Annotated in this window: 68 protein-coding genes, 1 tRNA gene, 3 rRNA genes and 3 pseudogenes (2 of these 75 running past the window's edge); 49 read left to right on the top strand and 26 right to left on the bottom strand. The window is 46.2% G+C overall.

The annotated features are described in order from the left end of the window. The 7 genes from SDEN_RS19420 to SDEN_RS19390 all read left to right on the top strand — a co-directional run. On the top strand, positions 1-6,209 hold the 3' portion of the coding sequence (locus SDEN_RS19420) for a non-ribosomal peptide synthetase (RefSeq protein WP_011498144.1). Its footprint begins 928 nt before the window's first position; the window shows 6,209 of its 7,137 coding nt (coding positions 929-7,137); the start codon falls outside the window, past its left edge; its stop codon occupies positions 6,207-6,209. Next, the gene (locus tag SDEN_RS19415) at positions 6,206-7,321 is read left to right on the top strand and encodes a hypothetical protein (RefSeq protein ID WP_011498143.1); all 1,116 of its coding nucleotides are present in this window, start codon (positions 6,206-6,208) and stop codon (positions 7,319-7,321) included. The genes SDEN_RS19420 and SDEN_RS19415 overlap by 4 nt, the downstream gene beginning before the upstream one ends. A gap of 2 nt (positions 7,322-7,323) precedes the next feature. Beyond that, a complete protein-coding gene (locus SDEN_RS19410; protein ID WP_011498142.1) occupies positions 7,324-7,665 on the top strand; it encodes a DUF3703 domain-containing protein in 342 nt (113 codons plus the stop codon). Between the two features lie 257 nt (positions 7,666-7,922). Next, positions 7,923-9,011, top strand: coding sequence for a hypothetical protein (locus SDEN_RS19405; RefSeq protein WP_011498141.1), 1,089 nt, complete (start codon positions 7,923-7,925; stop codon positions 9,009-9,011). Between the two features lie 245 nt (positions 9,012-9,256). Then, positions 9,257-9,853 carry a phage tail protein gene (locus tag SDEN_RS19400; protein ID WP_011498140.1) on the top strand — a complete coding sequence of 199 codons (597 nt, stop codon included), beginning with the start codon at positions 9,257-9,259 and terminating at the stop codon, positions 9,851-9,853. Between the two features lie 202 nt (positions 9,854-10,055). Continuing rightward, a complete protein-coding gene (locus SDEN_RS19395; protein WP_232279989.1) occupies positions 10,056-19,388 on the top strand; it encodes an Ig-like domain-containing protein in 9,333 nt (3,110 codons plus the stop codon). A gap of 177 nt (positions 19,389-19,565) precedes the next feature. Further along, positions 19,566-19,934, top strand: coding sequence for a hypothetical protein (locus tag SDEN_RS19390; RefSeq protein ID WP_011498138.1), 369 nt, complete (start codon positions 19,566-19,568; stop codon positions 19,932-19,934). Positions 19,935-20,038: 104 nt separating this feature from the next. Here the strand turns inward: SDEN_RS19390 and SDEN_RS19385 are convergent, their stop codons facing one another. The 5 genes from SDEN_RS19385 to SDEN_RS19365 form a co-directional block, all read right to left on the bottom strand. Continuing rightward, a complete protein-coding gene (locus tag SDEN_RS19385; protein ID WP_011498137.1) occupies positions 20,039-20,995 on the bottom strand; it encodes an FHA domain-containing protein in 957 nt (318 codons plus the stop codon). Positions 20,996-21,043: 48 nt separating this feature from the next. Beyond that, positions 21,044-24,130: a serine/threonine protein kinase gene (locus tag SDEN_RS19380; protein WP_011498136.1), complete on the bottom strand. Its 3,087-nt coding sequence runs from the start codon at positions 24,128-24,130 to the stop codon at positions 21,044-21,046. Positions 24,131-24,492: 362 nt separating this feature from the next. After that, the gene (locus tag SDEN_RS19375) at positions 24,493-24,762 is read right to left on the bottom strand and encodes a hypothetical protein (protein ID WP_011498135.1); all 270 of its coding nucleotides are present in this window, start codon (positions 24,760-24,762) and stop codon (positions 24,493-24,495) included. 203 nt (positions 24,763-24,965) lie between these two features. Continuing rightward, positions 24,966-25,982: a response regulator gene (locus SDEN_RS19370; protein WP_011498134.1), complete on the bottom strand. Its 1,017-nt coding sequence runs from the start codon at positions 25,980-25,982 to the stop codon at positions 24,966-24,968. After that, complete coding sequence (locus tag SDEN_RS19365) at positions 25,975-29,322, bottom strand: MHYT domain-containing protein (RefSeq protein ID WP_157599897.1); 3,348 nt, start codon at positions 29,320-29,322, stop codon at positions 25,975-25,977. The genes SDEN_RS19370 and SDEN_RS19365 overlap by 8 nt, the downstream gene beginning before the upstream one ends. Before the next feature lie 361 nt (positions 29,323-29,683). Here SDEN_RS19365 and SDEN_RS19360 point away from each other — a divergent pair, with 361 nt between their 5' ends. After that, positions 29,684-29,995 (top strand): helix-turn-helix domain-containing protein, encoded by a 312-nt coding sequence (locus tag SDEN_RS19360; RefSeq protein WP_011498132.1) that lies wholly within the window; start codon positions 29,684-29,686, stop codon positions 29,993-29,995. Here SDEN_RS19360 and SDEN_RS19355 read toward each other — a convergent pair. From SDEN_RS19355 to SDEN_RS19345, 3 genes are all read right to left on the bottom strand, one after another. Continuing rightward, positions 29,984-31,186, bottom strand: coding sequence for an IS256-like element ISSde5 family transposase (locus SDEN_RS19355; protein ID WP_011498131.1), 1,203 nt, complete (start codon positions 31,184-31,186; stop codon positions 29,984-29,986). The genes SDEN_RS19360 and SDEN_RS19355 overlap by 12 nt on opposite strands. A 327-nt stretch (positions 31,187-31,513) precedes the next feature. Further along, positions 31,514-32,371, bottom strand: coding sequence for an alpha/beta hydrolase (locus tag SDEN_RS19350; protein WP_011498130.1), 858 nt, complete (start codon positions 32,369-32,371; stop codon positions 31,514-31,516). A gap of 80 nt (positions 32,372-32,451) precedes the next feature. Further along, the gene (locus tag SDEN_RS19345; RefSeq protein WP_011498129.1) at positions 32,452-35,142 is read right to left on the bottom strand and encodes a nitrate reductase; all 2,691 of its coding nucleotides are present in this window, start codon (positions 35,140-35,142) and stop codon (positions 32,452-32,454) included. Between the two features lie 421 nt (positions 35,143-35,563). Between SDEN_RS19345 and cobA the strand changes: the two genes are divergently transcribed. The 8 genes from cobA (at position 35,564) to SDEN_RS19305 (ending at position 45,133) form a co-directional block, all read left to right on the top strand. Continuing rightward, on the top strand, positions 35,564-36,430 hold the full coding sequence (gene cobA, locus SDEN_RS19340; protein ID WP_011498128.1) for a uroporphyrinogen-III C-methyltransferase: 867 nt from the start codon (positions 35,564-35,566) through the stop codon (positions 36,428-36,430). Between the two features lie 67 nt (positions 36,431-36,497). Next, entirely contained in the window at positions 36,498-39,071 is a 2,574-nt protein-coding gene (nirB, locus tag SDEN_RS19335; RefSeq protein WP_041405917.1) for a nitrite reductase large subunit NirB, read from the top strand. 8 nt (positions 39,072-39,079) lie between these two features. Beyond that, positions 39,080-39,412, top strand: coding sequence for a nitrite reductase small subunit NirD (gene nirD, locus SDEN_RS19330; RefSeq protein WP_011498126.1), 333 nt, complete (start codon positions 39,080-39,082; stop codon positions 39,410-39,412). A 136-nt stretch (positions 39,413-39,548) separates the two neighbouring features. Continuing rightward, positions 39,549-41,024 carry a NarK family nitrate/nitrite MFS transporter gene (locus tag SDEN_RS19325; protein ID WP_011498125.1) on the top strand — a complete coding sequence of 492 codons (1,476 nt, stop codon included), beginning with the start codon at positions 39,549-39,551 and terminating at the stop codon, positions 41,022-41,024. A gap of 6 nt (positions 41,025-41,030) precedes the next feature. Beyond that, positions 41,031-42,809, top strand: coding sequence for a bifunctional protein-serine/threonine kinase/phosphatase (locus tag SDEN_RS19320; RefSeq protein WP_041405916.1), 1,779 nt, complete (start codon positions 41,031-41,033; stop codon positions 42,807-42,809). Between the two features lie 226 nt (positions 42,810-43,035). Beyond that, a complete protein-coding gene (locus SDEN_RS20315; protein ID WP_011498123.1) occupies positions 43,036-43,212 on the top strand; it encodes a DUF1328 domain-containing protein in 177 nt (58 codons plus the stop codon). 22 nt (positions 43,213-43,234) lie between these two features. Beyond that, positions 43,235-43,429 (top strand): hypothetical protein, encoded by a 195-nt coding sequence (locus tag SDEN_RS19310; RefSeq protein WP_011498122.1) that lies wholly within the window; start codon positions 43,235-43,237, stop codon positions 43,427-43,429. A 60-nt stretch (positions 43,430-43,489) separates the two neighbouring features. Next, positions 43,490-45,133, top strand: a complete 1,644-nt coding sequence (locus SDEN_RS19305; protein ID WP_011498121.1) for a diacylglycerol kinase family protein — start codon at positions 43,490-43,492, stop codon at positions 45,131-45,133. A gap of 3 nt (positions 45,134-45,136) precedes the next feature. On the opposite strand, the gene SDEN_RS19300 is transcribed toward SDEN_RS19305, so the two are convergent. Further along, positions 45,137-46,510 carry a sigma-54 interaction domain-containing protein gene (locus SDEN_RS19300; RefSeq protein WP_011498120.1) on the bottom strand — a complete coding sequence of 458 codons (1,374 nt, stop codon included), beginning with the start codon at positions 46,508-46,510 and terminating at the stop codon, positions 45,137-45,139. 279 nt (positions 46,511-46,789) lie between these two features. Here SDEN_RS19300 and SDEN_RS19295 point away from each other — a divergent pair, with 279 nt between their 5' ends. Together SDEN_RS19295 and SDEN_RS19290 are read left to right on the top strand one after the other, a co-directional pair. Beyond that, positions 46,790-47,269 (top strand): hypothetical protein, encoded by a 480-nt coding sequence (locus tag SDEN_RS19295; RefSeq protein ID WP_011498119.1) that lies wholly within the window; start codon positions 46,790-46,792, stop codon positions 47,267-47,269. 203 nt (positions 47,270-47,472) lie between these two features. Next, positions 47,473-48,018, top strand: a complete 546-nt coding sequence (locus tag SDEN_RS19290) for a BON domain-containing protein (RefSeq protein WP_011498118.1) — start codon at positions 47,473-47,475, stop codon at positions 48,016-48,018. A 17-nt stretch (positions 48,019-48,035) separates the two neighbouring features. Here the strand turns inward: SDEN_RS19290 and SDEN_RS19285 are convergent, their stop codons facing one another. Continuing rightward, positions 48,036-48,236, bottom strand: a complete 201-nt coding sequence (locus SDEN_RS19285) for a DUF2061 domain-containing protein (RefSeq protein ID WP_011498117.1) — start codon at positions 48,234-48,236, stop codon at positions 48,036-48,038. A 380-nt stretch (positions 48,237-48,616) separates the two neighbouring features. Further along, complete coding sequence (locus tag SDEN_RS19280; RefSeq protein ID WP_041405915.1) at positions 48,617-48,964, bottom strand: hypothetical protein; 348 nt, start codon at positions 48,962-48,964, stop codon at positions 48,617-48,619. A 240-nt stretch (positions 48,965-49,204) separates the two neighbouring features. On the opposite strand from SDEN_RS19280, the gene ccoG reads away from it, so the two are divergent. The 7 genes from ccoG to SDEN_RS19240 all read left to right on the top strand — a co-directional run bounded on the left by ccoG (position 49,205) and on the right by SDEN_RS19240 (position 58,260). Beyond that, on the top strand, positions 49,205-50,632 hold the full coding sequence (ccoG, locus tag SDEN_RS19275) for a cytochrome c oxidase accessory protein CcoG (protein WP_011498115.1): 1,428 nt from the start codon (positions 49,205-49,207) through the stop codon (positions 50,630-50,632). 536 nt (positions 50,633-51,168) lie between these two features. Continuing rightward, positions 51,169-52,713: ribosomal RNA gene (locus SDEN_RS19270) — 16S ribosomal RNA — on the top strand. Between the two features lie 535 nt (positions 52,714-53,248). Then, positions 53,249-56,153 (top strand): 23S ribosomal RNA (locus SDEN_RS19265). 183 nt (positions 56,154-56,336) lie between these two features. After that, a 5S ribosomal RNA gene (gene rrf, locus SDEN_RS19260) occupies positions 56,337-56,452 on the top strand. The 16S, 23S and 5S rRNA genes sit together here with 1 tRNA gene alongside, the layout of an rRNA operon. Positions 56,453-56,541: 89 nt before the next feature. Further along, positions 56,542-56,618, top strand: a tRNA-Asp gene (locus SDEN_RS19255). Between the two features lie 904 nt (positions 56,619-57,522). After that, positions 57,523-57,774 (top strand): YkgJ family cysteine cluster protein, encoded by a 252-nt coding sequence (locus tag SDEN_RS19245; RefSeq protein WP_011498114.1) that lies wholly within the window; start codon positions 57,523-57,525, stop codon positions 57,772-57,774. Positions 57,775-57,804: 30 nt separating this feature from the next. Continuing rightward, complete coding sequence (locus SDEN_RS19240) at positions 57,805-58,260, top strand: Rrf2 family transcriptional regulator (protein ID WP_011498113.1); 456 nt, start codon at positions 57,805-57,807, stop codon at positions 58,258-58,260. On the opposite strand, the gene SDEN_RS19235 is transcribed toward SDEN_RS19240, so the two are convergent. From SDEN_RS19235 to gpmM, 4 genes are read right to left on the bottom strand one after another with little or no spacing between them, the layout of a single operon-like run. Beyond that, positions 58,235-58,972 carry a divergent polysaccharide deacetylase family protein gene (locus SDEN_RS19235; RefSeq protein ID WP_011498112.1) on the bottom strand — a complete coding sequence of 246 codons (738 nt, stop codon included), beginning with the start codon at positions 58,970-58,972 and terminating at the stop codon, positions 58,235-58,237. The genes SDEN_RS19240 and SDEN_RS19235 overlap by 26 nt on opposite strands. Positions 58,973-59,013: 41 nt before the next feature. Further along, the gene (locus SDEN_RS19230; protein ID WP_011498111.1) at positions 59,014-60,219 is read right to left on the bottom strand and encodes a S41 family peptidase; all 1,206 of its coding nucleotides are present in this window, start codon (positions 60,217-60,219) and stop codon (positions 59,014-59,016) included. 39 nt (positions 60,220-60,258) lie between these two features. Further along, positions 60,259-61,398 carry a murein hydrolase activator EnvC family protein gene (locus SDEN_RS19225; protein WP_011498110.1) on the bottom strand — a complete coding sequence of 380 codons (1,140 nt, stop codon included), beginning with the start codon at positions 61,396-61,398 and terminating at the stop codon, positions 60,259-60,261. A 10-nt stretch (positions 61,399-61,408) separates the two neighbouring features. Further along, on the bottom strand, positions 61,409-62,953 hold the full coding sequence (gene gpmM, locus SDEN_RS19220; RefSeq protein WP_011498109.1) for a 2,3-bisphosphoglycerate-independent phosphoglycerate mutase: 1,545 nt from the start codon (positions 62,951-62,953) through the stop codon (positions 61,409-61,411). A gap of 289 nt (positions 62,954-63,242) precedes the next feature. Here gpmM and SDEN_RS19215 point away from each other — a divergent pair, with 289 nt between their 5' ends. From SDEN_RS19215 to SDEN_RS19195, 5 genes are all read left to right on the top strand, one after another. After that, positions 63,243-63,677 carry a rhodanese-like domain-containing protein gene (locus SDEN_RS19215; RefSeq protein ID WP_011498108.1) on the top strand — a complete coding sequence of 145 codons (435 nt, stop codon included), beginning with the start codon at positions 63,243-63,245 and terminating at the stop codon, positions 63,675-63,677. A 136-nt stretch (positions 63,678-63,813) separates the two neighbouring features. Beyond that, on the top strand, positions 63,814-64,308 hold the full coding sequence (gene secB / locus SDEN_RS19210) for a protein-export chaperone SecB (protein ID WP_011498107.1): 495 nt from the start codon (positions 63,814-63,816) through the stop codon (positions 64,306-64,308). A gap of 4 nt (positions 64,309-64,312) precedes the next feature. Then, positions 64,313-65,332: an NAD(P)H-dependent glycerol-3-phosphate dehydrogenase gene (gene gpsA / locus SDEN_RS19205; RefSeq protein ID WP_011498106.1), complete on the top strand. Its 1,020-nt coding sequence runs from the start codon at positions 64,313-64,315 to the stop codon at positions 65,330-65,332. Between the two features lie 380 nt (positions 65,333-65,712). After that, the gene (locus SDEN_RS19200) at positions 65,713-66,909 is read left to right on the top strand and encodes an NAD(P)/FAD-dependent oxidoreductase (RefSeq protein WP_011498105.1); all 1,197 of its coding nucleotides are present in this window, start codon (positions 65,713-65,715) and stop codon (positions 66,907-66,909) included. Positions 66,910-67,041: 132 nt separating this feature from the next. Continuing rightward, the gene (locus SDEN_RS19195; protein WP_011498104.1) at positions 67,042-67,995 is read left to right on the top strand and encodes a hypothetical protein; all 954 of its coding nucleotides are present in this window, start codon (positions 67,042-67,044) and stop codon (positions 67,993-67,995) included. Between the two features lie 299 nt (positions 67,996-68,294). Here SDEN_RS19195 and SDEN_RS19190 read toward each other — a convergent pair whose 3' ends face one another. Continuing rightward, positions 68,295-68,555 (bottom strand): hypothetical protein, encoded by a 261-nt coding sequence (locus tag SDEN_RS19190; protein WP_011498103.1) that lies wholly within the window; start codon positions 68,553-68,555, stop codon positions 68,295-68,297. A 501-nt stretch (positions 68,556-69,056) separates the two neighbouring features. On the opposite strand from SDEN_RS19190, the gene SDEN_RS19185 reads away from it, so the two are divergent. From SDEN_RS19185 to SDEN_RS19140, 10 genes are all read left to right on the top strand, one after another. Next, positions 69,057-71,438, top strand: a complete 2,382-nt coding sequence (locus SDEN_RS19185) for a heavy metal translocating P-type ATPase (RefSeq protein WP_011498102.1) — start codon at positions 69,057-69,059, stop codon at positions 71,436-71,438. Further along, entirely contained in the window at positions 71,438-71,869 is a 432-nt protein-coding gene (locus tag SDEN_RS19180; RefSeq protein WP_011498101.1) for a Cu(I)-responsive transcriptional regulator, read from the top strand. Before SDEN_RS19185 ends, SDEN_RS19180 begins: the two co-directional genes overlap by 1 nt. Before the next feature lie 190 nt (positions 71,870-72,059). Then, positions 72,060-72,599 carry an NlpC/P60 family protein gene (locus SDEN_RS19175; RefSeq protein WP_011498100.1) on the top strand — a complete coding sequence of 180 codons (540 nt, stop codon included), beginning with the start codon at positions 72,060-72,062 and terminating at the stop codon, positions 72,597-72,599. 89 nt (positions 72,600-72,688) lie between these two features. Continuing rightward, the gene (gene mog, locus SDEN_RS19170) at positions 72,689-73,222 is read left to right on the top strand and encodes a molybdopterin adenylyltransferase (protein WP_011498099.1); all 534 of its coding nucleotides are present in this window, start codon (positions 72,689-72,691) and stop codon (positions 73,220-73,222) included. A 437-nt stretch (positions 73,223-73,659) separates the two neighbouring features. Continuing rightward, a complete protein-coding gene (locus tag SDEN_RS19165) occupies positions 73,660-74,805 on the top strand; it encodes a tetratricopeptide repeat protein (RefSeq protein ID WP_011498098.1) in 1,146 nt (381 codons plus the stop codon). Between the two features lie 108 nt (positions 74,806-74,913). Next, entirely contained in the window at positions 74,914-76,677 is a 1,764-nt protein-coding gene (locus SDEN_RS19985) for a LamG-like jellyroll fold domain-containing protein (protein ID WP_011498097.1), read from the top strand. Beyond that, complete coding sequence (locus SDEN_RS19980) at positions 76,677-78,158, top strand: LamG-like jellyroll fold domain-containing protein (protein ID WP_011498096.1); 1,482 nt, start codon at positions 76,677-76,679, stop codon at positions 78,156-78,158. Before SDEN_RS19985 ends, SDEN_RS19980 begins: the two co-directional genes overlap by 1 nt. Continuing rightward, complete coding sequence (locus tag SDEN_RS19150) at positions 78,155-79,561, top strand: LamG-like jellyroll fold domain-containing protein (RefSeq protein WP_011498095.1); 1,407 nt, start codon at positions 78,155-78,157, stop codon at positions 79,559-79,561. The genes SDEN_RS19980 and SDEN_RS19150 overlap by 4 nt, the downstream gene beginning before the upstream one ends. 84 nt (positions 79,562-79,645) lie before the next feature. Then, complete coding sequence (locus tag SDEN_RS19145; RefSeq protein WP_011498094.1) at positions 79,646-95,356, top strand: LysM peptidoglycan-binding domain-containing protein; 15,711 nt, start codon at positions 79,646-79,648, stop codon at positions 95,354-95,356. A gap of 8 nt (positions 95,357-95,364) precedes the next feature. Beyond that, positions 95,365-95,955 carry a hypothetical protein gene (locus SDEN_RS19140; protein WP_011498093.1) on the top strand — a complete coding sequence of 197 codons (591 nt, stop codon included), beginning with the start codon at positions 95,365-95,367 and terminating at the stop codon, positions 95,953-95,955. 475 nt (positions 95,956-96,430) lie between these two features. Here SDEN_RS19140 and SDEN_RS19135 read toward each other — a convergent pair. Then, positions 96,431-97,120, bottom strand: a pseudogene (locus SDEN_RS19135) (IS110-like element ISSde11 family transposase); the annotation flags it as partial. A gap of 80 nt (positions 97,121-97,200) precedes the next feature. On the opposite strand from SDEN_RS19135, the gene SDEN_RS19130 reads away from it, so the two are divergent. The 5 genes and pseudogenes from SDEN_RS19130 (at position 97,201) to SDEN_RS19100 (ending at position 101,578) form a co-directional block, all read left to right on the top strand. After that, entirely contained in the window at positions 97,201-98,178 is a 978-nt protein-coding gene (locus SDEN_RS19130; protein ID WP_011496360.1) for a hypothetical protein, read from the top strand. 316 nt (positions 98,179-98,494) lie between these two features. Beyond that, entirely contained in the window at positions 98,495-98,647 is a 153-nt protein-coding gene (locus SDEN_RS20610; RefSeq protein WP_157599895.1) for a hypothetical protein, read from the top strand. A 37-nt stretch (positions 98,648-98,684) separates the two neighbouring features. Continuing rightward, positions 98,685-99,821 (top strand): annotated as a pseudogene (locus SDEN_RS20920) (transposase). A gap of 37 nt (positions 99,822-99,858) precedes the next feature. Further along, positions 99,859-100,965, top strand: a pseudogene (locus SDEN_RS20915) (transposase). 232 nt (positions 100,966-101,197) lie between these two features. Next, positions 101,198-101,578: a hypothetical protein gene (locus SDEN_RS19100; protein WP_198134613.1), complete on the top strand. Its 381-nt coding sequence runs from the start codon at positions 101,198-101,200 to the stop codon at positions 101,576-101,578. Positions 101,579-101,823: 245 nt separating this feature from the next. Here SDEN_RS19100 and SDEN_RS19095 read toward each other — a convergent pair whose 3' ends face one another. Beyond that, a complete protein-coding gene (locus SDEN_RS19095; protein WP_011498089.1) occupies positions 101,824-102,255 on the bottom strand; it encodes a hypothetical protein in 432 nt (143 codons plus the stop codon). 16 nt (positions 102,256-102,271) lie between these two features. Here SDEN_RS19095 and SDEN_RS19090 point away from each other — a divergent pair, with 16 nt between their 5' ends. The 3 genes from SDEN_RS19090 to SDEN_RS19080 all read left to right on the top strand — a co-directional run bounded on the left by SDEN_RS19090 (position 102,272) and on the right by SDEN_RS19080 (position 104,724). Continuing rightward, complete coding sequence (locus SDEN_RS19090) at positions 102,272-102,856, top strand: hypothetical protein (RefSeq protein ID WP_011498088.1); 585 nt, start codon at positions 102,272-102,274, stop codon at positions 102,854-102,856. 8 nt (positions 102,857-102,864) lie between these two features. After that, positions 102,865-103,455: a hypothetical protein gene (locus tag SDEN_RS19085; protein ID WP_011498087.1), complete on the top strand. Its 591-nt coding sequence runs from the start codon at positions 102,865-102,867 to the stop codon at positions 103,453-103,455. Positions 103,456-103,998: 543 nt separating this feature from the next. Beyond that, complete coding sequence (locus tag SDEN_RS19080) at positions 103,999-104,724, top strand: hypothetical protein (RefSeq protein ID WP_011498086.1); 726 nt, start codon at positions 103,999-104,001, stop codon at positions 104,722-104,724. On the opposite strand, the gene SDEN_RS19075 is transcribed toward SDEN_RS19080, so the two are convergent. Continuing rightward, the gene (locus tag SDEN_RS19075; RefSeq protein WP_041405911.1) at positions 104,705-104,902 is read right to left on the bottom strand and encodes a hypothetical protein; all 198 of its coding nucleotides are present in this window, start codon (positions 104,900-104,902) and stop codon (positions 104,705-104,707) included. The genes SDEN_RS19080 and SDEN_RS19075 overlap by 20 nt on opposite strands. A gap of 59 nt (positions 104,903-104,961) precedes the next feature. Next, positions 104,962-106,704, bottom strand: coding sequence for a S8 family peptidase (locus SDEN_RS19975; protein WP_011498085.1), 1,743 nt, complete (start codon positions 106,702-106,704; stop codon positions 104,962-104,964). A 293-nt stretch (positions 106,705-106,997) separates the two neighbouring features. Between SDEN_RS19975 and SDEN_RS19065 the strand changes: the two genes are divergently transcribed. Beyond that, positions 106,998-109,475 carry a putative bifunctional diguanylate cyclase/phosphodiesterase gene (locus SDEN_RS19065; RefSeq protein ID WP_041405910.1) on the top strand — a complete coding sequence of 826 codons (2,478 nt, stop codon included), beginning with the start codon at positions 106,998-107,000 and terminating at the stop codon, positions 109,473-109,475. Here SDEN_RS19065 and SDEN_RS19060 read toward each other — a convergent pair. The 6 genes in view from SDEN_RS19060 to fliP are tightly spaced (at most 43 nt apart) and all read right to left on the bottom strand, a layout consistent with a single transcriptional unit that may run on beyond the window. Continuing rightward, on the bottom strand, positions 109,450-110,430 hold the full coding sequence (locus SDEN_RS19060) for an alpha/beta fold hydrolase (RefSeq protein ID WP_041406578.1): 981 nt from the start codon (positions 110,428-110,430) through the stop codon (positions 109,450-109,452). The two genes, SDEN_RS19065 and SDEN_RS19060, sit on opposite strands and share 26 nt — an antisense overlap. 43 nt (positions 110,431-110,473) lie before the next feature. After that, a complete protein-coding gene (gene flhA / locus SDEN_RS19055) occupies positions 110,474-112,555 on the bottom strand; it encodes a flagellar biosynthesis protein FlhA (RefSeq protein WP_011498082.1) in 2,082 nt (693 codons plus the stop codon). Positions 112,556-112,568: 13 nt separating this feature from the next. Further along, complete coding sequence (flhB, locus tag SDEN_RS19050; protein ID WP_011498081.1) at positions 112,569-113,699, bottom strand: flagellar biosynthesis protein FlhB; 1,131 nt, start codon at positions 113,697-113,699, stop codon at positions 112,569-112,571. Continuing rightward, entirely contained in the window at positions 113,696-114,475 is a 780-nt protein-coding gene (fliR, locus tag SDEN_RS19045) for a flagellar biosynthetic protein FliR (RefSeq protein WP_011498080.1), read from the bottom strand. Before fliR ends, flhB begins: the two co-directional genes overlap by 4 nt. Before the next feature lies 1 nt (position 114,476). Then, positions 114,477-114,746 (bottom strand): flagellar biosynthetic protein FliQ, encoded by a 270-nt coding sequence (locus SDEN_RS19040; RefSeq protein ID WP_011498079.1) that lies wholly within the window; start codon positions 114,744-114,746, stop codon positions 114,477-114,479. Positions 114,747-114,751: 5 nt separating this feature from the next. Next, a protein-coding gene (gene fliP, locus SDEN_RS19035) for a flagellar type III secretion system pore protein FliP (RefSeq protein WP_011498078.1) crosses the window boundary here: on the bottom strand, positions 114,752-115,343 show its 3' portion. 140 nt of this gene lie beyond the right edge of the window; only the last 592 of its 732 coding nucleotides appear in the window; the start codon falls outside the window, past its right edge — the gene reads right to left on this strand; its stop codon occupies positions 114,752-114,754.

Raw genomic sequence — 115,343 nt, 5'->3', positions numbered from 1 at the left:
GTCGATTTTTATTGTTCACTCCTGCCGATCGACGCACTTCCGAGCAGCATGAGTATATTGGCCATTTTGTACAAATGTTGGCGATCCAGTGTGAGTTGAAACTTGGTGGCGAAGTTGCAGATTATCTGTCAGCCAGTCGTGATGCCTTTATGCAGGCGCAGGCGCATACGGCGTTAAGCTATGACAATGCTAACCGCTGGTGTTTAAGCCAAAATCACGGTGCATTACCTCCTATTAAAGCTGTCATTGTTCAGCAAACTCTACCTCAATCGGTCATAGAGTTGGCTGGTGGCAAAGCTCAACTCCATTTTCTTGCCGCTGAAACTAGGGCTGTGAAATATCCTTTAATGCTGAATTGTCAAAGCGATGGTCGGCAGCTGCAATTGGAATGGGAATACGATAGTTCACTGTTTAGTGAACAACATATCCGACAAATGCAGCAGCATTGGTTGATGATATTGGAGTTGTTGGATAGTGGAGGTGCTTGTTTATTTGATCAGTTGAGTAAGACATTATTGGCTAAGTACCATCATGCCCCTCTTAATCGACTCAAAGGGTCGACAGCATCTGTTCAGGCCCACTGGCGTAATCGGACCATCACTGATATTTGGCAGCATAGTGTTGCGCAATTTGCTGATCGCAAGGCCGCCGGGTTTGGCGACAACTGGCTAAGTTATCGTGAGCTGAACTGCAAAGCCAATCAGTTGGCGCAAGGCTTGGCGGCAATGGGCGTAACGCGTGAAACAAAAGTGATTATTTCACTTACTCGCGGCCTTGATTTGCTCTGTGGTATCTTGGCGATTATTAAAGTCGGTGGGGTTTATGTGCCGGTAGATCCCAAAGCCCCTGCCAAGCGTATTAACCATATTTGTACTGATAGCGGTGCACAGTGGGTATTGTGCGATCAAGATTGGCAGCATGGTGACGTTAACGTGATCGACATTGCCAAATTGACTGCACAAACTCAACAGTATGAAGACAGGGCTCCAGCGGTTAATATTGAACCGCATGATGCGGCATACATTATTTATACGTCAGGCTCCACAGGCTTGCCAAAAGGAGTGGTGGTAGAGCACCACAACTTAGTGCGGTTAGTGGGGGCTGCGATGAATGCTTTTGACTTTAATGCTGACGATGTGTGGTGCTTGTTCCATTCCTTTGCTTTTGATTTTTCCGTGTGGGAGATTTTTGGCCCTTGGTTGACAGGGGGGGCGGTGGCGATAGTCCCGGACGAATGCTTGTTGCAACCTGCACTGTTCCATCGTTTCTTGCTGGAAAACAAAGTCAGCATTCTTAATCAGACACCTTCGGCATTTTACAATCTCATTGATGCCGATAACCAAGTCGATGAGCCGCTGAGTGAGCTGCGTTATGTTGTATTTGGTGGTGAGGCACTGTCTTTGCCACGTTTGGCATCTTGGCAGCAGCGTTATGATGCCGATAGGGTCAAGCTAGTCAATATGTACGGCATTACTGAAACGACTGTCCATGTGACTCATTACACAGTAAAAGCTGGCGATTGTAAGCAGGCCCGCAGCATCATAGGTTTACCTTTGTCAGATCTTGACGTTTACTTGCTCGGTAGTGACGGGCTTCCTTTGCCGGAAGGTACTAAGGGGGAGTTGTATATCGGTGGACCTGGTGTGGCGCGGGAGTATTTCGGTAAGCCTGAAATGACGGCACAGCGATTTGTTACTCATACGACTGCAGGCCGACTCTATCGCAGTGGTGATTTTGCTCGACTCGATAATGATGGGCAACTTGTTTACCTCGGACGTAAGGACGATCAAGTCAAGATCCGCGGCTATCGAATCGAGCTTGAAGAAGTGAGGCAACAACTGATGTCTCTGGATGCCGTGAAAACAGCAGTCGTTACCGTAAGTGATATCGGTGCTGGTGATAAACTTATTGCTTTTGTTATCCCTCAGGTGGCGGAATTATTCGTGGCTTCGGTTATCAAACATGAGTTGGCCAAAAGATTACCCCCTTACATGATCCCTGCAATCTGCCATCCAATTGAGCATATTCCGCAAACCAATAACGGTAAAGCCGACATCAAGTGGTTGTTGAGTGAATATAAGCGGCAACAGCAAAGCTCTTCTGTACAGAATGCGCCTATGTTGGATCATCCTATCTATGCTGTTATCGCGAATGTGCTTGGAATTCATTCCATCGCTGCCGACGATAATTTGTTTACCTTGGGGCTGGATTCCATCTCTTGCATCCGCCTTGTCATTGATGCCCGCGAACAGGGAATACATTTTAGTGTTGCTGATATTTACCGTGAATTGACACCGAGCAGGCTGTTGGCGCTGGTAGAGAAACCGCCCTCTGGGACAGAGGTTGTGGTGCCAGATCAGCTTATATACCTGAGCAATGCTGAGCAGCAACTGGCGGGTGGTGAGTTTGAGATGGTTTATCCACTGACTCGTTTACAGCAAGGGATGTGTTATCACAGTGAATTAGATGCAACAGCGGGTGTTTATCACGATGTATTCGGCTATCGTCTGCAAATGCACTTTGATGTTAATACCTTGCATCGTGTGCTTAAGGATATGATGGTAATACACCCAGTATTGCGAACTCGTCTCATCAAAGGAGCAGAAAGGTTGTTGCAAGGGGTTGTTGCTAATCCAGATGTTCCACTGCAGGTACATGACTTAGGTGGCGATATTGAGCTGGCACTGGAGCAATATAGGGAGTTTGTCAACATCGAGATCGCCAATGGTTTCGATTACCATGATCCACTGCTATATCGTTTATTTTTACACCGCTTCGACGATGGGAGTGAGCAGCTGACGTTAAGCTTTCATCACGCTTTATTCGACGGTTGGTCTGTAGCTAACTTCAATACCGAACTAATCAAACGTTATTTTTTTGCCGTTGAGGAAAAGCCTTATTCCATACTCGCGGGCAACAATGGTCATTACCGAGATTATGTTTTTGCTGAATTGGCCGCACTGAAGGATGGATCTCATCGTCAATTTTGGCAGGCATTGCTTGATGGGGCGCAGGTCAGTGAATTGCCATCGGTGGCAAGGCAGGCGCTACCGGTAGATGCGGGGTTTACTCATATACCTTGTCAGTCTTTTGAACAAAACTCAGATGCACTCATGGCTGAAGCCAAAGTTGCTGGGGTTACCGTGCGACAATTGATGTTGGCGATACACTTAAAAGCACTTTCAATATTGACCCATAAGACGCGGGTTAACACTACTGTGGTGTACCATAATCGATTGGATGTTGCTGGTGGCGATGTTCAATTGGGATTATTTTTAAACTCTTTGCCCTTTGATATTAATCTTACGAGCGAGACTTGGTCGAGTGTGCTCGACCAAGTTGTGACCTTGGACCGGCAAATCATGGCATACCGTGCCCTACCTACAGATGAGATCCAGAAGCTCAGTGGTTTATCATTTCAGTCGGTATTGTTTAATTACACTGATTTTCACGTGTACGATGGTTTATTCAATGAAGGTTTACCGCTTATCGATAGCACTGTTTTTGAAAGCGTGAATTTTCCACTGACTATCGATTGTGGCGTATCAGTGAAAACAAGGCAGTTACGATTTCAAGTGGGATTTGATGGTCGACAGCATTCTCAACAAAGCGTTTTACGCTATGTCGCAGTTGTCGATGCCTTGTGTTTACACATTCTGAAACAACAAAAGTTGCCTTTACCTCGATGGCAAACATTGTTTCCCGATGAACGACATGAACTCGAGGCTTTGAATAAGGTTTCAACCATCATTGAAGAAATGGCTTTACCCATAGATCTGAATGCAATCGCATTGATGATGGGTGAAAGGCGGGTGAGCCACGGTGAATTGAATGCGTTAGTCGAAACCTTGGTGCAATCTTTGGCTATAGAGCGTGGGACTAGGATCTTACTTCATTTATCTAAGTCGGTTGAGTTTGTCGTTTGGCTATTGGCCTGTATGCGTAAAGAGTTAGTGGTAATTCCACTGCCGGTGGATGCCGATCCGTTACGTCAACAGAGCATTGTTGAGCACGCCGATGCGGCTTATATTGTCAGCGAACAGCCACAGACATTCGGATATCAGGTTATTTCATCGCAAGATCAAAGTGATATTGTGTTGGGTTACAAGTCGCCGTTACACACTCCGAGTGAGAGTGCTGCAATAGTTATGTTTACCTCGGGTACGACTGGGAAGCCCAAAGGGGTGGTTTTATCCTTACATTCGTTACAGGCCCATAGCCGAGCAATGGCACGGACATTGTCACTTACTACTGATGATCGTGTCTTGTGGTTTGCCTCAACGGGTGCAGATATTACGCTAGAACAAGTGATCGCGCCGTTAAGTGTGGGTGCTTGTGTGGTCATTCCTGAGAAAATTTGGTCCATGGCAGAGTTTTTACCACAAGTTGCTGTAAGTGGTGTCACTGTTGCCGACTTACCCCCTGTGTATTTCCAATGGTTGATGCGTGCTGATGCTAAGCAAAAGCAAGCTTGGTTGGATAGTCCTTTGCGCATGGTACTGCTCGGCGGTGAATCTATGCCACTTTCGGTTATCAAAGCATGGCAGCAGATGCAGTTACCGCAAAAATTGCAGCTATTCAACGTTTATGGTCCGACAGAAGCGACTATTACAGCATCGGTCTTTCCTATTTCTGCTGGGTTTAACGATGTGAAGGTGTCCTTGGGTATGCCTACCGAGGGTAATGGTTTTTTAGTGCTAGATTTACAAGGAAAGCCTGTACCCGCGGGTGTGGAAGGCATCTTGTATATTACAGGTGAGAGGTTAGCTAATGGTTACCTTTTCAATGAAGAAAAAACCACAGAGGCATTTATCGAGGGCATCGATGGTGAGCTGATGTACCACACTGGCGATATCGTCAAATGGCTTCCAGACGGCACCTTGTGGTTCGTGGGCCGTAGCGATGCCCAGGTCAAGATCCGTGGATATCGGGTTGAGTTGGATGCGGTTCAGCACTTTTTGGAATCAAGGGAAGATATTCATGAAGCAGTAGTGCTTTATAATCGAATTAAACAGCGAGATTTGTTGCTGGCCTTTGTGGTTGCTTCGACTGAAGTTACTGGAGTCGCGAAGCGAACACTCGCAAGTATGAGATCAGAGCTGCCACATTATATGGTTGCCAACCGTATCATAGTGGTAGATCAGATACCTTTGACAGCCAATGGTAAAGTTGACAGCAAGGCACTGATTTTACTAGCTGAAAATGGACTTGAAACTAACACGACACTCAGTGGTACGGCGTTGAAGCTTGCCGTTCTGATTGCGCAGGTGCTCGGTCAAACGCCAAAATCAGGTGATGAAAGCTTTTATGATCTTGGTGGTGATTCGCTTCAAGCACTACAACTGCTTTCGTTGATAAGTGCAAGGTTTGGTGTTGATATCGCGCTGCAGCAGTTGCTTGCAAATAGCGATATTAATGGGCTTGCGGAGCTTATCGATCAAGGTAAGAGTGAAACCACGGATGCAGTGGTGTGCCTGAGTCGATCCGATAAATTGCCAGTTGTGCTCTGTATCCCTGGCGCTGGCGGTGTCGCGGGGGACTTTATCGCATTGGCCAGTCATTTTCCCGAAAATAGTGTTTATGCTTTACAGGCTCCGGGATTGCAATTCGGTCATATTCCTGTGAGCTTCGAACAATGGATGGATTATGCCCTGCAGGCGGTTAAAGCTTTGCCGCGAAGGCCGGTTATGTTGGTTGGCCATTCGATGGGCGGTTGGCTCGGGGCTCAATTGAGGCGACGGGTCTTTGGTGAGGCAAAGTTGGTACTACTGGACAGCTATGTCAAGTTGAGTGAACCGCAAAATGTCGAGCGTTTTATTGCCGAACAGGTATACAACAAGCTGGCAGTGATGTCATTGGACTTTTCATTACCTCCTCGAGCTGGGCTAGATGAGTTACTACAGCTTTTGGGCGAGCAACAAGCTCACGGCGATACTTCAGGTGTAGGCTTGTGGCTGAATCTACTAAAACTGACTCGTGCACAGTTGAAAATGACACCAAGTTGGGGGGACCCTCTGGGTGAGATGACGCTGATTAATGCCGAGCACAGTATTGTGACTCGAGGCCCGGCGGGAGATGCTTGGTCTGAGTTTGGCGATGTTGAAGAGATTAGGATTACAGGGGATCACTTCGGGATTGTCACTCATCCAGATTTGCCATCAATGTTACTGAACGTTTTACAATCGACTAAGGAGCTGTATTGCCGATGAATCAGATCATGATGATGGACGTTGAGCAAATGTCCGATTGTGGCGACAAGGGGCTTGTCGGTTTATTCCACGGTTACCTTAAAGAGGGAGTAAGCCCTTTTATTGAAAACTGCCTGCAACAGCCCTTGGTATTGAATATTGATGGGAAGATGATACCGCTAGTCGTCAATAATGGTGACAGTGGAGGGATGTATCTGTCGTCACCACTGATTTTTTACGTGGATTACAATATTGATTTTGTTAAAACCATGAGACAAAAACGGATCCGTTATCCATTGTTGGTATTGCTTGGTGGGTTAAAGTGGCTGTTGACTCGATTTGGTATCAACAAGGTCGTTTACTTGAATAATAATCTGTTACCGAATAACCCTTCATTAAATTTGACTGATGAGCAGTTGCAAAAGGTGACCGCACGGCTGACGCAAGATTTTCCCAATCATGCGATTTGCATTAAGGGCATAGAGCGCTTCCCTACCAGTAATGTGCTGCGATTGTTAGCTCGGCAGATATACATCTGGCGGCCTGAGGTTCTCGAAGAGGTAGGCAAAAAGGCGGTTAAGATCCGCAGTACCTTGAAGGCTGACGCCAAGTTGCTGGATCAAGGGAAAGTGACTTTCGAACCCTTCATTCAAGTTGATAAACAGACCGCGCAACAGCTACGTGGTTTTTATCGGAGTGTTTACGTCAATAAGTATTCGCACCTGAGTGCTGATTATAGTGAGAAGTGGTTTGAGTCATTGGCTATTTATTGTGACAGCTTTAAGTTATTGGCTGTGAAACAAAATGGTGAACTGTCGGGGTTTATTTCCTACTTTGAAACCGATGATATGATTTACAGTGGATTGGTTGGTCACGATGATCACGACGGTGAAAAAGGCATTTATCGTGCCTGTATACGGCAATTGGTTTTTTTGGCGCAGGCTGGTGCCAAACCCTTGCACCTAAGCTCTGGCGTGGGGGAGTTTAAACGTCGTCGCGGCGCGAGGGCAGCAATGGAATACGATCACGTATTAGTTGAGCACCTTTCACCATGGAGACGTTTGGGGTGGAGATTGTTGGGCAAATTGTTCAACACACTAGGGGCGAAAGTAATGACTGAGATGAAGGTATAACGATGAACAAAAAACAACAACAGGGTTATGATCTTTATTATCGTAGCGCCAAGAAAAATCTGAAAAAAGGTAATTATCAACAGGCTATGACGGACTTGGGTTATTGCCATATTTTAAGTAAAAATAGCTATCTGCAACATTTGAAGATCCATTGGAGGATGTTACTGGTGGGCTTCAAAAATGGAAACCTTAAAGAGGTAAGGGTACAGATGTTTCGCTGTTTTATGGCGTTTGCCACAGCACCTATGCTGGCAGGGACTCAACCCAATGGTAATCCCGGTGATTCTAACCATGGCTTTTTCGACAAATTGACCATTCCAGAGATCTTGCAGGAATATTTCTAATGAAGTTCGCTGCGGGTGAGTTGAAATTGATGCACAGTCAAGCTAGACATCACTTTGCGCGGAAACTATTGATTTATTTTATCGGGTTAACACTCTAAAACGTATGTGGATGGCGGTACAAGATAAGTCTGATATCGCTGAAAATGAGCGTTAACGGCAATGGATATGTTTAGACTATCGCTGGATGTTGTTTGGTTAATCGCTGTGACGGTTATTTTGACCTTTGCATTGCCCTTTTTAAAGGACGTTAATTCTCCGTGAAACGTTGGTTTGTAGTATTGGCCTTGGTGCAGCTGGTCATTTTGAGTATTGTCGGACTAATCCGCTTTTATTTGTTGGCGCGAATGTCTGAAGCCGAGGTGGCGAACAGTGACTATGGGTTATTCTTATTCTGCTCGTCGATTGCCTCAACAGTCATTCCATTTGTCTTGGGTCATCATATTGACAGAGGGCGATATCGTGATATCACGCTATGGGGAATGGCGACTCTCAGTGCTATGGCTCTTTGGCTGCTGATTGTTCCACCACAAAGTCTTATCTTGATAGCATGCAGTTTTACATTGGTGGCTTCTTGTGTGGTGGTCGCGGTGCAGTTATGTTTAAAAGCGGCAGTGATAGAGGGGAGTCAAAACGGTAATTTAGCCCGCGGAAATTGGCTCAATCAATTGATATTAGCATTATCACTGTTGATCCCTGCTGGAGTTCATTTACTGTTTTATGGCGGCTATGAGATAACGCAACTATTGGTTGTTATGTTGTTTTTATTATTGTTGGCCGGTATCGCTGTTAAGCTTCAATTAAGGAACTTATTTAACGCCAGTCAGTCTAGTCGACAAATTCGCCCTGCTCAGGTTGTTGGGATCTTACGCCAACATTTAAGTCAACTGAATAACTTGTGGTACATCTTACTGTTGTTACTTATGAACTTTGCTACAGGAGCGCTGGAAAGTTATGCGATGCCGAAAATACAAGCTGAATTTGGCGGTGATGGTATCGTTTATGCGTTGTTGGCTGTTGGTAGTCTTTACTTCATTGGTAGCTTTGTCAGCCTAGCTATTGGTAAGGCACCTTTCATTAGTGGACCTGCCGCAATGTATACGCTGATACTCGTGTGTTGTGTCGGCATGATGCTGGCTCCTTCAATGGGGTTGCTATTGGCTGTATGTGCATTGTTCTTCATGCTGCATCCTCATGTTTTTATTCTCACAGATAGCCGTATTCAGAGCACAGTAATGCGTGATGTTATTGGCACTCACTTCTCGGTATTAAGGGTGGCTTCATTTGTGATGTTAAGCTTGGGCAATTTAGTCGTGTCTGCGACATATCTTTTTACGGAAAGTTTGTAAGCGAGAGATAACCTCAACTCAGGCGAAGACACTATGGTTTCCATCGGCTCAGATGAGTGGCGCACTACAACCGAAGTCTCCCTGTAATAAGCTGTAATACTTTCGTCCCTATACTCTCTGTATCCTCTGAAATAAATTCATGGCAGGGATCATTGCTTTCCAAGTAGTGATTTAAATTTGTTTTAAAAACATTTACTTTATGGTTTTTGCTAACTAAATTATGATCTTTTATAAGGAGCGAAATAATGCCAGATCCATTTATCGGTGAGATCCGCATGTTTGCAGGGAGTTACGCCCCTCAGTATTGGGCCTTTTGTAATGGGCAACTATTACCAATAGCAGAAAACCAAGCCTTATTTTCACTATTAGGTTATGTCTATGGTGGGACTCAAGGGGTTAGTTTTGCTCTTCCCGACTTGCGTGGCCGGGTGCCTGTTCATGTGGGAACAGGTGCGGGGTTATCCAGTAAAGCGTTGGGGCAAAGAGGAGGCACGGAATATGTTTCATTGACTAGTGCTCAGCTTCCCGCACATGCTCATATGGTAGATTTGAAAGCAACCGGGGAGGTCAATGTAAAGATGAGCGCCTCATCGGCTAAGGGGGATACGGCTATCCCTGGACCTACAACTGTTCCTGCACAAGTGCTAAGCGGATTGATCCCACTTAATGCATACAGCACGTCACCAGATACCACGTTATTGCCTGTGAATACCAGTACGACAGTCAATGTTAGTGGAAATACTGCGATGATGGGGGCGGGTCGGCCTGTGGTTATTGAGCAACCTTTCTTGGCGATTAACTTTATAATAGCGCTTCAAGGAGCATATCCTCCAAAGGGATAAGTTTATAAAGCTTCCAAGGTTCTGACATAAACTATCCCTATAGATGGTTTATGTTTCTAAACATGATAATAACACCGTATACTTAACGGTTTAAACTATTGATATCTATACATGGTCTGCCAAAGGAATGACAGAGCTAAATTAATCGAATCCTAACTTTGCGAGTCTATATATGAACCATAGAATCACCTTTTTGTTGATTATGTTGCTATTCGTTTCTACGAGCTCCTCTGTGGCGGCATTTCAAGAACAGGCTCGTGAAGTCGTGATTATTGATGAGTCTGTCGATGATAGAGCGGTATTTTATCGTGACCTAAAACCTGGTGTGGTCATTCATGAGATGAATTTAAGCTCTAATGGCTTAGAGCAGCTTGGCGATATACTCAAAGATTATAAAAATATTGAAGCATTGCATGTTATTTCCCACGGCAGTGACGGGGAAATTAAACTTGGTAATAGCGTGATAAACCAACAAGTACTGCAAAATAATCCACATCTATTTAATCAACTTAAGCAAAACCTGAGCCCCAGAGCCGACATTCTTTTTTATGGCTGTAATCTTGCGTCTGGTGAAAAAGGTGAGGCCTTGCTAGCTTATATTTCGACAGCACTTGACGCAGATGTGGCGGCGTCCAACACGCCAACCGGGCATGCTCAGTTTGGTGGCGACTGGGTATTAGAGGTCAGTACTGGCGCGATTGAGCATCGGCTTCCCTTTTCAGCACCAGCTCTGGCAAATTGGCAGCATGTGTTACCCACCTTCGATGGTGACGGTGGCTCCCTATCTGGAGCAAACTATATAGAGGCAGACAACGGTGATGGCATCACCATGACTGCGACTTTCAATGGTGACACGGCGGATGTAGCTGATGGTGGCAATGGTGGTGGCTCTAGCGGTAATGTTTTTTATGGTGTTGGTGCTACTGCTACATCCGTTCAGGTCTCATTTTCTAGTCCGGTGAATATTTCATCGTTTGTCTACTTTGAAGCCGATGGCACCGCCAGTACGGGAAACTATACCTTTACCGTCACCTCCGGCTCAGGATCCACAATAGTAAAAACTCAGGCGGATTTTACTCTTCTGTCGGGTCTTGCTGGAGTCACACTAACGCCAGTGGATTGGACCTCAGTCTCTACCTTTACCATTACAAGCGACGCAATCAATTTTTCACCAGGACTGGATACCCTAGCTTATACTATGGGCAATAACGCCCCTGTGCTAACCAACCTTAACGGTGACAGCGTCGCTTGGGCTGGCGTGGGTAATTATGTGTCCTTAGATGCAGGCACTAGTCTCGGCGTCAGTGATGTTGAACTCGATGCCCTTAATGGCGGCAACGGTAACTATGCGGGTGCGAGCTTAACCCTGCAACGGGTGGGCACAGCGATTACCACTGATGTGTTTGGTTTCGATACCAGCGGCGCACTGTTCAGCGTTAGCGGTGCTAATTTGCAGAGCGGCGGCTTAACCTTCGCAACCTTTACTAATACCAGTGGCGTGCTGAGTATCAATTTTAATAGCAGCGCCACCACAGCCACTAAATCACTGGTGCAGGATGTGTTGCAACGCATTCAATACAGTAACAATACTCCCGCCGCAGATGCGGCCTTGCGTTATAGCCTAAGTGATGGCACGGCCAGCACCACAGCAGATGTCACAGTTACCAGCGACAGTATCTATGTCACCAGCACCACAGATACCGCAACGATCAACCTCAACAATGGCGTGAGTTTCAGTGAGGCTGTAGCGATAGCGCTAGCAGACACTACGGGTAGCCAGACGCTGATTTTATCCAGCGCCTTTACTAGCAGTATGTCACTGGCTGGGAATTTGAGTATTGCCGAAAATCTCACGATTGACGCCAGTGCCGCAGGGTCAAGCTTTGCTATTGCCGGCAGCACCTTAACCTTAGATTCAGGTTTTACCCTGTCCTTAACCCATGCTAATCAATTGCAGATTTCAAGTAATATTAATGGTGCGGGTAACTTGTCTAAAGCAGGGGCGGGTTCCTTGCGCTTGACCGGAACTAACAGCAGCCGCACGGGTAGCACCTCTGTGCTAGGGGGGACACTAGATATTGACGCTGACACTAACCTAGATGGCGCCAATACCGGCGTCTTGACTTTAGATGGCGGCACCTTGGCCATGACGGTGACCGGTGGGTCTACTTTCAACCCTAATATTCAAACGATTAATAATCCCATCACCCTAGGCGCCGCTGGCGGGTCATTCAACCCAACGGGCGGTGGTGGTCGTAACATTATTAATCTGTCCGGGGTGATTTCCGGCAGCGGCACCCTGACTAAAATTGGCGCTTCAGTGTTACAACTCAGCGGCAATAATAGCTATTCGGGCGCGACCACAATCACTGTAGGTGGCCTACTGTTGTCCCACAACAATGGTTTAGGCTCAACCTCAGGCAGCACTACCGTTAATGCGGGGTCGGCACTGCGAATTGCCGCAGGTGTGGTTAGCCCTGAGCCACTGTTTCTCAATGGTACAGGCAGAAATATTGACGCTGTCGACTATGGTGCACTGGGGGCAGATGCCTACAGCCTAGGTACCAGCACAGTATCCGGTAATATTGAGCTCTCAACGGGTACGAATATTAGTGTCATTAACGGCAGTAATTTGATCTTAAGTGGCATAGTCAGTGGCACAGCTACTCTGACTAAGACCGATACTGGTAGCCTAACTTTAGCAGGTACTAATACTAATTCTGGCGCCACATCTGTCTCTGAAGGCACCTTAGTGCTGGATAATGGTGCGGCCATGGCAGACACCACTGCGGTCAGTATAGCGTCTGGGGCGACATTGCGACTCGATGCCAGTGAAACCATAGGAGTACTTTCTGGCGCGGGAACTCTGGCCATGAATGGGGCACACCTTACGCTTAATCAAACCAGCGATAGCAGCTTTTCTGGTGGTATCACAGGTAGTGGCAGTAACTTAACTAAGTCTGGCTCGAGCAAGTTAACCCTTTCGGGTACTAGCACTTATACCGGTGTTACCAGCATCAGCGGCGGCAGCTTGAGCCTAACTGGTGCCTTGAGTGGCACCACTGGCGCCACTATTGGATCGGGTGGCACCTTAGAAGGTACGGGCAGTCTCTTTGCCACAAGTTCAACCAATACCTTGACTGTGCAAAGTGGTGGTATTTTATCTCCTGGGATCTCAGGACCTGGCACAATCACAATCAACGGCAACTTGACCATAGCGTCGGGCGGTGCCCTGACGGCACAAATTACAGGGACAGTGTTAGGCTCAGGTTATGACTCAGTGGCAGTAAACGGCACAGTGGATGTGTCATCGGCCACACTGAATGTTAATCACAGTTATACAGCGGGATTAGGTGATAGCTACCGCCTGCTGGTTAACGATGGCGTGGATAGCATAACGGGGAACTTTTCCGGCCTGCCTCAGGGCGGGACTGTGACAGCAGCTGGTAATAGCACTGTGCTTACCGCGTATTATGCTGCGACCGATGGTGGTGGTTACAGTGGCGGTAACGAGTTTATGCTAGTGGCGCCCGTTGACATTACCCCTCCGACGGTATCTTCGGTCAATGTGCCAGCCAATGCAACTTATGTGAGCGGGCAGAATCTCGACTTCACCATTAATTTTGATGAAAATATTACAGTCAACACAGGTGGTGGTACGCCGCAGCTGGCGTTAACCATAGGGGCTACGACTCGTCAGGCTAACTATCAGAGCGGCTCAGGTTCTTCGAGCTTGTTATTTCGCTACACAATACAAAGCGGTGACGCAGACAGTGACGGCATTGCCATTGGCACCTTAGCCACTAATGGCGGCACGCTTAGAGACGGCGCTGGTAATAATGCTAATTTGACCTTGAACTCAGTAGGACCAACCTCCTCTGTATTGGTGGATGCGGTGGCGCCTACTGTGTCTTCGGTCAATGTACCTGCCAATGCAACTTATGTAAGCGGGCAGAACCTCGACTTCACCATTAATTTTGATGAAAACATCACAGTCAATACGGGAGGTGGTACGCCGCAATTGGCGTTAACCATAGGGGCGACTGGCCGTCAGGCTAGCTACCAGAGCGGTTCGGGTACGTCGAGCTTATTGTATCGCTACACAGTTCAGAGCGGTGACGCTGACAGTGACGGCATTGTTATCAGCAGTTTAGCCAGCAATGGCGGCACATTACGTGACGGCGCTGGAAATAATGCTAATTTGACCCTGAACTCTGTGGGTTCAACAGCATCGGTATTGGTGGATGCGGTGACGCCAATCGTGTCTTCGGTCAATGTACCTGCCAATACGACTTATGTGAGTGGGCAGAACCTCGATTTCACCATTAACTTTGATGAGAACATCACAGTCAATACGGGTGGCGGTACGCCGCAACTGGCGTTAATCATAGGGGCAACGACTCGTCAGGCAACTTACCTTAGTGGCTCAGGTACCTCAAGCTTATTGTATCGTTACACAGTGCAAAATGGTGACACTGACAGTGACGGTATTGCCATTGGCAGCTTAGCCAGCAATGGTGGCACACTTAGAGACGGTGCTGGGAATAATGCTAACTTGACGCTTAATTCTGTTGGTTCAACCGCCTCAGTATTGGTGGATGCGGCGGCGCCTAGCATATCTTCGGTCAATGTGCCTGCCAATGCGACTTATGTGAGTGGGCAGAATCTCGATTTTAGCATCAATTTTGATGAAAACATCACAGTCAACACAGCTGGCGGTACGCCGCAGCTGGCATTAACCATAGGGTCAACGACGCGTCAAGCCGCGTATCTGAGTGGTTCTGGTACCTCGAGCTTGATGTATCGCTACACAGTGCAAAATGGTGATCTTGATAGTGACGGCATTGCCATCGGCACCTTATCCAGCAATGGTGGTACGCTGCGAGATGCCATAGGTAATAATGCTAATTTGACTTTGAACTCTGTGGGTTCAACCGCAGCTGTGCTGGTAGATGCCACAGCGCCGACAGTCACCAGTGTCACCTCATCTACGTTAGATGGCAGTTACAAACTGGGTGATGTGATAGCGTTACAAGTCTTGTTTGGTGAAGTTGTGACTGTCACAGGGACGCCACAGTTAACCTTAGAAACGGGGACTATAGATCGCGTGGTGAACTACAGTTCAGGCACAGGCTCAAGTACCTTAATATTTAACTATACGGTACAAGTCGGCGATGTCTCTAGCGACCTGGATTATGCAGTAACCACGGCGTTGGCTTTAAATGGTGGCAGTATCAAAGATGCTGCAGGCAACGATGCCACCTTAACCTTAGTTACCCCTGGTGCTGTGAATTCTCTAGGTGCTAATAAGGCCTTGGTAGTCGATGGCGTGGCGCCGACAATGATTAGCAGCACGCCGTCAGATGATGGTAGTGCTGGCTACAATGACACGCTGCAGTTGACGTTCTCAGAGCCAGTGTTGGCAGGCATTGGCAGTGTACGTCTGTACGATGCCAGTGATGATAGCTTGTTCGAAACGGTTGATGTTGCCAATCTGGTGATAAGTGGTAGCTCAGTGACAGTCGATTGGGTCGGTAATTTGATCCCAACTCATAGCTATTATGTTCAATTGACGGCTGGGGTTATCAAAGACAGTGCGGGTAACCCTTTTGCTGGAATCAATGACAAGACCAGCCTTAATTTTACCGTGACTCACGTAGCGCCAGTGGCGATGGCGGATAGTGCAACGACTGATGAAGATAGCAGCATTGCCATTCCTGTGCTGAGTAATGATGTGAGTTCTGGATTTGCCTTGAATCCAGCTAGCGTATTGATTGTAACTGCGCCGAGCAATGGCAGCACTAGCATCAACAATAGTACGGGCGTTATCACTTACACCCCAAATGCGAACCATAACGGCGCCGATAGCTTCAGCTACAAGGTTCAGGATGTAAATGGCGGCCAGTCCAACGCTGCATCAGTCAGTATTACCATTAATGCGGTCAATGATGCGCCTGTGATCACAGGTGTACCTGCCACCAGTGTTAATCAGGGGGCGACCTACAGCTTTGTGCCTACGGCGAGTGATGTCGATGCCAATAGCGTGCTGAGTTTCAGCATAGTGAATAAGCCTTCATGGGCGGCGTTTGATACCAGTACTGGGGCACTCACAGGAACGCCGACAAGATCCGATATAGGTAGTACCTCAGGGATAGGTATTAGTGTCAGTGATGGTATTTTGAGTGCACAATTACCCGCATTCTCGCTGGAAGTTTTAAGCACCAACAGCGCGCCAGTGGCGACTAATGCCAGCGTGAGTTTGGATGAAGATACGTCGTTATCCATAAGCTTTACTGCCACGGATGCAGAAGATGATGTACTTAGCTTTGAAGTGGTAACCCAGCCTGCATCGGGCAAACTAGTCAAGCACGGTTCTGTGTGGTTATACACCCCAGATGCGGACTTTAACGGTGATGACAGTGTGCGCTTTATTGCCAAAGATGCCGAGCTAAGTTCTACCCCAGGCGTAGTGAGCATCAAGGTCAATCCGGTTAACGATGAGCCCAAGGCCGTGGATGACAACATCAGTCAGAGCCTGTCCACGGACAACAGCTATACCTTAGCGGTGTTGGACAACGACACTGACGTCGACGGTGATACCTTGACTATCGATGGCGCGGCGGCCGATGTGGGCAGCGTGCAAATCGTTAGCTCACAGCTTAAATACCAAGCGCCAACGGGCTTTGTTGGCCCAGTGGCACTGCGTTATAGTATTTCCGATGGCCATAAAGGTCGCAGTAATGCCAAGGTGCAATTGCTTATTACCGGTGAAAACTCAGCTGATGCGCCTGTGATTACTGTGCCAGCAGACATTACTGCGAATGCGACAGGTTTGTTCACTCAGCTTAAGCTTGGCGTCGCGACAGCGGTGGATGCCTCAGGCAAGAAGCTTGCGGTATCTTTGGTGAACACTAAGCAGTTGTTTGCACCGGGTGAGCATGTCGCCTATTGGCAAGCCACAGACAGTCAAGGTCGCAGCGCGATTAAGTCACAAAAAGTGACGGTAAAACCGCTGATATCCATTAGTCGTAACCAAGTGGTCAGTGAAGGCAGTGAAGCTAAGGTAAGCGTGTTCTTAAACGGCCCATCACCTCAGTACCCTGTGAGCGTGCCTTATACCGTGTCTGGCAGCAGTGACGGCAATGACCATGACTTAGTCGATGGTGTGGTGGAGATAACCTCAGGTTTATCTGCAAGCTTTAGCGTTAACGTGTTCGATGATGGGGTCACCGAAGCGGATGAAGAGTTAGTTATCAGCCTAGACCCAAGCCTGAACCTCAGTGGTCAACGTGAGACGCGGTTATTAATTACTGAAGCGAATATTGCGCCTCAGGCGAGCATAGTGGTGACCCAGTCGAATGAGCAGCGCACTCAGGTGAGCAAGGCGGAAGGCAAGGTGTACATCAAGGTGAAAAGCCGCGATGTGAACTCGCAAGACAGCCTCACTGAGGTCTGGTCCACAGGCGCACTGGTGTTAGACACAGATGCCGATGGCAGCTACTTTGACCCAAGCACGCTCGATGCAGGCAGTTACCCCATTAGCTTAGTGGTGACTGACGATGGTACGCCGCAGTTATCCACCAAGGTGCAGTTAACCTTGTTGGTAAAAGACAGCCTACCTGTGCTGACTGGCGCGGATAGCGATGGCGATTTAATTCCTGATAACCAAGAAGGCTTTGCCGACACAGACGGTGATGGCATTGCGGATTATTTGGATGCGATTAACGAATGTAACGTGCTGCAAGAGCGAGCTAGTTCACAACAGACCTTCCTGGCTGAAAGCCAATCGGGTGTGTGTTTACGCTTAGGCAATACGGCGCAGCTTATTGGTAGCCAAGGCATTCAGGTGCCAGACAGCGCCCTCATTAAGGATGCACTAGCGGATAACCTGGGGGGGCTGTTCGATTTTGAACTTACTGCCATCCCTAGATTGGGTGCCAGTGTTGCGGTTGTTATTCCTCAAGCGCGGCCCGTGCCTACCAATGCTGTGTATCGCAAGTTTGTGCGCGGTAACTGGCAGGACTTTGTGTTAAATGCCAATAATTCAGTGATGTCGAGTGCGGGTAATTCGGGTTATTGCCCACCGCCTGGCGCTGCGCAGTGGCAAGCTGGATTAACCGAAGGTCACTGGTGTGTGCAGTTAAGCATAGAAGATGGCGGCCCTAACGATGATGATGGTATTGCCAATGGCACTATTGTTGACCCGGGCGGCGTGGCTGTGATGCTCAATAGCAACAGCTTACCTGTGGCGGTTGCCGATGCTGTGATAGTGCCCGTGAACCAGAGCGCTGAGATTGATGTGCTGGCGAACGACACAGATGCCGACGGCGATGCCTTAACGGTTCGCCAAGTGAGCAGCCAGTTTGGCACGGCCGTAGTGCTGGATAACCAGCAGATAAGCTATACCCCAGCGGCTGATTTTATCGGCACCGATGTGTTGGTATACAGCATCAGCGATGGCAAGGGCGGCACCGCCAGCAGTGAACTTACGGTAACCGTGGTGGCCAACCGTGCCCCCGTCGCCGTGGATGACATGGCGAGCACCGATGATAAAACTGTGTTGCTACTGAATGTCCTGGCTAACGACAGCGACCCAGACAACCAGGCATTAAGCATTATTGCGGCCAGTGCCGAGCAAGGGAGTGTGATGATAGAAAACAACCAACTGCGTTATACCCCTAAAACGGGCTTTGAAGGCATAGATACTGTGAGCTACCGCATCAGCGATGGTTTGGACGGTGAAGCGACGGCCAATGTGATGGTCAGCGTGAAAGCGTACAAAGCTCAAGTGGTGGATAACCAATCTGGTGGTAGTGTGCACTGGTTGTGGAGCAGCATGTTACTGCTGAGCTTAGTGCTACGTCGCAAGTTGAACAGCCTAGCAAAGTTAAAGTTAGCACTGTTCAAATTAGCACAGCACAAAAACGCTTGCTTTAGCGCCTTAGTCTTGCTGCTGGGTGTGGGCTCAGCGCAAGCGAAAGAGGAAAATTCGCCTTGGTATCTGGACGCAAACTTAAGTGTGAATGAGACAGATAAAACCCAAATGGAGCTGCAGCAAGAAGTCACGGCAGGGACAATCAGCGGTTTTGATAACTCAGACACAGGCGTGGGCTTAAGTCTGGGCTATCAAGTGACGCCACTGCTGGCATTTGAGCTTGGCTACCTGGATTTAGGTGAAGGCTCGGCGCAAATCAGTGGCGAAAGCTTAGATGCGGGTCAATACCATGAGCTGATGAAGTTGGTGTCGCCTGTGTTACCACAAGGGGGGACAGTGGGTGCAAGGTTTACCTTAATGGAACATCAAGGCTGGCGCTTTTCAGTGCCGGTTGGGGTGTTTATCTGGGAGTCTGAGTTACACAGTGACTCACAGGGTCAGCGCCTCACCACTAAACTCGATGACACAGATTGGTACGCCGGCATGCGCTTTGACTATGCCTTGGCTCAGCACTGGTCCATGGGGCTGGGGATTAACTACTATGCCTTGGCGCCAAATGATGTGTTAAGTTACCAGCTCAGTGTGCGTTACCAGTTCTAGTTCTTTTGCTATGCAATCAAGGTAAAGCCAAAGCGCTTTGCTTTGATTGCACTGAAAATACGGTAAGTTAAATTAAAACAAAGAGTTGATTGGTGCTTTATCGACTGTAAAATGAGTGTTTATCTTATGCTGTAGTAGGATAACTAATAACTAATAAAAAGAAGAGAAGAAATTAATATGACAACAGCTTATATAAATGGAAGCGTATCTGCAGAAGGTGCAGTCACTTTAGCTCCTTCAACAAGCCATCTACTCTCACCTCCAGCCACTATATCTATTGGGGCTGGCAATATCATAACCATAAATGGAGTCGATCAGCTAAGCATAGATTTCTCTGATTCAAGTGCAAACATAGGTGCTAACGGATTAACAATGCACCAAGGTCAAAGCACAAGTGGAAGTGTTATCACGACGTTTAATGCAGGAAATGATTATACGAGCACTGTACTGGTGACAAATGAATATTTTTGTTTTTCTGGTGCTACTACAACAGGCGATAATATCGGTGATCCAATCGATTCTGGTGGAGAAATAATTGTAAAATAATGATCCACTTGCCATCTTAAGACCGATATTTTCACGTGCTAAGGAGCTTTAGCCTCAACGAGCCGTGTTGGATAATTCGGGGGTTAATTGCTTGAACAAAATCCTCAAGCAATTAACTCCAGCAGGTCATTTTTACGTAGGTTGACACTCTGAATACCTAAGCGAATCTGGCCTTTCCTGCGTTCTATTATGTGTTTTGCTTGCTCGGCTATTTCATTGCATTGGCTGACTTGTTTTCTCAGCCTGTGTATCTGGATGTTGATCAAGGTCTCGGATAACCCCAATTGAGATATCAGTTCATCGATATAGACCCAGCCCGTTTCGGAATGAGCATAACCTTTTTGCTTATCAGCCGCCTTCTGCCTTGCCAATAACACTAATAAGTAATGATGGTTGCGCACCCCTAGGTCGGTCATGCCCATATCAGACTCTATTTTGCAGGTGATGGTTTCCTCATCGGCGCTGATGTCTAAGTGCAAGGTAAGGTGTGCATTGATGTGGGCTGGCATCATTTCAAGTTCGGTATACAGGTCGTCAGAGACGCAGTTTAACTGCCACTGTTTATCCCCTATGGTGACCCAGGCAAGATCCGATAGCTCAAATGCGGCAGTATTCAGCCCTGAAAGGCTTTCCCCCATCCAGTGCTTGCCATCACGAAACAAAATGAGCTCAGGCTCATCATCGGGAATTAAATTATAGGCGCCAAGACACATGGCTTGTTCTATGGGGTGCTCGGAGCTCTGACGCAGACAGAGTAAATCTGCAGGCGGGGCATCATCTATTAATTTAATGGTATGATTTCCCTGTAAGCCTAAGCTGATAACATCGCCGATACTAAGTTTGACCCGCTGATTCTTTGCTAATTTTTCGCCATTTAAAAAACTGCCATTACGACTCAAATCAAGCGCTTGCCAGCAGCCAGAAATATACTCGATCAGCAAGTGCATTCTCGATACGGTTTTATCACTTAGCGCGGTATCTACAGCGGCCGGAAGGCGGCCAAACAAGTGACTCTGCTTTAATGGCAGTGTTTGCGTGTCTTGAAAATTGATCGTACCCATAATTAGTCTCAGCGCCTGCTTTGTCGTTTGTTATGTATGGAATTAATATTACTTAAGCTTATAGTGTTTATCGGCACTATTGTCTAACCACTGTAGGAATAATTGTCTGACAGCTGGCAGTAAGTCAACGTTTTCTGCTAGCTGATGTTCGACTCGCTGTCGATCAGCCTCATTTTGGATCATATGAGCCATCACTATGGTCTTGGTCCAGCGATAGGTTTCGTCGTGTTGCATAGCATCACCGAGTGCCTGATTCATTTGCTGCCAGTCGGCGCTGAAATCATCCCAGTGCGTCAGTGCCTGAAAGAGAACCAAGAACACAGACGATGAATAAAAACTCGGCTGACTTTCCAGTATCGACCTTAATTTAATCAAGTCACCAGTTGTCTCTAGACCTAACATTTTTCTGATACCAATAATAGTCGCAACAAAGCCGACAAAATTACGTATCAGTAATTGATTACCTGGAAATTGTTGCAGCAATTGTTCTCGCTTCAAGATTAACTGATCAAATTCAGCCTGCCACTCACGCGTATTTGTAAAATCAGCCAATACCACTCGAGTTTCGAGTTGCAATTCTAAGTCTAATAAGTACGGATGTTGATCATTGATGAGCTTAGTTTTTTCTATTTGTAATCTGGCCACTTCTATTTTTTCATGTATGAATCTTCCTAGAATTAAGTCGATTTTCACAAGATTAATTAGGAAGAAAGACTTATAGTAGTTGGCAACAAAGTTGCTGGGCTCTGTTCTGAGAACGCTTTCGATTATATTTAAGGCTCTATCCAATACGGGCAATCGTGCTTCTGAAGTGAATTTTAACGACATCACATTCAACGTCGATGCGGCGTTAATTAGGCTCCCGCTATGTTGTGGAAAGCGCCGATTGGCCTCAAGGTAGAGTGCTACCGCTTGTTGATAAGCCGCTGCTGCATCCTTGCCTTGGGCATTGTCATAATTTGCTTGTTGACGAATAAGGCTCGCCAACTCATTAAAGTAGAAATAATCTTGATCGACGCTAGGGACCTTAGCAAAAGCCTGCCGTGCCAGAATAAACTCCTTGTCGACGTTAAGATCGTGCCTGATATTGTCTTGGATGATTTCAGTGTAGAGTTGAGCTAATGCAAGCCAGTTATGACTATTGTGTTCATCCATTTTGGAAGCTTGGGTGAGTTTATCTAAGGCCCGCGCAAACCAGAGTTTTGGGTTACCACCAATATCATGCTCAAGACTTCCGATTATTCTGGCGTAATGACTAAACAGCTGTAGTGGCTCAACCTTAGTTTGATCTATCGCGGCTATCTCATCGAACTTAGCCCAAATTGCTTGCCTGTGATCATCGGAGGGAAGTTCGCCGCCTTTAATGGCTGAGCGTGCAAGGAGCAATTCGAGTTCGATTCGTTTAAGTTGGACGGTTTGATCTGAAGGCACGAGTTTGCCGGCCTGAAGATAGGCTTGCTTGGCCGTCAATACATCTTGTTGTAATTCGGCAATATTTTTTCCAGCTTCTATCTGCGCATCCACACTATTAAGCATGATATCACCCAGTAACACCTCATCTTGATAGAACCAGGGCGGTAAGTCAGATGCTGACGACAATAGGGTTAAGGCTTTAGCTGTTTCACCAGAATAGAAGGTGAGCAGGGCTTTAGCGTAGGAGTTTAATGGGCTAATGGATTCTGTATCAGTCAGTAATGCCATGGCGGGCAGTTTGAAGGCGTTATCTAAGGCGTCAATTTTACTGGCTTTAGCCGCCGGGTTTTTGATGTTTTGTGCTTTTCTCAATTGGTGTTGATATTCGGCGCCTAAGCTTAGGGCGAGGTAATAACCGACTTGGGGATCTGAGTGTAACGCTTGGGCTTTTTTCAAATGAAATATGGCGTTATTAAAATCTTGCAAGGTGTAATGTATTCGCCCTATGGCAAAGTGTGCCGCCCCTTGGGTGATAGGCCCTAATGACTCACTCTCACGCATTATCTTATCGGCAACCCTTAACCATTCTTGCTTCTTCTGCTCAATATTGTGCCTAGGCGACATATAGGTGAGCTGGGCATCATATTCTAGGCTTTTAACCTCATCAGTAAATGCTACCAGTGCTTGCTCTCGAATACCTTGTTGCACGGCCTCATAATTATGTTTGATGTAGGCGCCAATAACAGTTAAGACCACCAGCGCGGCGGCTAAAGTGAGCCAGCGATGTTTTTTCAGTTTTGTTAAAAGGTAGTAACTCAGCTGCCCCTTGATGCTGATAGGCTCGCCATTAAGGACGGCATGAATATCCTCACTCAGTACTCGGGCAGAGGGGTAACGCTTATCACTGTCAAAGGCCATGCAATGCTGAATAATCGCTTTTACGTCTAGGGGCAGTGCCTGCCAACGGCCCTGTTCATCGTTAAAGTTTGTCACTTCACCCGGCACTACCAAGGGGGGGACCACGCCCACCAGCGCGTAATAGAGTGTCGCCCCTAAGGAAAAAATATCGGCTCTGCTATCTATGGTCAAGGTTGAGGCTTTGGCTTGTTCTGGCGCCATAAATCTTGGGGTGCCGCCTTTGATAATCCCTTCTGCGACATCACGGGAGTTGAAAGCCAGTCCAAAATCGATCAGTAGCGGCTCATAGCCTTCGGCGTCAGATCTGACAACCAAAATATTGTTTGGCTTAACATCGCGATGAACCACCCCTTTTTGGTGGGCGGCATGAAGTCCGGTGGCCACTTTGGCTACCAATAGCAAAATTTGTTCAACAGAAAGCGATTTGACTAACTTGCCAAAAAGCGCACCATCGGCATATTGCATTACCAAATAAATGCTGCCATTAACTTCGTTAACCTCATAGATGGGGCAAACGTACTTGTGCTCAATAGCCGCCTGGGTGGTCGCTTCCGCTTTTAATAAGGGCAGGTATTCAGGAGAGTTATGCACCAAAAACTTGATGGCGACTTTTCGCGACAATACTGTGTCGGTGGCGTAGAAGACAAGGCCACTGCCTCCTTGGCCCAGTGTAGAGTGAATGACATACTTTTCATCTACAGTAAACGGCGCCTCGCCGGGCGCAGGACTGGCATCGCCATCCTCTGAGTAGAGGCAAGTATCGACTAAGTCAGATGTGGTAAACTGAGTGTGAGAGTTTTTCATAACTGAATGCGTAAAGCGTACTCTTCTTATTTAATCACACGATTTTAACATCCATTGATGAGCAAAAGTACCTTCTTTTATAGACTATTGGTTAACGGGCTGATCACGGTCGATAGTTGTCATTGTGAAACTAAATAGTGTCGTCGCGACCAAATAAAAATGGCAGTTGCGATCCAGAGTTGCAGTTAGTGAAAGAGTCGGGAGGAATTATTTTTTAATATCAGGTTAGGTTTTAAATGTAGCCGTTCTGTGAAGAATCGTCACCCGTTCTGAAATAGCAATACTGCTTAGAACGGGTGAGCTTTATTAATATAAAAACACAGTGGAAATAGAAGCTAAAGCAAACTCACCACTGCTACAGATTATATTTTTGTGATGTTTGTGATGTGCGGGATGCCCTTTAATGGCTGATATATTTCAACAATTGCTTCCCATAACACTTCTGATGGTGGCATAGACGCTTCGCATTTAAAACGATAATTCATTCCCGCAACAACCTGGGTTGAAACCGTCTCTGGCATGTAACTTACACCAACAAAACCCTCCATGGCTTTATTGAAAATTTCTCTTTCAGCAGATGTGATTGCGTTGTAAGCTGTCCAACCACCAACGATAGTTTCATTATTTGACATAACATATTCTCCGGATAAATTTAATTTTATGACTTTTATAAAGTTAAGTATTTATGCTTTATCTTATTTTAAGATGCGGAATAGATTATGATTTAAAAAATAATTAAAACTATTACATGATATTACAGTGAGGGGGCCTCATTTGAATTTAATAACTAAATCACCGAAGTGTTTAGGTACCATTTAAGGCCTTGTTGATCAAATTAACCTTGCTGTGGGTCAACGGCGGCTAATTCGGGCCAACGGGCCATGATGACCAGTATCTTATCCAGCTCTTGTATAAAGAGGCTCACCAGTTTAGGTTCGAAATGGTGACCACTTTGTTCCTTTAGGTATTCTAAGGTTTTGTCCAGCGGCCAAGCTTCTTTATAAGGACGCTTGGTGGTGAGGGCATCAAACACGTCTGCTAGGGCGACTATCCTAGCTGCAATGGGGATTTGCTCACCCTTGAGCCCATGGGGATAACCTGTGCCATCCCATTTTTCATGATGATTTAAGGCGACCTCCTTGGCTAAGCTGAGGAGGGACGAGTCACATTCTCCTATGATTTCTGCGCCAATCAGTGGATGGGTTTTCATTATTTCAAATTCGGCGGCAGTCAGTTTACCGGGCTTAAGCATTATCTCATCTGGAATACCTATCTTGCCCAGATCATGCATGGGGGCCGCATGGAGTAATTCTTCCGCCAGGGATTCACTGAATCCATAGGCCAACGCCAGCACCTGTGAGTAGTGACTCATGCGCATCACGTGCAAGCCTGTTTCATTGTCCTTATATTCGGATGCGCGACCTAGCCGCTGGATAACTTCTAGGCGGGTGCGTTTCAGCTCGTCTGCCTGCACTAAGGAAAGGTGTGTTTTTACCCTGATTTTAACCACTGCAGGTGAGATAGGTTTAGTGATGTAATCTACGGCGCCCAGTTCAAGGCCTTTGGCTTCGTCCATGGCATCTTTAAGCGCTGTGACGAAGATGATGGGGATAGCCTTACTGTCAGCTTCTGCCTTAAGCCACTCGCAGGTCTCAAAGCCTGTCATGTCCGGCATCATTACATCCAATAGAATAAGATCGGGTTTGTCCACCTGAACTAATCGCAGCGCCTCCGCTCCTGATTTGGCAAAGGTGAGTCGATAATCATCCTGCAAGACTTGCTTTAACACTCTCAGGTTAGTGGCTTCATCATCGACCAATAAGAGGTGGGGTTGCAGATTTAACTCATTCATTGGTTTGCTCCCCGTCACGGTTATCTAAGTTCAATTGGTTCAGTAAGGCTAATGCCTGCTCAAATTCAAAGTCATCAAACGCTTGTTCGATTTGCTCGACCCACTGCCTTTGTGATGCAGTACAGTGCTGAGACAGTAGCAATAAACTCTGTTCATCATATTCATTATGCTGCGCCGCTTGGATAAGCTTGTTTACTTGCTCAGTGATGGGCTGGTGAAGAACATCTTCAGAGATCAATTGGGTTGGGCACTGGTTACGCAGTGCAGTAGCCCCAAGCTCTGTAATCGCCTGCACTAAGGTTTGGAATTTGAGCCCATAAGCTGTAATTAAGCTAGTGCATTCGGTTTTATTTTGGTTTTTTGCAGCCTGTTCCAGTTGCTGTAAAAGAGGAGGCAACTGCACTATGGCAAGATTACCACACAGGCCGTTGAGTGCGTGGGCAAGCTGGCGCAAGGTGTCGTAGTCCTGATTTTCCAGCAGACTGATAAAGTGTTCTGTACTCGTTTGATAACGTTCAATAAAGGTATCAAGTTCACGTACGTGAGCTGATATGCTGCCCCAGAGTGTTATTCCTTGCTCTTGATTCAGCTGACTGTCACAGCTGGTTATCTGGGTATTTATGCTTACTTGGGCGGTGATGTTCAATTCCAGCACTCTGGCAATCTCGAAGCACAAGAGGTTGAAGTCCACAGGTTTACTGGCAAAACCGTCCATGCCGGCATTTCTGCTGGCAAGCTTATCCTCGGTTAACACGCTTGCGGTTAAGGCGATAATGGCCAAGGGTGGCGAGTTAGATTTTTGCTCTCTGACTCTTATCTGACGAGTGGCCGACAAACCATCCAATATGGGCATTTGTACATCCATCAAGAGTAGATCGAAGTTCTGATGCTGGGTGGTCTGTACCGCTTGAGCACCGTCAGTGACAGCAGTGACCTTGTGGCCAGCATTTTCAAGCAGAAGCTGCAGCAGATCTAGATTTTGCTGCATATCATCGGCTATCAATATATTCAGAGAGGGAAGCTGGATAGCCTTGCCTTTGCGGGTTTTAATGACAGGTTTTCCAGCTTTCAATGGCAGGATAAACTCGAAGCAGCTGCCTTTACCCAGTTCACTGCTGGCCCAGATCTCACCGCCCATTAAGTTGACCAATTGCTTGCTTATACTTGTCCCGAGTCCAGTGCCACCGAAGCGACGGCTCATGGAAGCATCAGCCTGAGTAAAAGGTTCAAAAATATGCTGAATGCGATCGCTGGCTATGCCTATGCCGGTATCTTGGACGCTGAACAACACTTTGCCATCCTGTGTGGGCTTAATCGAAAGGTGCACTTGGCCTTTTTCGGTGAACTTGACGGCATTGCCGACGATATTCATCAATACTTGGCGCAGTCTGTCTGCCGCACCGTAATAGTATTCAGCTAGCTCTGGCGCTAGGGATAGCTCGATATCCAGTCGCTTTTTACGAGTTTGGATGGATAAGGTTGAGGTGACCATGTCTATCACTTCAGCTAGGGAGAAATCTTGCATCTCGAGCTGTAATTGGCCTTTCTCCAGCTTGGCACTGTCGAGGATATCGTTCAGTAAGTGTAAGAGTGAATTAGCCGAGGCGTTGATTGTGGTGACATATTTACGCTGCGCCGCCACCAAATCAGTGGTCAACATCACATCGCTAAAACCTATGATGGCATTCATTGGGGTGCGAATTTCATGGCTCATATTGGCTAGGAAAGCGCTTTTCGCTTCGGTGGCAAGCTCCGCGGCTTCTTTCGCCTTTTGCAAATCTTGCTCCATTTGCTTGCGGGGAGTGATATCCATGATGAAGCCGTCCATCCACAGCACGCTTCCTTGGGGGTCTTTGACGTAGGTGCCAGTTTCAAGCACCCATCTTATTTCTCCATCGCTTCTTATTATGCGATATTCCAGGCTGAAGGTTTTGTTTTTATCGGCATCAAACTGCAACAGTTCTTGGTGCTCGGGATGATAGAGGTCACAGATGTTCCTCACAGGATTTGGCAGCAGAAAGTCGCTCGCTGGATAACCGGTAATATCGAAGACGGCGTCGCTAACAAACAACATGGGCCAACCTTCGGTATCCAAGCAGCGATAGGCGGCGCCCGGAATATTGCCTATGAGAGAGCGAAACTTTTCTTCATTTTCTTTCAGCTCTCGCTCCATCTTCAAGCGTTGACTGATGTCTGAGATAAAGCCAACAAATACATCTTCATTTGGCAATCTGGCATGACCTATGGCCAGCCTGACTGGCACTGTGTGCCCTAGCTTGTGAAGGGCTGTGACTTCACGAGCATTGCCTATGATGTGGGGTTCATTCGTCGCCAAATAACGGGAGAGATAAGAATCATGGCGGCCCTTATCTGGCTCTGGCATCAGGAGGGAGACATTCTGGCCAATCAGTTGTGCTTTGTCCCAGCCAAGCATGGCGGTAATGGCCTGATTTATACTTGTGATTATGCCTTTGGCATTGATGCTGACAATACCATCGGCGGCAGTTTCCATCATGGCCTCAAGCCGTTGCTCGTTGGCGAAGGCCTTTTGCGACACTTCACGGTATTTGAGGACGAGATTGATGGCTATGACTAAAGCGGTAATGACGATAGTGGTTATGGTCACGCCTGTGGCCAGTAGCCCTGAGCCGATATTGTTAGCTTGTTCTAGTACTACCCCAGGTGGTGGGATGAAACGTGCAGCAGCCATACCCGTATAGTGCATACCCGCTATGGCAAGTCCCATGACTGTACTACTGATGAGGTTCAAGCTGACATTGGACAAGGGCCAGCGGCTATTGCTTAAACCAAAACGGATCCACAGTGCCAGTATGGATAAGGTCACAGCCACTATGATGGACAGGCCAAAAAACCAAGGGTCGTACCTAAGTATGGCGGACATCTGCATCGCCGCCATGCCTGTGTAATGCATAGTGCCTATGCCTGAGCCCACCAGAACACCACCAACAATCAGTTGTAGCGGTTTGATCTTGTCTTTGCTAATGAGGTTTAGTGCAACCCAAGAGGCGGCAATGCTGGGGATCATGGAAATCAAGGTGATCCCTAAGGAATAGTCAACTCGGGTGCAAAGTTCGAAGGCGAGCATGCCAATAAAATGCATGGACCAAACACCACCACCCAAGGCCACGCTACCGGCCGCTAAGGATAAATGGCGACGATAATTGTGTTCCAATAAGCTTGCTTGGCCCGCTATCTGTAGCGCCATAAAGGATGAAAAAATGGCGATGATAAAGGAAAGTGCCACAAGTTTGGGCTCAAAAGAGCCGTAAACTAAGGGGCTGTCAACGGGGTAGCGAAACTGTTCGATGAGCCAGTTCATTAATGGGATCCGCATTCAAAATAAGGATCATAGATTAACATTCTGAAATTGCAGAGTGGAAGCGGAATTTTTTGCTGATAGCAGGCGCTCTTTATCTGTAAGGACATCACTGATGAACCTTTATGAGTGACCTTGGTTATTAAGCAGGTTAGCCTCGTTTAGCTTTGGGGTATTTTTATTGCGTTTGGTTTAGATTAGTCAGCTCGTAGTGGTATGAATACTGGCGATGATGTTAATTTAACAGATTGATTATAAAAGTGACGTCATAGTGACGGCATGATGTCGTCACCGACAGAAACCATTAATAGCCATAATTTTATCGAAACACAGTGAGTTCGAAACCGGGTGAAAGGGACTTAGTATGATAGTGCGCAGACTTAGAGATAAAAAAAATTGGTCACAGGAGCAATTGGCCACGGTTTCAGGCTTAAGCCTGAGAACGATTCAACGAGTTGAGGCTGGTAACAATGCCAGCATGGAAACACTTAAGTCACTCGCCTCTGTTTTTGACGTTGATATTTCAATATTAACAGAGGAAATTACCGTGATAGATAAAAATTCAGCAAGTTGGAAGTCGGAACCTTGGATAGTGAGGTTTTTTCTTTTAGACGTAAAAAGACGTACCCATAGAGGGCGTTCGAAATTCTGTGTCAGGTTAAGTTTAAATTTCTAGCACGCTGTCTAAACGCCCTTCAAAATAAATTGCTAACTGTGATAAACAAAGGCTCCAATTGTGAATGGGCATTGTCCATTTATTCGAGGCGTTCAATATGCCAGCATAAAGTAGCTTCAACAAGCTATTTTCATTGGGAAAAGCCCCTTTGGTTTTGGTTAATTTCCTAAATTGACGGTGTACCGCTTCCACCGCATTGGTGGTGTAAATCACTTTTCTGATGTGCTCTGGATACTTAAAATAGTGCGATAAATTGTGCCACTTACGGCGCCAAGAATTAATAACAAGTGGGTAAGCCTCGCCCCATTTCGCTTCTAGTTCATCTAACGCTAGCTCCGCCGCTTCCTTGCTCACCGCGCGATAAACACACTTTAAATCGGCCATGAACGCCTTCTGGTTTTTCGAGGCGACGTACTTCATTGAGTTGCGAATTTGGTGAATGACGCACAGCTGCGTCTCTGTATTCGGGAAGATACTGGCGATGGCTTCAGGAAACCCCGTCAGGCCATCAACACAGGCAATAAGGATGTCTTTTACGCCGCGATTATTAAGCTCGGTCAGCACAGATAACCAGTAATTAGCCCCTTCATTGTCAGATAAATGCAGGCCGAGTATTTCTTTTTTTCCCTGCATATTAAGGGCTAGCAGGGTGTACACCGCTTTACTGATGTAACGGCCATCTTCTTTGACTTTGTAATGTATCGCATCGAGCCAGACAATCGGGTAGTGGCTGTCGAGTGGGCGCTGTTGCCAGGCTTTAAGCTCAGGAATGAGCTTGTCTGTTATGGCGTTGATGGTCGCACTGGAGACATTAATGCCGTACATCTCCTCGACATGCTGATTGATGTCGCGGTAGCTCATGCCCATGCTGAACATCGATAGCACTTTGCGGTCGATTTCATCGGTGAGCGTGGTTTGGTTCTTCTTGATGAGCTGAGGTTCGAAGGAGCCATTTCTATCGCGAGGCGTTTCTAGCTCAAAGCTGCCTGACAGGTGCTTAATCGTTTTAGCCGTTTTACCATTCTTGCGGTTAGGTTGCTCATCATGAGCCAAGTGCTGCTCAAGTTCGGCTTGAAGCGCCGCTTCGGTAAGTTGTTTAATCAAGGGGCCAAGAATACTGTCTTTGCCTGTGAGGTTTTTACCCGCTTGAAGATCTTTAAGGGCTTGTTCAAAGTTAAAAGGTTGAGTCATGTGTCATTCCTGTTTTTGTACAGTTTACTGAAATGACACAGAATTATGAACACTACCTACCCATATGGTCTATTTGGAATATGGACTGTTATTGATAGGTTTTGTGTCCTGGTTTATGTTTACGCCGCTGGCCATAACGACACCGTTAGCGTTTCTATTTGCCTACTTAAACTCAAGATTAATGGCTTACCTAGATCAACAAGGTCACTGGTAGAGGTTTATTCGCATTATAGCCGTCACCTGAATGTGCTTTTTAATCTAAAAAATGGCAATTGCACTTGGTCCAGTAGCGCTCACTCAGTAGGGCTACTGTAGTTATGTGAGAGGTTACAAATCCTGATAGATCCACCTAAGCCCTTTTGCTAGCCCAACGGGGAAGGTTGAGAAGTGATCTGTGCCGCCCACTATCTCGTCGCTGATCCGCAATCCTTGATAATTGCGCGAGCGCAAACGGGTCAAAAATCGTTGATGGTCATCGACCATATGGTAATTCATCCCATGTTCTGGGGTTTCTAAGGCACCAGTGGCAATGAAAACATTAGCCTTCAATGATTTGTTTTTGGTTGCATATTGCTCTTCGAGGGAAAAAATCAGATCGTTTTTAAACCAGAGTGAAGGGCTAGTTAATACATAGCTGGAAAATAATTCTGGTTTAGTGAGTAGCACCCAAGCGCCGAAAGATGCCCCTAAGGAGTGCCCCGCTAGGATTCTTTTCGTGGGATCGGCGCGATAGTTTTTTTCAACGAAAGTAATGACCTCATCTTCAATGAATTTTAGGAACTCAGGCGCTTGCCCAGTCGTATATTGCTGAATACTGCTGTCATATGCTGGGGTGAGATCGCGAAACCGGCTAAATTGCCCATCGACGCCTAACGCATAAGAAATTCCGACAACGATGGCTCTATCCATGCTTTTGAAATAGGTTACTCCAGTAGCTACTTTAAAGGTATGTGGCGCATCGTTCAGGTACAAAACAGGATACTTTTTAGTTTCATTGCCTTTATCTAGATAATCCAGTGGTACTTTGATGGACAGGATATATTTTCGCCCTAATACGGCCGAGTTTATAGTGAAAGCTTCATAGGGCGTGATTTCAATTGGTCGCTGGATTTTACTTATTTGAGGCTGGGCGTTTAACGGACAAGAAAATAATAAAACTGAAATTAAAAAAGTGAGTCTGTTCATTAAACATCCTTTGTTGTCGTGATTATGTTTTCATCGTGCAAGACTATAACAATAAAGCCAATAAAATAATTCATATAACTCTATGTTGTCACTAGCTCTGCTTGGCTTTCCGTTATCAATTGCTGCAGCTCTCCAACGCAGCTGCCGCAGCCACTGCCGGCCTGTGTGACCTGCGTTAACGTGGCGACATCCTTAATCTCTTGTTGTTTAATTGCGCTACATAGTTGAGTGGCACCCACTTGTTTACAAGCACAGACTATCTTGCCCTTGGCTAAATCACCTTGTGGCTGCGCCGATAGTAGGCTTAAGAAAAGGCTAGCCTGGGGTGTTGTTTGGCTTAGCAGTAAGGTGAACCAGTCATAGTGTTTCAATGTCAGTCGCTGGCTGGCGCTATAGGCGAATTGGATTTTCTCGGCCTTACTGGAAGCAAAACGGTAGACACTATCGTCATCGATATGGGCTTGAATGCGAATATCTTGTTGCCGCGGGCAGAGCCTTTGTAGCCGTTCATTGAGCTCGTCTGCCCTGAGGTCGCTGGCAATAGTGTAGTGAAATCCGCCAGTGATCGTCTGTGTCACCCAATAAGTAAATTCACTTAAATTCAGGGGCGTGCGACTGACAATCAAGGCCTGGCTGTTGAAGTCGCAGCGTTTAAGGCTGACTGGGGTTTGCTTCATCTCGGGCTGACCGGAAATCGCATCCGTAAGATCTAAGGTTAAGCGGGTCACTTTCCCTGCACTTGAGTTGCTGTCGCTCCAGTGTATGGGAGCAAACAGTTGGCCGAGCTTGATATCATTATTAATCTGTACCCTCATTTGTGCTTGGCCTTGAGGGCTGTCTATTTGGACTATGTCCTCGCTACTTAGTGAGCATGCTTGAGCATCCTGCGGGTTTATCAGCAGCAGAGGCTCTCCCTGATGGCTACTGAGTCCGGGTGATAAGCCAGTGCGGGTCATGGTATGCCATTGGTCACGTATACGGCCTGTGTTGAGTATTAAGGGGTAGGCTGAACTCAGCCTTTGTGGGGAGGTAAGGTAGTGCACAGCAATAAACTGCGCCTTAGTGCTTGGGGTAAAAAATTTACCGTCACCGAAAAAGCGCTGCTGCACTGTGTTCGCCTCTTTTTGCAATTGGGTGACAGGCCATTGCTGCGGCGCCATCTCGGCATACTCGGCGTCACTGATATTCGCAAGACCACTAAGATCTAAGTCGTGCTGTTTGTGCTCATGAGCAAGCTGGGTGAGTTTAGCGTGCTCACGAAAAATCTCCCCTTCATGGCGATAGCTAAATGCCGCTTTAAAACCCATCTTCTTCGCGACTTCACTGATTATCCACCAATCGGCACGGGCGGCGCCTGGTGAAGTGGTGAGTCTGCGCTGGCGAGAAATACGTCGCTCAGAGTTAGTCACAGTACCTGACTTTTCAGCCCAGCCCATGGCCGGCAGTTGCACATGGGCTAAGCGGCCGGTATCCGTGTCGGCAATGCAGTCGGAGACCACAACTAAAGGGCAATTTTGCAATGCTGCCTTAATTTTATTGCTGTTAGGCAGGCTGACCACTGGGTTGGTGGCCATGATCCAAATGGCTTTTATCTTGCCACTGCGTATCGCATCAAACATCTCTACCGCCTTTAGCCCAGGTTTTGCGGCAAGTTTTTTGGTTTGCCAAAATTGGCTCAGGAGTTGATGCTCCTCGGGGGAATCAAACTCAAGATGAGCCGCTAAGGTATTGGCAAGGCCGCCCACTTCTCGTCCTCCCATGGCATTGGGCTGGCCTGTGATAGAAAACGGGCAAGCCCCTTCACGGCCAATCTTCCCGGTCGCCAAGTGGCAATTAATAATACTGTTGACCTTATCTGTGCCTTGGCTCGATTGATTCACCCCTTGGGAATAGAGGCTCACCACTTTGTCTGTGCTGCCAAAGAGCTGATAAAAAGCACTTATGTCCGCGACGCTGCAGCCAGTGACTTGGGCTATGTGCTCGATATTGGGCGCATCCAATGCGGCGATAGTGAGTGCTTGAGCAAAACCTTGAGTATTGGCCTCAATAAAGGCGGTGTCAGTGAGTTGCTGCTTGGCAAGATAATTGAGCAAACCATTAAATAGCATGACATCTGTGCCTGGCTTGATGGCGAGGTGCAGGTCGGCACCATGGCAAGAGGCGGTTCTCCTGGGATCTATGACCACCAGCTTACGCTGTGGATATTTGGCTTTTGCGGCTTTAATGCGTTGAAACAGCACCGGATGACACCAGGCTAGGTTAGAGCCGACTAAGACAATCAGCTCGGCATGATCTAAATCTTGATAACAGCCCGGCATAGTATCGGTGCCAAAGGCGCGTTTATGGCCTGCCACCGAAGATGACATGCACAGCCTTGAGTTGGTATCCACATTGGCGCTGCCGATAAAGCCCTTCATCAGTTTATTGGCGAGGTAATAGTCTTCGGTAAGCAGCTGCCCCGATAAGTAAAACGCCACAGAATCAGGCCCATGCTGCTTGATGGTCTCTAAAAAGCCATTGGCAACCTCAGTTAATGCACTATCCCAACTGCAATCCTCGCCATTGACTTTGGGTGTTAGCAATCGTCCTTCGTTGGTGACTGTCTCTCCTAATGCCAGCCCTTTAGAGCAAAGTTTGCCTAGATTTGCCGGATGGCTTGCATCGCCACGGACTTCGATACGGCCATTTGCTAAGGCTTTTGCTTCAATGCCGCAACCCACGCCGCAATAGGCACAGGTGGATTTTATCCAAGGTGTGTCGAAGGTGTGCATTATGGGTTCCTTGTTGGGTTATCCGTTTGGTCGCGATGAGATAGAGGCGATATAGAGAGTCAAGGTAAGTAGCAAGGTTTAGGCCAGTAGCCGAGAGAATGGTGAAAGTTGTTTATATACAGTGGTTTATTGGTAATCTTTACATTTGATAAACCTGAAACCCTAAAGTCTCTCTCCTTCATCGGCTTATTTGGGGCAGGATTGCCCTGAAATGATCAATCACTGCACTAACAAGGTGCGAATGCACAATCCTGATGAGGTTTTTCTCCGCCTTCCTGTTTATGTGAACAAGTTGTTAACTCCAGTTAACTGCATGAATTTAAATCTAAAGAAAATTATTAGACCTGTGATTTCATCAAGTTGGCACTGGCCTTGCTCCACCTTATCCATCAGCTAATCAAGCATGCTAGGGATGTGAGTCATGGATAACGAGCCAATAATCAGCCACTGGACTAAAGCGACCCCAAAATCAACATCTCCCAAATTAGGGCGGGTGAGTTTAGTGGGCGCAGGGCCAGGGGATGCAGACTTACTCACAGTGAAAGCGCTGCGCTGCCTGCAAAATGCAGAGGTGATTATCTATGACAGATTAGTCAGCGAGGCCATTTGCGCATTATTCCCTCCCACGGCATTAGCCCTGTATGTGGGTAAAGCTAAGGGGGAGCACAGCGTGCCTCAAGAAAGCATCAATGACTTGCTGGTGGAAAAAGCTCGCTTGGGATTGAACGTCTGCCGCTTAAAAGGGGGAGATGCCTTTGTGTTTGGCCGTGGCGGCGAAGAAATGCTGGCACTGAAGCAGGCAGGCATTGATGTAGAGGTCATCCCCGGGATCACGGCTGGGGCAGGCTGCACCGCCTATGCGGGGATCCCGTTAACTCATAGAGGCTTATCCCAAGGCTGCACCTTTGTCACAGCCCATGCCGAAAAAGAGCTCGATATCCATTGGCAAAGCCTAGCCCAGTTAAATCACACCTTAGTCTTCTATATGGGGCTTAGCAAAAGTCAGCTAATCAGCGATGAGTTAATGGCGGCGGGCCTGAGTGGCAATACGCCCGCGGCTATCATAGAGCATGGTTGCAGTTCAAGGCAGCGGGTCATCCAAGGTCAACTTAATCATTTAAGCCAGTTGGTGGCAAAACATCAACTGCAGCCACCGAGCTTAATCGTGGTCGGCGAGGTGGTGTCCCTTGCAGACAAACTTGCTTGGTTTAACACGCAAGCTAAGCCAACAGCCTTAAATGAGCAAACATTCGTTGAGCCGATTTCCAAGATGCAGAAGCGGGCTTAAGACTTTTTCACTCTTTGAAGGCATATCGCTTTAAAGACAGGTTTAGGGGGAACCCATGGAGAAACAAATGCAAAAAACAGCAATTTTAGTCGTGGGTAACGGTATGGTAGGCCACAAATTTATCGACAACTTAGTGAGCCAGCCTGAGGCGATGGACAAACTTGCCATCACCACCTTCAGTGAAGAAGCTCAGCTCGCCTACGACAGGGTGCAACTTAGCGGCTATTTTAGTGGCAAAACGGCCCAAGACTTAGCCCTGACTGATGAAGCTTATTATCAGCAGCATGGAGTTAAGTATCTGCTGAACACCAAAATTAGCGCTATATCGCCCAAAACCCGCACTGTGACGGATGCTCATGGCGGGCAAATTCATTATGACAAGCTCATTCTTGCCACTGGCTCTTATCCTTTTGTGCCGCCCATTCCCGGTAACCAGCAGCCCCATTGTTTGGTATATCGCACCATCGGCGATTTAGAAGCCATTAAAGCGTCCAGTAAGCTCAGTAAAAAAGGCGTGGTCATAGGCGGTGGATTATTAGGTTTAGAGGCGGCTAACGCCCTTAAAAACTTAGGCTTAGAAACCCATGTGGTGGAGTTCGCACCGCGCTTAATGGCGATGCAGCTTGATGATGGCGGCGCGAATTTATTAAGGCATCAAATTGAAGCATTAGGGGTTTATGTCCACACCGAAAAAGCGACCAAAGAAATAGTGGCTGGGCAGAATAGCCGTTATCGACTCAACTTTGGTGATGGTGATTACCTAGAAACCGACATGATAGTGTTTTCGGCTGGTATTCGGCCACAGGATGAGTTGGCCCGAGCGGCAGGACTTGAGCTCGGTGAGCGCGGTGGCATAGTGATTAATGACTATTGCCAAACCAGTGATCAAGACATTTATGCCGTGGGGGAATGCGCCTTGTGGCATGGCAAAATTTTCGGTTTAGTAGCGCCGGGTTATGCCATGGCCTCAGTGGCGGCATCGCACATTCTAGGTGGTGAGGCGCGCTTTACTGGCGCGGACATGAGCACGAAATTGAAACTGCTCGGCCTAGATGTTGCCAGTATCGGCGATGCGCACGGGCAAACCCCAGGGGCGCAGTCTTATACCTTCCGTGATGAAGTCGCTCAGGTATATAAGCGTTTAGTAGTGTCGGCAAGCGGGGATAAAGTCTTAGGCGCCGTGCTGGTGGGGGACGTTGAAGCCTATGGTCAGCTATTGCAGATGATGCTTAACGATATTCCTTTGCCCGCCCATCCTTCCACGCTTATTTTACCGAGTATTGCAGGGGACAAACCCAAGGGCTTAGGTGTTGATGCCTTGCCAGCGGCGGCGCAGTTGTGTTCCTGCTTTGATGTGACTAAGGGCGATATAGTCCAAGCGGTTGCCGCTGGCGCGACCGACATGGGCGCTATCAAGTCTTGCACTAAGGCCTCCACGGGTTGCGGCGGTTGCAGCGCGTTAGTCAAACAAGTATTGGACTGCGAACTGGCAGCCCTTGGCCATGAAGTCGACAAGAGCCTGTGCGAACACTTTAGTTATACCCGCCCAGAGCTTGCAGACATAGTGCGTATCAAGCAAATCAAAAGCTTCGATGAGTTGCTTTTAAGCCACGGCAAAGGCCTAGGTTGTGAAGTCTGCAAACCGACTATTGGCTCGATCCTCGCCTCATTCTGGAATGAATACGTACTTGAAGATCAACATATTGGCCTGCAAGACACTAACGATGTGTACCTTGGCAATATGCAAAAAGATGGCAGCTATTCTGTGGTGCCGCGCATCGCAGGTGGGGAGATCACCCCAGATAAACTCATCGTCCTAGGTGAAGTCGCCAAGGAGTTTGACCTCTATACCAAGATCACCGGTGGACAACGCATCGATTTATTCGGCGCCCAGCTCCATGAGTTACCGCTTATTTGGCGCAAGCTGGTGGACGCAGGCTTTGAGACGGGTCATGCCTATGGCAAGTCGGTGCGCACGGTTAAATCCTGCGTTGGTGATAGTTGGTGCCGTTATGGTTTAAAAGACAGCCTAGGTTTTGCCATCGACATAGAGAACCGCTACAAGGGATTGCGCTCACCCCACAAGCTTAAATTTGCCGTCTCTGGCTGCACCCGAGAATGCGCCGAAGCCCAGTCAAAGGATGTGGGCATTATCGCCACTGAATCAGGTTGGAACCTGTTTGTGGGCGGAAATGGCGGCATGCGGCCTCGCCATGCTGAGCTTTTAGCTGTCGATCTCGATGACAAAACCCTGATTCAATACATAGACAGATTCTTGATGTTCTATATCCGCAGCGCTGAGCGTTTGCAACGTACTTCTGTGTGGATAGAAAGCCTAGAGGGCGGTTTAGATTACCTAAAATCTGTGATCATAGATGACAAGTTAGGTCTAGCGGCAGGGCTTGAAGCTGAGATGGCAAACGCCATTAATCAGTATCAGTGTGAGTGGAAAACCACCCTAGAAAGCCCAGATAAACTCAAACGCTTCCAACACTTTATTAATAGTGATCTGAGTGATGCAGGCCAAGTATATCAAAGGAAGCGCCAGCAACGTCATCCCGCTGAACAGGATATTCAAACATCAGGCCGCACATTAGACGGCCAAACATTAGCCATCAAAATATTAGAAATCGTCGACTAGGAGGCAGTATGGAAACTTGGATAGATATTTGTCAGCGCGCAGACATAGTGCCCGGCACCGGAGTATGTGCCTTATTAGGTGAGACGCAAGTGGCCGTGTTTCGCTGCCGCCAAACTGATGCCTTATACGCCATAGATAATTATGACCCCATAGGCCGCGCTCAAGTTTTATCACGAGGGATCATCGGCTGTGTGGCGGGAGAAACTGTGGTGGCATCCCCCCTTTATAAGCAGCACTTTAACTTAACCACCGGCGCCTGTTTGCAATCACCTGAATATCAGCTCAAAACCTATGCCGTGCGCTACCTAGATGATCGAGTGCAGTTATCTAGCATGCCTTAGCTCAATCCACGCTTGTTGGCGCTAGATAAGCGCGCCAATGCTATTAATTAGTGATCAGCAGCCACGGATGATGGCCTAACAACTTGCGCCTTGAAAAAGCCCAAGTGCAACAAAATGAACCCAAAAGGATGCTCCTATGAGTCTTGAAAGCCGCTTTAACCTGTTTTCATTCAGCGGAAAAATGAAGGTGCTGCACTTAAGCTGGATGGCATTTTTTATCACCTTTGCAGTGTGGTTTAACTTTGCTCCCATGCTGCAGTCCGTTAAAGAAAGCCTAGGGTTAACTTCAGAGCAAATTAAAACTTTATTGATCCTCAACGTGGCCTTCACGATTCCTGCAAGGGTTGTGGTTGGCATGCTTACCGACAGGTTCGGCCCTCGATTAGTGTATTCGGCGTTATTAGCTATCTGCGCCTTGCCGTGTTTCGCCTTTGCCCTTGCGGATACCTTTGTTCAAGCGGCTATTGCCAGATTCTTACTGGGCTTTATTGGTGCAGGTTTTGTAGTAGGCATTCGCTTGGTGTCTGAGTGGTTTCCCCATAACGAACTGGGCACGGCTGAAGGTATTTATGGTGGTTGGGGTAATTTTGGCTCGGCGGCTGCGGCTTTTTGTTTACCTGCCTTGGCGCTAGCCTTTGGTGGCGATGATGGCTGGCGCTATGCCACAGGCATAACTGGCTTGATGAGCTTAGGCTTTGCTCTGGTGTTTTATTTTAACGTCGAAGATACCCCCAAGGGGGCAACCTACTTTAAACCTAAAAGCCTTAAGGCCATGGAGGTGACTTCTAAAGGCGACTTCTTGTTACTACTTGTGATGAAACTACCTTTGTACGGCGCCTTGGCATTGCTGGCTTGGAAGCTGTCACCGACTGGGGTTGCGATGCTCAGTGACACCGCTGTTATTAGTGTGTACCTAGGATTAGCCTTGCTGTATTGCTACGAAGTGCTGCAAGTATGGCAAGTAAACAAGATTATTTTTACTGAGCCAGTGGCTGCAATCCATCAATACAAGTTTAAGCAGGTGGCGGTATTGAACGTACTCTACTTTGCGACTTTTGGATCTGAGCTGGCAGTGGTGTCCATGTTGCCGTTATTTTTTGCTGAAACCTTCGAGTTAACCCCAGTTGTTGCGGGCATGGTGGCGTCGGCTTATGCCTTTATGAACTTGATGTCACGCCCAGGTGGCGGCTGGATCTCAGATAAATTTGGCCGTAAACCGACACTGTTAATCCTCACCGCTGGCCTTGCTGCTGGGTACTTTCTCATGGGGCAAGTCAACAGTGATTGGCCTTTGTGGGTTGCCGTTGCTGCAGCGATGGCGTGCTCCTTCTTTGTGCAATCCGGTGAGGGCGCGGTGTTTGCGACTGTGCCCTTAATTAAGCGCCGCATGACAGGGCAAATTGCTGGCATGACCGGAGCCTATGGCAATGTGGGCGCCGTGTGTTACTTAACTGTGCTGTCTTTTGTGGATTACAGCAGCTTTTTCTACGTGATAGCGGCAACGGCGGTGCTGGGATTTTGCGTGCTGTGGTTTATGGAGGAGCCGCAAGGGCAAATGGCAGAAGTGAACCACGATGGCAGCGTGACCTTAATCGATGTCTCGAGTCGTTAGGGGAAAATGGTGACGGCAAAAGTACTTAAGTTAAGTTTCGCTGGCAAATCTAGTGCAGGCGTTAGGGCACACAATCAAGATGCTTTTGCCGTGCATCACAGCCAGGATAGCCCAGTATTAACTCATAAGGGGGTCATAGCTTGCCTAGCTGACGGGGTCAGTTGTAGCCAAAATGGTCAGCTGGCCAGTCAGATTTGTGTGACTCAGTTTATCCAGGATTATCTCAGCACCGCAGATACCTTAAGTGTTAAGCAGGCGGCAAACCAAGTGCTGAGCGCGCTTAATGCTTGGCTTCATCACCATAGTCAACAGTCTGAGCTTAGGCACAATGGCTTTGTGACCACATTTAGTGGCTTGATATTTAAATCAAATAGTCTACATGTGTTCCATGTGGGTGATAGTCGTATATACAGGCTTAGACAAGGTGAGTTGCTGCAACTGACGCGAGATCATTGTCATCAGGGTTTTGGTGATAAAGGCATGTTAACCAGAGCGCTAGGTATGGATAGTCACCTTGAAATTGACTATCAGTGCCATGAGGTCGAGCTTGGCGACTGCTACTTGCTCAGTACTGATGGGATCCACGATTGGTTAGCCGCCAGTGAAATACACAGTCTGTTACTGCAGGACTTAGCGTTAGTTGATCATCATAACCCATTAGAGAAATCGGCATTAACGTTAGTCGAAACAGCTAAAAAAAATGGCAGTACAGATAACCTAAGTTGTCTATTGCTTAAGGTTAATTCTCTGCCTTATACCCATGCAAGGGAGTTGTGGTCTCAGTTGCACCAAAGAGTGATCCCGCCAGCTTTAGCCCTAGGCAATCGCATCGATGAGTTTGAAGTGGTGCGAGTACTCTATTCAGGGCAACGCAGCCATGTTTATCTTGTGAGTTGCAACACAGCGAATAAGCATCAACTTTATGTGTTAAAGGCGCCTTATATTACTATGAGTGAAGATAGGCATTACCTAAACAGTTTCATTGCTGAACTTTGGGTAGGCATTCGGGTTCAGCATCCTTCACTGATGAAGCTGTACCCAAATGAGAGCCAATTTCTGTACCACCTATGTGAATACGTGCCAGGGCAAACTCTTAGACAGTGGATGTATGATAATCCTGAGCCCAGTTTGGCTCAAGTAAGGTCCGTGCTGGCAGAACTCATCATAGGAGTAAGAGCATTGCAGCGGCTTGGGATCCTGCATAGGGACCTAAAGCCTGAAAACATCATGATTACCCCCCAAGGAAAAGTGGTACTTATCGACTATGGTGCAGCTCAAGCTCAAGGGTTAGTTGAACTCACAGGTTTTCTTACCTCCGCGGCTGAAAGTGGCGGGCAAGGAGGTGAGCCGCCGTTAGGTGCCCTAGATTATATTGCTCCTGAGTATTTGATGACGGGCGTAGCGGCTCATGAAGCAGATATTTTCTCAATGGGGGTTATCCTTTATGAAATGTTGACGGCCCAGCTGCCATATAAACACAACAAACTCATTTTTCAGCGACGAACTTCAAACTGGCACTATATCTCAGCACTGCAATATCGCCCTCAGCTACCATTGTGGGTAGATCTGGCGTTAAAAAAGGCCTGTCACCCTAAAAAAAATCAGCGTTATTCCTCCATGTCAGAATTTCTTACTGACATTAGCCAACCTAATAAAGCGATACTCACACGAATAGCACAAGCCCCCTTGATCGAACGAGAACCCGTGATGTTTTGGAAAACCTTGTGTGGCTTACTCTTGCTCATTTTAATTCTTCAATTTTTTGCTCCTTGGTCTATGGTTTAAACATGAGCTGTACTAGCGTTAGGGAAGACAGGTTTGTTTTTGAAACTATTACCTATTTCTAGGTAAAAATTTCCATTTCTCTCGACCTTCACGTTGAATTAGCGTAGGTATAATTATTTTATACTCTTAAATATCAAGGTTTTAATTATTTATCGTGAAGTTGGCACGAAGCTGGCTTTGTCTTAGCTATATTTTGTTGTTTACACCATAACTTGAGGAGGTTTGTATGTTAGGTTGGACACTTACGTTTCTGGTGATTGCACTTGTCGCAGGTGTATTGGGTTTTACTGGAATTGCTGGGGCTGCAGCAGGGATAGCTAAGATTATATTCTTTGTCTTTGTTGTTCTATTGCTGATTTCACTCGTTTCTAGAGCACTAAGTGGTAAACCACCGCGCCCTTAACATTAAAACATTGGAGATAAAAATGAAGTTATTGAAATTGATTACCAGCGCAAGTTTGATGTTATTACTCACAGCAGGCTTAACGGCCTGCTCAGATGATAAGGCGGAAACTGCTGGTGAAAAAATTGATGAAGCCATTACAGATGCAGGTAATGCGGTAGAAGATGCTTGTGAAGACGTAAAAGAAAGCGTCGATGCTAAAGATCCTGATTGCTAATAATGCGCAGTTTATGGGCAGCCCGGTGACACGGGCTGCTTACTTTTATTCGGGGGCATGATGTTAACTAGAATTCACATCAAATATTATTATAGTTTTGCTGCATTATTAGCCGTTCTTCTCCTGTTCACTTTTAACCAGCCTTTATTAAAAATTCTTTTTGCATGGCTGGGGCTGTCGTTATTCTTGGTGAGCTCGGCTTATTGGCTGAATAGTGCGAGCATCTTTAGAAAGTCCATTAACGGCACTATACCTTGGTATGTACGTTGGGGATTTATTCCATTTCTGTTTGCAAGCCAAGTCTATAACGCTTGGGCTAGAGCACGGGATACTGTGCCAGCTATCCAACAAATAGACAGTCAATTGTACCTAGCTTCACGCTTATTCCCAGCAGATGTTCAAACCCTTAAAGATAAAAAAATATCGGCCATTTTGGATGTGACTGCCGAATTCGATGCCCTAGATTGGTCCTTAATTGGCAAGGATGTAGATTACTTAAATGTGCCAGTATTAGATCATAGCGTGCCAACGGCAGAGCAGCTTAATCAAGCTATCAATTGGTTACATAGGCAGATAAAAGCGGGCAAGACGGTTGTTATTCATTGCGCTTTAGGTCGCGGACGTTCTGTACTTGTGCTCGCAGCCTACCTAGTGTGTCGCCAGAAAGAGACCACTTTTTTAGAAGTATTACGTAAGATTAGCAAGATACGTAAAACCGCGGGGTTAAATCCTTGGCAATTAGCGGCGGTTGAGCAAATTTATGCAGAAGGCAAAATTAGAATCAATAAGCGCGCTTGTATTATCGCGAATCCGGTTTCCGGTGGCGGGAAATGGCAAGATTATGCCGAGCAGATAGAGCAAGAGTTATCAGGGTATTTTTCTCTTGAAATAGTACAAACCTCTGAAACGATAACGGCGACGCTATTAGCGCAAAAGGCTCGGGATTCAGGAGTTGATATTTTAATCGCTTGTGGTGGAGACGGCACAGTCAATCAGGTGGCGAGTGTGGCGGTGAGAACAGATCTTTTGTTAGGTATTATTCCACTTGGAACCACGAATGCGTTAAGTCATGCCTTATTTGGGGCTAGTAGCAAGTTATTTCCAGTAAGAAAGGCCTTGGACATTATTATTCAGGGGAACTTAGCATCCATAGACACGGCAAAGTGTAATGATGATTTAATGTTGTTATTGGTGGGTTTAGGATTTGAACAGCAAATGATAGAAAATGCCGATCGAGAGCGTAAAAATGAATTAGGTCAATTGGCCTATATTGGCGGCTTGCATCGTGCTATCGATATGAATCAGATTCAGACTATCACCATGGCACTCGATGATAAAGAAGCCATAACGCTCAACACTCACAGTTTAGTGATAGCAAATGCCTCTCCCATTACCAGTATGTTGGCCCAAGGTAATGGCGAACCAGATATCACAGATGGTCAGTTGGATATTACTTGGCTTGATGAAAGCGCTCAGCCGCAAGAGCATATACTCAGTTTTGCTGAGCTTGCCATGGCAGGCATAGGTAATGTAAAAATGGATAATAAAGTTCATCATCTTCATGCAAAGACAATCAAGTTAAAGGCTAACACTCAAATCAAGTATGTCATCGATGGTGAATTGTTTACTGCCGATAGTCTGACGATTCAGATCCAGCCAAAATCATTAACCATTTTTGTGCCCTCAAGCTCAGTTGAGTCATGAGTTTTATGTATCTTTTGGTGGTACATTTTCGCTCATATCATCTTCATATTTAGTGAGCTTGTTATAGAGAGTCTTGACGCTTATACCTAATTGCTTGGCAGTATCAGTCTTGTTACCTTGCAAGCTAATTAATGTTTGATAAATAGCCTTTTTTTCTAGTTCATCTAAACGCATACCTGTGGGAATAACCCCGTCATCACTGCTTTCTGCCAATGACTCATCTTGGCTGAAATTAAAATGTTCGGGATAAATACCGTTATCCGCAAGGATATAGGCTCTTTCAACGGCATGTTTAAGCTCTCGGACATTACCGGACCAGGTTTGCTTGGCGATCAGTGCTATGGTCTCAGGGCTAAAGGCCTTACATTGATTCTCTGTAACATTGCGATAGGCGAGAAAATGTTGTGCCAGTGCCGTTATGTCATCACCCCTGTCCCGTAAAGGTGGCACTTGGATTGGGAAATGAGCGAGTCTAAAATACAAGTCTTCACGAAAGTGACCTTTATTAATGGCCTCGAGAGGATCGCGGTTAGTCGCCGATAGAATACGTACATTAGAGTGTTTTACATTAGTACTGCCAACGGGTCTGTACTCGTTATTCTCAATGACTCTCAGTAGTTTCACTTGATGCTCAATTGGCATTTCAGTGACTTCATCTAGGAATAGAGTTCCTCCTTGTGCCTGCTCAAATACCCCTTGATGATCCCTATGCGCCCCAGTGAAAGCCCCCTTTATATGGCCAAATAGTTCACTGTCCACCAACTCTGGGCTTAAGGCACCACAGTTGATAGCAATAAAGGGTTCATTCGACCGACTGCTGGCTAAGTGTATGGTATTGGCAACCAATTCTTTACCTGCACCACTTTCCCCTACTATTAACACATTACTTTCGGCTGTGGCCACCTTGCGTATGGTGCGATAAAGTTTATGCATAGCTCTTGATGAGCCAACGAGTAGCCCATATTGATCGAGGTCGCTGCAGAAGGACTGATTAACGTGAGATTTAGTGTGGATCAAATTTTGAGCGAAATCTTCTAGCGTGTCGTTAATCAGGGCCATATCGTGGGGTTGGCGAAAATGATATCCCGCCCCTTTTGACATTAGCTTGTCTAGATAGGGATTAGGTTGACCATCGGTGAAAAAAATAAACTCTCTGTCTGACATCATGGCGCTATTGACTAAATTTAAATAGTCCTCATGACTCAATTGAGGGTTCGAAATCAGTGCAACATCCACCTGTATGTTTTCGAGTTGGCTTAACCAAGATTCAGTGGGGATGCTGGCTATCTTATCAAAATGAGCCGCAGCAGATGATCGCATAAGTGCTCGTTCGGCTTTGGGGTCTTGCAAGTGATAAAAAAGTGTTGGACGGGCCATGTCGATAAAACTCCTTGTACCTGTTAGACCAATGTAAGCCATGAAATTGTGTTTAGCAATGTTAGTTGGCCACAGGTTTAGTCTACGATCCTTGGTGGTAATAAATATGAAAATAGTGCTGATACGTCATGTGGTGGTATTTCTAATGAGCACGATTTATGCATGCTTGATACTTAGCCCCTTGGATAAACCACCCATAAATCACAAGTCGGGTTAAACAAGCGCTCGATACACTTTATATGGGCAGTAAATCATTCGTCGAAATAATGGGAGGAATTAATGCTAACCGATACTCCTTTTCATGACTATTCTTGCCATCACTCTGATATGTGGCTATTAAATGACATCATAGATTTATGTCAGGAGGGGCAAGTGTTTTACTTCCAGGCTAAGGAAAGTGTCGCTGATTACAACCTTAAACGCATTTTTTCCAGAATGGCTGTTATTCGCAGACGTATGCTGGCTGATCTAATTCCTCTATTTAATTTAGAAAAACAGGTGCCTATAATTTTTGACCGAGCCGTTAATGATATTAACCCCACCTATGTCGCAGCATATGATTCGGTAACACATCTACATACTGAGCAAGCCATTATGGTGATTTTAAAAATGGAACGTCTGGTGCTTATGCGTTTAAAGCTGGCAGTTAAACAGGCCAATAGTCAGCGAGTCGCTCTTCAGTTAGCTGACGGTACCGCTTGGCTGCAGATAACATGTGATCAGTTAACTGCATTAAAAGCTCAGTCTCAATATCAATAAAAAGCTTCCTGTGGAGCTCTTGTCTTGTTTTTCGTCAGCTAGCAATAATTACCGACCCTAAGTAAAAAGTACAGACCTCCCACATAGGTAATTAGCGCTGAAAATAATATGCGTCATCATAAGGCTTTGATTTTGTAGTCTTTATATTGTTGGCATAGTTTGAGCATTGCCTAATATGAGAAACACAACACAAGGATATTATTATGAAGACTGCAACTACAGGTTTACTAACAAGTTTAATCCTAGCCACTGCATCATTAAGTGTAAATGCTGCAGAAGGTTGGCAAGGTGAGACTAAGGATGCTTGGATTGACGGAAAGGCAGAAACCACATTATTGTTAAATACTAACCTTAACTCTTTTGACATTAATACTGATGTGAAAAATGGCCTAGTTACGCTAACGGGCAAGGTTGAAAGTGGTGTCGATAAAGCATTGGCAGCCGAGTTGGTTAAAAGTCTAGACGGGGTTAAAGATGTTGATAATCAATTAACCGTACTGAGCGAAAAAGAAAGCTCCAATGACATGGTTGAAGCACTCACTGACTCTAAAGTGGCGACAGTGGTTAAGACACGTTTACTGTTTTCATCTGAAGTATCGGGTACAGATATTAATGTTGAAGTGGAGGAGGGGGTTGTCACTCTTATTGGTACTGTTTCCAGTGATGCCGAGCGTCAGCTTGCATTAAAAATTGCCGAAAACACAGATGATGTGGACAAGGTCGTTGATAAAATTAAAGTTGCTGGATAATTTACATTTAAGTTTCATCAAAAGGCCGCCATTCGGCGGCTTTTTTTCTTATATTCATAGCTTTTCCACGCTTTGTCATGAAAATAAAACACTACAGTGTTCACTGCCGGTTCAACCAAGGCGACAGTGCCACCTATGAGTATGCTACCTGTTAGTAAGTAGGTAATGCTGAAGGCGACACTAAAGTGCAATATCGCAAAGGTGAATGTTTTAATCATGAGGTCAACCTCGGTTAATTAGTTAATCTAAATGATAATCGTTATCAATAATAATGCAAGCTTAAATACTAGATTAACTTGAGAGGAAGATTCGATAAGAGCACTGTTTGCCTGTAGGGCAGAGTAAAGCGGTATTTTAGGTGGGAATAGCAGTTACCTAATCAAGGTTAACTGCTTCGGGATGAGTTTATCGGCTCTTGCGCTGGTGAATTCTGCTGATGTTTAGTCATCTTGTGACGCAGTTCTGAACTACTTTATACCCGCGTGCTAAGCGGAGCAGAAAGAAGTCATGTCTTGTACATCAAGATTAATAACGTCTCTCTGCCCAAATAGGGCTAATCCAAACTAGCTTACCCATCGCAGACTAAGCACTCGTAAGCTTAAAGCCTGTCACACATGTAGCGTAAGTTGTCTTTACTAAATACGGGGTGACCAGCATCTTGATGGCAATACTCAGCTTTAAAGTTGTCGATGTTGCTTGAGGATGTGACTATTTTTTCAAATGCTTTGAGTTCAGTAGCCGATAAACGCTCGGCGATGGTTGCACGGGCCTTCTGGGCATTTCGATCGACTTTTATGATTTTTGTCCCCGTCATAGCATCGAGCTTATTCTCGGCTTTTTCGAAAAAGCCGAGAACTTGAGCAATAGGCTTATCTAACTTGGTGGTTTCAGTCACCATGTAATAAATACCCGCACCAATAAGTGCTAAAAGGAACCAACCTCTCATTTTTCATCCAATATAAGTGATTAAGCAATAATTATACGAGTATAATATACCCAAATTAGTTATCTATGTGAGTTTGATCGCACTGTGTTGCGTTCTAAGCTTAACTTCAGCGCTAAATCGCGTTTAGTTCGCCGACTATAATGGTGATAAAAGCTGCCAGAGCTTGGATCTGACTTCAGATAGATAAACATTCGAGCTATCTTCCCTTCTTCAAATATTAAAAGCAGTAAGGCTGTAACCATGACGACAGAATCTAAACCTAAGGATTATTCGAAAGAGCAACGAATAAAGATTCATCAGCCAGATGCCAGCAAGGCAGATCGTTTTAACCCCAGTAATAGTATTTATGTGCGGGCCGTCGATGGGCTGTGGACTCGAGTACGTCGTCATATGGGCTGGGCTAGTATGTTGTTCTTTCTAGTATTGCCATGGCTCCCCTGGGGGAATAGGCAAGCGGTATGGTTTCACTTAAGCGAGCAAAAGTTTCATATCTTTGGCATCACCATCTGGCCCCAGGATTTAACCTTGTTGGCAGCCTTCTTTATGATAGCCGCCTTTGGACTGTTTTTTGTGACGACTTATCTTGGTAGGGTCTGGTGTGGCTTCACTTGTCCGCAAACCGTGTGGACGTTTATCTTTATTTGGTTCGAAGAGAAGATAGAAGGCGCGCGTAACAAACGCATTAAGTTAGATCAAATGCCATGGAGCTTCGACAAGCTTTGGCGTAAAACGGCAAAACATTCGGCCTGGATGTTTGTCTCACTATTAACCGCTATGACCTTTGTGTCATATTTTGTACCCAGTCGTGAGCTCTATATTGATGTATTTACGCTTAATGCCGATGGTTGGATTTATTTCTGGATTATTTTCTTTACTCTAGCGACGTATGGTAATGCCGGTTGGATGCGAGAAATCATGTGTATTCACATGTGCCCGTATTCCCGATTCCAAGCTGCCATGTTTGATAAAAATACTTATATAGTGGGTTATGACACTAAACGCGGTGAAACTCGTGGCCCACGTTCAAAAAAAGACGATCATAAAGAACAAGGCCTTGGGGATTGCATAGATTGTGATCTCTGCGTTCAAGTCTGCCCTACAGGAATTGATATACGTAACGGGCTGCAATACGAGTGCATCAACTGCGGCGCTTGTATTGATGCTTGTGATAACACCATGGATCGCATGGGTTATCCGAGAGGCCTTATCAGTTACACCACAGAGAACAAGCTAGATAATGTCCAAGAAAGCGTATTAAGACCTAAGCTTGTGGGTTACGGCGTAGTACTTACGGTCATGATATTGGTGTTTATCTATGCCAGCGCTACGATTGCTCCGGTTCGTATGGATGTCATCCGAGACAGGAATGCACTCTATCGTGAAAACAACCAAGGGCTTATTGAAAACACCTATATTGTGAAAATCCTCAATAAGACAGAGCATGCCCAGCAATATCAGTTAACAGTAACAGGGTTAGTTAACTATAAGTGGTATGGCGATCAGAGTGTCACTATTGCAGCGGGAGAAGTACTCACTCTACCTATTAGTGTGGCAGTAGACCCAGTAGAGCTTAAGCGCAGCATTACTAATATAGACATAAAAGTAGTAGCCACTATAGATGGTGAATTAATAGAAACCACACAAGAAACGAGATTCTTTAGCCCATAGAATGGCGTAAAATAGCAATAAAAGGGACGTGCAGTCCCTTTTTTGCTCATTTGGAGTGATAAATAGGCTGTTAACCCTGTTTTTAGCAATTATCTCTAAAAAGCGCTTGCGTAAAAATCTAAGCTCCCTATAATGCGCAACCACTGACACGGCAAGCGGCTCACGCCAATAACGAGTCAGTTTGAAGGCTTCAAATTGAATCCTTCAAAGCGAAAAGAAAGTTTGAAAAAACACTTGACGCTGACAACGGATTGCGTAGAATACGCAGCCCAAGCCAACGACCTAGCGTCTAACGGCGATGTCTGAAAAATCGACATCAAGTTCTTTAACAATACGAACAAGAAATCTGTGTGGACACTCACAGGTATTGAGTTATTCGAAATTGCTTCTTCTTAGGAAGAGCAATCAAAAAATTACAACTCAATGCAACAAAGAGTGTTCATAGAAATATGTACATAGAGCGCATCGAAAGATGAGTTCGAATCAGAATTCATTGAGCCGTTCTTCACTCTTAATTGGGTGGGAACAAAAAACTTTAATTGAAGAGTTTGATCATGGCTCAGATTGAACGCTGGCGGCAGGCCTAACACATGCAAGTCGAGCGGCAGCGGGAAGATAGCTTGCTATCTTTGCCGGCGAGCGGCGGACGGGTGAGTAATGCCTAGGGATCTGCCCAGTCGTGGGGGATAACAGTTGGAAACGACTGCTAATACCGCATACGCCCTACGGGGGAAAGGAGGGGACCTTCGGGCCTTTCGCGATTGGATGAACCTAGGTGGGATTAGCTAGTTGGTGAGGTAATGGCTCACCAAGGCGACGATCCCTAGCTGGTCTGAGAGGATGATCAGCCACACTGGAACTGAGACACGGTCCAGACTCCTACGGGAGGCAGCAGTGGGGAATATTGCACAATGGGGGAAACCCTGATGCAGCCATGCCGCGTGTGTGAAGAAGGCCTTCGGGTTGTAAAGCACTTTCAGTCAGGAGGAAAGGTAGCGTGTTAATAGCACGTTACTGTGACGTTACTGACAGAAGAAGGACCGGCTAACTCCGTGCCAGCAGCCGCGGTAATACGGAGGGTCCGAGCGTTAATCGGAATTACTGGGCGTAAAGCGTGCGCAGGCGGTTTGTTAAGCCAGATGTGAAAGCCCCGGGCTCAACCTGGGAATTGCATTTGGAACTGGCGAACTAGAGTCTTGTAGAGGGAGGTAGAATTTCAGGTGTAGCGGTGAAATGCGTAGATATCTGAAGGAATACCGGTGGCGAAGGCGGCCTCCTGGACAAAGACTGACGCTCATGCACGAAAGCGTGGGGAGCAAACAGGATTAGATACCCTGGTAGTCCACGCCGTAAACGATGTCTACTCGGAGTTTGGTGCCTTGAGCACTGGGCTCCCAAGCTAACGCATTAAGTAGACCGCCTGGGGAGTACGGCCGCAAGGTTAAAACTCAAATGAATTGACGGGGGCCCGCACAAGCGGTGGAGCATGTGGTTTAATTCGATGCAACGCGAAGAACCTTACCTACTCTTGACATCCACAGAAGCCAGCAGAGATGCAGGTGTGCCTTCGGGAACTGTGAGACAGGTGCTGCATGGCTGTCGTCAGCTCGTGTTGTGAAATGTTGGGTTAAGTCCCGCAACGAGCGCAACCCCTATCCTTATTTGCCAGCACGTAATGGTGGGAACTCTAGGGAGACTGCCGGTGATAAACCGGAGGAAGGTGGGGACGACGTCAAGTCATCATGGCCCTTACGAGTAGGGCTACACACGTGCTACAATGGCGAGTACAGAGGGTTGCAAAGCCGCGAGGTGGAGCTAATCTCACAAAGCTCGTCGTAGTCCGGATCGGAGTCTGCAACTCGACTCCGTGAAGTCGGAATCGCTAGTAATCGTGAATCAGAATGTCACGGTGAATACGTTCCCGGGCCTTGTACACACCGCCCGTCACACCATGGGAGTGGGCTGCAAAAGAAGTGGGTAGTCTAACCTTCGGGAGGACGCTCACCACTTTGTGGTTCATGACTGGGGTGAAGTCGTAACAAGGTAGCCCTAGGGGAACCTGGGGCTGGATCACCTCCTTACCTATACGACTAACTCATACCTGAAAGTGAGAAATCACCTTGAGTGTTCACACAGATTACTTGTTAACCTTCTTTGGAAGGGTAGAGTGAAACACACCGCGAGCCGGTTAAGTGTTGTTCTTTAACAATTTGGAAAGCTGATAGTACTAACTAAAAGGCGCAGAAATGATGATTCGTTGTCGTTTGTGTGATTAGGTTAGTGCGAAAAATAATATTTGTGCGCAAGCATGAATATGAGTTCTCAAAACACTTTATTAAGTGTCTTGAATATTTTTAAAACTAAGGCGTGTCCACTTCCTACCCGGAGGTGAGACAAGTAAAAACCAAGCTGGTCCCACTCTTTATTGAGTGACGTACGACCCAAGTTTTTCTTACTTTATCTCGATAAGGTAAGCGCAGTGATTCGATACGGTGTCTAAGCCGTGAAGCGAATGAGAAAGGAGTGTAGCAGCGCTACATGACTGACGAATGAGGTTCACAATAACGACAGCGTGATGAATAACAAGCGAAAAGATGAAACCTATCCGGGTTGTATGGTTAAGTGACCAAGCGTATACGGTGGATGCCTTGGCAGTCAGAGGCGATGAAGGACGTAGTAACTTGCGAAAAGCGTTGGCGAGCTAGTAACAAGCATTTGAGCTAACGATGTCCGAATGGGGAAACCCGGCCACATAAGTGGTCATCATAACGTGAATACATAGCGTTATGAGGCGAACCTGGGGAACTGAAACATCTAAGTACCCAGAGGAAAAGAAATCAACCGAGATTCCCCTAGTAGCGGCGAGCGAACGGGGATTAGCCCTTAAGTCTATGGGGTGTTAGTGGAATGGTCTGGAAAGTCCAGCGGCACAGGGTGATAGCCCCGTACACGAAAACTAACCGTAGATGAAAACGAGTAAGGCGGGACACGTGACATCCTGTTTGAATATGGGGGGACCATCCTCCAAGGCTAAATACTCCTGACTGACCGATAGTGAACCAGTACCGTGAGGGAAAGGCGAAAAGAACCCCTGTGAGGGGAGTGAAATAGAACCTGAAACCGTATACGTACAAGCAGTGGGAGCGGTTCTTGAGACCGTGACTGCGTACCTTTTGTATAATGGGTCAGCGACTTACATTTTGTAGCGAGGTTAAGCGAATAGCGGAGCCGTAGGGAAACCGAGTGTTAACTGCGCGTTTAGTTGCAAGGTGTAGACCCGAAACCGAGTGATCTAGCCATGGGCAGGTTGAAGGTTGAGTAACATCAACTGGAGGACCGAACCGACTAATGTTGAAAAATTAGCGGATGACTTGTGGCTGGGGGTGAAAGGCCAATCAAACTCGGAGATATCTGGTTCTCCTCGAAAGCTATTTAGGTAGCGCCTCGAGCGAATACCATTGGGGGTAGAGCACTGTTAAGGCTAGGGGGTCATCCCGACTTACCAACCCTTTGCAAACTCCGAATACCAATGAGTACTACTCGGGAGACAGACAGCGGGTGCTAACGTCCGTTGTCAAAAGGGAAACAACCCAGACCGTCAGCTAAGGTCCCAAAGTACTAGCTAAGTGGGAAACGATGTGGGAAGGCTTAGACAGCTAGGATGTTGGCTTAGAAGCAGCCATCATTTAAAGAAAGCGTAATAGCTCACTAGTCGAGTCGGCCTGCGCGGAAGATGTAACGGGGCTAAGCTAGTCACCGAAGCTACGGGTGCATTTCATTAGAAGTGCGCGGTAGAGGAGCGTTCTGTAAGCCGTTGAAGGTGAAGGGGTAACCCACGCTGGAGGTATCAGAAGTGCGAATGCTGACATGAGTAACGATAAAGGGGGTGAAAAACCCCCTCGCCGGAAGACCAAGGGTTCCTGTCCAACGTTAATCGGGGCAGGGTGAGTCGACCCCTAAGGTGAGGCCGAAAGGCGTAATCGATGGGAAACAGATTAATATTTCTGTACTTCTGCTAACTGCGATGGAGAGACGGAGAAGGCTAGGCTAGCGCGGCGTTGGTAGTCCGCGTTTAAGGTGGTAGGTTGAATTCTTAGGCAAATCCGGGAATTCGTACTTTAATGTACAGGCTGAGAGCTGATGACGAGTCACTAAGGTGATGAAGTAGTTGATGCCATGCTTCCAGGAAAATCTTCTAAGCTTCAGGTTAGTAGGAATCGTACCCCAAACCGACACAGGTGGTCGGGTAGAGAATACCAAGGCGCTTGAGAGAACTCGGCTGAAGGAACTAGGCAAAATGGTACCGTAACTTCGGGAGAAGGTACGCTGCTGTTGGTGATGGGACTTGCTCCCTAAGCTGACGGCAGTCGCAGATACCAGGTGGCTGCAACTGTTTATCAAAAACACAGCACTGTGCAAAATCGCAAGATGACGTATACGGTGTGACGCCTGCCCGGTGCCGGAAGGTTAATTGATTGGGTTATCTTCGGAGAAGCTCATGATCGAAGCCCCGGTAAACGGCGGCCGTAACTATAACGGTCCTAAGGTAGCGAAATTCCTTGTCGGGTAAGTTCCGACCTGCACGAATGGCGTAATGATGGCCACGCTGTCTCCAGCCGAGACTCAGTGAAGTTGAAATTGCGGTGAAGATGCCGTATACCCGCGGCTAGACGGAAAGACCCCGTGAACCTTTACTATAGCTTGGCACTGAACATTGAACCTACATGTGTAGGATAGGTGGGAGACTTTGAAGCATGAACGCTAGTTTGTGTGGAGTCGTCCTTGAAATACCACCCTTGTAGTTTTGATGTTCTAACCTGGACCCCTTATCGGGGTTAGGGACAGTGCCTGGTGGGTAGTTTGACTGGGGCGGTCTCCTCCCAAAGAGTAACGGAGGAGCACGAAGGTTGGCTAAGTACGGTCGGACATCGTACGGTTAGTGCAATGGCATAAGCCAGCTTAACTGCGAGACATACACGTCGAGCAGGTACGAAAGTAGGTCATAGTGATCCGGTGGTTCTGAATGGAAGGGCCATCGCTCAACGGATAAAAGGTACTCCGGGGATAACAGGCTGATACCGCCCAAGAGTTCATATCGACGGCGGTGTTTGGCACCTCGATGTCGGCTCATCACATCCTGGGGCTGAAGTCGGTCCCAAGGGTATGGCTGTTCGCCATTTAAAGTGGTACGCGAGCTGGGTTCAGAACGTCGTGAGACAGTTCGGTCCCTATCTGCCGTGGGCGTTGGATGATTGAAGGGAGCTGCTCCTAGTACGAGAGGACCGGAGTGGACGAACCGCTGGTGTTCGGGTTGTCATGCCAATGGCATTGCCCGGTAGCTACGTTCGGAATCGATAACCGCTGAAAGCATCTAAGCGGGAAGCGAGCCCTAAGATGAGTCATCCCTAGAGCTTTAAGCTCTCTAAAGGGCCGTAGGAGACTACTACGTTGATAGGCAAGGTGTGTAAGCGTTGTGAGGCGTTGAGCTAACTTGTACTAATGACCCGTGAGGCTTAACCATACAACCCAGATGGGTTTTACTGATAACCTTAGTAATAGAAATAGAGCGCTTAATAAAGTGCGAACTCAAGCTCCTAAAAGAGCAATCAGCTTTCCGAATTATTAAATAAGGTAACAGCAGGTCCTAGGTTCTAGGTCCTCGCAGCGCAACGCGCGCCCTAGTACCTTGTTTAAACAAAATTTGTCTGGAAACCATAGAGCTGTGGAACCACCTGATCCCATTCCGAACTCAGAAGTGAAACACAGTATCGCCGATGGTAGTGTGGGGTCTCCCCATGTGAGAGTAGGTCATTTCCAGGCGCCTAATTTCTCGTCAGAGAAAGTCTCCTGATAATGACATATCAGCGACTTAAAAAGAATTTAGCATACTGCGTAAGCAACTTGCTAAAGGAGCGGTAGTTCAGTTGGTTAGAATACCGGCCTGTCACGCCGGGGGTCGCGGGTTCGAGTCCCGTCCGCTCCGCCAACTTTAGATGAAGGCCTTTGCAGAAATGCAAAGGCCTTTTTCGTTTTAATTGAAAAAGGCAAAGCGGTAGTTCAGTTGGTTAGACTCTTTATAAACAGAAGGCGGCCTGTCACGCCGGGGGTCGCGGGTTCGAGTCCCGTCCGCTCCGCCACTTACATCGAGGTCTCGTCATAAAGACGAGGCTTTTTTGTATCTGAAATTTACGAATGAAGATCAAACACAGACAGAAAATACCAAGAGCGAGCGGTAGTTCAGTTGGTTAAGGCTTTTTATTAGAGACAGCGGCCTGTCACGCCGGGGGGCGCGGGTTCCTTCTTGTGTAAAGAGTGTCCGCTCCGCCAACTTTAGATGAAGGCCTTTGCAGAAATGCAAAGGCCTTTTTCGTATCTGAAATTTACGAATGAACATCAAAAACTGACAGAAAATACCAAAAGCGGGCGGTAGTTCAGTTGGTTAGGGCTTTTTATTAGAGATAGCGGCCTGTCACGCGGATTTACGCTTGTTATCAGCAGCGTCAACAGCATCCATGCTTAACAGCCCAGCTCGACATCTGATGTGAATGGAATCACGAATGCCGTGATAGCAGTGTCAATGATGTTCCCTACATCTTAATGACATTTCCCATATCCCTATGGGTCAGATGCTATGGAGCGGCCATGTCTCGCGCTCATAAACGTATTGCTGTGCAATAATCGCCCACCATCTTACATCGAGGCCTGGTCATAAGGCGGGGCTTGTTTGAATTTTAAATTAGCAATTCGTTCGGCCAAATGGTCACATATGAGTCGTGAATAAGCTCATTGGCTTTATCACGGAATTGGATCCTACTCTATGGTATTTGCTTTATAATGCACTTCTGTTTTGAGTCGTGTAATTTGCAAGTATTGAAGGGTGGGGGATTGTTATGGAGTGTCGTTTGGGCTGTGGGGCCTGCTGTATTGCGCCTTCTATTACGAGCCCTATTCCAGGTATGCCAGACGGTAAGCCAGCGGGGGAGCGTTGCATTCAATTAAATACTGACAATTTATGTATGATTTTTGGAAAACCAGAAAGGCCAGCGGTTTGTGGCGAATTTACTGCAAATATCGATGTCTGTGGCAGCACAAATGAACAGGCTATTTGGTTGATCACAGACCTTGAATCTTCTACAAGCTAAACTCATGTTTATTTGCACTCTGGAATTACTATGCAGTTAACACGTTATACTGATTATGGCATACGGATCTTGATGTATCTTGCCATTCAACCTGAGCGTACAGAGTTATTTCGTATCGGAGAAATTACTGATGTTTTCGATTTGTCAGCTAACCATGTGGCTAAAATCGTCAATCATTTAGGCAAGTTAGGTTATTTGAAGACCATACGAGGCAAGCATGGTGGATTTAAACTGGTAACGTCTGCCAGTGACATCAATTTGGGTACTCTAGTGCGGCAGTTGGAAAACTCACTAGTGCAAGTCAACTGTGCTGAGCCTTATTGCCGATTTACGCCGGTATGCAATTTGAAATCTATGTTAGCTAAAGCGCTGAGTGCCTATTTAGCCGTGCTGGATAGTTATTATTTATCTGATGTGATTGATAATAGCGACAAGTTACTAGAAAGCTTGGCCGATCCTACTATTTCAATATTAAGCTTGAATTAGCGTTACTTCCACTTGCCATTAATTGGTTTGCATCGATTTCAGGCAACAAGTGTGAGGTGTGCACTAATTCTATTCCCGCTTGCTCAAGTCGAGCTAAATTGGCTTTAAGAAAGCGTATGGTTTCTGGATGTGGGTGGGCAATGGCTATGACTTGTTGCTCTTGTTTCGCCTTAACCATGATCAAATTAAACTGACGTTGCAGCGCGGCCTCACTGATATCATTATCAAGAAATATCTGCCGCTTTAAAGTGGGCACCCCCAATGACTGTGCGCTGGCAGTGGCCTTGGTGAAGCGGGTTGTCATGCTATCGACAAAGTATAAGTTGTTTTGTTTCAGACTTTCCATTACCCAGCGCATTGGATCCTGCATCTGAGTCAGTAAACTGCCCATATGATTATTCGCCCCTTTAGCAAAAGGTATGCTGCTAACGGCAGAATGGAGCTGCTGTTTAATTTGCCCTTCTGTCATGACATTGGTGAGGCCACCTGGGCCTAACTCTTTGCCATTGAGCGCTTGCATGGGTAAATGCAGCATGATTTCATGACCTTTTTTATGGCCATCTTGAGCTAACTTTTGTCCTAATGGGGTATGAGGCAATACAGAGAGAGTGATGGTATTTGGTAGAGACAATACGGCTTCATCGGTTTGACGATAGCCTATATCGTCAATGATGATCGCAAGTTTTGCCCCAAATACGGGCTGAATAAACATTAACCCTAAGATTACAAGAAGATATCGCACTGAGTCTGCTTTTAGTTATTTGTTGTTATCCACGCAACAGCAGTATTCAGTTCATTGTCTAATGTGACTTCAGGCTGCGTCGCGATTTTTTCGATTATAGGCATACTATCGCTTGCAGTGACAGCGGCAATTTCAATTTTTATGTCAGGCTCTATTCCCTTAGTGTGAATGTCATTACCCTTAGGGGTGCTGTATTTGGCAATGGTCAGCTTCATCGCATTGCCTTGATTGAGCATAGGAATAAGACTCTGGATCGTGCCTTTACCAAAACTTTTTTCACCCATTAATGTGGCGCGATTATTTTCCTGCAGCGCTGCCGCTAACACTTCAGAGGCCGACGCAGAACCTTTGTTGATCAGCACCACCATGGGGACATGACTAAAGATGGATTCTGATGAGGCGTAATACTCTTCATTGGCATCGAAGAAGCGGCCACGAGTCGAAACAATCAGCCCTTTCTCTAAGAATAAGTCGGCAATATTAATGGCTTGATCCAATAAGCCGCCGGGGTTGTTTCTTACATCTAAAATAATACCTGCAAGTTTTTGGTCTTGCCAAGCTATGGCTTGTTGTCTGATGGCTGTGGTGGTGTCTTCTTGGAAGCTAGTCAAGTGGATGTAGCCAATGTTGTCATTGATGAGGCGGGCATTGATGGCTTCTATCTGCACTAAGCTAGGCATCAGGCTAACATCAATGGGCTGCGTTTGGTTGGTGCGTAATAGGGTTAGCTTGATACTTTGATTGGTTTGGCTATGACGCTTGATGTCTTTAAGGACCTGGTTAAGGTTATTGGCATCTATGTCAGCGCCGTTGATTTTTATTATGGTATCGCCAGCTAGAATACCGACGTTGGCGGCGGGTGAGCCAGCAAAAGGACTAATGATAACGATTTTATTGTCGTCGGTTGCCACCTCAAAACCAAAGCCAAAATAGCTGCCCTTGTTTACGTCGGTAAGGCTTTGGTAGTCGCTGCGGCTAAGAAAGCCTGAATAGGGATCTAGGTGAGTAAAGATCCCCGCGATGGCAGCTTCGACTAACTCTTGCCTAGGCAGGGGGTTCACATAATAGGTTTCTATGGTTTCAATGACATCCATCAAAAGAGGATAGTCGTAATCCTTAGTATTGTTATGGGCATGCTCTGAACTTGAAAGGCTGACTGAAAGGGCAAATAATGCCCCCAAAGTAAAGCACAATAGATAACGGAAATACTGCCCCATAACGCCCCCAAATACCTAAAAGGTAAGGATTAGCGATTATCAGCGACAGTAATTGGCTGGATTGACCGCTTGACCTTTGTTTCTTATTTCAAAGTATAGGCCAGGTTCGGTGCGTCCACCTGAACGACCCACAAGGGCGATGGTTTCGCCGCGATTTATTTTATCCCCGGGTTTTTTTAGTAGCGTTTGTGCATGGCCATAAAGACTCATAAAGCCTTTGCCGTGATCGACCACCATCACCATACCAAAACCTCTTAGCCAATCGGCATAAATTACTCTGCCGGCATCAATGGCATTAATGGCTTGGCCTTCCGCTGCGGATAAGATCACGCCTTTCCAGTTAATCTGCCCAGAGCGACTAGTGCCAAATTTAGCGCTTAAGTTGCCTTTTGTCGGCCAGGCAAATTTTGCCTTACTGACATTTAACCCGTTCATGGCCGGTGTCGCCTTGCTGGCTTTGCTGGCGAGTATTGCCTGCTGTATTACTCGCCTAATACTGGCTTCTTCAATTTGTAATTGCTCAAGCTCTGCGCCTTTAGTATTTAAAGTGCGCTGTAGCTGGGTTAAGGTTTGCTGGCGTTGGTTTTGTTCTTTAGTCAGATTTTTTGCTTGCTGCTGCTGAGTAATCACTAAGGCGTTGAGTTTTTGCTGAGTATTGATCTGTGAGGTTTTCACTTGTTCAAGCTGAATGAGCGTGTGTTTTAACTCAGTGATGGCGTTCATTCTGGCTTTATTGAGGTACTGATAATAGGCCAGCATGCGCTCAATAGTCGCTGGGTTTTGTTGATTGAGCATCATCTTAGTGTAATCGTGATTACCAGCAAGATATGCACTGGAAAGCTGCCGAGATAAAGTGGCTTGCTGCCCAAGTTTATCCTTTTCTAGCGCAGCTTGTTCTTGCGAGAGCAGGGACAGCTTCTTGTTTATCTCATTAAGGGATTGTTTGGACTGATTGACCTTTTGCGCCGAGTGAGCAATGGCTTTTTCATCCCGCTTCAATAAAGCTTGTAGCTTCTCCCGCTGACGACTGGTGTCCTGCAGGGTATTTTTCTGTTTATTGATTTGTGCTTGTATTGCCTTGAGCTCGGCTTGACGTTTATCTATGTCGGCGCAGAGTGCGGGCAAAGGAAGCAATATAAAGCCAGCAAGAATGCTGGCTTTTAATAGTCGAATGTTCACGAGTTAAGGATTACTCTTTCAGATCAATAATACAACGCCCGGTCATTTCCGCAGGCACTGGCTGGCCCATCAAAGATAACATAGTTGGCGCGATATCACTCAAACGACCGCCATCTTTTATGCTGGCATCTCGGCCAACATAAATAAACGGCACTAATTCACTGGTGTGAGCCGTATGGGCCTGACCTGTAGACTCATCTGTCATTTGTTCGGCATTACCGTGATCGGCTGTAATTAAACACTCACCATTCACTTTCGCTAAGGCAGCTACAACGCGGCCTATGCAGGCGTCGACGGCTTCACAGGCTTTCACTGCAGCGTCGAAATTGCCCGTATGACCGACCATGTCACCATTAGGATAGTTACAAATAACTACATCATATTTAGCGGATTCAATGGCCTCGACTAATTTGTCGGTAAGCTCGGTTGAGTTCATCTCAGGCTGTAAATCGTAGGTCGCCACTTTAGGCGATGGAATCATGATGCGGTCCTCACCCTTGAATGGGTCTTCTTTACCGCCATTGAAGAAAAAAGTGACGTGGGCATATTTCTCGGTTTCTGAAATACGTAACTGAGTTTTACCTAAGTTTTGTAAGGTTTCACCTAAGGTATTGACCAAGTCAGAGGATGAGAAAGCCTTAGGTGCACTGATATCGGCAGCATATTCGGTAAGCGTAACGAAGTTTATCTTAGGGGTTACTGCTCGTTCGAAACCATCGAAATCCGCATTGATAACGCTACGGGTGATTTGACGGGCACGGTCGGCGCGAAAGTTCATGAATATCAAGCTATCGCCATCATTTAAACTGGCTGTTTGGCCTTGGGCATCGGTAATGCTAGAGGCGGCAACGAATTCATCGTTTTCATCACGGCTATAGGCGGCTTCTAATGCGTCGACGGCATTTGAATAGCTAAACTTACCTTTACCTTGTGTAATCAACTCATAAGCTTGTGAGACACGATCCCAGCGATTATCCCTGTCCATGGCGTAGTATCGGCCGATCACAGAGGCGATACGACCTTGGCCTAATGTAGTAAACAGATCACCAAAATGGGCTAAGCTGCCTTTTGCGCTGCGGGGCGGGGTATCGCGGCCATCTAAGAAGGCGTGCAGATACACTTGCTTGGCTCCGCGTTTAACCGCCATGCGGCACATGGCTTCTATGTGTTCTTCATGGCTGTGGACGCCACCGGGTGACAATAGCCCCATGATATGCACGGCGCCATTGGCCTTTATTGCATCATCGATGGTTTTGCAAAGAACGGTATTTTCTTCAAATTCCCCCTCTTCTATGGCCTTGCTCACTCGGGTTAATTCCTGATAGACCACTCGGCCAGAGCCGATATTGATATGACCGACTTCAGAGTTACCCATTTGACCATCGGGTAAACCCACATCTAGGCCAGAACCTGAAATTAAGCTATTGGGAAATTGGGCGTTTAACTTATCTAACACTGGGGTGCGTGCATGAAAAATCGCATTGTTATGCGGGTTTTCACGGTAGCCCCAACCATCAAGGATAAGCAGTGCCAGTGGACGTTTAGCAGTCGTCATGGGAGTACCTTTTAAGTTTTAAGAGAAATATAAAGCAAGAATTGTATGAATATTACTACTTATCACTGGGCTGAAAAAGGCATTTACCATCAAGCTTTGAGCTACCCCTTGAATTCACCATTAAATAGCCACACAAATCTGCTTCGGCCATCTTATGGCAAATATCTTGCGAGTGTGAGCCAAACCGACATCTATCGATAGCTTGTTTGATATAGTGCTGCAATCTCGTTTGGCAATGGGTATACTCTGGGCCTATTAATTTTAGCCAAATTGACCATAGGCAGTACAAATGCAAGCATATATCGAATTTTTTCAAGCTAATCCAATACTAAGCTTGGCTTGGGTAGGTTTATTTAGCGCCCTGGTTGTCACAGTGATTAAGGCCAGTACCTCTAAGGTTAACAACATCAGTCATCAAGAGTTGACACAACTGGTGAACAAGCAGAATGCTAAAGTTGTCGATGTTCGTGGTAAAGAAGATTTCCGCAAGGGTCACATTATCGATGCATTGAATGTCACCTTGGCTGAAATCAAAAATAATCAGCTCACCGCCCTTGAAAAATATAAAGCCAGCCCCATTATATTAGTATGTAAGGCAGGTATGACGTCATCACAAGCTGCGCAACTACTTGTTAAACAAGGTTTTGAGAATATCCACAACCTGAAAGGTGGCATTGATGACTGGCAAACCGCCAACTTGCCACTGGTTAAAAGTAAAAAATAATACTCAGTATCGGTTGTCGCGGGCTATTGGGGCCAAGCGTCAATCGGTGATTTAAAGCTTGGACTAGGTAAATGATTGCCACCCAAGCATAGGATAAGCCTCGCAGAAGGCTAATTTAACATTGAAGGTAAAAATTATGGCTGAAGTTGCAAACAACGAACAACAAGAACAAGCTCCACAATTCAACATTCAACGTATTTATACAAAGGATTTGTCTTTCGAAACCCCAAACAGCCCAGCGGTATTTCAAAAAGAGTGGAACCCAGAAGTTAAACTGGATCTAGACACTCGCAGCAACAAATTGTCTGATGACGTTTATGAAGTGGTGTTATCACTGACTGTTACCGCTAAAAACGGCGAAGAAACAGCATTTTTATGTGAAGTTCAGCAAGCGGGTATCTTCTCTATCCAGGGACTAACTGAGCAGCAACTGGCTCACTCATTAGGTGCATACTGCCCTAACGTGTTGTTCCCTTACGCTCGTGAACTCGTTGGCAGCCTAGTTGGCCGTGGCACATTCCCACAGTTAAACCTAGCGCCAGTGAACTTTGATGCTCTATTCGCTCAATATGTTCAGCAACGTCAAGCTGCAGCCGCAGAAGCGCCAGCAGTTGAAGAAGCAAACGCTTAATTCTATGAATAATACTGCCGAAATTACGGTATTGGGGGCGGGGTCTTATGGCACCGCCCTTGCTATTTCTTTAGCCAGCAACGGCCACAAAACCTTGCTTTGGGGTCATGATCCTAACAGTATGCAAGTGTTAGCGGACAGTCGCAGTAATGAGCGTTTTCTTGCTGGGATCCGTTTTCCCGATTGTTTGGCCATCGAAGCCGATTTGGGCAAAGCCTTGGCGGCAAGTAAAAATATCTTAGTGGTTGTGCCAAGCCATGTGTTCGGCGATGTGCTTAAACAGGCTAAGCCTCTTTTGCGTAAAGATAGTCGCATTGTTTGGGCCACTAAAGGGCTAGAGCCTGAAACGGGGCGCTTACTGCAAGATGTGGCTCGCGAGCAGCTCGGCGATGGTTACCCGTTAGCGGTATTATCAGGCCCAACCTTTGCTAAAGAATTAGCCGCAGGTATGCCTACGGCAATTTCTGTTGCTGGGACTTGTCCAAGCTTTACTCATGAGTTAGTTGAGCTACTTCATAGCCCTAAACGTCTGCGGGTTTACGCCAACGATGACTTTACTGGCATACAACTGGGCGGCGCGGTAAAAAATGTTATCGCCATAGGCGCTGGCATGTCAGATGGCATAGGTTTTGGTGCCAATGCGCGTACCGCGTTAATCACCCGTGGTTTAGTCGAACTGACCCGCTTGGGTGTCGCATTGGGTGCCAATGCTGAAACCTTTATTGGTATGGCGGGCTTGGGCGACTTAGTACTGACCTGTACCGATAACCAGTCACGCAACCGCCGTTTCGGTATGGCATTAGGTAAAGGTTGTGATGTGATAACGGCGCAGGAGGAAATTGGTCAAGTGGTAGAAGGTTATCGCAATACCAAGGAAGTCTATACCTTGGCTAAGCGCCTTGGGGTAGAAATGCCAATCACAGAGCAAATTTATCAAGTCTTGTATCAAGGCAAGGCACCAGTGGATGCTGCCAAAGAACTACTGAGCCGCGATAAAAAGTCTGAGACAAGCAAGAAGTCGTGAGTACCTAGGGAGCCCTAATCGGGATACCCGTAGTAAAAAAAGAGGATGCCTAGGGCATCCTTTTTTGTTTTTAACAGCATGATAATTGCACTATTTGTTTGTTAGCTAAATTTATATTTATTTTATAAAGGCTTAGGTTGTGTATACAAGTGACCTTGCGCGATATGCCCAATGATATTGCTGTATCTACTCCGAGCTCAAACTCTCAAAGTAAAAGTGAATAGATAATGCCGTGGAAGCGCGGTATGGACTGGGCCCACAGTAGCATAGGCTGTAATCCGCTTGCGCTACTGGCCAATCATCCGCCGAATGCTACAATAGCGCCCTTAAACGTAAGTGCTAACGATTTATATAAACTCAGTTACCCTTGGAGAGACACAGTGAAACATCATGACGTAATTATTATTGGTGCTGGCGCCGCAGGGTTAATGTGTGCTCTGACAGCTGGTTACCGAGGCCGTGATGTTCTCCTGCTGGATAATGCCAAGCAGCTTGGGCGTAAAATCTTGATCAGTGGTGGTGGTCGAAGTAACTTCACTAACCTTAAGGTGGAGCCTTCGAATTTCATCTGCGGCAATGCGCACTTCGTCAAGTCGGCATTAGCCCGTTACCCGTCGCAGCAGTTTATCGAAATGGTTGAACGTCATGGTATTGAATATCACGAGCGGGATCATGGTCAGCTGTTCTGCAATGATTCAGCCAAAGAGATAGTGACCATGCTCACCACTGAATGTGATTGGGCCGGGGTGAATATCAAGCTGCGCACTGAGATCCTCGGCATTACCAAAGCTGAGACTAAGACTGAAGCGGGTCAATTTATGCTGACAACCTCAGCTGGTGATTTGAGCTGTGATTCATTAGTCATCGCCACCGGCGGGCTTTCAATGCCCAAACTTGGCGCCACGCCTTTTGGCTATCATGTTGCCGAGCAGTTTGGTTTAAAGGTACTGCCAACACACGCAGGCCTTGTGCCCTTTACTTGGCACAGTGATGACAAAATCCGTTTCGAGCCACTATCTGGCATAGCGGTACCGAGTCGCATCAGTGCAAAAGATGGCACCCAATTTAGTGAGGCGTTACTCTTTACCCATAGGGGATTATCTGGTCCTGCTATCTTACAAATCTCCAATTATTGGAAAGCCGGCGAAACTATAGAAATCGATTTGTTGCCCAATATGGATGCCGCAGCAGCCATAGAGGGACAGCAACTGGCCCATCCCAAGCAGAGTCTGAGAAACACCTTAAGCCATTGGTTGCCTAAGCGGCTGGTGGAAGTGCTATTCGATGAAGTGTTGTTAAACAAGGCATTAAATCAACTGCTCCACGCCGAGCGCGCCGCCGTGGTGGCCAATTTACACCGGTGGACTGTGTTGATGAATGGCACCGAAGGTTATCGCACCGCCGAAGTCACCCTTGGGGGCGTGGATACTAACGAGCTATCGTCGAAAACCATGGAGGCCTGCAAGGTGTCCGGGTTATTTTTTATCGGCGAAGTCATGGATGTCAGCGGCTGGCTCGGGGGATTCAACTTCCAATGGGCCTGGGCCTCAGGGGTCGCCGCCGGCCAAGCGGTGTAGCTAACAAGACGAAATTGTAGCGCACAAATTTGGAATTTTGCGAACAGTATTTTGGCTAATAAATTTTACTAATATTAACAAACTAACTTTATTCTGCATATTGGAAGTGCAATATAAAATAAGGGAGCATTTATGAGTACATCGTTTATTTTTGTTTTAACATTCACATTGCTAGCATTAGTGCTATTGGGTTTTACTATTGTTGTAAATAATTTAAACGCGAAAGATATTGTGTTCTCATTTACGGCTCTGTGTGCTGCATTTTTAATGTTTGCCTTGAACACTGCCCTTTCATTGAACGATGAAATTAAGGAAGAAATCATCCCAATAGAACTGTCTCTTCACAATATGGTTGCTGATATTCATTCATTGAGTTATCAAAAATCATCTTTCTTTGTCGTTCATAGAAAAGAAATATCAAAAGAAGTTAATCTAAATAAATATTTTAAAATAGGGGCCTTAAATAACAAGAACATGGAAGATGAAAACTTTTTCTCATTTAGCATCGAGTCCAGAGAACAGTTGGATGGAGCAATTAAAGATATATCTAAGTTTTTATACATAGGTATTATTGGTGAAATGCTATCTAAAAACCCGGATTGGGAAATTGTCAGAAATATGAAAACTTTCAGAAGATCAGAAAGTTATTCGTTTAATACTTCTGTTGAATACGCAGGCCAAAACACTTTTGTAACAAAAAATGAATTAGATAAAATACTGGGTCTGACTTCATTTAAATTTAACGAAAATCGTTCAATTACTGAAGGTTTAACCCTGCCTCCAGATACTAAAATAAAAGTAAAAGAAAACATTTTATTTATAGATAACCCTTTTGTTGAACTGCAGTTTTCTACTGATATAAATCACAACGTAAGCCACTTTCCACCGGAAAACACGATGAATGTTATGGATGGTAACTTTAGCAGTAACTTTAGCAATACATCCTATATGTCGGTAAATCTAATGATTAGAATTCACTTTAAAAAAGAAAGGTTTGGCAGTAGAGAAATGGTGAACTACAAAAAATGGGTCGAACATATTACTAAAGGTTTTAAGACTGCATTTGAATTCAAATCATTAAAGTAATAGGGCTATCAGCAGTGAGGTATGATTAAACTTTGCTCGCTGCATTTCATATTTATTATGGAGTCAGAGTGCGGTATAGCAGCATACAGCCAAAAAATCTGTTCGCTAGAATTTTCTCTGGTCACAGCTTCTAACGATAGAGCTTGTTTCGACTGAAAATATCACTTTAAGACCCGTTCGCGTTTAGATCCCTCCACATTGAGAACGATAAAAGATAAACAAGAGTGTTAGTGGCGATTAAAAACGCCTGTCTTGCACACTTAGGCTAAGATCCGCTTAAGTGTGCGCTCCCTGTTGGGCTAATGACAACTGGCATCTGGGGTGCAGCAAGTCACGACCTCTACGGCCGGATAACCTGCCCACTCTAATGCCATGATGATGTCTTCGACGTCTAATGGGTCTGCAGTACTTCCCAGCTCAGCGGCTAACTTTTTATCTACATCGCAACTCTGCGCCTTACTCAGGTCAGCCCCCACTTTGACAGTGTGAGCCTTTAAGTCTATCTCTACAGTGGCACTGCTGTTAAGTTCTTTGATTGCCTTAGTAATGATACCAATCACATTAACTATCTGAACAATCAGAGCCTCTCAAGCTTTTCAATTCAAGGCGCATTAATGTAGTAAGGGTTATTCCCTTTCAAATTGATGCAACACAGAAGTGCAATGCTTGAGACGCTCCCGAAGGGCGGGTTTCAAAATGATGTTACTCTGCGTTAGAGACTCTCGACATAGCACCACTATGCCTTCAAGCCTCCGTCTTGATTAACATCATTTGAATTCCCGCTGCATGACCAGATAATTAATACGATTGGTATTGCTAATACAATGGTTACAGGTCATGCCTTCAACGTTTAGGGTTAACATATTTTTTGCTCCTATTAATAAACGACGACAACAGCTTGGGGCTTACCACTATGGCAAGGTCAAATGATTTTTTGTTTAAATGCCAGGCCTGACGACGAGCTTGAAAGCTAATTGATGTCGAGTTGAAAAACGCCTTGACCTTACCATGATGGCAAGCTTTAGCCTTAAGGTTGAGAGAGTGAATTTTTGGAGGCGAATATGAGTCAAATATTGCAAATACAGATCACAGGAATGAGTTGTACTTCCTGTGTCGGCCGAGTAGAAAAGGCCCTTAAGGCGGTGCAAGGTGTCATGAGTGCGAATGTTAATCTCGCCACTGAGATGGCATCCATCGAAGGCACGGCCAGCTTAGCTGAGTTAGTTGAAGCTGTGGAAGGTGCGGGCTATAAGGTGCCGACCAAGACGGCCAGTTATGGGGTTGGCGGTATGAGCTGTGCATCCTGTGTATCACGGGTCGAAAATGCCATGAAAAGCTTGCCGCAAATTCAACATGCGCAAGTGAACTTAGCCACAGAGCGGCTGAGTGTGACTTATGTAGGTAGCTTAACTGAGGTGGAAGTATCGGCAAGTTTAATTCAGGCAGGTTATAGCCTCGAAGCGCTCCAGGGCGAGCAAGCCAGCGCAGAAGGGACTAGCGCCAGCGAGCAGGCTTTCTATCACACAGATTGGTTCCCTGTGCTGGGCGCCAGCCTGCTGACCTTGCCTTTAGTGCTACCTATGTTCGGAATGCTATTCAATAAAGAGTGGATGTTGCCCGCTGTGTGGCAGTGGCTGCTGGCGACGCCGGTTCAATTTTACTTTGGCGGCCGTTTTTATCGGGCAGCATGGGGCGCGCTCAAGGCAAAAACCGGCAATATGGATTTACTGGTGGCTATCGGCACCAGCGCGGCTTATGGCTTATCTGTCTACTTATGGTGGACCCATACAGGGCATCATGGAGAGCCACATTTGTATTTTGAAAGTAGCAGCGCGGTACTCAGCTTAGTGTTACTGGGTAAATACCTTGAGCATAGGGCAAAGCGCAGAACAACGGATGCCCTAAGAGCCCTAGAAGACTTAAAACCCAGCAGTGCAAGAGTATGGCGCAATGACAAATGGCAACAAGTGCTGGCCTCGACTGTCGTCACCCAAGAACGAGTGCAAATCACCCCGGGTGAGCGCGTTCCCGTCGATGGGGTAATAGTGTCTGGGGCGAGCCATCTGGATGAGGCGCTTATAAGCGGCGAAAGCATCCCAGTGAGCAAAACCAAAGGGGATAAGGTGACAGGTGGTTCGGTTAACTTAGATGGTGTGATAGAAGTAGAAGCCACCAGTGTGGGCACTGAGTCAACCTTAGCCAAGATCATCCGCATGGTTGAGCAGGCTCAAGGGGCTAAGGCGCCGGTGCAGGCCTTGGTCGATAAGGTTAGTGCTGTGTTTGTCCCAGTGGTGTTAGTCATCGCACTTATCACCTTGCTTAGCTGGGGGCTGGTGGTGGGTGATTGGCAGTTAGGCATATTAAATGCGGTGGCGGTTTTAGTTATCGCCTGTCCCTGTGCCTTAGGGCTAGCAACGCCTGCGGCGATAATGGCAGGCACGGGCACTGCCGCGCGCTTTGGTATCTTAGTGAAAGATGCGACGGCTTTGGAGCAAGCTAAGGCCATAGATATGTTGGTATTCGATAAGACAGGCACATTGACCGAAGGCAAGCCCAAGTTATCTCAATTCAGCGCCTTTATTGGCAGCGAGTCAGCATTAATGCAGCAGGCCTTTGCATTGCAGCAGCATAGCGAACATCCATTGGGCAAAGCGATTGTGGAACAAGCCAAGGCCATGGAGCTTGAGCCCTTGTCTATAGCCGATTTTAGCGTGGTTGCCGGTAAGGGAGTGCAAGGGCGAGTCGAAGAGAGTGAGTTATTTATGGGCAGTAGCCTGTGGATGGAGCAATTGGGCCTAAGCTTACCGCTCAATCGCATTGAGGTTGAGGGGGCCTCGGTTTCTTGGTTGGCCAGAACCGTTGCAGGAGAGACTGAGTTACTCGGGTTATTTTGTTTTCGTGATGAATTAAAACCCCATGCAAAAAGGGCGGTTAAGCAATTAAAGCAAATGGGGATCAAGGTTGCCATGCTCACTGGTGATACTCAAGCCAGTGCCGAGCTGGTGGCCAATGAACTCGGGCTAGATCTCTACTATGCCCAAGTCTTGCCCGATGATAAGGCAAAGCATGTGCAAGCGTTTCAGTCCCAGGGTTACAGGGTTGCCATGGTGGGTGACGGCATCAATGATGCCCCCGCCTTAGCTCAGGCCGATTTAGGTATCGCCATGGCGACAGGCACAGAGGTGGCGGTCAGTGCTTCTGCCATGACCTTAATGCGAGGGGAGCCCAATCTGGTCGCTTCGGCGCTTACCATGGCAAAATTGACTTATACCAAGATTAAACAGAACCTATTTTGGGCCTTTATTTTTAATATTGTCGGTATTCCCCTGGCGGCATTGGGTTATTTGAACCCGATAATAGCAGGCGCGGCGATGGCGATGAGCAGTTTGCTGGTGGTCAGCAACGCGCTATTGTTACAGCATTGGAAACCTGAGGAGTCATAATGGAAAAGTTTGTCACCATAGGTGAGGCGGCGCAATTAACGGGTCTTTCGGCCAAGATGATCCGCCATTATGAGGCCAATGGCTTACTGCCAAGGCTCAGTCGCACCGAAGCCGGTTATCGCCTGTACAATCGCCAGCAGTTAGCCTTGCTAGGGCTTATTCGTCAGGCGAGAAAGCTCGGCTTTGCTATGGTGCAGATCCAGTCCTTATTGAGCTTATGGCGTAAGCCTGACAGGACAAGCCGCGAGGTGAAAAAGCTCGCCAATGCACACTTAGATGAAATTACTCAGAAGATAGCTGAGCTGCAGCAGATGCAAACCGCACTACAGCAGCTAGCGGATCATTGCAGTGATGATGACAGTGCCCAATGCGCCATCTTGGATGGGCTCAGTGCCAACACCATGCTGAACTCCGCCCATTCCCCGAAATAATCTCAGTTCGGGATAATAAATGCCTATCAAGCAGCTGCAATCTCACCATTGCAGCTATTCTTGCTAGACTATCTCATTTACCCGCTGTTCTTTTTGGATAAAATCCTGTAATAATGGCAAATTATTGCCTTTTATCTTTCTTTTGCGTTTAACGCTCTAAAAATGAGTTTTGAATGTTGGAGTATTCCCCTTGAAGAAGCTGTTATTGGTCGCGTGCTTAGTATTATTGGTGAGTGCTTGCGCCACCAAAGTGCCAGAGATAATGCAAGTGAAAAAGCCTGTGGCCCCAGCCCCTGTGGTGATGAAGCCCAGTTGGCATGAAGCGAGTTTACTCGAGTTTCATAATGAATGGCGCGGCACACCCTATCGATTAGGCGGATTGAGCAAGAAAGGGCTCGATTGCTCTGGCATGGTGTATTTAGCCTATAAAGATATTGTCGGCCAATATTTACCTCGTACCGTAATGGGACAAAAGGTGTTGGGCAAAGAAATTAAACGCCACGAATTGAGAATTGGCGATCTGGTGTTTTTCAAGGTCAGCCGCCGCACTCAGCATGTGGGGATCTATGTGGGCAATAACAACTTTTTGCACGCCTCGACCAAGAAAGGGGTGAAAATTTCTAGTATGAATAATGTCTATTGGGCGCCAAGGTACTGGACTGCCAAGCGTCTTGAAGATGTGGGCTTAGTGGCGGGGGGAGCCAGCTCGGCTGTAAAAACTGCTAGATAGATCGCTTTTTACTGCTTTAGCCCCGATGAGCTTGGATTTCTATGGTATTTTAGCCAGCAGCAAGCGAAATGCAGGAGCAATATACTATTATGAGCAAAGCGAAAATCGGCATAGTCACAGTCAGTGACAGGGCCAGTGCCGGCATTTATGAAGATTTGTCGGGTCAAGCTATCATAGATACCTTGAATGATTACCTCACTAGCGAGTGGGAGCCGGTTTATCAGGTGATCCCCGATGAGCGTGACATCATAGAAGCCACCTTAATTAAGATGGCCGATGAACAAGACTGCTGCCTGATAGTGACCACAGGTGGCACAGGTCCTGCCAAGCGTGATGTGACCCCAGAAGCCACCGAAGCTGTGTGCGATCGCATGATGCCAGGCTTTGGCGAGTTAATGCGCGCCGAATCGCTTAAATTTGTGCCGACGGCAATTTTATCCCGCCAAACTGCAGGCCTTCGCGGTAATTCATTAATTGTTAATCTTCCCGGTAAGCCCAAGTCTATCCGCGAATGTTTAGATGCGGTGTTTCCTGCAATTCCTTATTGCATCGACTTAATGGAAGGGCCGTTTCTCGCCTGTAATGAAGCCGTGATAAAACCCTTTAGGCCTAAAGCTAAGTAATCTCAGCTTAAGGTGGTAAATGCATATCAAATAGTACTTTGCGTCGATAACTATGTTGCTTTCACGGTAACAAACCTAAGGTTATTGGCGCCCCCTCCATATTGAGAAGCCTGTTGTCAACTAACACTCACGTCGAGTACCAACTCGTTCACTTGACTATATTCATTAAAAAATACTGAAATTCAAAATTGCTTAAACAATCATATTTACTCTATCGTTAAAGATCCTGATTAATGTGTTTAATATAGTGAATATGGGCATACGTTTTTTTAAGAGCATCATGGCTAGGTAGACTTACATATGTTTGATGTCAGAAGAGCTGAACATAAATTGAAAGCAATCAGTATGATACGCATGTTGGTTTTATGTTATTTTTTGTTGATTAATGCTTTTTAATATAGTACTTTCTCATCACAAGTGTTTACTATTTGGTCTGTATGGATATTTCAAGGAAGATTGAGCAACTAGAGTTTTTTCTAGAGCAGGATAAAAACAATTTGAATTTAATGTTAGATTTAATTTATCTTTCATTAGATACAGGTTCTATTGATATAGCAGAAAATTATCTATACAAGGCTCAAAAACTAGATCCTGAATCCTCTCAATTAATTTACTTATCGGGTTTAATTAGCTGTCAACGGAAAAACTTTGAACAAGGATTAATTACATTCAATTCTTTGCTGAGTGCGGGTGTTCGTTCTGCTAGTATTTTATATCAAGCTGCATATTGTAATATTCAATTAGGTAACCCAGAGACGGCATTAGAGCGACTTATTCACGCAAGTGAGCTATCACCAGAAACAGAAACATTGTACCTATTAGCCCGTACTCAATATCAACTTAAAAACTTTGAACTTGCAGTTTCTACATTAACTGCGCTAGCTGATAGGGACCCTAAGTATGCCCCCGCCCATAGTTTACTTTCTCAGATATATATGGATATAGAGCAGTGGGCAGATGCACAAGCGTCAGCGGCTAAAGCGTTAGCGTTAGATCCTAACAATGTGACTGCCAATATAACGATTGGGTTCATAACGTTAAATTCAAATCAATATGATCAGGCAGCTCGTCACTTTTCTCAAGCCTTGAATGTCAATGATGAGAGTTGCCGCACCCATTTGGGGCTAGCCATTATTGATGTTTTCCAACAAAGGTATGTGGAAGCCGAGCAGCATTTGCTTAAAGCTTTGAGTCTGCAAAATGATTTATTACCAGGGATTAACTTACTCGGCTGGCTCTATTTATTAACAGACAGGTTTGCCTTGGCAAGAGACGTTTTTGATAGGGGTGTAGAAGTCGACCGTAGTTATGCTGAAATGTATGGTGGTATTGCTATTGTCGATATATTAGAAAAAGATGAAACAGCGGCGCGAAAAAATGTCGCCGTTGCACTGCGTTTAGACAAAATGAGCTATGCAGGCAATTTTGCAAAAATTTTACTTTTACAAAATGCTCAGCGCTTATCTCAAGCCGAAAAAGTGTGGAAAAATTTGATCTCCTCACCAATAGATGAAACAGGTAAGACCTTAGAGCAAGCCGTGATTGAACAAATCAGGGCATATTTAAAAGTCACCCTTCATTAAAAGCATCTTTAAATTTAATTACATTTACAAGAATTCTTCGTTCTGAGGAATGAGCAGCTTTTATGTAAGAGCTGGTGTTTAAATCAGGGTTAAAGGAAAAACTCTCTAATGAAAAATAAAATAGCACTCGCTATGGGATTAATAGTTGTGGGTATAAGCCCACCTCTATTTGCTGATAGCATGAAAACTAGCTATTCGTTTAATCAAGCTAACGGTTATCCGGGTAATGGTGAGCAAAATAGCAATGGTAATAAAGGTTACTTCCCATTATCGGGTAATGGTCAGTTTATTACAGCAGGCCGTTCAGGGCTAGCGTTAGCCCAGGATGTGATGGTTGTTGGCGGATTAGCCCCCTTTAATAAAGATACACCGTTAACGGTTTCTTTATGGATAAAGCCTACTCAAGATGCCGCTGGTGGCACCATTTTATCCAGAAAACACAGCGAAAATGGCCAAGGCTTTAGCGTCGCATTTGATTTTGATATGAATCTGGAATTCACACTCGTCGATGAATTTGGCGGCTCAATTTCAGTGGCCACCTTAACCCCAGTGAATGTCGATCAAATGTGGCATCATGTTGCCGTTTCTTATAAGGGTGATGCGAATGCATCGAATATGGCCCTATATATCGATGGTCAAGTGACTGAATTAAAGCTGTCTTCAAATAGTTTGACCGGCCAAGTTGAGACCTACCATCCCTTAGTCATAGGTGGCAGCTCGTCATATACCCAAGCACTCGCTGCAGAAATCGATGAAGTGTATTTAGTGCCTCAGAACTTTAATGCTGAGCAAGTGACGTGTCTTTATCAATTGAAAACGGATTGTGCTTACAGGCCAACCACAGGCAAAGAGGGCCCTCGAGGCCCCATAGGTGAGCTTGGGGAGCAGGGTGATAGAGGTGCAACCGGAGTGAGCGGCCTAGCGGGCGATGTGGGCCTCAAGGGTAACGCGGGTTTACCAGGGCCAGTAGGCCCACAAGGTCCTAAAGGGCCTCAAGGTTTCACGGGACCTACTGGTTTAGCCGGAATAGATGGCTCAGATGGTATTGATGGCTCCGATGGCACCAATGGTGCACCTGGTGCTCAAGGTGCTGTGGGTGATAGCGGCATTCAAGGGCCACAAGGTTCAAAGGGATTGCAAGGAAACGTTGGGCCTAAAGGAGCTAGCGGAGATCGTGGTGCGCAAGGTGCCATGGGTAACCAAGGCGTTGCGGGCATCAAAGGCTCTCAAGGTGCGCAAGGACCCACAGGTTATACCGGTGGTGCGGGTGTACAAGGCCCCGCTGGCTATAATGGCCCACAAGGTCCTCAAGGAAACCCAGGTTTGACTGGTTACCCGGGGACGCCAGGTAGTGACGGGCCACAGGGTGCCACTGGGCCTAAAGGTACTGACATTAAGGGTTATGCGGGGACTCCTGGTGCCATTGGCCCTCAGGGCCCAAGAGGAAGACAGTTTTCAGTAGCTGAATGTCGCATGGGGGCTTTTTCTTTTGATAATAAGACATTATCACAATCTAAGGATTTCACGGCATTTACATCAGGTATTAATCTTGCCTTAAAAGGTGAACCCAATATTGGACCTGCTCCAGGGAAACCTGAATTAGATGGTGTCATAGATACTGAATATATTCTATCTCGTGCCATGCGGGCTAATAAGGCTGGGATTATATATATTAATTTTCATGTATTAGCGATTGAAACTAAAGAAGAAGAAGAAGCTTTCTTTTCGGCGTTAGATACAAGCGACAAAGCTGTGCATGATTTTATTGTGGATTTATACAGCCAAAAAGAACTCGACAACAGATATGCAGCTGAAATAGACAACATAATGGCGGCGCCCACTCCACTTCGATTTGAAGGAAGGACTCAGTAATGAAAAGGATTTTTCACTCGTTAACCACAGTCGCCCTCTTGGGCTTAAGTTCAGCATCGGCCGTGGCATCAAACTGGGATGCCCATTGGTCCTTTGCCGGCCATGGTAATGACAACTTTAATGGTGCCCATCATGGTGCCTTCCCGTTAAGCGGCACTGGCAGTTTCGAATTCGGCAAGCTTAATCAGGCCCTTTATTATGACATTCTTAAAGTGGACTCCTTGAGCATTCAAAAAGCGGCTGAGCCTTTCTCTTTGTCCTTCTGGGCCTTGAGAGAAACCCGTGATTATGCCGAGACCTTATTCTCTAAACAGCAGTCGCCATTCAGCGCCGGTATGTCGGTCAGCCTCGATGGTGCCAATGCCATAGTGGTGGATATTCGTAATGGTCAAGGCGGCAGTATCAAGATAAAGAGTCAGCAAGTCTGGACCGATATGAATGATTGGCATCATTTAGTCGTGACCTACAATGGCTCAATTCAGGCAGGTGGCATTAGTTTGTACCTTGATAATCAACGGCTCGATGTCGATGTTATCAGTGACAACTTAACCGGAGACATAGGGGCAAGTGACCCTGTCGTTATCGGTGCTGACAGCGAAACTAGCTACGCCACCTTCAACGGTGCCATCGATGAAGTCTATTTAGGCAGCCGCGCCTTTAATAGCAGTGATATCGAGTGTCTGTATGCACTGAGAGACAACTGTGTCGATCCCATTAGTGACGAGCCTCCAGTGATTGCCCCTCAAGGGCCACGGGGCTTTGAAGGCCCCGCTGGGCCACAGGGTCTACGGGGGGCAACAGGCTCGCAAGGTGTTAAGGGAGCGAAAGGCCCAATTGGCGACCCAGGCGTCAAAGGCCCGCAAGGCTCGCAAGGCAGCAAAGGCGATCTGGGCTTGAAGGGCCTAACAGGCATCGCGGGTAATCCAGGTGTTGATGGCCGTAATGGCCGTGATGGTAAAGATGGCAACGCGGGCTTAATGGGCTTACAAGGCCCAGATGGCCTGCAAGGCCCTAAAGGAGTCCGGGGGGATACTGGCCCGATGGGACCACAGGGCGATCCTGGACCTCAAGGCTTAAAAGGGGCGACTGGCGCCAAGGGCGTCACTGGAGCGACTGGCGATGCTGGCCCACAGGGCTATGCCGGTGCACCTGGCATTCCTGGTGCTGATGGTGTTCAAGGTAACCCAGGTTTACCAGGTTTGAAAGGGAACACTGGATCTTCTGGGCCCTCAGGCGCTCCTGGCGGCAAAGGCCCCAAAGGGCTAAAAGGCCCTCATGGGGATGTTATTCCTGGTGATAATGCCCCTGCATTTGGTCCACAGGGGCCAAGAGGCCCAGATGGCTACAATACTTATTACAGCACTGGTGGACGTAATTTTAGCATGGGAACAGTACTCTCTACGGAAAAAGCCCTGAGTCCGGTTGAACGATATAAGGCGATACAGGCAAGTAAAGCTATCCAGGATGGAGACATAAAATGAAGTTTAAATCACGAATCTTAGCCTCAGTATTGTGCATGATGGCTGCAAGCGTTACCGCCAGTGAATTTGGCGCCTATTACTCCTTCGAAGGCCAAGGCAATGGCTTTAAAGATACTTCAAGTAATGATAATAATGGCTACTTTCTAAACTCAGCCGAAGGCACTTATACCATGAGTGGCCGTAATGGCCTGGCATTAGAGAAGGATGTCTTGGTAGTGGGCACCATGCCATCCCATAAGAAAGACATGCCGATTACCGTGTCCGCCTGGGTTCGTACCTCAGAACTTCAAGGGGTACACCCGTTAGTGTCCAAGTTAGATGCCATCGGCAACCAGGGCTTTAGCATCACGGTTTCCCCCCAAGGATTAACCTTCAGCTTAATGGATCAGGCATTGGCGGGGATCACGGTATCCACCTCAGGGCTACCGTCATTAACAAGCTGGACCCATGTGGCAGTGACCTACAGTGGCAGTGGCAAGGCCTCTGGCGTCAAAGTCTATGTGAACGGTTTGGAGCAAACCACAACCACGCTTACCGATAATTTAGCCTTGCAAACCAATACCTTTGCACCACTTTATATCGGCGGCTCTATCAGAGAGCCGGCACCGTTTCCCGGTGCCATCGATGAAGTGTTAATTGCCCCTACGGCTTATTCAATTGGTCAAATTGGCTGTTTGGCCACTTTTGGCAGTGATTGTGCTACGGCCATCGGCCTAGGCCCTCGTGGTGAGCAAGGGGCACAGGGACCTAAAGGGCCTGCAGGCATTATGGGTGAAGCGGGTCCTCGCGGCTTGCAAGGCGCAACCGGAGATCAAGGCGCCATGGGGCCCACTGGTGAAGCCGGTCCTCAAGGGCCCCGTGGGGATATTGGCCCGATAGGCAATCAAGGTGTCAAAGGCGCCAATGGTGCCAATGGCAGCGATGGTGTTAATGGCCTAGCCGGTGCTACTGGGGCGAAAGGCCCTCAAGGCCGCGTGGGCGCGACTGGCCCACAGGGTGACATAGGCGCAACCGGCCCAAGTGGTCCTAAAGGGGTGACAGGCCCTAGAGGGGAGCAAGGTGATACTGGCCCTCGAGGGGATGCCGGTGCTCAAGGCCCCATAGGTGCACGAGGCATCACGGGTGCTACTGGTGCGAGTGGCCGCCGAGGCCCTGATGGTGCCATAGGCAATCCAGGCGCACCAGGTGATCGAGGCGCTCAAGGTTCGCCAGGCGCAAACTCAAGCCAAAGAGGTGATATCGGTGAGGGAGGGCTCCCAGCCACCGAGTATTATTCTAGTGCTGTCTTGCATTCCTTGCGAGTACAAAGAGCTGGAGCTAATGGTGCACAAGGGCCTGTTGGCCCACAAGGTTATCCTGGGCGCTGTATCTGTACTGGAAATCAGATTTGTCAGATTTATTAAGCAATACATTGATACCAGTAAACTAGCAATACGACAGGGCACTCCTTGAGTGCCCTTTTCCTACAAGGATTTAGGGGTTATACCATGTCATCACTTATAACATCAGCAGAACTTGGCTTCTTCGGTGCTCACAACGCCAATCAAAACGTATTGGGCGGCACGGCATTAGGTCAACGTTTAAATCATGCGGCGATTAATTTAGCCACAGGAAATCTGAGTGTGCAGCGTCAAGATCAGCTTGCTATGGCCAGGGGTGAGAATAATCAACTTGTCCAGACCTATAACAGCCTAGGTCAAGATGCTGATGGTGATAATTGGTGGTTGGGCAGCATGGCTCGCCTGACTTCAATACCCTTAGAGCATAAAGCGGGTAGCCTGATTGTCAGGCGCAACGGGGATGGCAGCCAGACAGAATACCTCTTTGATACCAACCGTGACTTATATGTTGCGACCGATGGCGAGGGCAGTCACGATACCTTAACGTTTGATGTCGCGCAGAATGTGTGGATTAGACAAACCGCGGCTAACAGCCAAGAAATATACAATGTTCAAGGGCGATTAACCCGTAAGCAAGACGCCCATGGGCAAAGCATTCATTTTACTTACAGTGCCGATAAATTGGTACAAATCACCGACGCTTCAGGTCAAGTGACCAATATCGATTATATTGCCCATTCAAAAGGCGCGAGGATCAGTGCCATTCGCACCACAGTGGCTGGCGCAGAGCGTACCGATGCTAGGTTTGAATATGACAGCTTAGGCCGCTTAACCCGAGTACAATATGACTTAACCCCTGAAGATAATAATATCGCAGATAATCAGGTGTTTAGCACGCGTTATACCTATGATGCTGACAGCCATCGCCTGGCGAGCATCACCAACAGCGACGGCAGCAGCTCTCGCTTTAGTTACAAGCAGCACACAGGACGCGGTAGCAGCTTTATTGCCCAAGGGGCATGGGTCTTAGCATCGATGACAGATGGCGAAGGCCGTACGGTGACCTTTGATTATGACGCGATTACTCGCAGCACAGATGTGACAGATGAACACGGGCAGGTAACCAGCTATCGCTATGATGATAAAGGCCAGTTATTGTCAATTGCAACTCCCCCTATCGATGGCACACGTCTACTGACATTTTTTAGCTATGATGCCGATGGCAATCTAATCAGTAAGAAAGACAGTGCAAATAAAGTCAGCCATTATCAATATGACAGTCGAGGTAATTTACTCACCAGTATTGATGCCAAAGGTCGAAGAATAGACCGACGCTATAATAGTGATGACCAGCTTATTGCTGAAATTCGTTATCGAGATATCGATCCCGATGGGATTGGTGCGGCGATGCCGACCGAGGCGTTAGTGACTCGATATATTTATGATGATAATAAGGATCTTCGTTTTGTCGTCAATGCCGATGGTTCAGTAAGCCAACATATTTACAATAGCTTAGGGCAAAAAAGTGATGCCTATACCTACCTTCAGGACAGCTATAACGTCATCAATATAGATAAAAATACTGATCTTAGTTTTAGTGAATTAACGGCGTGGGCAGCCACAAAAGACAGCAATAATACCCAGCACACCCGCTTTGAATATGATTTCCGTGGCCAATTGAGCCACATGTACCAGTACGATGGTGAGCTGGTTAAAAGTGCTAGCCACTATGTTTATGATTATGCCGGACGGTTATTGTCCCAAACTGACGCTACAGGGGCCAGCAGTAACTTTGTGTATGATGGTATGGGGCGGCGTATTAGCAGTCAAAATAGTGTCGGGGAAATCACCCTGATTAGTTATGATGACGCTGCCCAACAAGTTCATACTTTATATGCAAGTGGTAAGCTCAGCACTTCTGTCTATAACCGCGCAGGCGATCTGATTGAACAGTACGACACCTTAAATAATGCCAAGCAAAATCGCCAAGGTTATGTGTATGACGACTTGGGCCGTTTACGCATCTCGGAATCTGCAAATGGGGCGCGTAATTATTATTTCTATGACGCGAATAATCGTAAAACAGGCCAAATTAATGAATTTGGTCAACTTTCAACCTGGACTTACAATAAACAAGGCGCAGTAGTGCGTTTGAGCCGCCATAGTCAGACGGTTGATCCGAGAAAGTTATCCTCAGGCCAAGGCCAGCTTAATGAAGCACTGTGGAACTTAGCGTCTTTTACGCAGCAAGCCTCAGGTAATGGGGATAGCACTGAATACCGCATTTATGATGATTCAGGTTTACTGAGGTTTTTATTAAATTCAACCGGCACCGTCACAGAGCACACCTATGATGGCTTAGGGGTATTGACCCACAAGGCCGTTTATGAAAAACAGCTGCAAATGGCTAATATTCCAGGTGATATTACCGAAAATAAATTAATCGCCTTGTTGTACGATCTCAAAGTGGCCAGCATTAATAACGATGTGATTACCACAGGTCGCGATCCAATCCAGCCATACCAGTACGTCAACCATGCTCAACTGCAAGATAGATTCTTAGACACACAAATTTTAGGGATCAGTAAAACAGGGGGATTTGAAGCCCGTAACCCAAATCAACCTTATGGCTACGTTAATGGCGCAGATCATCCGCTGTATGTGGTAAAAGATTCGGAGTCAGCGGTAGAGCAAACCCGGCTTGCCGATGGACGCCAAGCATTAAGCTGGACACCTAATAGCTTAGCGTGGCCTAAAGTCGAAATCGGCTATCGCATTCTGCACAATAATGATCAATTTGAGTATTTACCCACAAGCTTCAGTAATGGGCAATACTCGGTTGAATTGCCGCCGTTAGCCCGTGATGAATATGAAATTACGATTTTATATAAAGATGCGTATAACCAAGTTCGTAGTCAATCTGGTGGCGCTTTCACGCAGCTACGCCAAGGGGATCCTGAGCAGAAAACGATTCAAGTGAAAAACTTTGAGTCGCACTGGACGGTCAGCGCAGGCAGCGGCAGTAGCTTGAGTGGCGTTATCCCCGCTCACCTGTTCGCTAACCTAGAAAAGGTCACGGCAAAAGTTTACCTCACCGATTCAGACGTGGTGCGCACGGATTTAAATAATTTAGACTTCATCACCCAAAGTGACACCTTAGCTTCGGCATACCCAGCCTATCAAGGACAGGTAAACTTAAGCTTAGGCGACGCGTTATTATCGGGTCGCTATCAAATTCATTTAACCTTAGAAAACAAAGATGGTTCAACCTCGTCTCTGGATCCTTTCCTCTATGAAATCGGTAGCCAGAGCACAGGTTTACTCAGTCAAACCTTGACTTGGCCGCTGGAAACATTTGAATCATCTAATTCGGTTCACAGTGCACGCTATCGTAGTGGCTACCGTAATACGGCGTGGACATCGATACCTGTGTCAGTGGTGGATGGCCAATATCAGATTAAATTTGATGAATTACAGGCAGGACAATATTACGAAGTCGAATTGGTACATCAGCAGGGCGCGCTGAATTATTACGGCGTGGTTGAAAATCGACTGAGCAGTACTTTCCTGTTTCAAGCCAATGACGTTGACAGTTTAGTTGATGCTCGGATGCAAAAAGACAGTCTTTCAGATCAGCGTGTCGATGGCAGTGCCATTACAGGGGTGTATACGCCAGCTGAAGCGGCAAACATAGACTATGTGCTGGCCGATGTGTTTGATAAGGCGAGCGGTAAGCTGATTACCAGTGCGTATACTTATATGAGTAGCCAAAGTGGGGGGGCTGGCAACATCAACCTCAGTACTGAAAAGCCATTAGAAAATGGCCAGTATCGCATTGAGCTTCGTGCTTACCATAGAGGCAGTAGCAGCCAAAGTTCAACAAAACTGTTTGACTATGAAATTGGCCAGCAGCAAGAAACCACACGTCCCAGTATTGTCAGCATTACGCTGGACGATTTGCCGGATAATGCTGAGCCTTTCTACTTTTTCCCGCAGCTCAATGGCGCGCGTTATGAAAAAGGGACGGTAAACGAAAATAACGAGTTAGTGGTATCGGTGAATGACTTATTTGTTTATGACACTCGTCAGGTGCCTGATGGCCTGTTTGATATGTTTATTCAATATCGAGATAAACAGACTGGTGAGATGATCGATCGTTATTTCACCCAAGTAAAAATCAACTATGAATCCCATGATTCAATCGTGTCCGACTTCGATAATCCGTTAGTGGCGCCAAAAGGCAAGCATGAGCAATTTTATCATGACTCACAAGGACGATTAGTTGGCAGCATCGCCGCCGATGGTGCCTTGAGCGAATATAAGTATGATAAAGCGGGTCAATTAGTCGAACACATTCAATATGCCGAACTGAGTGTGTATGGCAGTAGCCAAAGCTTTGAAGCTTGGGATGCCATCTTAGCCCGTCAAACCCGTTCTAATGCGGATCAAACGACTCGGTTTATTTATGACAAAATCGGCCGAAAAGTCGCTGAAATTGATGCCGAAGGCTACCTGACATCATTCAAGCACGATGCTGTGGGTCGAGTCATCACACAGCAGCGTTTTGCTGCTCAAATTAGTGATACCACTCAAGACTTGACGAGTTTACTGGCCCTGATGCAGGGAATATCGTCACAAGTGACGCATTATACTTATGATGCATTGGGACGAATTACTCAGGAACAAGCGCATACGGGTGTCACCACCACGAACACCTATGATAGCAATGGTGCACTCACCTCACAGCTCAAATATGACAGCCGTAATAACGACTATCAACAAGGGTTGGCGCGTCGATTCGATGCATTAGGCCGCGTCACTGCTCAATTGGATGCCATCGCCACAGAAAAATTGCGCACTAGCAGCAATGCCAGCCAGCAAGAAGCGGTGTGGCAGCAGCATGCCACATTCTTCAGTTATGATAATGCGGGCCGTGTGATCCACAGTTATCAAAATCATGCCCAAGTTAAAAATAGCCAAACAGGTCAAGTGAGCAGTAGTAAAATCGATAATTGGTTTTATTACAATGGCGCCGGCCAGTTAATCTATACCGTCGATGATCAAGGCGTGGTTGCAGAGAAAGGCTACGATGCATTTGGTCGTCCAAATCAAGTGAGACGATATTTTCAAGCGATTAATACCCAGGGCTTAACTGGTGGCACCCAACTGACCCAGGTGAGTCAGCGTTTAGTTTTATCTGGCTCAGACTTGGTGTCTTCATCGAGTTATGACACTCAAGACCGCCTCAGCACCACTACGGATATACGCGGTTTAACAAGTCGCATCAGCTATGATGTCTATGGCCGCGTCGCGAGTCGTTTCAGCCCAGACAGCACCGTGAGTAGTGTCGGGGTTCAAGTTAATTATCAGTATGATGCCGCAGGTCGGTTAACTCAATCGACTGAGCAAGCCAATGGGTTATCCAAAACGGTCGAGCATACTTATGATGCCTTTGGCCGCCAAATAGCAAGCAGAATGTCTACCGGTGGTGTGGTGACTCGACGCTTTGACAAGTTGGGCCGTGAAATCCAGCAAACGAATGCGGCAGCCCACAGTCAGCAAGTGACTTACGATGCCTTTAGTCGTGCAGTGAGTGTGCAGGATGCCCTAGGGCGTGTGACGCAATATATTCATGACGATGCCAACAATAGTGTCACCATTATTTATCCTGGCAACATCCAAGTGCAGCGTAAGCATGACGGTTTTGGCAATCAGCTAAGCGTGACTGACGCCAAAAATAACCTTAGCCTTTATAGTTACGATGAATTAGGTCGCACCCTATCGAGCATACATAAAGATGCCGCAGGCGTGGTACTGAGCCAAACGAGCAGTAAATTTAACTCTCAAGGGCTGATTGCCGAGCAAACAGAAGCCAACGGCAGTGTGAATCGATATTATTATGATGCGAGTAATAATAGTGTCGAGCAGGTTCTCGATGTTAATGGCGTGGGATTACGTACTCTCTATGCTTATGATGCCTTAGGTCGGCAAATAGAAGTGACCCAAGCCGATGGCGTAAAAACGCGTTTCAGTTACGACACTTTGGGTCAGATGGTTGAACAAGTTATCAATGCCACTGGCACTCCTCAGGTAATAACACGATACAGTTATGATGCCAGAGGTAATCAAGTTAGCCAGACAAACACGGGGCAATATGCCGGGCAACAGCAAGAAACACACTTTAACTATGATAGCCATAACCGTCTAATTGAGAAAATTGAAGATCCGTTAAACCTTAATCGACATACCCGCTATAGCTACAATGCCAATGGCAAAATGGTGCACAGTTTCACCGATGGCGGTATGGCAACCTATCAAGTTTATGATGAGCTAGGGTTAAACCAACTGTTGTTCAGCATTGATCAGTCGGGCAAGGTCACAGAGTATAAGTATGATGCGACAGGGCAAAAGATAGCGACCCTGACCTATGCTAAGGAGATTAGCACCACCGGATTAGCGGCAGCGATATCTAGCGTGTCTAGCCCGCGTACCGAAGTGCAGCAACGACTGCATGACAGGGGGCTGTTTGATAGCCGTCCCGGTGCCCCACAAGGTCAACTGACTGAATTAAACGATCATGATTTAAGCCTGTTTGATAATAAAGGCCATCAAGTTTTTAGTATCAATGCTAACGGCTATTTAACTCAATATTATTACGACGCGAATGGAAATAATATTGGTCAAAAGCAATATAAAGAGAGCATTACGGCGCTGTTAGCCCTAAGCGGCAGTTCAACGGTGACCTTGGCTGATGTGCAGAACTTATTGGCATCCCAGACTGCAGAGTCGCCATTAGCTTATTATAGCGAGCGGCACATATTTGATGGATTAAACCGTCTGCAATACAGCGTAGATAGCCGTGGTTATGCGACCTATTATGAATATAATCCAGCAAGTCAGTTAATTCGTACCACACGTTATAGTTCACCGACGAATATTAACTCAAGCGATCTCTCTCAGGTATTGAAGGCTGCCGATCTTAATTTAAGTCCAAGCCAAGCCGATACCCTGACACAAACCTTGTATGATGGTCTCGGGCGTCAGCAACTCACGATTAACAGTGAGGGATTTGTGACTGAGTACGTCTATGATACTCAACATAGAATCACTCAAACTCTTCAGTATAAACAATCTGTTACAGTGCAAAATTACCAAACAGTGGCGAGTGTTCGCAGCCAGCTTAATCCCGCCTCTGCGGTGGTCACTAAAGCGTGGTACGATAATTTAGGCAATGCGTTATTTAGCATCGATGCGCTCGGTTATTTAACGGCACTCACTTATGATGATCTTGGCCGTGTGACGCGAACAGAGCGCACCAGTGTGCCGGTTTCGCTGGCAGTCAATGCCGATGAAGCGGCGGTGCGCTTAGCGTTTATCCGGGTGCCCGGTCCAACTAAGCGTTTTAATCAAATTGAAAACTTAACCTATGACAGCTTAAATAGGCTCATCAGCAGCAATAATGGCCGCGGTCAGACGCAAAACTTTGCCTATGACATCAATGGCAATAAACTTTATGCCGAAGATGTGCGCGGGTTACGTACTTATTTCAGCTACGACATTAATGGCAGAATAAGCCGTAAACTGGTGCCAATCAGTGACACGCAAGGCAAGGTGATTGATTACCAATATAATGCCAAAGGCATGTTGGTTAATGAGACTCATTATTCCACTGCGGTTAATCGTTTTGATCCCCAGGGTGCCCATCTGAATGCCCAGCAAGTCACGGTTATCAGCAATAGCAGTACGGGAGGCGATAGCCACCTACGTTATGATTATGATGCTGAAGATAGACTGGTGCGTAAAACCCAAGTGGTGCCTTATTTGGATGGTGTCACCGCTCAAACACACTTAGTCACTGAATTTAGCTATAACCATTTAGACCAAATTACTGAACAAGTCAGTCATAGTGGGACCGCACAAGAGCGGCGAACTCAGTTTGTCTATGATGGTGAAGGTCAGCTGGTTCGAGAGAGTAAAGCCGCGGGTACCTTGGCGCAAAGTATCACGGAATATCGCTATGATGCCTTTGGCAATCAAACCCATATCATTAGTGCAAATGGCGTGGCACTGGCCGAGTCTGACAGTCAATGGGCCCTGGAAGCCCGTCAGCGCTTAGGTTGGGTCGTTAACGGTGCACAAGGTGTTAGGGCTAAGTTTGCTAATGAATTAACCTCGGCGCAAAAAGAGCAGGCTAGACTCGAATATGCCGAAATCACGACCTATGATGAAATTGGCAGAGTGCTCACAGTTACCGATGCCAATGGTGCTAAAGTTATCACACAATACAATGCCTTAGGTGGCATAACCCGTCATGTTAATCCTGCGGGTCAGCAGAGCATTATGATCTATGATGATGCCAATCGTGTGCACTTTGCTATCGATGCCTTAGGTGTGGTCAGCGAGTATGAATATACGGCTAGGGGAGATATTGAGATCCAGCGCCGCTATCAAGTGGCGTTAACTGGCGGCTATAGTGCGCAATCGAGTATTGCTGATATCGCGGCATTGGTTGCCCAGCGTCCAGGCCAAAGTGGGCGCACCACAAGCTACGTCTACGATAATCTCGGTCAAGTGATCCAAGAGATTGATCCTATGGGGCAGAGTCAGTTCTATGAGTATGATGCTGCCGGCAATGTGAGCGCTCACATTGACAAGAATGGCAATAGAACCGAGAAGCGCTATGATGCGCTGAATCGCTTAATTGAGCTTAAAAGCCCTCAAGTCACTATCGTGACCAACGCCGCAACGAGAGAAACCATCAGCGGCTCAATCCTTACCCGTTACGAATATAATGTGCTAGGTCAAAGGGTAAGTGAAACCAAAGCGGTTGGCACAGCACAAGAGAGCACCACACGTTATGAATTTGATGCCTTAGGGCGTGAAGTTAAGGTTATTTATCCTTCTCGTTTGGTGGCCAATGGCAACAATGGGGCGAAAACCCGCGTTTACCCGACAGAAACGCGTCAATATGATTTGCAAGGAAACTTGCTGCGCAGCAGTGATAACTTGGGCCGTACCCAAGTCAAAATATATGACCAAGCAAACCGGTTAACGCATTGGGTGGATGGCAGCAATGTCCTTCGCACCTTCGATTATAATAGTGCCGGTTCAAAGGTCGCTGAGCGGATTTATCATGATAAAGTCACCAATGTAAACAACGAGAGTGTCATTCGCCATATGGCCAACACTGGCGCTTACCAAGAGTCTCGCTACCAGTATGATGATGCTGGGAGATTGGTGGGTGAGTCCAAAAGTGATGCGCTCTATTATGAGGTGGCCTCAGGCTTTAGTCAGAGCAATGCCTCGACACGTATTGTCTACAACTTAGCCGGCAAGGAAGCCATTAGCATAGATGCTCGAGGTGTTTCTCAATATACCTATTACGATGCCAATGGGCTTGCTGTGCTCACCATTAATGGTGATGGTTATGTCTCAACCCGAGAATACGATGCCAATGGTAACAACATAAAGGAAGTCGTCTACAGTAAAGCATTAACCGCAGGACAAATTGCCAGCTTAACGGCCAATACGCCAGTCAGCAGTATTTTACCTCTGTTATTACAGACAAATGATAACCGCACCACAGTCTTCAGCTATGACGCCTTGAATCGAGTGGTTGAGCAACAGGTTAAAAATGTGCGCTATAGCACGCCTTCAGGCAGCAATGTGACCAATGGGATGGCAGATGTCACCAGCCGTTATCAATATGATGCCAATGGTAATGTCACCGTGACTGAAGTGGGGGGCATTAAGAATAGCCTTTGGGTCGGAGAAAAAACCCAAGTTAGCTTCCAGTATGACGCCTTAAATCGTCAAATAAAGTCCACCGATTCTAGCTATACCGATTTTAGTAACCAACAGGTGACACCGACGCGTTTCATGGCATTCGATGCCATGGGCAACCAGGTCTTAGATGTGCAAGACAACAGTTATGGCGCGGTCGGCACTATGGATGATGCCGATAAAATTACCACCCGTTATTACGATGACTCAGGCCGCTTAGTGCGCCTCACGGCTCCGGGTGATATCGACATCATCTACATACATGATCAATATGGAAATGTGATCGTTAAGCGAGAGAAACAAACCTATTTAGCCTATCAAAATGCCTCACTGGGTGCGCATAGCCAGACGCGCTGGTTGGTTGAGCGCTATAGCTATGACGATGCTAATCGTCAGGTGTGGCATCAAGACGCCAATGATGTGACCCATAGCACCCGCTATAACACGCTAGGCCAAGTGGTCGCCAAGGGGACCATGGGCAATGAGCACACCTTCTATGAATATGATGCCAATGCCCGCCTTACCTTCAGTAATGATCAAGGTAAGCACCGTCGCTTCTTTTATGATGAAAATGGCAATGCCACCTTAGTGGTCACCTCCACAGGGACACGTTTGGATGATAAATCCATGGCGTGGATGTTGGCGGCCAATAAACAAGATCACAATTTCCACTTCACCGTTAACCGTTTCGATGCCCGTAACAACGCCATCGAGAGTATCGATCCTGAGTTGGCCTACCTGCGTGCTCAAGCCAATGCGGCCCCTGCCACCGGCAATGTACCCAGCAGTAACTTCTCCCGTGGGGCAGCGCAAGTTGCCATGGGGGGCAATATCGATGTGAAATTCCATTTGATGGCCTCGGGTTCAGACCGCAAACCTGAGCAATTCTTAAAGCAATATGGCATGAGCTTCACTTTCGATGGCATGGATGATTACTCAGGCAAGCTAAGACTAGAGTGGGATACCGGGTTTGCCGGCTATGGCTCTCAAGGGGTAAGTGAAGTCGATATCAGCAAGAATTCATATTACTTCCAAGGTATTAATAGCCCTAAGAGCTATATCTCAGGCAAAGATGAATTCAACCGCTACGGTGTCAAAGCCCACGGTAGAACCACCACAAGCAATATCAAGGAACGTGGGTTTGTCTATAGTGTTAAAACCTTCAAGCAAGATGCTCAAGGTAATTGGGTGTTTTATAAAAACCTCACCGGTAGCTATGGTTGGGAAGGTGAAGCCCCTGAGGTTAATCAGTATACCGCCCGCTCTAACCCCAAGGACAGCCACAGCGTGCCGGCACTGGTGAGCTTCTCAGATCAACCCGCAGAAGCGACGCGATTAAGCTTTTATTATCGCCCAAAAGACAGTACCGGGGCTTTCAGTAAGCTGATCGCTAATTACGGGGGTAATGGCCGTTTTGCTGTGGATGTCAGCAGTTTAGGTCAAGGTGAGTTCGAGTACTACTACCAGTCGAACGACTCCATCGGTAAGGTTATCAATGGCGCCAAGGGGATGATGACCTTAGGGGCGCAGACGCAAATCAGCCACACGAATACGGTTAAACCCGATTTATCATTGCAAAGTTTGCAAGTGTTATCTGAGCAGGGATTAAACGATCTTAAGCGTTACGCGAGCAGTAAATCCCAAAGCTATAATGCCTTTGGTCAAATCTCCAGCATCACAGATGGCCGTGGCTACACCACACACTACCTCTATGACAATCGAGGCCAGTTGGTCCAGCGGACTGACCCTACCACCTCGGTGACCGCTGAGAACGGCATTACCAGCAGGTTGAGTGTCAGCACCCGTTATGCCTATGATATTCAAGGTAACCAAGTGAGTGAAATTGATGCCAATGGTCAGCGTCAAGTTCGCCAATACCAAGCGGGTAAGTTGGTTTCACAGTCATTTGCCGATAACACCAGCCAAAGCTATAGCTACGACATCTACGGGCAGATGCGCAGTGAAAGGACCAAAGACAACCGCTTTGTGAGCTACAGCTACGATGGCACCGGGCAAATTATTCAAGTCGATCGTGCGGGTCGTAACGATGATATTTATGTCTATAACCAGCAAGGGCAACAATTAAAGCATGAAACCGGCTTTAATAACGTGGCCACCGGCAACGCCAATGTCAGTTATTTTGAATATGACCGTCAAGGACGGTTAATTCGAGGGATAGATCCCGCCGGTTATGAAACCCAATATAACTACAGCTTCCAAGGAGACATAGGCACCTATGGTGGCTGGGTTAAACAAACCGTCCATGCCACTGGGGATATTTCATTAGAGCATAATGACTACTTAGGCCGCATGGTGTGGAAACAGGACATGGGCGGCACCACATCCTATTTCTACTATGGCTCAGCCACAGGTCAGCTTGATTTACAGGTCAGCAGTCGCGGTCAAGATATCCGCTATAGCTATTATGAAAATGGCTTGCGCAAACAAATTGACGATATCGGTGCCAATAACTTTGCCACCTTTAACTATGATGCCAATGGCAACACCATAGGCGAAGAGTATTTCTATCTTGATGCCGGTGGCTCAGCCGTCTACAGCCAGCAAACCGTGGCGAGCTTTGATGAACTTAATCGCCTCAGCCGAGTGACCGATAGCGGCCTTGATATTCGCTATGATTATGATGCCGTCGGTAATCGCCGCCGCATTCGCAGTGATTATACCCAAATTAATAATATCAGTGCCGACGTCGATCATTGGTATACCTATGATGCGGTCAACCGTGTGGTTATCTCTAAGGGGGATTTGGAAAATGGCCAAGTGGTCCGTGGTGATGGTGTCAAAATCAGTTACGACAGTGGCGGTCGCCGTAAAACCGTTGAAAATGGCGCTGGCTCAGTAGAAACCTATACCTATAACGCATTTGGCTGGTTGGTGAAGGTCGATATTGACGGCGATCAGCGAGTGGTGCGGACCTATTATGATGGTGGTTACCTGAAGTCGGTACAAGAATATCGCCCAGCCGCCGCCCCGGTGCTGCGCTGGCGCAGTTACAATAGCGAGCGCGGCCGCATGGAGGAATACGGTGAGCCGTATTTATATTATCCAGGGGATAACCGTGGTCAGTTGGCCTCAGACACCAGCTACACCTATAACGCTGCAGGGCAGAAGATCAGTGAGAATGTGAGCCGTTATGATAAAAATGGCACCAACACAGAAAAATCTAACTCGACCTTCAGTACTGATAAGCTGGGCAATCAACTTTACAGCAGTGTCAGTACGTCTTCATGGAGTGACAATAAGTGGCACACCACAGGGCAAACGACCCGTTACGGCTATGAAAAGTGGGACACGTACAAGCAAGTCAAAATTGAGGTTGCCGGTCAAACTGGCGGCGAACTCAGATACGACTGGGGCAATGGCTTGTCTAAGTTGCAATATGACGTCAATGGCAACTTAGTCACGGCAACAGACACTTATGCGGGTCGATTACTTAAGTATGTCAACAGTTTCGATGGCAAGGTCTTAGTCCGTAACGAAGAAACCCCAAGGTACACTAAGCAACATAATTACTTTTACTTCAATGGTATAGGTATCGGTGACATAGGTGATGATGGCCCAAGCTATCGTGACTATGCCACGGTATTGGCCGATGCCCAGCGGAAAAAGTCCACCAGTAATGAGCAAGAATACCGTCCGGTGATCGCCGCCGATTTCGATGCGAACTATGTGCCCGTGGGCCGCCAAAGTGGCGTGAGCAGTGGCAGTTATACGGTACAAGCTGGCGACTCCTTGATGGGCATCGCCGCGCAATTATGGGGCGACAAGTCGCTGTGGTATTTGCTGGCAGACGCCAATGGTTTACGTGGCACCGAGCGCCTTGCGCCAGGCACCACATTGACACTGCCTAATGTGACCAGCACCAATTTACACCATAGCGCTGAAACCTTCAGGCCTTACAACCCGGGCGCGGCCATGGGCGATGTCAACCCGACATTACCTGAAATCCCGCCACCGCCCATTCCGCCACAAAAAGGCGGCTGTGGTGGCATCGCCATGATAGTCATGGTAGTGGTGGCCGTGGTCGCCACCGTCTTTACCGCCGGCGCAGCATTGTTGGCTATGGCACCTGGAGCGACAATCGGTGGTGTCCTCAGTGGAGCCATGACTGCAGGGATGGGAATAATGTCTGGTGCCGCTGGCCTTACCGCTGGCGTCGCTGCAGCCGCCTTTGCCGGCGGGTTTGTGGGCAGCGCCGCCAGTCAATTAGTGGGCAAGGCCATGGGGGTGGTCGACAGCTTCTCACTGAAGAAAGCCTTAGTGGGCGGGGTTACTTCAATGGCTACGGTTGGTTTGGCGACAGGTATTAGAGGGGTAGCCGAGATTGCTGAAGGCGCAAATTTGACGCAGGCAGCAAAGATTTGGCAAGCGGGGCTCAGTGTGCCAATGAATGTCGGTATCAATCAACTCGCCGGTATCGACACATCATTTAGCTGGGGTAATGTGGCCGTGTCTATGTTATCCACCGCCGCGATGACTTCTGATGTGATGGCTGGGGTGATGAGCAGTATTCCACTGGGTGGCAGTGATGTCGCCAGCTTCGATTGGGGTAATACTATGAGAGAGACCGCCGCAGGTGTCATCGGTGCTGGGGTCAGTTATGCCCTAGGCAAGGCGATACTCAAAGGCGCCGATAGGCCCTCGTGGAACTTCAAGCAAGTGGCCATGAGTGCCTTTGGTAATGCGGTCGGCTCTGAAATCAACCGTAGCCAAGCCAAAGCAGGCTTAATGGAGCAAGAAGCAGAGCAAGCGCGTAAAACTGCAAATTTGATGAAAGAGGTTGAGCAAGCGTTTGCCAAAATAGCGCAGAAAGCTACGAAGTCGGCAGATGAAATAACAATAAAGCATATTGATGTTGATCAAGCGATGCAGGATAACAAAGCTAAAATAGCCATTAAAAGCCAGCAAGTAACTGAAGATGCTATTGAGAAAATGGAAAGTAAACAGCAGCAAAGAAGGCAGAGCTTTATTGAAGGTGCCCTAGAAAATCAACAAGACATCAATGATAAAATTACTAAGCTGGGTGAAACCGTAGAGAAAAACCGAATACAAAGAGAAGCTGAAAGTGACAAAATTAGAGAACGATATAGAGAAAGGGATATTAATTTTAGAATTAACAATCCAAAAGAAGAGCTCTTTACACCATTAATTTCAGAAGAGCAGGTGCAATGGGCGAATGATGTGCATCAAGCTCAAAAAGATTATAGGGAGCAATGGCGCAAGGAGCACGTAAATGGCGCCCGTTTGGGAGATGATTTATGGGACTTAGGTAAGTCTTTAGTCGATAACAGCCAGTCAATTTGGTACACAGCAAAAGACATGGCTAGTGCTTATCAGCGCTTCGATAACTACACGGACTTAACTTTACATACGCTTAAAGGTGTCGGGAGTATTGCTGCCGACATTGGGGAAGTGGGCCTGAACTTGGCGGAAGTTGGTTTATCCGCAACCATCATGCCGGTGTGGCAACAAATGGGTTATTTAGATGGAGGAGCCGTAGAGATTGAAGGTAGTCTATACCTAGAATCGCAATTAGGGGGTGGTGCTGGGGGGTCATTAGCATTTGCCTTTAACCCCGATGGCAGTGGCGGGGTTGCAAGAGCGTTAGATATGGGCTACCAACAGTTTGTCAATCAATCGAGCTTTTCCTATGAGTTATCCTTGGCAACAGGAGCTACAATGGAAGCTGATGATTTCTTGAATGGATACCTGATAACCTATGGTGTTGAAGTTGAACTGCCTAAGACCAAGCATTTGCTCATTCCAGATAGCGTTAATGTGTTTCAGGGGCATACTTATAAAAAGGATCCTAATGTTTTTGGGTTTACCGACCCAAGTAATATAGATAAGAGTGTTGAGGGCTTTCAATTTTCCAAGAGTTTTGATTTTGGAAGTAAATCGAACAGCTTGATAAACAGTAAGGTGGCTGGCTTCGTGGCGTTACAGAATTCAACCAAAATTCCTAGATTCGATTTTGAAGCAAGTACTTGGGGACAATTCTTGTATGGTGTGCAAAACAGTATTTTCACTCAGAAAGGCTGGATAACAGGAGATTAATACATTTAATGAAAACGTTATATGCCCCCCCCCCTCCGGAGGGGTGGGATTATTGGTTTAAAACTGAGACCCTAACTAACTTCAATGGTTTCTTCTTTGTTATTGGTGCGCTCTTTTTTGTGTATAAATACCAAGAACAGAATCAAATAAGAAACCTCTTAACATACGTGAAGGTTATAATAGTAGGCAATATTTTAGCCTATATGTTGTTTACTGCGGGAATAGACGGCGATCGAGTAAGATATCAAGTATACATGGATAATAGCGCTAAGCTTGAAACCTTTAGTGGGGTGATTGAGTTTGTCGGCGATAAAAAAAAGGCTTGGCCTGGGCATTTCCATAAATACGATGATGATTATCTCTGGGATGTGTTCACTATTATTACACCAGACGATGAATGGAACGTTATTTGGCATATTCAGACGCGAGAGCACTCCGACTTAACTAAGCCACCCTGTTACGAAGGGGATATTTTTAATTTGTTATTACCCTATGTCGGTAAAAAAGTCACAATCAGGTATTTCAGTTTTATTTCGAGTTACCATAAAACCAGTTCGTTATTTTCTAAATGTGTTGTAGATATTAAAGTTGAAGAATAGTCAATAGAAAAGTGAGCGAAATAAAGAATCAAAATAAGGTCATATAGTAAATGAGAGAAATGTGGACATGAATACGAATAAGGTGCCATATATGGACGCTTCCGGTGAGTCGAGGCAATAGTCTGCTCACCGAAGGCTTTTTTGGCCTTAGTTTTCTGTTTAACTGCTTTACTCCTGCCATTGCTTTTGATGCGACTCATTACCGCTAAAAGCGGTTGTGCTGACATATATACGGGCTTAACAGTTACCACTGCGCCCCTAATGAAATCCGTACCACTGCGCCTTAAAATGTGAAACACTCATGCGGATTAGGTTACCTATCCTTGGCCTGTTCGGGCTTACACTGGTTGGACTGAGCCATTGCTTCATCGTTAACAACAACCTCGAGTATTAGGTGCTATCTTGCCGCTCTTATCATCCAGACGGGCTATAAGCCCTTGGCACGACCGAGCTGTGCAAGATAGCGATAACAGGGTTAATTGGCTTCATGGCTTATGCCTTGATAAGCGCCGTATTGCGGCGCATAGGGCACTTGCTTGTGCAATAAAATCCACATCAGTCTGGCGAGTCGATGAGCGGTGGCAACCACAGTTGTGCAGATGCTTTTACGGCTTCTTAATTGGGTTATCCACTGATTTAAATCATCATTTTTCTTACTTGCATGGCTGACTACGGTTCTGGCACCGTGAATAAGTTGTTTGCGTAAGTAGCCGTCGCCGCGTTTGGTGATACTGCCATTAATACTCTTATTGCCTGAGGCGAATTGTTGTGGGGTTAACCCTAGCCAGACTGCTAATTCTTTAGCGCTATTAAAGGCTTGCCCTGCACCAATGGCAGCGGCAAACGCTGAAGCGATAATGGGGCCAACACCTGGAATACTTAATAAGATTTTGCCATTAGGGTCTTGCTCTACCAGCTGTTTTATCAGGCGGTTAATGCGGTCTAAGCGGGTACTCACAGTCTGGTATTCATCCCAGAAATCATTGGCCATTAACTTGATGATAGGCCGCTGTGACTCATCGTTAATGATGTCCCACATGGCTCGCTCAAACGCACTGTGACCTTGCGGAAAACAAATACCAAAATCCACTAACACCCCACGAATTTGATTGGTGCAGGCGGTTCTTTGTTTTACCAAGCGCTCTCTGACGCGATGCAATAATAAAGGGCCATCCATGTTACTGGAGAGTCTCCAGATTTTAAACTAAGCTTAAAATCTGAACAGACATTGACGAAGGTGAGCATATGCCACGCCCTAGAAGAAGTCAGGTGAGTGTGGAAGACACTCCTATGTACCATTGTTGTAGTCGCGTTATTCGCCGTGCTTTTCTCTGCGGCGATGATATGTTTTCTGGTAAAAACTACGACCACAGACGTGCTTGGGTAGAAGCTCAACTGCTTAAATTAGCGGAGGTTTTCGCGATTGATGTAGCAGCTTTTGCAGTGATGAGTAATCATTTGCATGTTGTGCTCAGTATCGACATCTATCAAGCTAACAGCTGGTCTGATGTTGAGGTAATAAGCCATTGGCATCAATTGTTTAAGGGTACTGATACAACCAAAAAGTTTGCTCAGGGTGAAACGCTTGAAGATTATGAACAGTTGCAGCTTAGTCACACAGTTGCTTTATATCGCAGCCGATTAAGCGATATTTCTTGGTTCATGCGCTGTTTAAACGAGCCAATAGCAAGACAAGCAAATCAAGAAGATAACTGCACTGGTCGTTTCTGGGAGGGGCGTTTTAAGTCGCAAGCTTTGCTTGATGAGGCTGCTGTACTCGCTTGCATGGCTTATGTCGACCTCAATCCCATCAGAGCCAAGATGGCAGATACCCCAGAGTACTCAGACCATACCAGTATTCAACTGCGAATAAAGGCTGCCTTGAAAGGAGAGCAGCCTAATAACTTGCTACCGTTCATTGGCAATGAGCGTAAAAACCAACCCAAAGGTATTGCATTTGCATTGAAAGATTATCTTGAACTGGTTGACGATACTGGACGTATTATTCGCAACGACAAGCGAGGTGCAATCAGCACAAATAGCGCTAAGTTACTCACTCGATTGAATATCCCTCAAGAAAATTGGCTCAAACTTACCACAGAATTTGGTAAGTTATTTCATGGCCCCGTGGGCACACTTCAAGAGCTGACGCGCTATTGCGAGCATCTAGAAAAACGTCGCCGACACTTCGCCAGCTGTTGCCAGCACCTAAAAGCAGGCTGACTTCAAGCCTATTTCATAGGCTTTACCCTTCAAAATGGCCAACCAGAGAATGGCTTGGGTTACTCTTGCTAAAAATCACCGTTTTTCAGTCAAGTAACCCTTTTAAGCACATCCTTATTCATTTGTTCCCAACCATATTAGCCTTTTCGCTTTTCAGTGACTTGAGCGTAAACCCAAAGTGCATTATGTTGTTGTTTTATCATGGCTGGCCTGATTTATTGTGGTTTTATCATGGCTGGCCTGATTTATTGTGTGGCTGGCCTGATTTATTGTGGGCCTGATTTATTGGGCCTGATTTATTGAGTTAGCGCAAGAGGTGAGCCGGAAAATTGAAGCTAGGGTGAATGCCCAGCTTGCGGCCTCTCAGGCTGCCGCTGAAAATCGCATGACGAAACAGTTAACGACTGACACCGCTGGTGCGAATAAAGGGCCATCCATGTTACTGGAGAGTCTCCAGATTTTAAACTAAGCTTAAAATCTGAACAGACATTGACGAAGGTGAGCATATGCCACGCCCTAGAAGAAGTCAGGTGAGTGTGGAAGACACTCCTATGTACCATTGTTGTAGTCGCGTTATTCGCCGTGCTTTTCTCTGCGGCGATGATATGTTTTCTGGTAAAAACTACGACCACAGACGTGCTTGGGTAGAAGCTCAACTGCTTAAATTAGCGGAGGTTTTCGCGATTGATGTGGCAGCTTTTGCACTCTTGTGAATGAACTGGAAGTAATCACCTTCATGTTGTGCTCAGTATCGACATCTATCAAGCTAACAGCTGGTCTGATGTTGAGGTAATAAGCCATTGGCATCAATTGTTTAAGGGTACTGATACAACCAAAAAGTTTGCTCAGGGTGAAACGCTTGAAGATTATGAACAGTTGCAGCTTAGCCACACAGTTGCTTTATATCGCAGCCGATTAAGCGATATTTCTTGCCAACGTTTTCAAAAGAGCGCGCTGTTTAAATGAGCCAATAGCAAGACAAGCAAATCAAGAAGATAACTGCACTGGTCGTTTCTATTCACCGCCATCCATGGCGCTCACCCTTCGGGCCAGCTGAAGCTGTTCAAATTCGTTCCCGACGAATTTGTGGGAAGGGCGTTTTACCTATTTCCTTTATAAAGAGTCAAGCGCTACTCGATGAGGCAGCAGTGCTAGCCTGTATGGCTTATGTAGATTACTCTTTGTTAACAGGAAGTCCTATTAGGGCTAAGATGGCAAGCACCCCAGAGTACTCAGACCATACCAGTATTCAACTGCGAATAAAGGCTGCCTTGAAAGGAGAGCAACCTAATAACTTGCTACCGTTCATTGGCAATGAGCGTAAAAACCAACCCAAAGGTATTGCATTTGCATTGAAAGATTATCTTGAACTGGTTGACGATACTGGACGTATTATTCGCAACGACAAGCGAGGTGCAATCAGCACAAATAGCGCTAAGTTACTCACTCGATTGAATATCCCTCAAGAAAATTGGCTCAAACTTACCACAGAATTTGGTAAGTTATTTCATGGCCCCGTGGGCACACTTCAAGAGCTGACGCGCTATTGCGAGCATCTAGAAAAACGTCGCCGACACTTCGCCAGCTGTAATAATAATAAAGGGCCATCCATGTTACTGGAGAGTCTCCAGATTTTAAACTAAGCTTAAAATCTGAACAGACATTGACGAAGGTGAGCATATGCCACGCCCTAGAAGAAGTCAGGTGAGTGTGGAAGACACTCCTATGTACCATTGTTGTAGTCGCGTTATTCGCCGTGCTTTTCTCTGCGGCGATGATATGTTTTCTGGTAAAAACTACGACCACAGACGTGCTTGGGTAGAAGCTCAACTGCTTAAATTAGCGGAGGTTTTCGCGATTGATGTGGCAGCTTTTGCACTCTTGTGAATGAACTGGAAGTAATCACCTTCATGTTGTGCTCAGTATCGACATCTATCAAGCTAACAGCTGGTCTGATGTTGAGGTAATAAGCCATTGGCATCAATTGTTTAAGGGTACTGATACAACCAAAAAGTTTGCTCAGGGTGAAACGCTTGAAGATTATGAACAGTTGCAGCTTAGCCACACAGTTGCTTTATATCGCAGCCGATTAAGCGATATTTCTTGCCAACGTTTTCAAAAGAGCGCGCTGTTTAAATGAGCCAATAGCAAGACAAGCAAATCAAGAAGATAACTGCACTGGTCGTTTCTATTCACCGCCATCCATGGCGCTCACCCTTCGGGCCAGCTGAAGCTGTTCAAATTCGTTCCCGACGAATTTGTGGGAAGGGCGTTTTACCTATTTCCTTTATAAAGAGTCAAGCGCTACTCGATGAGGCAGCAGTGCTAGCCTGTATGGCTTATGTAGATTACTCTTTGTTAACAGGAAGTCCTATTAGGGCTAAGATGGCAAGCACCCCAGAGTACTCAGACCATACCAGTATTCAACTGCGAATAAAGGCTGCCTTGAAAGGAGAGCAACCTAATAACTTGCTACCGTTCATTGGCAATGAGCGTAAAAACCAACCCAAAGGTATTGCATTTGCATTGAAAGATTATCTTGAACTGGTTGACGATACTGGACGTATTATTCGCAACGACAAGCGAGGTGCAATCAGCACAAATAGCGCTAAGTTACTCACTCGATTGAATATCCCTCAAGAAAATTGGCTCAAACTTACCACAGAATTTGGTAAGTTATTTCATGGCCCCGTGGGCACACTTCAAGAGCTGACGCGCTATTGCGAGCATCTAGAAAAACGTCGCCGACACTTCGCCAGCTGTTGCCAGCACCTAAAAGCAGGCTGACTTCAAGCCTATTTCATAGGCTTTACCCTTCAAAATGGCCAACCAGAGAATGGCTTGGGTTACTCTTGCTAAAAATCACCGTTTTTCAGTCAAGTAACCCTTTTAAGCACATCCTTATTCATTTGTTCCCAACCATATTAGCCTTTTCGCTGTTCAGTGACTTACCGTGACTTGAGCGTAAACCCAAAGTGCATTATGTTGTTGTTTTATCATGGCTGGCCTAATTTATTCTATGATCACTGAAATATTATTTAATGATGATAAGTCGCTTCTTACTTGGATGTTGAGTGATGGGAGTGAAGCATGCAGGAAATGTAATTTCGTAAGTGCTTTTGTTACGAGTGACAGTAAGGCAATTGTAATTATAGAGCCATCATCTGGAAATAATTTAAGTGTTATTAGCTCTGATGGTAAAGAAATTTGTAGACCAGACAACCCTTTAAGCTCTAATGATCTAGATACTTGTTTTACTGGTGGGGGAGTGATGAATGGAATTAACTATTTATATTCAGCAGGATTGAGCAAAGGTGGGCCGACTAAAGTGTCAGTAGATATTATTTGTAAGTTAAATTCTGAAACATATGAAATTTATGATGTGGTTCAATCTCGGTAAAGACCAGACAATAAATGTAAAAGTAAAGGTGGACATATATGGACGCTTCCGGTGAGTCAAGGCAATAGTCTGCTCACCAAGAGCTTTTTTGGCCTTAGTTTTCTGCTTAGCTGTTTTACTCTTGCCATTGTTATTGATGCGACTCATGGAGTAAATGACAGGCTCTGCCTTGGCAAAGCCTGTCATTAGAGTGAGGCTTAAGCCCCACTCTTGCGCGATTACACTAGACTGTTAACGGATGAGACCTAGTAGCATACTGGTGCATAGCGCAGACTTACGCTATTAGAATGCTCACTACAGGATGATGCCGTGCAGGCTTGCACTGTAGCGGTTTGAGTCCTAGGTAGGTTAAGGTATTTGCTGGTTGATGTTGTCGATGCAAAATAACTGCCATCGAGGAAGATTTTATAGGATGACGCACTGGAGATTGAGTTCCAAGAGAGATTGTATTCGCCATGACAGTAATAGGATTCCGCCGTTAGCTTAGGCGCTACCAGAGCACTCTCTAAATACTGAAACGCCCCCTTCAAATTGGGTCTCACTCCGACTTGCACGCCTGAAGGTTCTTGAACGCCTGTGGCGGTCAGAATATTTTTGATGGTTTGCACACTCAATGTTTTACCTTTAGCATTCTTACTAAAACCTTGTAATGCGGCGACAGCGCCGGCAACCATCATGCCGGTGTGGCAACAAATGGGTTATTTAGATGGAGGAGCCGTAGAGATTGAAGGCAGTCTATACCTAGAATCGCAATTAGGGGTTGGTGTTGGGGGGTCATTAGCATTTGCCTTTAACCCCGATGGTAGTGGCGGGATTGCCAAGGCGTTCGATATGGGCTACCAACAGTTTGTCAATCAATCGAGCTTTTCCTATGAGTTATCCTTGGCAACAGGAGCTACAATGGAAGCTGATGATTTCTTGAATGGATACCTGATGACCTATGGTGTTGAAGCTGAATTGCCTAAGACCAAGCATTTGCTCATTCCAGATAGCGTTAATGTGTTTCAGGGGCATACTTATAAAAAGGATCCTAATGTTTTTGGGTTTACCGACCCAAGTAATATAGATAAGAGTGTTGAGGGCTTTCAATTTTCCAAGAGTTTTGATTTTGGAAGTAAATCGAACAGCTTGATAAACAGTAAGGTGGCTGGCTTCGTGGCGTTACAGAATTCAACCAGAATACCTGAATCCAACTTTGAATCAAGTACTTGGGGACAATTCTTGTATGGTGTGCAAAACAGTATTTTCACTCAGAAAGGCTGGATAACAGGAGATTAATACATTTAATGAAAACGTTATATGCCCCCCTCCCACCGGAGGGGTGGGATTATTGGCTAGGCAAAGATACACTCATGAATATAATTTTTGTGTTGTTTGTTTTTGCAGCTCTATTTTTAGTATATAAACATCAAGAATTTAAGCAGATTAGGCGTGTCAGAACGTATTTTATTGTTTTTTTTATAGGAAGTACTCTCGCTTATAATTTGACAATGTCAAACATCCGCGCAGATAAAAGGAAGTATCAAATTTATATTGATAATAGCGCTAAACTTGAAACCTTTAGCGGGGTGATTGAGTTTGTTGGTAATAAAAAAAAGGCTTGGCCAGGGCATTTCCATAAATACGATGATGATTATCTCTGGGATGTGTTCACTATTATTACACCAGACGATGAGTGGAGCGTTATTTGGAGTATTAATACGCGAGAACACTCCGACATAACTAAGCCACCTTGTTACGAAGGGGATATTTTTAATTTGTTATTACCCTATGTCGGTAAAAAAGTCACAATCAGGTATTTCAGTTTTATTTCGAGTTACCATAAAACCAGTTCGTTATTTTCTAAATGTGTTGTAGATATTAAAGTTGAAGAATAGTCAATGAAACGAATAAGGTGCCATATATGGACGCTTCCGGTGAGTCGAGGCAATAGTCTGCTCACCGAAGGCTTTTTGGCCTTAGTTTTCTGTTTAACTGCTTTACTCCTGCCATTGCTTTTGATGCGACTCATTACCGCTAAAAGCGGTTGTGCTGACATATATACGGGCTTAACAGTTACCACTGCGCCCCTAATGAAATCCGTACCACTGCGCCTTAAAATGTGAAACACTCATGCGGATTAGGTTACCTATCCTTGGCCTGTTCGGGCTTACACTGGTTGGACTGAGCCATTTTTTCATCGTTATCATGGCTGGCCTGATTTATTCTTCTGATTTATTGCTAGTATTGGTAACTTCCAGCCATTGCCTAAAACATTTAACTCATCTAAGGGGTCTAGTTTGGACTGGAATACTTACAAAGGGCAGTCACTTCATCCTGTTTATCAACAGAATTTGATTGATACTCAATTGGACATTCAACGTTCAATTCAGAAACAGATCAATTTATTTAACAAGCAGAATAAAGGAGGGTAATGAAATATGGATATATCATACGAATATATTTGTACGAGCCAATCAGGTATCCCTCAAGGTGCTTTAAAACACCTTGATATGGAAATAATTGAGACCGTTGGAAAAGACATATCAAAGATATTCCCGGCATTTAGCACAGCATTCCCTTTTACTGTTGCAAAAATGAAAGATATGTGGGGGCAGCCAAAACTTGTACTAAAACGAGGGCTTAGAGAGTGGTTAACATTTATTGTTATACAAACTGATAACCAGAATTTATTTTTTGCTCTACAACCTGATTTTATGGAAAAAGAAGGAGAAGAGTTCGATGAAAACCACCAAATGTTGCCTGAAGGTTGGAAAGAGCTTTACCGTTGGTTTGATTCGTTTGGTATCACTAAACAAACATTCTTCCCTGGAGACTGGCTCAATACCCCGTTTCGTTATTGCGCCAAAAAGGATCTGGATAATTATGAGGATATGGTAGGGGTAACCCGTAAACAAACCGATCAGTTTGCTAAAGACTTAGGTTGTGAAAGAGAAGCCTTGAGTTGTTGGTTATTAACAGATAACAAAGACGCTCTATTTATAAATGGAGAGTCAAGTGATGGTAGTGTTTACTACGTTCACGGTAAAGATCTTGAAGTTATTACTAAGCTTAGTAATCCAACAGGAATTTTAGATAAATACTTAGCTCATGTAATCTCTGGTAAATTACCGGCAGAGTTTTCATTCATTGACCGCAATGAATAAATATGACATGCAAAGAAATAAGGTGCATATATGGACGCTCCCGGTGAGTCAAGGCCATAGTCTGCTCACCGAAGGCTTTTTTGGCCTTAGTTTTCTGCTTAGCTGTTTTACTCTTGCCATTGTTATTGATGCGACTCATGGAGTAAATGACAGGCTCTGCCTTGGCAAAGCCTGTCATTAGAGTGAGGCTTAAGCCCCACGCTTGAGTTATTACACTAGACTGTTAACGGATGAAACCTAGTAGCATACTGGTGCATAGCGCAGACTTACGCTATTGGAATGCTCACTACAGGATGACGCCGTGCAGGCTTGCACTGTAGCGGTTTGAGTCCTAGGTAGGTTAAGGTATTTGCTGGTGGATGTTGTCGAGGCAAAATAACTGCCATCGAGGAAGATTTTATAGGATGACGCACTGGAGATTGAGTTCCAAGAGAGATTGTATTCGCCATGACAGTAATAGGATTCTGCCGTTAGCTTAGGCGCTACCAGAGCACTCTCTAAATATTGAATTGCCCCCTTCAAATTGGGTCTCACTCCGACTTGCACGCCTGAAGGTTCTTGTACGCCTGTGGCGGTCAGAATATTTTTGATGGTTTGCACACTCAATGTTTGACCTTTAGCATTCTTACTAAAACCTTGTAGTGCGGCGACAGCGCCGGCGACGATTGGGCTCGCAGATGAGGTGCCCGCAAATCCATCACCGTATCTTTGATTTATTCCACCATTAAACAGGGTGTTGCCATATAAACCTGCAGCAGCGACTTCGTTACCCCAACCATTAAAATCAATGCGAGTACCATGGTTTGAAAAATATGAACGAGCAATTGATGCACTCGGGTTCGTGGCCGCAATTAAGAAAGCCCCTGAATCTCGGGTGTTTCTATTAAATCGATTTTGATATATTGGATCATCTAGATTTTCATTACCGTTGCCTGCCGCCTCAATCACTATGATCCCGCGATTGGTTACGGCAGAGATAACATCAAAAGTGGCTTGATTCCATTCTAGCGGAACACATTCATTTTGATTTTGCGAGGTACAGCTATCCCCATTATTAATGTTTCTATTGATTTGACCTTCTAAGATAATAACATCGCCGGCGCTAAGATAACCGGCAGCATTGTTTATGGCTTGGGCAATACTTGGTGACCAACCATGGAAGCCTAACTGGGCACCATAAGCAATACCTGTGACGCCCTTGCCATCTCTTTTGGCACCAACAACGCTCAATACCGCCGTTCCATGATCACTATCATCGTAATCGTACTTACGCACGAAGGTAGTCGGTAAGTCCTCATGGTTTGAGTTAAAACCGTTTTCCATGTCTATAATTTTAACCCCTTGGCCATTACCACCTGTTTTCGTCCAGGCGTAAAGGGCATCAATGCCCAGTGGGCTTTGCCCTAGGTAGGTTTGGTAACTTTGTAAATCAGGGGTATTACCCGGAGTTCCACCACCGTCTCCAGGTGGAAGGTCGGGTTCACAATTTAATGCGGGACATTGTTCAAATCCGCTACTGATTGGAGGAGATTCTAACTCTACGATAGAAATATAGGGAATATCGACCAGTGAGTTGTATATATCCAATATCTCTTGCTGGGTCATACCTTTAGTAATATCGATACGGTACCAGTTTTCCAACTTAGGTGATTTAGTCTTTGTCTTTTTAGACAAAATCGAGTTTTTTCTCAGTTCTTTATATGATTTGTCTTCGTGTAGCCGCCTAATCTTTTTTAAATACTTATTTGAGTTTATTTGTTGAGCAAACTCATCTGAAGCAGTACCAAGTAAATTAAACCCTTCTTTGCTGAGCTCTACGCCAGTATATTGTTCATCTAGCTTAAAGTTAATGCCAGTGTATTCAATATCGTTTATAAAGCTTTTTTTTGTGGGTTTTGCTGCGACATCTGTGGTCACTGCACTTAATGTGAGTAACAAAGACGCGGCAATAATGAATGTTTTTTGAATTGTAGTAGCCAAAATATTTCCTTATTTTTTATGCTATAAATTTTAAATGGTCAATTGAAGCGCATTTGATGCACGCTAATTAACCAATGGATGTTAACAAATGGTAAACAGTATTAATATTGTTTTGTGTGAAAATTCAACAAAAATTCACTGCCATTGACTAGCATCATTAGGTCATCAAATTAAACGTCTTTTGACTATGGTTTCTCCTGTGACAGCTTGTTATGGGATTCAGTTTAATGCTTTACTTAGGCTTAAGTTTCCCGCTAGCATAGGGGCATCTTAGAGACATTATTGAGTATTTCTTGTTTAACGTTCCGCGTTTATCCCTTGCCGTTACCTTACCCGTATCGCTTATCATCCTTTTTACTAGCCTAATTATGGGTGAGTACCTGTATGAAAAAAATATACTGGGTGATCAGCTCACTGACTCTATTTCTAAGCAGTTACAGCAAGATTTATTTCGCATGCGCAGCGTGGTGGATTCGGCTATAGCGACTCAAGATATGCAGCGTATAGAGCAAGAAGTGGAACTCGTGGCGACAGAGCAAGATATGATGGTATATGTACTGTTAGACGCCAATAGCCAAATACATTTTGCCAATCATACTATTTGGCGAAACAGTAACGCGGCTCATGTATTAGAGGCCTACTCTGCCAAGACACATCACGAGGCGGTGACCCAGAATAGAGAAATAATCCTGATTGATTTTGAGAGTCTATCAATACAAGTCTATTATCCCGTTTTTTCCAGTAGTCGCTCTCGTTACTCCAGTGCAGTGGATGTGATTTATCTTGAATATAGCATTGCGATTATATTATTTGAGGCCATAGATAAGTTACAACAACGGCTAGAAACGGTTTGGGGAGTAGGGTTTTTATTCATTTTATTGTTTTATTTCATTTTCTATCGACTGCACATCTCACCACTGCGACGTCTGAGCCGAGCAGCAAAAAAAGTGGGTATGGTTAATTTTCATTCTGACTCTGCCTTTTGGTCGGCTGAATTGAGTGTCTTGCATCATTATTTGACTGATGTTGACGGTCGTTTAAAAAGGGCGACTAAACGCCTTAATGATGCAGAGCGCCGCTGGTTATTTAGCGTCGAAGGCTCTCGAAATGGCATCTGGGATTGGAATATTGCCACTGGCGCCATTTTTGTATCAGACAGATGGAAAGAGATCTTAGGTTTCGATGCCGGTGATTTAACTAACGATTATTTGGCTTGGGAGTCAAGGTTGCATCCCGATGAGAAGTCACAGGTACTCAATACACTACAAAATTATATTAATCATCAGAAAGAAGATTATGAAAGTGTTCATCGGCTAAAGCACAAGCAAGGCCATTATATTTGGGTGCTCGATAAGGGCAAGATTGTTGAGTGGGATGAACAGTCCAGACCTATACGCATTATTGGGACTATTACAGATGTCTCTGGTGATGTGCAGCATCATAGAGTTGCCATAGATAAACAAAGCCATAATGGCTTAACCGATCTGATCAATCGCGATGGTTTGGCTAATGCCCTATTCGATTTACAAGTACAGTGTCGTCAAAGTGAAACGTCCGCAGCGTTAATTTTGGTTAGTTTAGATAATTTCAGTGTGATTAATGATGCATTAGGTCGTCAGCTTGGTGATAGATTACTGATGCAAATTGCCGCGAGACTCACCAGCACATTTAGTGCAGTGGGCCTGATTGCTCGGTTAGGCACGGATGAGTTTGTGATGCTGGCAGCCCACTTAGGGCCAGATGCTGAGCAAGCTAACCGTCGTGCATTAGCATTAGCAAGTGAAGTAAAGCAATTAATCAGTAGAGGTTTTACTGTCTCTGAGCAGCATTTATCTATTTCTGCCAAGGTGGGGGTGGTGGTGTTTGATGGTATAGATTCTATCGAGCCTCATACTTTACTGGCGCGGGCCGATACTGCGCTTAGCCATGCCAATGATGCCGCGGAGGGGTGTATCTTGTATCAAGCCTCAATGGATAAAAACCAACTGCAGCCGGCTAAATTGCAACAAGCTTTGGCTGTAGCAATCGATGCCGGGCAACTCTCACTGGCCTTTCAGCCTGTAGTTGATGTGGATGGCAATTTGGGCAGTATTGAGGTGCTTATCCGTTGGTATCATGTCGAATATGGTTTTATCGCCCCCACTAAAATCATTGCAACAGCAGAGCTCAGTGAAGATATCGTTAAATTGGAACTATGGGTATTCGAGCAAGTTTGCAGCCTGATATTAGCACTCGAACATCAGCGGGTGAGTTCGCCGATTTTCTCAATCAATATTAGTGCTAGGTCGTTCCATCAAGAAGGTTTTATCCAGCAGCTTAAACAGAGAATGCGTCAATTCCCAATTAAGGGGACCCCAATTCAACTCGAATTGGCTGAAGAGGTATTTAATGTTAATCCGCAAGCGGCTAGAAAACTTGTGCGTGAGTTGCAGGAGTTGGGCTTCTTAATTGCGCTAGACAATTTTGGTTTAAGCATGGGGACACTTCAATATTTACAGGGTGTCAGCTTTTCACAGGTTAAATTGGCGCCACGATATTTGGATGGCATCACCGACAGCGCACAGAGCACTAAGTTGTTAGCTGCCTTGGTGAATATGGCAAGGGACTTGGGATATGCAGTAGTGGCAAAACACATTGAAAATAAAGAGCTGCTTAAGATCACGACCGAAATACATTGTACTTGGTTTCAAGGCTACATAATCAGCCGCCCCTTGGTGGAGAAAGACATATTGCAGCTAATTAAGTCTAAATTATCTCTGAGTGTTGGTTAATAAAATCGAACAGTGCCTTTAGCGCTTTATCTCTGAGTTTATCAGTTTCGATAAACACTTCATGGAAAGCGCCTTCGATAATGATCCGCTGGCAAAGCCCTGCAAGCGCTTTATTTTGCGCCTGATTACAGACTATCTTATCTTTCCCCGCTTGCAAGATGAGCAAAGGGATCGGGCTTCCTCTGGCCATATCAATACTCGCCTTAGCGGCATCAATGGCCTCTGCTAACCACTGGTTGGTTGGAGACCCGAGCTGGCATTGGGGTTGTTGTTGGTATAAATCACGATAATGCTGGTAACGTACCTGGCTATGGGTGAGTTGATTCAGTTTAAAGCTAATGGCTTGATAATCCCGCCCGCCAATAATGTAGTTTGTAGCGACTAAGTGGCTGCCTATGACAGGCTGAGTGTTTATCATCTTGGTTGCTAGTTGCTTAATAACGACAGTCGGAAGGGGCAGTATAATGCCGTACATGGGCGCCGATAAGACTGCTGCGTTAAAGGTCGTTGGATCTTGGTGTATATAGTGAGTCGCAATGGCACCGCCCATGGAGTGGCCGACAAGAAATAACTCCTTGTGTCGCTCTGGTTTTACCACGCGTTCGATAAATACTTTAAAATCATCTACATAATCAGAAAAATGCTCCACATGCCCTTGGTGGGGATTGGTGGTTAAGCGGCTGGACAAGCCTTGGCCTCGGTGATCGAGTGCATACACACTAAAGCCTTGCTGATAGCAGTCGTAAATTAACTCCTGATACTTAAGGTAGGACTCGACTCGGCCATTGCTAATCACAATGGCGCGGCGATTGTCTTCATGTCTGATAAATCCATAGGCCAAGGTGATCCCAGGCTCAATGGCTAAACTTTCCTGCTGCACCTGTGACCAAAATTGTGTTAACTCTGACTGATCTCGAGTCAGTTCTGAAGAATAACCTTGGGCTGTCTTTATCATACTCACCATTACTTTATGCTATACCCTGCAAGAGAAAGGCAAACTAACCGAGTTGCCCTGCGATCATCAGCTCCTTAGTTTCAGGAACTTCATTGTAGGACAATACATGTAATCCTCGGGCAAAAGCTAGCGCATATCGGGCTAACAAAGGCCTTAATTGAGGTGAAACCAGTAGAATTGGGTTGTGGCCTTTATCTTTGGTGTCGGCCAGTAATTGTGGCATACGTTGTTGCAGTTGCGCTAACAAGTTAGGTTCAACCGGAAAACTGTCTAATGAAACTTTCCCTTGTTGCTGAGACTGATGTAATGCGGTCATCAAGGTCTGCTCTAATTCAGCGGTCAGGGTGAGCACTTGAAGTTTTGAGGCATTACCGACTATTTGCTGAAGAATATTATTGCGTAGTGCACAGCGTACATCGGCAGCTAATAACACAGCATCTTTGGTTTGCTCGCTACATTCAAGCAAGGTGGTGGCTATGGTGCGTATGTCTTTGAGTGGTACTTGTTCTTTAAGCAATAAACGAAACACCTTAAGCAATTGGATCGGTGTTAATGCTGTCGTCAGTGATTCCGCCAACTTAGGGGCTTGCTTGCTGAGCCTGTCGGTGAGTTGCATGATGTCATCGTGTTGCAGTAATTCAGATAAGGATTCACGGAGTAATTTACTCACATGGGTGGCAATCACAGTGGCATTGTCGACGACGGAATAACCTAAATTTAACGCCTTGGCTTTTACCTCTTGTTCTATCCACACAGCATCCATTTGATAGGCAGGTTCCTTAGTGATAATCCCATCAATTTCACCGTACAGCGGGCCACTTTTAATGGCCAGTAAATGATCGGGTTCCAAAACGGCATGGGCGACTTGATTGCCCATAAAATTGATTTGATAGGCATTGGGGGCCAAGGCTAAGTTATCTCTGACTCTCACTTCCGTTAACAAAAAACCAGCCTGTTCTGACAGGGTACGGCGTATTCCTGTTAAACGCTTTTGCAGCTCGGCGCCCTTGGTCTTTTCCACTAAGTGCACTAAGCGATATCCGAGTCGTACTTCAATCACATCGGTAAAGGGCAGTGCATCCCAAGTGGGCGCTGCGGGTTCGTTAAGACTCCTTTCGACGGGGGCTGCTTGCTCCTCATTGGTCATCAGTGGCAAGTTTTGATGCTGTTTCCAAGAAGCAAAACCTAACAAGAGCGCGAAAGATAAAAACACCATTGCTGGCATGCCTGGAGTCAAACCTAAAATGGCCATCACTAAGGCTGCGGTTGCTAAGGTCTTTGGATTTGCTAGCAATTGGCGGCTGAGTTGGACCGGCATTTCTTCTGCGTCAGAGACGCGAGTCACGATTATTGCAGCCGCAGTCGCTAATAATAGGGAGGGAATTTGGGCGACTAAGCCATCACCTATGGTGAGTAGCGCGTAAGTTTTGAAGGCTTCACTGGCGGATAAGTCATGCATGAAGATGCCGATACTAATACCACCAATGATATTGATACCTAAGATAAGCAGGCCTGCAATGGCATCACCGCGGACAAACTTAGAGGCACCATCCATTGACCCGTAGAAATCGGCCTCACGGGCGACATCTTGACGACGAATACTGGCTTGTTCATGGGTTAACGTTCCGGCATTAAGGTCGGCATCAATAGCCATTTGCTTGCCAGGCAAGGCATCTAAGGTAAAACGCGCCGAGACTTCTGAGATTCGCTCTCCACCTTTGGTAATGACCACAAAATTGATGATCATCAAGATAAGAAAGATCACCGCACCGACAACATAATTGCCACCAATAACCACTTCACCGAATGCTTGGATCACTCGTCCGGCTGCATCACCGCCCTGATGACCTTCAATCAACACGACTCGGGTTGATGCCACGTTTAAGGTTAAGCGCATCAAGGTGGCTAGCAGCAGTAGTGTAGGGAACACTGAGAACTCTAATGGCCGTTTAATCGACACGCTGACCAATAGCACCATCACAGCTAAGACGATATTGAAGGTAAATAAGACATCTAATAGCCAGGCGGGCAGAGGCAAGATCACCATGGCCAAGATGGCGAGTAGCATGATAGGAATGCCGATATAGCTGGCGTTGCCAGCAAAAAAGCGTGAAATACTATTCATGAATTAGCAATCCTTAATCGTGTCTTAAATGGGGGGGAATGAAAAACTGAGGTAACGGCTCAGGTTTTTGCTGCTTGCCTTGGCGAGAAGCCTTAATTTGCATCACATAACTTAATACATGGGCGATAGCCATAAAGAGTGCACCAGGGATTTGTTGATCGACTTGGGTTGAGTAGTATATCGCTCTCGCTAATGCTGGAATTTCAATAATTTCAACATCATGCTGCTTGGCCAGCTTGCGCATGTATAGGGCGAGCTCCTCCTTTCCCTTGGTCAGTACGTAAGGGGCATCGGCGAGTTCTGGGTCGTACTTGAGTGCAATAGCGTAATGGGTCGGATTCACCAACAAAACATCGGCTTTTGGAATGCTGGTATCGGCTCGTGAACGGCCCATTCTATGCTGCAGTTGGCGAATTTTTGCTTTGACTTCAGGTTTACCTTCTTGCTGTTTATGCTCATCTTTTATCTCTTGCCGAGACATTTTAAGTTCTTGTAAATGATGCCAGTATTGATATGGCACATCGATAAAAGCGATCACTATCAATCCTAAACCTAGGTACAACATACCGGCAGATAACATGTCGATACCACGGGTTACGGCTTCATCTACGGGGAGTTGGCTGTAACTTAAAAAATCAATCAGGTGGGTATCGAGAAAGCTCAACATGATACCGATTAACAAAGTGATTTTGAGTACAGATTTAAGTAACTCAATCAGCGAACGACTGGAAAAGATACGGCCAATACCAGCAATGGGATCGATGCGGCTGTATTTAAAGTTTGCATTTTCAAAGCTAAAAATGGGGCCGCCAGGCAAGGCGCCAGCAATGGCCGCCAGTAAGGCAACGATAAGGAACAGGGGACCCAGTAATTCCAGCATTTTTATTAGACTAGTGCCTAGATGCATGAGCATTACATCGTCTTGAAGCAGATCTTCATGGGAAACCAGCATATTGTAGCGAGTTAATTGACTTATCTTGGTAGCAAACCAATCGGCACTGCTGGTGAGCATTAATGAGCAACCTAAGATCAGTGCTGCCGAGGCTAAATCTTTTGAGCGAGGAACCTGACCTTGCTCACGGGCTTTACGAATTCGCTGGGGAGTGGCATCTTCGGTCTTATCATGTTTGGGGGTTTCACTCATACCGCACCACCAATAAACTGATACATAAAGGCCAGCGCTTCTAAGCATAAGTCGCTATAACGTTCGGGAACACCGCTCAGTGATAGCAAGACACAGAGCAGCCCCATTAACATCGTCATAGGAAAACCCAGGGAAAAAATATTCAGCGACGGTGCTGAGCGACTTAGCACGCCAAAGGTAATGTTCACCATTAACATGGCCAGCACGGCTGGCAAGGCCAGCATTAAGGCCGCCGCAAATAACCAGCCGACTCTATGCACAAACCCCAATAAGGGAAGAGAGAATAAATCACTGCCAATGGGCCACAGGCGAAAACTATCAACAAGCACGCCTATGGCGACTAAGTGTCCATCTAAGGCCAAGAAAATTAACGTGCCGAACAATAAAAACCATTGACTCAGAATAGGGTTGGCATCCCCTGTGGCAGGGTCATTCATAATGGCTATGGCGAGGCCCATCTGCATGGACATTATGGTGCCAAGCAAGGTCATTACATGCAGTAATAAGTACAAGATAAAGCCTAACATGACCCCAATAAGCAATTGTTCAATGGCGAGGTAAACCGCAGATAATGACAGTGCATCCACAGGGGGAACACTAGGAATGAGATGAGAGATTAATACTGCAATGCTTAAGGACAATAGAATTCGTACAGTGACAGGCACATAAGCATTACCCAATAAAGGCATGATCATGAAAGCGCCCATGATACGGCAAAAAGGCCACCATAGGCTGCCGATTAACATGCTGATTTGAGTCGAGGTGAGTGAGAGCATATTAGCCGATGATGTGTGGGATATTAAGGAAGAGCTGTTCAAATAGATCGGATAACTTTTGTATCAGCCAAGATCCACTAAAGAGCACCATAAGCAAAGTAAGAATAAGCTTAGGTAAAAAGCTTAAGGTCTGTTCGTTGACTTGGGTCGCCGCTTGAAATACGGCGATAACGACCCCCAATATCAGCCCAGGAGTGATCAGCACGCCGACCATGATGATCACTAAGTACATGGCATCGGCAAATATCACCGTCAGTTCATTGGTATCCATGATGCTTATCCAAAACTGGCTGTAAGCGTGCTTACCGTCATGGCCCAACCATCCACCAAGACGAAAATCATTAACTTGAATGGCAAAGAAATAATCAAGGGAGACAGCATCATCATGCCCATGGACATCAAGACACTAGCGACCACCAAATCTATGACTAAGAAAGGTAAAAACAGTAGAAAACCTATCTGAAACGCAGTTTTAAGTTCACTGAGTACAAAGGCCGGCATGAGTACTAGAAATGGGATTTCGGCCGGTGTTAAGTCGATGGGCTCATTGGCAATCTTTAGCATCTGCTCTAAATCAGTTTCCCGAGTCTGGGCTAGCATAAACTGACTTAAAGGCACCTTGGCAATATCTATGGCGGCCATAAGCTCTATCTTGCCTTGATCGTAGGGAAGATAGGCTTCTTTATAGATGCTATCGCCCACGGGGCGCATGATAAACAGTGTCAGCACTAAGGCGATTCCGATTAGCACCTTATTAGGTGGGCTCTGCTGTAACCCCAGTGCTTGACGCAAAATAGCTAGCACCACCACGATACGAGTGAAGCTGGTTAGCATCATCAGCATAGCTGGGAGAAAACTCAATGCTGTC

This window comes from Shewanella denitrificans OS217 (genome assembly GCF_000013765.1).
Lineage (GTDB): Bacteria > Pseudomonadota > Gammaproteobacteria > Enterobacterales > Shewanellaceae > Shewanella > Shewanella denitrificans.
This window is presented reverse-complemented; position numbering and strand designations above follow the sequence as displayed.

What these genes read in the sequence shown, in the direction of transcription:
- SDEN_RS19060 (WP_041406578.1), bottom strand. Translation starts at nt 110,430, where the DNA reads ATGATAAAGACAGCCCAAGGTTATTCTTCAGAACTGACTCGAGATCAG.
- SDEN_RS19365 (WP_157599897.1), bottom strand. Translation starts at nt 29,322, where the DNA reads ATGAACTGGCTCATCGAACAGTTTCGCTACCCCGTTGACAGCCCCTTA.
- SDEN_RS19350 (WP_011498130.1), bottom strand. Translation starts at nt 32,371, where the DNA reads ATGAACAGACTCACTTTTTTAATTTCAGTTTTATTATTTTCTTGTCCG.
- ccoG (WP_011498115.1), top strand. Translation starts at nt 49,205, where the DNA reads ATGACGACAGAATCTAAACCTAAGGATTATTCGAAAGAGCAACGAATA.
- SDEN_RS19410 (WP_011498142.1), top strand. Translation starts at nt 7,324, where the DNA reads ATGAACAAAAAACAACAACAGGGTTATGATCTTTATTATCGTAGCGCC.
- SDEN_RS19385 (WP_011498137.1), bottom strand. Translation starts at nt 20,995, where the DNA reads ATGGGTACGATCAATTTTCAAGACACGCAAACACTGCCATTAAAGCAG.
- SDEN_RS19090 (WP_011498088.1), top strand. Translation starts at nt 102,272, where the DNA reads ATGGGTTATTTAGATGGAGGAGCCGTAGAGATTGAAGGCAGTCTATAC.
- SDEN_RS19390 (WP_011498138.1), top strand. Translation starts at nt 19,566, where the DNA reads ATGACAACAGCTTATATAAATGGAAGCGTATCTGCAGAAGGTGCAGTC.
- SDEN_RS19140 (WP_011498093.1), top strand. Translation starts at nt 95,365, where the DNA reads ATGAAAACGTTATATGCCCCCCCCCCTCCGGAGGGGTGGGATTATTGG.
- SDEN_RS19370 (WP_011498134.1), bottom strand. Translation starts at nt 25,982, where the DNA reads ATGAATGAGTTAAATCTGCAACCCCACCTCTTATTGGTCGATGATGAA.
- cobA (WP_011498128.1), top strand. Translation starts at nt 35,564, where the DNA reads ATGGATAACGAGCCAATAATCAGCCACTGGACTAAAGCGACCCCAAAA.
- SDEN_RS19415 (WP_011498143.1), top strand. Translation starts at nt 6,206, where the DNA reads ATGAATCAGATCATGATGATGGACGTTGAGCAAATGTCCGATTGTGGC.
- SDEN_RS19320 (WP_041405916.1), top strand. Translation starts at nt 41,031, where the DNA reads ATGGTGACGGCAAAAGTACTTAAGTTAAGTTTCGCTGGCAAATCTAGT.
- SDEN_RS19130 (WP_011496360.1), top strand. Translation starts at nt 97,201, where the DNA reads ATGCCACGCCCTAGAAGAAGTCAGGTGAGTGTGGAAGACACTCCTATG.
- SDEN_RS19075 (WP_041405911.1), bottom strand. Translation starts at nt 104,902, where the DNA reads ATGACAGGCTTTGCCAAGGCAGAGCCTGTCATTTACTCCATGAGTCGC.
- SDEN_RS19165 (WP_011498098.1), top strand. Translation starts at nt 73,660, where the DNA reads ATGGATATTTCAAGGAAGATTGAGCAACTAGAGTTTTTTCTAGAGCAG.
- SDEN_RS19145 (WP_011498094.1), top strand. Translation starts at nt 79,646, where the DNA reads ATGTCATCACTTATAACATCAGCAGAACTTGGCTTCTTCGGTGCTCAC.
- SDEN_RS19380 (WP_011498136.1), bottom strand. Translation starts at nt 24,130, where the DNA reads ATGAAAAACTCTCACACTCAGTTTACCACATCTGACTTAGTCGATACT.
- SDEN_RS19230 (WP_011498111.1), bottom strand. Translation starts at nt 60,219, where the DNA reads ATGGGGCAGTATTTCCGTTATCTATTGTGCTTTACTTTGGGGGCATTA.
- SDEN_RS19040 (WP_011498079.1), bottom strand. Translation starts at nt 114,746, where the DNA reads ATGGATACCAATGAACTGACGGTGATATTTGCCGATGCCATGTACTTA.
- flhB (WP_011498081.1), bottom strand. Translation starts at nt 113,699, where the DNA reads ATGAGTGAAACCCCCAAACATGATAAGACCGAAGATGCCACTCCCCAG.
- SDEN_RS19185 (WP_011498102.1), top strand. Translation starts at nt 69,057, where the DNA reads ATGAGTCAAATATTGCAAATACAGATCACAGGAATGAGTTGTACTTCC.
- SDEN_RS19095 (WP_011498089.1), bottom strand. Translation starts at nt 102,255, where the DNA reads ATGATGGTTGCCGGCGCTGTCGCCGCATTACAAGGTTTTAGTAAGAAT.
- SDEN_RS19235 (WP_011498112.1), bottom strand. Translation starts at nt 58,972, where the DNA reads ATGTTTATTCAGCCCGTATTTGGGGCAAAACTTGCGATCATCATTGAC.
- SDEN_RS19360 (WP_011498132.1), top strand. Translation starts at nt 29,684, where the DNA reads ATGATAGTGCGCAGACTTAGAGATAAAAAAAATTGGTCACAGGAGCAA.
- SDEN_RS19080 (WP_011498086.1), top strand. Translation starts at nt 103,999, where the DNA reads ATGGATATATCATACGAATATATTTGTACGAGCCAATCAGGTATCCCT.
- nirB (WP_041405917.1), top strand. Translation starts at nt 36,498, where the DNA reads ATGCAAAAAACAGCAATTTTAGTCGTGGGTAACGGTATGGTAGGCCAC.
- SDEN_RS19180 (WP_011498101.1), top strand. Translation starts at nt 71,438, where the DNA reads ATGGAAAAGTTTGTCACCATAGGTGAGGCGGCGCAATTAACGGGTCTT.
- gpsA (WP_011498106.1), top strand. Translation starts at nt 64,313, where the DNA reads ATGAATAATACTGCCGAAATTACGGTATTGGGGGCGGGGTCTTATGGC.
- SDEN_RS19195 (WP_011498104.1), top strand. Translation starts at nt 67,042, where the DNA reads ATGAGTACATCGTTTATTTTTGTTTTAACATTCACATTGCTAGCATTA.
- SDEN_RS19980 (WP_011498096.1), top strand. Translation starts at nt 76,677, where the DNA reads ATGAAAAGGATTTTTCACTCGTTAACCACAGTCGCCCTCTTGGGCTTA.
- SDEN_RS19300 (WP_011498120.1), bottom strand. Translation starts at nt 46,510, where the DNA reads ATGGCCCGTCCAACACTTTTTTATCACTTGCAAGACCCCAAAGCCGAA.
- SDEN_RS19295 (WP_011498119.1), top strand. Translation starts at nt 46,790, where the DNA reads ATGCTAACCGATACTCCTTTTCATGACTATTCTTGCCATCACTCTGAT.
- mog (WP_011498099.1), top strand. Translation starts at nt 72,689, where the DNA reads ATGAGCAAAGCGAAAATCGGCATAGTCACAGTCAGTGACAGGGCCAGT.
- SDEN_RS19150 (WP_011498095.1), top strand. Translation starts at nt 78,155, where the DNA reads ATGAAGTTTAAATCACGAATCTTAGCCTCAGTATTGTGCATGATGGCT.
- SDEN_RS19100 (WP_198134613.1), top strand. Translation starts at nt 101,198, where the DNA reads ATGATCACTGAAATATTATTTAATGATGATAAGTCGCTTCTTACTTGG.
- SDEN_RS19310 (WP_011498122.1), top strand. Translation starts at nt 43,235, where the DNA reads ATGAAGTTATTGAAATTGATTACCAGCGCAAGTTTGATGTTATTACTC.
- nirD (WP_011498126.1), top strand. Translation starts at nt 39,080, where the DNA reads ATGGAAACTTGGATAGATATTTGTCAGCGCGCAGACATAGTGCCCGGC.
- fliR (WP_011498080.1), bottom strand. Translation starts at nt 114,475, where the DNA reads ATGCTCTCACTCACCTCGACTCAAATCAGCATGTTAATCGGCAGCCTA.
- SDEN_RS19355 (WP_011498131.1), bottom strand. Translation starts at nt 31,186, where the DNA reads ATGACTCAACCTTTTAACTTTGAACAAGCCCTTAAAGATCTTCAAGCG.
- gpmM (WP_011498109.1), bottom strand. Translation starts at nt 62,953, where the DNA reads ATGACGACTGCTAAACGTCCACTGGCACTGCTTATCCTTGATGGTTGG.
- SDEN_RS19285 (WP_011498117.1), bottom strand. Translation starts at nt 48,236, where the DNA reads ATGATTAAAACATTCACCTTTGCGATATTGCACTTTAGTGTCGCCTTC.
- SDEN_RS19395 (WP_232279989.1), top strand. Translation starts at nt 10,056, where the DNA reads ATGTTGCTATTCGTTTCTACGAGCTCCTCTGTGGCGGCATTTCAAGAA.
- SDEN_RS19245 (WP_011498114.1), top strand. Translation starts at nt 57,523, where the DNA reads ATGGAGTGTCGTTTGGGCTGTGGGGCCTGCTGTATTGCGCCTTCTATT.
- SDEN_RS19085 (WP_011498087.1), top strand. Translation starts at nt 102,865, where the DNA reads ATGAAAACGTTATATGCCCCCCTCCCACCGGAGGGGTGGGATTATTGG.
- SDEN_RS19280 (WP_041405915.1), bottom strand. Translation starts at nt 48,964, where the DNA reads ATGAGAGGTTGGTTCCTTTTAGCACTTATTGGTGCGGGTATTTATTAC.
- SDEN_RS19240 (WP_011498113.1), top strand. Translation starts at nt 57,805, where the DNA reads ATGCAGTTAACACGTTATACTGATTATGGCATACGGATCTTGATGTAT.
- SDEN_RS19305 (WP_011498121.1), top strand. Translation starts at nt 43,490, where the DNA reads ATGTTAACTAGAATTCACATCAAATATTATTATAGTTTTGCTGCATTA.
- secB (WP_011498107.1), top strand. Translation starts at nt 63,814, where the DNA reads ATGGCTGAAGTTGCAAACAACGAACAACAAGAACAAGCTCCACAATTC.
- SDEN_RS19375 (WP_011498135.1), bottom strand. Translation starts at nt 24,762, where the DNA reads ATGTCAAATAATGAAACTATCGTTGGTGGTTGGACAGCTTACAACGCA.
- SDEN_RS19345 (WP_011498129.1), bottom strand. Translation starts at nt 35,142, where the DNA reads ATGCACACCTTCGACACACCTTGGATAAAATCCACCTGTGCCTATTGC.
- SDEN_RS19215 (WP_011498108.1), top strand. Translation starts at nt 63,243, where the DNA reads ATGCAAGCATATATCGAATTTTTTCAAGCTAATCCAATACTAAGCTTG.
- SDEN_RS19290 (WP_011498118.1), top strand. Translation starts at nt 47,473, where the DNA reads ATGAAGACTGCAACTACAGGTTTACTAACAAGTTTAATCCTAGCCACT.
- SDEN_RS19325 (WP_011498125.1), top strand. Translation starts at nt 39,549, where the DNA reads ATGAGTCTTGAAAGCCGCTTTAACCTGTTTTCATTCAGCGGAAAAATG.
- SDEN_RS20315 (WP_011498123.1), top strand. Translation starts at nt 43,036, where the DNA reads ATGTTAGGTTGGACACTTACGTTTCTGGTGATTGCACTTGTCGCAGGT.
- flhA (WP_011498082.1), bottom strand. Translation starts at nt 112,555, where the DNA reads ATGAATAGTATTTCACGCTTTTTTGCTGGCAACGCCAGCTATATCGGC.
- SDEN_RS19985 (WP_011498097.1), top strand. Translation starts at nt 74,914, where the DNA reads ATGAAAAATAAAATAGCACTCGCTATGGGATTAATAGTTGTGGGTATA.
- SDEN_RS19400 (WP_011498140.1), top strand. Translation starts at nt 9,257, where the DNA reads ATGCCAGATCCATTTATCGGTGAGATCCGCATGTTTGCAGGGAGTTAC.